Source organism: Pseudomonas sp. AC229 (genome assembly GCF_979254655.1).
This window is the reverse complement of record NZ_CEEDHK010000015.1, coordinates 1-115343: the sequence shown is the minus strand read 5'-3', so window position 1 is coordinate 115343 and position 115343 is coordinate 1. Positions and strand designations below refer to the sequence as shown.

The 115343-nt window shown below is 60.5% G+C and carries 99 protein-coding genes, 4 tRNA genes and 2 pseudogenes (1 of these 105 running past the window's edge); 30 read left to right on the top strand and 75 right to left on the bottom strand.

The window, feature by feature from the left end; translation table 11 throughout:
• The 3 genes from prpC to AC0IW7_RS20260 all read right to left on the bottom strand — a co-directional run.
• Positions 1-317: the 5' end (the start) of a bifunctional 2-methylcitrate synthase/citrate synthase gene (gene prpC / locus AC0IW7_RS20270; RefSeq protein WP_110618555.1), read on the bottom strand. The gene continues 847 nt to the left of window position 1, outside the view; only the first 317 of its 1164 coding nucleotides appear in the window; the start codon lies at positions 315-317; its stop codon lies beyond the left edge, outside the window.
• Positions 318-412: 95 nt separating this feature from the next.
• Positions 413-1297, bottom strand: coding sequence for a methylisocitrate lyase (gene prpB / locus AC0IW7_RS20265; RefSeq protein ID WP_471820391.1), 885 nt, complete (start codon positions 1295-1297; stop codon positions 413-415).
• Complete coding sequence (locus tag AC0IW7_RS20260) at positions 1294-2025, bottom strand: GntR family transcriptional regulator (protein ID WP_471820389.1); 732 nt, start codon at positions 2023-2025, stop codon at positions 1294-1296. Before AC0IW7_RS20260 ends, prpB begins: the two co-directional genes overlap by 4 nt.
• A 382-nt stretch (positions 2026-2407) precedes the next feature.
• Between AC0IW7_RS20260 and rloA the strand changes: the two genes are divergently transcribed.
• The 3 genes from rloA (at position 2408) to AC0IW7_RS20245 (ending at position 5620) form a co-directional block, all read left to right on the top strand.
• Positions 2408-2959, top strand: a complete 552-nt coding sequence (gene rloA, locus AC0IW7_RS20255; RefSeq protein WP_471820388.1) for a retropepsin-like aspartic peptidase RloA — start codon at positions 2408-2410, stop codon at positions 2957-2959.
• Between the two features lie 144 nt (positions 2960-3103).
• On the top strand, positions 3104-4630 hold the full coding sequence (gene rloB, locus AC0IW7_RS20250) for an osmotic stress tolerance membrane protein RloB (protein WP_463551755.1): 1527 nt from the start codon (positions 3104-3106) through the stop codon (positions 4628-4630).
• 3 nt (positions 4631-4633) lie between these two features.
• A complete protein-coding gene (locus AC0IW7_RS20245; RefSeq protein WP_122492493.1) occupies positions 4634-5620 on the top strand; it encodes an alpha-L-glutamate ligase-like protein in 987 nt (328 codons plus the stop codon).
• A 562-nt stretch (positions 5621-6182) separates the two neighbouring features.
• Here AC0IW7_RS20245 and AC0IW7_RS20240 read toward each other — a convergent pair.
• Both AC0IW7_RS20240 and AC0IW7_RS20235 read right to left on the bottom strand, forming a co-directional pair.
• Positions 6183-6782 (bottom strand): FMN-dependent NADH-azoreductase, encoded by a 600-nt coding sequence (locus AC0IW7_RS20240; RefSeq protein ID WP_463382089.1) that lies wholly within the window; start codon positions 6780-6782, stop codon positions 6183-6185.
• A 133-nt stretch (positions 6783-6915) separates the two neighbouring features.
• On the bottom strand, positions 6916-7245 hold the full coding sequence (locus AC0IW7_RS20235) for a 3-phosphoglycerate kinase (protein ID WP_471820385.1): 330 nt from the start codon (positions 7243-7245) through the stop codon (positions 6916-6918).
• Between the two features lie 46 nt (positions 7246-7291).
• Between AC0IW7_RS20235 and AC0IW7_RS20230 the strand changes: the two genes are divergently transcribed.
• The 5 genes from AC0IW7_RS20230 to AC0IW7_RS20210 all read left to right on the top strand — a co-directional run bounded on the left by AC0IW7_RS20230 (position 7292) and on the right by AC0IW7_RS20210 (position 12194).
• Positions 7292-8218 carry a LysR family transcriptional regulator gene (locus tag AC0IW7_RS20230; RefSeq protein WP_122492496.1) on the top strand — a complete coding sequence of 309 codons (927 nt, stop codon included), beginning with the start codon at positions 7292-7294 and terminating at the stop codon, positions 8216-8218.
• A 30-nt stretch (positions 8219-8248) separates the two neighbouring features.
• The gene (locus tag AC0IW7_RS20225; RefSeq protein ID WP_471820383.1) at positions 8249-9037 is read left to right on the top strand and encodes an alpha/beta fold hydrolase; all 789 of its coding nucleotides are present in this window, start codon (positions 8249-8251) and stop codon (positions 9035-9037) included.
• Positions 9038-9116: 79 nt separating this feature from the next.
• Complete coding sequence (locus AC0IW7_RS20220) at positions 9117-9680, top strand: peptidylprolyl isomerase (RefSeq protein WP_471820381.1); 564 nt, start codon at positions 9117-9119, stop codon at positions 9678-9680.
• 142 nt (positions 9681-9822) lie between these two features.
• Entirely contained in the window at positions 9823-11655 is a 1833-nt protein-coding gene (locus AC0IW7_RS20215; RefSeq protein ID WP_471820379.1) for an ABC transporter ATP-binding protein, read from the top strand.
• Between the two features lie 272 nt (positions 11656-11927).
• Entirely contained in the window at positions 11928-12194 is a 267-nt protein-coding gene (locus AC0IW7_RS20210; RefSeq protein ID WP_122492500.1) for a DUF2790 domain-containing protein, read from the top strand.
• A gap of 30 nt (positions 12195-12224) precedes the next feature.
• Here the strand turns inward: AC0IW7_RS20210 and AC0IW7_RS20205 are convergent, their stop codons facing one another.
• A complete protein-coding gene (locus tag AC0IW7_RS20205) occupies positions 12225-13349 on the bottom strand; it encodes a GNAT family N-acetyltransferase (RefSeq protein WP_471820377.1) in 1125 nt (374 codons plus the stop codon).
• Positions 13350-13640: 291 nt separating this feature from the next.
• Positions 13641-14987: an OprO/OprP family phosphate-selective porin gene (locus AC0IW7_RS20200; protein WP_471820375.1), complete on the bottom strand. Its 1347-nt coding sequence runs from the start codon at positions 14985-14987 to the stop codon at positions 13641-13643.
• 512 nt (positions 14988-15499) lie between these two features.
• On the opposite strand from AC0IW7_RS20200, the gene AC0IW7_RS20195 reads away from it, so the two are divergent.
• Both AC0IW7_RS20195 and AC0IW7_RS20190 read left to right on the top strand, forming a co-directional pair.
• A complete protein-coding gene (locus tag AC0IW7_RS20195) occupies positions 15500-16198 on the top strand; it encodes a pirin family protein (protein ID WP_471820373.1) in 699 nt (232 codons plus the stop codon).
• 181 nt (positions 16199-16379) lie between these two features.
• A complete protein-coding gene (locus tag AC0IW7_RS20190) occupies positions 16380-17057 on the top strand; it encodes a YceH family protein (RefSeq protein WP_471820371.1) in 678 nt (225 codons plus the stop codon).
• A gap of 273 nt (positions 17058-17330) precedes the next feature.
• Here the strand turns inward: AC0IW7_RS20190 and AC0IW7_RS20185 are convergent, their stop codons facing one another.
• Together AC0IW7_RS20185 and AC0IW7_RS20180 are read right to left on the bottom strand one after the other, a co-directional pair.
• Entirely contained in the window at positions 17331-17933 is a 603-nt protein-coding gene (locus tag AC0IW7_RS20185; protein ID WP_471820369.1) for a glutathione S-transferase family protein, read from the bottom strand.
• 33 nt (positions 17934-17966) lie between these two features.
• Complete coding sequence (locus tag AC0IW7_RS20180) at positions 17967-19133, bottom strand: aminotransferase-like domain-containing protein (protein WP_471820367.1); 1167 nt, start codon at positions 19131-19133, stop codon at positions 17967-17969.
• Between the two features lie 97 nt (positions 19134-19230).
• On the opposite strand from AC0IW7_RS20180, the gene AC0IW7_RS20175 reads away from it, so the two are divergent.
• The 3 genes from AC0IW7_RS20175 (at position 19231) to AC0IW7_RS20165 (ending at position 21567) form a co-directional block, all read left to right on the top strand.
• Positions 19231-19677 (top strand): MarR family winged helix-turn-helix transcriptional regulator, encoded by a 447-nt coding sequence (locus tag AC0IW7_RS20175; protein WP_471820365.1) that lies wholly within the window; start codon positions 19231-19233, stop codon positions 19675-19677.
• 96 nt (positions 19678-19773) lie between these two features.
• Complete coding sequence (locus tag AC0IW7_RS20170) at positions 19774-20376, top strand: LysE family translocator (protein WP_471820363.1); 603 nt, start codon at positions 19774-19776, stop codon at positions 20374-20376.
• Complete coding sequence (locus AC0IW7_RS20165; protein WP_471820361.1) at positions 20377-21567, top strand: benzoate/H(+) symporter BenE family transporter; 1191 nt, start codon at positions 20377-20379, stop codon at positions 21565-21567. It abuts the gene before it with no gap.
• A gap of 114 nt (positions 21568-21681) precedes the next feature.
• Here AC0IW7_RS20165 and AC0IW7_RS20160 read toward each other — a convergent pair whose 3' ends face one another.
• Together AC0IW7_RS20160 and AC0IW7_RS20155 are read right to left on the bottom strand one after the other, a co-directional pair.
• Positions 21682-22527: a methyl-accepting chemotaxis protein gene (locus AC0IW7_RS20160; protein WP_471820464.1), complete on the bottom strand. Its 846-nt coding sequence runs from the start codon at positions 22525-22527 to the stop codon at positions 21682-21684.
• Between the two features lie 15 nt (positions 22528-22542).
• A pseudogene (locus tag AC0IW7_RS20155) lies at positions 22543-22770 on the bottom strand (HAMP domain-containing protein); the annotation flags it as partial.
• 1587 nt (positions 22771-24357) lie between these two features.
• Here AC0IW7_RS20155 and AC0IW7_RS20150 point away from each other — a divergent pair.
• The gene (locus AC0IW7_RS20150) at positions 24358-25626 is read left to right on the top strand and encodes an OprD family porin (RefSeq protein WP_471820360.1); all 1269 of its coding nucleotides are present in this window, start codon (positions 24358-24360) and stop codon (positions 25624-25626) included.
• A gap of 278 nt (positions 25627-25904) precedes the next feature.
• Here AC0IW7_RS20150 and AC0IW7_RS20145 read toward each other — a convergent pair whose 3' ends face one another.
• Complete coding sequence (locus AC0IW7_RS20145) at positions 25905-27353, bottom strand: glyceraldehyde-3-phosphate dehydrogenase (RefSeq protein ID WP_122492512.1); 1449 nt, start codon at positions 27351-27353, stop codon at positions 25905-25907.
• Positions 27354-27513: 160 nt separating this feature from the next.
• On the opposite strand from AC0IW7_RS20145, the gene mfd reads away from it, so the two are divergent.
• Both mfd and AC0IW7_RS20135 read left to right on the top strand, forming a co-directional pair.
• Positions 27514-30963: a transcription-repair coupling factor gene (gene mfd, locus AC0IW7_RS20140; protein ID WP_471820358.1), complete on the top strand. Its 3450-nt coding sequence runs from the start codon at positions 27514-27516 to the stop codon at positions 30961-30963.
• 18 nt (positions 30964-30981) lie between these two features.
• Positions 30982-31506: a CsiV family protein gene (locus AC0IW7_RS20135; RefSeq protein ID WP_471820357.1), complete on the top strand. Its 525-nt coding sequence runs from the start codon at positions 30982-30984 to the stop codon at positions 31504-31506.
• A 121-nt stretch (positions 31507-31627) separates the two neighbouring features.
• Here the strand turns inward: AC0IW7_RS20135 and AC0IW7_RS20130 are convergent, their stop codons facing one another.
• From AC0IW7_RS20130 to AC0IW7_RS20075, 12 genes are all read right to left on the bottom strand, one after another.
• Positions 31628-33031, bottom strand: a complete 1404-nt coding sequence (locus tag AC0IW7_RS20130) for a sigma-54-dependent transcriptional regulator (RefSeq protein ID WP_471820355.1) — start codon at positions 33029-33031, stop codon at positions 31628-31630.
• A 5-nt stretch (positions 33032-33036) separates the two neighbouring features.
• The gene (locus AC0IW7_RS20125) at positions 33037-34242 is read right to left on the bottom strand and encodes a sensor histidine kinase (RefSeq protein ID WP_471820353.1); all 1206 of its coding nucleotides are present in this window, start codon (positions 34240-34242) and stop codon (positions 33037-33039) included.
• A 121-nt stretch (positions 34243-34363) separates the two neighbouring features.
• The gene (locus AC0IW7_RS20120) at positions 34364-35836 is read right to left on the bottom strand and encodes a sigma-54-dependent transcriptional regulator (protein ID WP_471820351.1); all 1473 of its coding nucleotides are present in this window, start codon (positions 35834-35836) and stop codon (positions 34364-34366) included.
• A gap of 220 nt (positions 35837-36056) precedes the next feature.
• Positions 36057-36356, bottom strand: coding sequence for a flagellar protein FliT (fliT, locus tag AC0IW7_RS20115; protein WP_122451749.1), 300 nt, complete (start codon positions 36354-36356; stop codon positions 36057-36059).
• 19 nt (positions 36357-36375) lie between these two features.
• Positions 36376-36756 (bottom strand): flagellar export chaperone FliS, encoded by a 381-nt coding sequence (fliS, locus tag AC0IW7_RS20110; protein ID WP_122492518.1) that lies wholly within the window; start codon positions 36754-36756, stop codon positions 36376-36378.
• 126 nt (positions 36757-36882) lie between these two features.
• Positions 36883-38331, bottom strand: a complete 1449-nt coding sequence (gene fliD, locus AC0IW7_RS20105) for a flagellar filament capping protein FliD (RefSeq protein WP_122492519.1) — start codon at positions 38329-38331, stop codon at positions 36883-36885.
• 79 nt (positions 38332-38410) lie between these two features.
• Positions 38411-38776 (bottom strand): flagellar protein FlaG, encoded by a 366-nt coding sequence (locus AC0IW7_RS20100; RefSeq protein WP_471820349.1) that lies wholly within the window; start codon positions 38774-38776, stop codon positions 38411-38413.
• A 77-nt stretch (positions 38777-38853) separates the two neighbouring features.
• Positions 38854-40314, bottom strand: coding sequence for a flagellin (locus AC0IW7_RS20095; RefSeq protein ID WP_122492521.1), 1461 nt, complete (start codon positions 40312-40314; stop codon positions 38854-38856).
• A gap of 403 nt (positions 40315-40717) precedes the next feature.
• A complete protein-coding gene (locus tag AC0IW7_RS20090; RefSeq protein ID WP_471820347.1) occupies positions 40718-46318 on the bottom strand; it encodes a glycosyltransferase in 5601 nt (1866 codons plus the stop codon).
• 57 nt (positions 46319-46375) lie between these two features.
• Positions 46376-46795 (bottom strand): sugar 3,4-ketoisomerase, encoded by a 420-nt coding sequence (locus AC0IW7_RS20085; protein WP_122492523.1) that lies wholly within the window; start codon positions 46793-46795, stop codon positions 46376-46378.
• A 130-nt stretch (positions 46796-46925) separates the two neighbouring features.
• Positions 46926-48035 (bottom strand): DegT/DnrJ/EryC1/StrS family aminotransferase, encoded by a 1110-nt coding sequence (locus tag AC0IW7_RS20080; RefSeq protein ID WP_471820345.1) that lies wholly within the window; start codon positions 48033-48035, stop codon positions 46926-46928.
• A gap of 1 nt (position 48036) precedes the next feature.
• Positions 48037-48501, bottom strand: a complete 465-nt coding sequence (locus tag AC0IW7_RS20075; RefSeq protein WP_122492525.1) for an acyltransferase — start codon at positions 48499-48501, stop codon at positions 48037-48039.
• Between the two features lie 127 nt (positions 48502-48628).
• On the opposite strand from AC0IW7_RS20075, the gene AC0IW7_RS20070 reads away from it, so the two are divergent.
• The 4 genes from AC0IW7_RS20070 to AC0IW7_RS20055 are packed head-to-tail and all read left to right on the top strand — an operon-like array spanning position 48629 to position 51540.
• On the top strand, positions 48629-49690 hold the full coding sequence (locus AC0IW7_RS20070) for a CDP-glycerol glycerophosphotransferase family protein (protein WP_471820344.1): 1062 nt from the start codon (positions 48629-48631) through the stop codon (positions 49688-49690).
• A 4-nt stretch (positions 49691-49694) separates the two neighbouring features.
• Positions 49695-50213, top strand: a complete 519-nt coding sequence (locus tag AC0IW7_RS20065) for an adenylyl-sulfate kinase (protein WP_463541518.1) — start codon at positions 49695-49697, stop codon at positions 50211-50213.
• Positions 50210-50803: a hypothetical protein gene (locus AC0IW7_RS20060; protein WP_471820342.1), complete on the top strand. Its 594-nt coding sequence runs from the start codon at positions 50210-50212 to the stop codon at positions 50801-50803. Before AC0IW7_RS20065 ends, AC0IW7_RS20060 begins: the two co-directional genes overlap by 4 nt.
• Complete coding sequence (locus AC0IW7_RS20055) at positions 50800-51540, top strand: formyltransferase family protein (protein ID WP_471820341.1); 741 nt, start codon at positions 50800-50802, stop codon at positions 51538-51540. Before AC0IW7_RS20060 ends, AC0IW7_RS20055 begins: the two co-directional genes overlap by 4 nt.
• On the opposite strand, the gene AC0IW7_RS20050 is transcribed toward AC0IW7_RS20055, so the two are convergent.
• The 17 genes from AC0IW7_RS20050 to AC0IW7_RS19970 all read right to left on the bottom strand — a co-directional run bounded on the left by AC0IW7_RS20050 (position 51537) and on the right by AC0IW7_RS19970 (position 69967).
• On the bottom strand, positions 51537-52739 hold the full coding sequence (locus tag AC0IW7_RS20050; protein WP_471820339.1) for a class I SAM-dependent methyltransferase: 1203 nt from the start codon (positions 52737-52739) through the stop codon (positions 51537-51539). The genes AC0IW7_RS20055 and AC0IW7_RS20050 overlap by 4 nt on opposite strands.
• 33 nt (positions 52740-52772) lie before the next feature.
• Complete coding sequence (locus tag AC0IW7_RS20045; RefSeq protein WP_122492531.1) at positions 52773-53513, bottom strand: phosphocholine cytidylyltransferase family protein; 741 nt, start codon at positions 53511-53513, stop codon at positions 52773-52775.
• A gap of 25 nt (positions 53514-53538) precedes the next feature.
• A complete protein-coding gene (locus AC0IW7_RS20040; RefSeq protein ID WP_471820337.1) occupies positions 53539-54150 on the bottom strand; it encodes a gamma-glutamyl-gamma-aminobutyrate hydrolase family protein in 612 nt (203 codons plus the stop codon).
• Positions 54147-56507: a PEP-utilizing enzyme gene (locus AC0IW7_RS20035; RefSeq protein ID WP_471820336.1), complete on the bottom strand. Its 2361-nt coding sequence runs from the start codon at positions 56505-56507 to the stop codon at positions 54147-54149. The genes AC0IW7_RS20040 and AC0IW7_RS20035 overlap by 4 nt, the downstream gene beginning before the upstream one ends.
• A gap of 100 nt (positions 56508-56607) precedes the next feature.
• Entirely contained in the window at positions 56608-57927 is a 1320-nt protein-coding gene (gene flgL / locus AC0IW7_RS20030) for a flagellar hook-associated protein FlgL (protein ID WP_122492534.1), read from the bottom strand.
• A gap of 12 nt (positions 57928-57939) precedes the next feature.
• Complete coding sequence (flgK, locus tag AC0IW7_RS20025; RefSeq protein WP_122492535.1) at positions 57940-59976, bottom strand: flagellar hook-associated protein FlgK; 2037 nt, start codon at positions 59974-59976, stop codon at positions 57940-57942.
• A gap of 35 nt (positions 59977-60011) precedes the next feature.
• Positions 60012-61262 carry a flagellar assembly peptidoglycan hydrolase FlgJ gene (flgJ, locus tag AC0IW7_RS20020; RefSeq protein WP_471820333.1) on the bottom strand — a complete coding sequence of 417 codons (1251 nt, stop codon included), beginning with the start codon at positions 61260-61262 and terminating at the stop codon, positions 60012-60014.
• Positions 61263-61272: 10 nt separating this feature from the next.
• A complete protein-coding gene (locus AC0IW7_RS20015; RefSeq protein ID WP_463542304.1) occupies positions 61273-62370 on the bottom strand; it encodes a flagellar basal body P-ring protein FlgI in 1098 nt (365 codons plus the stop codon).
• A 12-nt stretch (positions 62371-62382) separates the two neighbouring features.
• On the bottom strand, positions 62383-63093 hold the full coding sequence (flgH, locus tag AC0IW7_RS20010) for a flagellar basal body L-ring protein FlgH (RefSeq protein ID WP_463382058.1): 711 nt from the start codon (positions 63091-63093) through the stop codon (positions 62383-62385).
• 111 nt (positions 63094-63204) lie between these two features.
• Positions 63205-63990: a flagellar basal-body rod protein FlgG gene (flgG, locus tag AC0IW7_RS20005; RefSeq protein ID WP_122492539.1), complete on the bottom strand. Its 786-nt coding sequence runs from the start codon at positions 63988-63990 to the stop codon at positions 63205-63207.
• A gap of 46 nt (positions 63991-64036) precedes the next feature.
• Positions 64037-64777 (bottom strand): flagellar basal body rod protein FlgF, encoded by a 741-nt coding sequence (locus AC0IW7_RS20000; RefSeq protein ID WP_122492540.1) that lies wholly within the window; start codon positions 64775-64777, stop codon positions 64037-64039.
• A 194-nt stretch (positions 64778-64971) separates the two neighbouring features.
• Positions 64972-66297 (bottom strand): flagellar hook protein FlgE, encoded by a 1326-nt coding sequence (gene flgE, locus AC0IW7_RS19995; RefSeq protein WP_471820330.1) that lies wholly within the window; start codon positions 66295-66297, stop codon positions 64972-64974.
• Positions 66298-66328: 31 nt separating this feature from the next.
• Positions 66329-67006 carry a flagellar hook assembly protein FlgD gene (locus tag AC0IW7_RS19990; protein WP_471820328.1) on the bottom strand — a complete coding sequence of 226 codons (678 nt, stop codon included), beginning with the start codon at positions 67004-67006 and terminating at the stop codon, positions 66329-66331.
• 20 nt (positions 67007-67026) lie between these two features.
• A complete protein-coding gene (flgC, locus tag AC0IW7_RS19985; RefSeq protein ID WP_122492543.1) occupies positions 67027-67479 on the bottom strand; it encodes a flagellar basal body rod protein FlgC in 453 nt (150 codons plus the stop codon).
• A gap of 14 nt (positions 67480-67493) precedes the next feature.
• Positions 67494-67901: a flagellar basal body rod protein FlgB gene (flgB, locus tag AC0IW7_RS19980; RefSeq protein ID WP_122492544.1), complete on the bottom strand. Its 408-nt coding sequence runs from the start codon at positions 67899-67901 to the stop codon at positions 67494-67496.
• A 256-nt stretch (positions 67902-68157) separates the two neighbouring features.
• Complete coding sequence (gene cheR / locus AC0IW7_RS19975; protein WP_122492545.1) at positions 68158-68985, bottom strand: protein-glutamate O-methyltransferase CheR; 828 nt, start codon at positions 68983-68985, stop codon at positions 68158-68160.
• A gap of 55 nt (positions 68986-69040) precedes the next feature.
• Complete coding sequence (locus tag AC0IW7_RS19970; RefSeq protein ID WP_122451779.1) at positions 69041-69967, bottom strand: chemotaxis protein CheV; 927 nt, start codon at positions 69965-69967, stop codon at positions 69041-69043.
• A gap of 81 nt (positions 69968-70048) precedes the next feature.
• Between AC0IW7_RS19970 and flgA the strand changes: the two genes are divergently transcribed.
• The 4 genes from flgA (at position 70049) to AC0IW7_RS19950 (ending at position 72666) form a co-directional block, all read left to right on the top strand.
• Positions 70049-70807 (top strand): flagellar basal body P-ring formation chaperone FlgA, encoded by a 759-nt coding sequence (flgA, locus tag AC0IW7_RS19965; protein WP_471820326.1) that lies wholly within the window; start codon positions 70049-70051, stop codon positions 70805-70807.
• A 148-nt stretch (positions 70808-70955) separates the two neighbouring features.
• The gene (gene flgM / locus AC0IW7_RS19960; RefSeq protein ID WP_471820324.1) at positions 70956-71294 is read left to right on the top strand and encodes a flagellar biosynthesis anti-sigma factor FlgM; all 339 of its coding nucleotides are present in this window, start codon (positions 70956-70958) and stop codon (positions 71292-71294) included.
• Between the two features lie 56 nt (positions 71295-71350).
• A complete protein-coding gene (locus AC0IW7_RS19955; RefSeq protein ID WP_471820323.1) occupies positions 71351-71821 on the top strand; it encodes a flagella synthesis protein FlgN in 471 nt (156 codons plus the stop codon).
• 101 nt (positions 71822-71922) lie between these two features.
• Positions 71923-72666, top strand: a complete 744-nt coding sequence (locus AC0IW7_RS19950) for a flagellar brake protein (protein ID WP_471820321.1) — start codon at positions 71923-71925, stop codon at positions 72664-72666.
• A gap of 57 nt (positions 72667-72723) precedes the next feature.
• Here AC0IW7_RS19950 and AC0IW7_RS19945 read toward each other — a convergent pair whose 3' ends face one another.
• From AC0IW7_RS19945 to AC0IW7_RS19930, 4 genes are all read right to left on the bottom strand, one after another.
• Positions 72724-74031 (bottom strand): MFS transporter, encoded by a 1308-nt coding sequence (locus AC0IW7_RS19945; protein ID WP_471820320.1) that lies wholly within the window; start codon positions 74029-74031, stop codon positions 72724-72726.
• Positions 74032-74091: 60 nt separating this feature from the next.
• Complete coding sequence (locus AC0IW7_RS19940) at positions 74092-75333, bottom strand: glutamine synthetase family protein (RefSeq protein ID WP_471820462.1); 1242 nt, start codon at positions 75331-75333, stop codon at positions 74092-74094.
• Between the two features lie 249 nt (positions 75334-75582).
• Positions 75583-75657: transfer RNA gene (locus tag AC0IW7_RS19935), tRNA-Arg, on the bottom strand.
• Positions 75658-75785: 128 nt separating this feature from the next.
• Positions 75786-79271: an indolepyruvate ferredoxin oxidoreductase family protein gene (locus tag AC0IW7_RS19930; protein WP_471820318.1), complete on the bottom strand. Its 3486-nt coding sequence runs from the start codon at positions 79269-79271 to the stop codon at positions 75786-75788.
• 199 nt (positions 79272-79470) lie between these two features.
• Here AC0IW7_RS19930 and AC0IW7_RS19925 point away from each other — a divergent pair, with 199 nt between their 5' ends.
• Positions 79471-79944: an Lrp/AsnC family transcriptional regulator gene (locus AC0IW7_RS19925; protein ID WP_463541501.1), complete on the top strand. Its 474-nt coding sequence runs from the start codon at positions 79471-79473 to the stop codon at positions 79942-79944.
• Here AC0IW7_RS19925 and phnN read toward each other — a convergent pair.
• Together phnN and AC0IW7_RS19915 are read right to left on the bottom strand one after the other, a co-directional pair.
• Complete coding sequence (phnN, locus tag AC0IW7_RS19920; protein WP_471820316.1) at positions 79941-80492, bottom strand: phosphonate metabolism protein/1,5-bisphosphokinase (PRPP-forming) PhnN; 552 nt, start codon at positions 80490-80492, stop codon at positions 79941-79943. The two genes, AC0IW7_RS19925 and phnN, sit on opposite strands and share 4 nt — an antisense overlap.
• 151 nt (positions 80493-80643) lie before the next feature.
• Positions 80644-80715: pseudogene (locus AC0IW7_RS19915) on the bottom strand (DUF5363 family protein); the annotation flags it as partial.
• Between the two features lie 188 nt (positions 80716-80903).
• Between AC0IW7_RS19915 and AC0IW7_RS19910 the strand changes: the two are divergent.
• The gene (locus AC0IW7_RS19910; protein WP_122451789.1) at positions 80904-81236 is read left to right on the top strand and encodes an Arc family DNA-binding protein; all 333 of its coding nucleotides are present in this window, start codon (positions 80904-80906) and stop codon (positions 81234-81236) included.
• A gap of 80 nt (positions 81237-81316) precedes the next feature.
• Here AC0IW7_RS19910 and mgtE read toward each other — a convergent pair whose 3' ends face one another.
• A complete protein-coding gene (mgtE, locus tag AC0IW7_RS19905) occupies positions 81317-82759 on the bottom strand; it encodes a magnesium transporter (protein ID WP_122492555.1) in 1443 nt (480 codons plus the stop codon).
• Positions 82760-83075: 316 nt separating this feature from the next.
• Between mgtE and AC0IW7_RS19900 the strand changes: the two genes are divergently transcribed.
• Positions 83076-83582 (top strand): DUF4124 domain-containing protein, encoded by a 507-nt coding sequence (locus AC0IW7_RS19900; protein WP_471820314.1) that lies wholly within the window; start codon positions 83076-83078, stop codon positions 83580-83582.
• A 41-nt stretch (positions 83583-83623) separates the two neighbouring features.
• Here the strand turns inward: AC0IW7_RS19900 and AC0IW7_RS19895 are convergent.
• The 21 genes from AC0IW7_RS19895 to AC0IW7_RS19795 all read right to left on the bottom strand — a co-directional run bounded on the left by AC0IW7_RS19895 (position 83624) and on the right by AC0IW7_RS19795 (position 106444).
• Positions 83624-83700 (bottom strand) — tRNA-Arg (locus AC0IW7_RS19895).
• Between the two features lie 93 nt (positions 83701-83793).
• A tRNA-Arg gene (locus AC0IW7_RS19890) sits at positions 83794-83870 on the bottom strand.
• Positions 83871-83977: 107 nt separating this feature from the next.
• A tRNA-Ser gene (locus AC0IW7_RS19885) sits at positions 83978-84068 on the bottom strand.
• 61 nt (positions 84069-84129) lie between these two features.
• On the bottom strand, positions 84130-84315 hold the full coding sequence (gene csrA, locus AC0IW7_RS19880; protein ID WP_003283978.1) for a carbon storage regulator CsrA: 186 nt from the start codon (positions 84313-84315) through the stop codon (positions 84130-84132).
• 194 nt (positions 84316-84509) lie between these two features.
• On the bottom strand, positions 84510-85745 hold the full coding sequence (locus AC0IW7_RS19875) for an aspartate kinase (protein ID WP_122492557.1): 1236 nt from the start codon (positions 85743-85745) through the stop codon (positions 84510-84512).
• Between the two features lie 87 nt (positions 85746-85832).
• Positions 85833-88457, bottom strand: coding sequence for an alanine--tRNA ligase (gene alaS / locus AC0IW7_RS19870; RefSeq protein WP_471820312.1), 2625 nt, complete (start codon positions 88455-88457; stop codon positions 85833-85835).
• A gap of 212 nt (positions 88458-88669) precedes the next feature.
• Positions 88670-89683: a low-specificity L-threonine aldolase gene (gene ltaE / locus AC0IW7_RS19865; protein WP_471820310.1), complete on the bottom strand. Its 1014-nt coding sequence runs from the start codon at positions 89681-89683 to the stop codon at positions 88670-88672.
• A gap of 81 nt (positions 89684-89764) precedes the next feature.
• Entirely contained in the window at positions 89765-90784 is a 1020-nt protein-coding gene (gene astE / locus AC0IW7_RS19860) for a succinylglutamate desuccinylase (protein ID WP_471820308.1), read from the bottom strand.
• A 28-nt stretch (positions 90785-90812) separates the two neighbouring features.
• Positions 90813-91100: a topoisomerase II gene (locus AC0IW7_RS19855; protein WP_108097275.1), complete on the bottom strand. Its 288-nt coding sequence runs from the start codon at positions 91098-91100 to the stop codon at positions 90813-90815.
• Positions 91101-91113: 13 nt separating this feature from the next.
• Positions 91114-92481 (bottom strand): N-succinylarginine dihydrolase, encoded by a 1368-nt coding sequence (gene astB / locus AC0IW7_RS19850; protein ID WP_471820306.1) that lies wholly within the window; start codon positions 92479-92481, stop codon positions 91114-91116.
• Entirely contained in the window at positions 92478-93941 is a 1464-nt protein-coding gene (gene astD / locus AC0IW7_RS19845) for a succinylglutamate-semialdehyde dehydrogenase (protein ID WP_471820304.1), read from the bottom strand. Before astD ends, astB begins: the two co-directional genes overlap by 4 nt.
• A complete protein-coding gene (gene astA, locus AC0IW7_RS19840; protein WP_122492563.1) occupies positions 93938-94969 on the bottom strand; it encodes an arginine N-succinyltransferase in 1032 nt (343 codons plus the stop codon). Before astA ends, astD begins: the two co-directional genes overlap by 4 nt.
• 11 nt (positions 94970-94980) lie before the next feature.
• Positions 94981-95994: an arginine/ornithine succinyltransferase subunit alpha gene (aruF, locus tag AC0IW7_RS19835; protein WP_471820302.1), complete on the bottom strand. Its 1014-nt coding sequence runs from the start codon at positions 95992-95994 to the stop codon at positions 94981-94983.
• A gap of 167 nt (positions 95995-96161) precedes the next feature.
• On the bottom strand, positions 96162-97382 hold the full coding sequence (locus tag AC0IW7_RS19830; protein WP_463382043.1) for an aspartate aminotransferase family protein: 1221 nt from the start codon (positions 97380-97382) through the stop codon (positions 96162-96164).
• A 344-nt stretch (positions 97383-97726) separates the two neighbouring features.
• Complete coding sequence (argR, locus tag AC0IW7_RS19825) at positions 97727-98707, bottom strand: transcriptional regulator ArgR (RefSeq protein WP_122492566.1); 981 nt, start codon at positions 98705-98707, stop codon at positions 97727-97729.
• Positions 98708-98795: 88 nt separating this feature from the next.
• A complete protein-coding gene (gene aotP, locus AC0IW7_RS19820) occupies positions 98796-99560 on the bottom strand; it encodes an arginine/ornithine transport ATP-binding protein AotP (RefSeq protein WP_122451803.1) in 765 nt (254 codons plus the stop codon).
• A 60-nt stretch (positions 99561-99620) separates the two neighbouring features.
• Positions 99621-100319 (bottom strand): ABC transporter permease, encoded by a 699-nt coding sequence (locus AC0IW7_RS19815; protein ID WP_122451804.1) that lies wholly within the window; start codon positions 100317-100319, stop codon positions 99621-99623.
• A complete protein-coding gene (locus AC0IW7_RS19810; RefSeq protein WP_471820300.1) occupies positions 100316-101005 on the bottom strand; it encodes an ABC transporter permease in 690 nt (229 codons plus the stop codon). The genes AC0IW7_RS19815 and AC0IW7_RS19810 overlap by 4 nt, the downstream gene beginning before the upstream one ends.
• Positions 101006-101187: 182 nt before the next feature.
• Positions 101188-101967: an ABC transporter substrate-binding protein gene (locus tag AC0IW7_RS19805; RefSeq protein ID WP_471820298.1), complete on the bottom strand. Its 780-nt coding sequence runs from the start codon at positions 101965-101967 to the stop codon at positions 101188-101190.
• Between the two features lie 765 nt (positions 101968-102732).
• Positions 102733-104688, bottom strand: coding sequence for an acetate--CoA ligase (acs, locus tag AC0IW7_RS19800; protein ID WP_463382040.1), 1956 nt, complete (start codon positions 104686-104688; stop codon positions 102733-102735).
• 202 nt (positions 104689-104890) lie between these two features.
• Entirely contained in the window at positions 104891-106444 is a 1554-nt protein-coding gene (locus tag AC0IW7_RS19795) for a sigma-54-dependent transcriptional regulator (protein ID WP_471820296.1), read from the bottom strand.
• A gap of 276 nt (positions 106445-106720) precedes the next feature.
• Between AC0IW7_RS19795 and phhA the strand changes: the two genes are divergently transcribed.
• Genes phhA through AC0IW7_RS19780 form a run of 3 tightly spaced genes read left to right on the top strand, consistent with a single transcriptional unit; the run spans position 106721 to position 109077 of the window.
• Positions 106721-107506, top strand: a complete 786-nt coding sequence (gene phhA, locus AC0IW7_RS19790) for a phenylalanine 4-monooxygenase (protein WP_471820295.1) — start codon at positions 106721-106723, stop codon at positions 107504-107506.
• Between the two features lie 21 nt (positions 107507-107527).
• Entirely contained in the window at positions 107528-107884 is a 357-nt protein-coding gene (locus tag AC0IW7_RS19785; protein ID WP_471820293.1) for a 4a-hydroxytetrahydrobiopterin dehydratase, read from the top strand.
• Positions 107881-109077 (top strand): amino acid aminotransferase, encoded by a 1197-nt coding sequence (locus AC0IW7_RS19780; RefSeq protein ID WP_471820291.1) that lies wholly within the window; start codon positions 107881-107883, stop codon positions 109075-109077. The genes AC0IW7_RS19785 and AC0IW7_RS19780 overlap by 4 nt, the downstream gene beginning before the upstream one ends.
• 102 nt (positions 109078-109179) lie before the next feature.
• Here AC0IW7_RS19780 and arfB read toward each other — a convergent pair whose 3' ends face one another.
• From arfB to hppD, 6 genes are all read right to left on the bottom strand, one after another.
• Positions 109180-109593 carry an alternative ribosome rescue aminoacyl-tRNA hydrolase ArfB gene (gene arfB / locus AC0IW7_RS19775; protein ID WP_122451812.1) on the bottom strand — a complete coding sequence of 138 codons (414 nt, stop codon included), beginning with the start codon at positions 109591-109593 and terminating at the stop codon, positions 109180-109182.
• A 32-nt stretch (positions 109594-109625) separates the two neighbouring features.
• Positions 109626-111035 carry an amino acid permease gene (locus AC0IW7_RS19770; protein WP_471820289.1) on the bottom strand — a complete coding sequence of 470 codons (1410 nt, stop codon included), beginning with the start codon at positions 111033-111035 and terminating at the stop codon, positions 109626-109628.
• 117 nt (positions 111036-111152) lie between these two features.
• Positions 111153-111803, bottom strand: coding sequence for a maleylacetoacetate isomerase (gene maiA, locus AC0IW7_RS19765; protein ID WP_471820287.1), 651 nt, complete (start codon positions 111801-111803; stop codon positions 111153-111155).
• A gap of 3 nt (positions 111804-111806) precedes the next feature.
• Positions 111807-112790 carry a fumarylacetoacetate hydrolase family protein gene (locus tag AC0IW7_RS19760; RefSeq protein ID WP_471820285.1) on the bottom strand — a complete coding sequence of 328 codons (984 nt, stop codon included), beginning with the start codon at positions 112788-112790 and terminating at the stop codon, positions 111807-111809.
• Positions 112791-112959: 169 nt separating this feature from the next.
• Positions 112960-114096, bottom strand: a complete 1137-nt coding sequence (locus AC0IW7_RS19755) for a homogentisate 1,2-dioxygenase (RefSeq protein ID WP_471820283.1) — start codon at positions 114094-114096, stop codon at positions 112960-112962.
• Between the two features lie 16 nt (positions 114097-114112).
• Positions 114113-115210, bottom strand: coding sequence for a 4-hydroxyphenylpyruvate dioxygenase (gene hppD / locus AC0IW7_RS19750; RefSeq protein ID WP_471820281.1), 1098 nt, complete (start codon positions 115208-115210; stop codon positions 114113-114115).
• Positions 115211-115343: the final 133 nt, after the last annotated feature.

Genomic DNA, 115343 nt, shown 5'->3' with positions numbered 1-115343 from the left:
TCCATCGGGTGCGCCGAGGGCGGCAGCTGTTCCAGCGAGGTTTTCAGCGCCGCCGGAATGCCCCGCAGTGCTTTGAGCTTGGCTTTGTAGGCGGCCAGTTCCGACACATTCGGCAGCTTGCCGTGCACCAGCAGGTGGGCGATTTCTTCGAAGTCGCAGCGGTTGGCAAAGTCCAGCACATCGTAGCCACGGTAATGCAGGTCGTTGCCGGTACGGCCGACGGTGCACAGCGCGGTGTTGCCGGCGGCGGTGCCGCTCAGGGCAACTGATTTCTTGGGTTTGAAGCCCGGCGTGGTCGTCTCTGGGGTTGCGCTCATCGCGGGTATCTCCTCATCTGATCCGGTTGTAATTGTTGTTCTGACTCAGCACAGCGCTGGCCGGCCGCCGCTTCAGTCGAGCGGCCGGGTGGCAATCACTTCTTCGCCGCAAACAACGCGTCGAGCTTCTGCTCGAAGGCGTGGTAGTTGATGCGGTCATACAGTTCAGCACGGGTCTGCATCAATTCGATGACGTCTTTCTGGTGGCCGTTCTGGCGAATCGAGGTGTAGACACTTTCCGCCGCCTTGTTCGAGGCGCGGAATGCCGACAGCGGATACAGCTGAATGGCAACGCCGACCGAGGCCAGTTCATCGCGGGTAAACAGCGGCGTGGCGCCGAACTCGGTGATATTGGCCAGCACCGGCACACCCAGCGCGTCGACAAAGCGCTTGTAGGTCGGCAGGTCGTAGGCGGCCTCGGCAAAGATGCCGTCGGCGCCGGCTTCCACATAGCGCAGGCAGCGTTCAATGGCAGCGTCCACGCCTTCGGCCTGAATGGCGTCGGTGCGGGCGATCAGGAAGAAATCGGCGTCGGTCTTGGCGTCGGCAGCGGCTTTTACGCGGTCGGCCATTTCTTCGGTCGAAACAATTTCCTTGCCCGGGCGGTGACCACAGCGTTTGGCGCCGACCTGATCTTCAATGTGAGCCGCCGCGGCGCCGGCCTTGATCAGGCTTTTAACCGTGCGCTCGATATTGAAGGCGCTGGGGCCGAAGCCGGTGTCGATGTCGACCAGCAATGGCAGGTCGCACACGTCGGTGATGCGGCGCACGTCGGTGAGCACGTCGTCCAGGGTGTTGATGCCCAGATCCGGCAAGCCCAACGAGCCGGCCGCCACCCCGCCACCGGACAGGTAAATGGCTTTATAACCGGCGCGCTTGGCCAGCAGCGCGTGGTTGGCGTTGATCGCGCCGATGACCTGCAACGGCGACTCGGCAGCAATGGCAGCGCGGAAACGTTGACCTGCGGTGTTGGAGCTCATGCTTCACCTCTCGTGGGGGATTTGCGAACCGCCTGCCCGGCCTGGCCGGTGTAGTGGCGTTCTATGTTGCGTTTGGAGGCAGCGATATGGCGGCGCATCAGCAGCTCCGCCAGTTCGCCGTCGCGTTCGGAAATGGCGTCGAGAATGCGGTGATGCTCGGCAAACGCATGACGCGGACGATTGGGCGTGGCGGAAAACTGCAGGCGATACATGCGCACCAATTGGTACAGCTCGCCGCAGAGCATTTGCGCCAGGGTTTTGTTGCCGCTGCCTTGAATGATTCGGTAGTGGAAGTCGAAATCGCCTTCCTGCTGGTAATAGCCGACACCGGCCTGAAACGCCGCATCGCGCTCATGCAGCTCCAGCACGCTGCGCAGCTCATCGATTTCAGTCTGGCTCATGCGCTCGGCCGCCAGGCGACAGGCCATGCCTTCTAGGGATTCGCGAATTTCGTAGAGCTCAATCAGCTCGGCATGGCTGAGCGAAACAACGCGCGCGCCGACATGGGGTACGCGCACCAGCAGCTTCTGGCCTTCAAGCCGGTGAATCGCCTCACGCAGCGGGCCACGGCTGATGCCATAGGTGCGGGCCAGTTCGGGTTCGGAGATTTTGCTGCCGGGTGCAATGTCGCCCTGCACGATAGCCGCCTGAATGCGGCGGAATACGTGCTCAGAGAGGGTTTCGGAGTCGACGGGGGAATCGACCGGGGATTCGAGGGCGTCTTGCATATTGTCGACACACCGATGAATATTTCGGTGAAAAGTACGCTCTGGACTCTTTTTAGTCAAACCTAGAGAACGGATTGTCGACAGTTATGGTAGAGCGCGGTTTGCAGGAATCGCGGCTGAAGCCGCTCCTACAGGTTGGCGTTTGGTGCGGGAGCGGCTTTCGCCGCGATGCTTTTTTGCCACGCAACCGCCTGTCGCCGCGAAAAATCTGCATGTTAGAATGCGCCGCGCTTGAAGCCTGCCAGCCTGCACCGTTCGGGCTGCTAGACTCACTCGCCAAGCGCCAGGTGAACCTAAGCCCTCGCTGTTAACACTAAGTGACTTGATCCGGGACTGCCCCACACGGACCCCGCTGAAATTTCCACGATCCGTTTTAGGACTTATGACACTCAAGCCCTTAGCCTTCTTTTTATCGCTCGCTCTGTTGCCGGCCCTCAGCCAGGCGGCGGAAAAGGGTGTGTATGGCCTGAACGAATACGCGCAGCTCACCGACATTGATCTGCAAGTGGCGGCCAAGCTCGACACCGGCGCCAAAACCGCTTCCCTCAGCGCCCGCGACATCAAACGCTTCAAACGCGATGGCGAAACCTGGGTGCGCTTTTACCTGGCCATCGACGACGCCCACGCGCACCCCATCGAGCGGCCCCTGGCGCGCATCAGCAAAATCAAACGCCGCGCCGGGGACTACGATCCCGACGAAGAGAAAACCTACACTGCACGTCCGGTCATCGAACTTCAGGTATGCATGGGCAAAGCCTTGCGCACCATCGAGGTCAACCTCACCGACCGCAGCGCGTTCCAGTACCCCTTGTTAATTGGTTCCGAAGCGCTAAAACGCTTCGATGCCTTGGTCGACCCCAGCCTCAAATACGCCGCCGGCAAACCCGGCTGCGCGGTGGCAGAAGACAGCAGTGAGAAACATCCGGTGAGCTAAACGGCCTACCCGGCCGCGCCCGTTACACCGAAACAGCGTCAAGAACGTGAGCTCCACCGCAATGCCATTACCTGCACCGCGCCCTGCCTGGGGTCATGTGGTACAGCGACACTGACAAGATTGATTAATGGACAGGTTCCCCACATGCGCTCTCTTACCCTGCATCTGAAAGTCCTGATCGCCATTTTGGTGACCCTGGGCGTTCTGATTACGGCCTACCAGATTTTCGTCGTTGGCATTCCGATTACCGAGGATGAAACCGACGATCTGTGGAACATCGATGCCAAGGTCGAATTCCAGGCCACACCGAAAAACCCGGTGAAGGTGCAGATGTTCGTGCCGCCGCTGAGCCAGGATTATGTAAGCCTCAACGAGAGCTTCATTTCCAATAACTACGGGGTGAGCATCAACCGCGTCGACGGCAACCGTAAGGTCACCTGGTCGGCCCGTCGTGTCAGTGGCAACCAAACGCTCTACTACCGCCTGGTGCTGACCAAGCGTTACAGCGGTGAAAAACCGAAAGCCAAAGGCCCGATTTTCCGCGACAGCATTGCTGTGGAAGGCGCCGAAAAAATTGCCGCCGAAGCGCTGATGGCGCCGATTCGCCAGCACTCGGCCGACATCGAAACCTTCATCAGCGAAACCATCAAACGGGTCAACAACGTCAACGATGACAACGTCAAACTGCTGCTGGCAGGCGACCTGTCGACCCCGAACAAAGCCAAAACCATCGAACTGCTGCTTTCCATCGCCCATGTGCCGATGGAGCGCGTGCACACCATTCGCCTGGTAGCGGACCAACCGCAAACCCCGGAACTGTGGCTGCGCAGCTTCAACGGTCAGGACTGGCTGTACTTCAGCCCGGAAACCGGCGAACAAGGCCTGCCGGCCGACCGCCTGGTGTGGTGGACCGGTGATGAAAACCTGGTGAGCATCGAAGGCGGGAAAAAACTTCAGGTGCGCTTCAGCCTCAACAACAGCCAGATGAACGCCATTCGCCTGGCCAAGCTGACCGACGAAAACACCGACGCCGACTTCCTCGAATACTCGCTGTACGGCCTGCCGCTGCAAACCCAGCAAACCTTCATGATCATGGTGATGATCCCCATCGGCGTGCTGGTGATTTTGGTACTGCGCAACCTGATCGGGCTGCAGACCCTGGGTACGTTCACGCCGGTACTGATCGCCCTCGCCTTCCGCGAAATGCAACTGGGCTACGGCATTGCGCTGTTCACCATCATTACCGCGCTGGGCCTGTCATTACGCTCGTACCTGGAACATTTGAAACTGCAAATGCTGCCGAGGCTGTCGGTGGTGCTGACCTTTGTGGTGGTGCTGATCGCGACCATCAGTTTGCTGAGCCACAAGTTGGGCCTGGAACGCGGGCTGTCTGTCGCGCTGTTCCCGATGGTGATTTTGACCATGACCATCGAACGCCTGTCGATCACCTGGGAAGAACGTGGCGGCGGCCATGCCATGAAAGTGGCCATCGGTACGCTGTTCGCCGCCTCCCTCGCGCACCTGCTGATGACCGTGCCGGAGCTCAACTACTTCGTCTTCACCTTCCCGGCTGTGCTGCTGATTCTGGTGGGCTTCATGTTGGCCATGGGTCGTTATCGCGGCTATCGCCTGACCGAGCTGTTCCGCTTCAAAGCCTTTCTGAAGGACTGAGCCATGTTCGGCATGATCAAAACGTGGAAGGCCCTGGAAGCCAAAGGCATCATGGGCATCAACCGGCGCAACGCGGACTACGTGCTCAAGTACAACAAACGGCACCTGTACCCGATTGTGGATGACAAGATCATCACCAAAGAGCGGGCGATTCTGGCCGGCATTCATGTGCCGGAAATGTACGGCATCATCGAAACCGAGAAGCAGATCGACAAGCTGCCGGAAATCATCGGCGACCGTCCCGACTTCGTCATCAAGCCCGCCCAGGGCGCGGGCGGCGACGGCATTCTGGTGATCGCCGACCGCTTCGAAGACCGCTACCGCACGGTGTCCGGCAAAATCGTCAGCCATGAAGAGCTGGAGCATCAGATCTCCAGCATCCTCACCGGCCTCTACTCACTGGGCGGCCACCGCGACCGCGCGCTGATCGAATACCGGGTTACGCCGGACCAGATCTTCAAAAGCATCAGCTACGAAGGCGTGCCGGACATCCGCATCATTGTGCTGATGGGCTACCCGGTGATGGCCATGCTGCGTCTGCCCACCCGCCAGTCCGGCGGCAAAGCCAACCTGCACCAAGGCGCCATTGGCGTTGGTGTCGACCTGGCCACCGGCGTCACGCTGCGCGGCACCTGGCTGAACAACAAAATCAGCAAGCACCCCGACACCACCAATGCCGTGGATGGCGTACAGCTGCCCAACTGGGATGGCTTTATGAAACTGGCCGCCGGTTGCTACGAACTGTGCGGGCTGGGCTACATCGGCGTGGACATGGTGCTCGACCAGGAAAAAGGCCCGCTGATTCTGGAACTCAACGCCCGCCCCGGCTTGAACATCCAGATCGCCAACGACTGCGGCCTGACTCACCGCGCTCATGCCGTGGAAGCACGCATCGAAGAACTGACCGCACAAGGCGTGGTGGAAACCGCCGAGGACCGCGTGAAATTTTCCCAGAGCCTGTTTGGCAACGTGCATCGGCCAGAGATTTGATTGGCGCGTAGCGCAATAAAAAGCCCGGCACATGCCGGGCTTTTTATTGGCAGCTCCCTGCCCCCTGAATTCCGAATCGTCGGACCGCCGCCTTCGCGGGAATAACGGTGTTAAGCCTGAAGGCGCTCCTAACCGCCCCCCCGTCATCCCCGCGCAGGCGGGGATCCAGGCTTTTGAGCCGTGTGCAGAACTGCGTCAAATCCAGAACTCTGGATCCCCGCCTTCGCGGGGATGACGGAGGTTGTTGTCGCGTCCCGATTTAGCCGCCGATTGCCAGAGCATGACGGAGGTTTTTGCCACTCTTGGCCTCATCCCCGCGCAGGCGGGGATCCAGGCTTGCATGGCGAACGTGAAAATCCGTCGCCACTTCACCCTTATCTCAGGATAAAGAACCTAGCGAGTGACCCGAATACCCTGAACCAGCATTTCCACCAGGCAAAAAAATGCCCAACAGAACAAGGGGAGCGTCTGTCGGGCGGATACACGCAGGAGCGGGCGTGTGAAGTAGGAGCATTAACCAACCGGGGCGCCGCTCCAGCCGAGCAGGCGCCTCGTCAATTCATCAAGCCACTTGCGCCAGCTGCGCCTTGGCTTGATTCAAACCTTTTTCCATAAACTCGCCACCCAGGTTCAAACCCTCAGCGTGAATGAAGCTCACGTCGTGAATGCCGACAAAGCCCAACGCCTGGCGCAGGTAGGGTTCCTGGTGATCCAGACTGCTGCCGGCGTAAATGCCGCCACGGGAAGTCAGCACAAAGGCGCGTTTGCCGGTGAGCAGGCCTTGCGGGCCGGTTTCGGTGTATTTGAACGTCACGCCGGCACGCAGCACATGGTCGAGCCACGATTTCAGCGTGCTGGGAATGGTGAAGTTGTACATCGGCGCGGCCAGCACCAGCACGTCGGCGGCGAGCAATTCATTGGTCAGGGTGTTGGAGCGAACCAGGGCGGCTTTTTCGGCGTCGCTCTGCTGGTCGGCGGGCGTCATCCAGCCGCCGAGCAGGTTCATGTCCAGGTGCGGGACTTGGTCAACAGCGAGGTCACGAACGGTGATGGTGTCGCCAGGGTGGGCGGCCTGCCATTGCGCAATGAACTGCGCGGTGAGTTCGCGGGAGATCGAACCCTGGGTGCGGGCGCTGCTTTCAATCACTAAAACCTGAGACATGGGACCTGCTCCATCTGCGTTGTGCTTGCGATGGAGCTAGACTAATGCCGCCTAAATCGATAAAAAAGCGTAAAAAACCGCTACAACCTATCTATTTATTTGATTTATCGCGTCGTTAACCCTAGTCTCAGCGCTAGACAGGTTTACAGGTGACGCGGATGCGCATTTTGATGACTTGCGAGGTAAAGCGGCCGGTCAGCAACGCGTCTTTGCCGGGTTGCAGCGTGACCTTGCGGGTGCGAGGTGCTTCCGGCCCATTGCGGAAAACCGCCGAGCATTCGGCGGCCGCCCGGCCATAGTTGTAAAGCTGCACGGCCCCCATGTTGAAGTCGACTTCCTGGGTCGAGGCCGACACCTCGGCGCCATTGAGCTTTTTCTCAAGCTCGATGGGAAACGCAAAGGCGGTCAACGGCAGTGCGCTCAGGGGCAGCGCGGCAAAGGCTAAACACAACAACTTATTCATAGTGGTCTCCGGCAGGGATCACAGCTTAGGACAAGAGGATGCGAGGATGAAAGCGCCCCGGGTAACCCTGGATCAGTGGCGAACGTTGCAAGCGGTCGTCGACCACGGCGGTTTCGCCCAGGCAGCCGAAGCGTTGCACCGCTCGCAGTCGTCGGTGAGCTACACCGTGGCGCGTATGCAAGAGCAACTGGGCGTGCCGCTGCTGCGTATCGACGGTCGCAAAGCCGTGCTCACCGAGGCCGGCGATGTGCTGCTGCGCCGCTCACGGCAACTGGTGAAGAACGCCAGCCAACTCGAAGACCTCGCCCACCACATGGAACAAGGGTGGGAAGCCGAAGTGCGTTTGGTGGTCGATGCCGCCTACCCCACCGCCCGCCTGGTTCGTGCCCTGACCGCGTTTATGCCGCAGAGCCGTGGCTGCCGCGTGCGGCTGCGTGAGGAAGTGTTGTCGGGGGTCGAGGAAGTGCTGAAAGACGGCATCGCCGACCTGGCCATTTGCGGCTTCAACGTGCCGGGCTTTCTCGGTTCGGAAATGAACCCGGTGGAATTCGTCGCCGTCGCCCACCCCGAACACGCCCTGCACCGCCTGCAACGGGAAATCACCTTTCAAGACCTCGAATCCCATATGCAAGTGGTCATCCGCGACTCGGGCCGCCAGCAACCCAAAGACGTCGGCTGGCTCGGCGCCGAGCAGCGCTGGACCCTCGGCAGCCTGGCGACGGCTGCCACGTTTGTGGCCAGTGGGCTGGGTTTCGCCTGGTTGCCGCGCCACCTGATCGAGCGCGAACTGCGCGAAGGTGTGCTCAAAGAATTGCCGCTAGACCGCGGTGGCAGCCGCCACCCGACGTTCTTCCTCTATACCAACAAAGACAAACCCCTGGGCCCGGCCACGCAGATTCTTATCGAGCTGCTGCGCAACTTCGACGCCGCGCCGCTGGACGCCCCATTCGCCGCACCCGCCATGCACAACTGACCCCGCAGCCGCGCTAGCCAGGAGGCACACATGCCGTATTTCGATCACGACGATTGCCAGCTGCACTACGAGGAATACGGCACTGGCGCGCCCTTGGTGCTGGTCCACGGCCTGGGCTCCAGCACGCTGGATTGGGAATACCAGACGCCTGTGCTGAGCCAACACTACCGCGTTATCAGCCTCGACGTGCGCGGCCATGGCCGCTCTGACAAACCGCACGAGGCCTACAGCATCAGCGGTTTCGCCGAAGACGTGGCAGCCCTGATCGAACACCTGAATTTGCCACCCGTGCATTTGGTGGGCATTTCCATGGGCGGCATGATCGGCTTCCAAGTGGGCGTGGATTACCCGCACCTTTTGAAAAGTCTGACCATCGTCAACAGCAGTCCGGAAGTGAAGGTGAAAACGCCGAAAGACGCGCTGATGGTGGCGCAGCGTTGGACGTTATCGCGCCTGCTCAGCCTGGAAGTGATCGGCAAAAAGCTCGGCGGTTTACTGTTCCCCAAACCGGAGCAAGTGGAGCTGCGCCTGAAGATTGAGCGGCGCTGGCCCATGAATGACAAACGCGCCTACCTCGCCAGCCTGGACGCCATTATCGGCTGGGGCGTGCGGGAACGACTGGCGCGCATAACCTGTCCTACGCTGGTGGTTACGGCCGACCATGACTACACCTCGGTGGCCAGCAAACAGGCTTATGTCGACGAGCTGCCCAACGCTCGCTTGTTGGTGGTAGAAGATTCGCGCCACGCCACGCCCATGGATCAACCCGAGTTCTTCAATGCCCAGCTGTTGGCATTCCTCGCCGAGGTGGAGCGTTAAACTGCCCGGCTACAGCTGTTGATCCATGCCAATAACCGGTTTCTCCACACCAATAAATAGTCCAGACAAGGTCTTCGCCATGTTGAAAAAAGCCACCCTCCTCGCCTGCTCCGTGCTGTTCGCCAGCCACCTGTTCGCCGCCGACGCGCAAGCCGGCACGCATGTGCTGCTGACCACCAGCCTGGGCGATATCGAAATCGAACTGGAAGATCAGAAAGCGCCGCTCAGCACCAAAAACTTCCTCGCCTACGTCGACAAGGGCTTCTACAGCAAAACCATTTTTCACCGCGTGATTCCGGGCTTTATGGTGCAGGGCGGCGGTTTCGACACCGACATGCGCCAGAAGAACACCGAATCGCCGATCAAGAACGAAGCCGACAACGGCCTGCACAACGTGCGCGGCACGCTGGCCATGGCCCGCACCGGGGTTGTCGACTCGGCCACCAGCCAATTCTTCATCAACCAGAAAGACAATGCCTTCCTCGACCACGGCGGCCGCGACTTTGGTTATGCCGTCTTCGGCAAAGTGGTCAAGGGCATGGATATCGTCGACAAAATTGCCCAAGTGCCGACCGGCCGCTACGCCGGCATGAGCGATGTGCCCAACACGCCGGTGCTGATCTTGGCCGCCAAACGCCTGTAACTGGCGCGCGCGACGCGGCGGAACGAAAGCGTAGCGAGCGACACCGGGCAACACGAAAGCAGACGGAAAACGAGCGGTTGGCGTTTTCCGTTTGGTTTTTCAGCGCCGCGTAATCGCGCGCAACCGCTTTGCAACGAGGTCCATGATGTTTCGCCGTTTCGAGCAATTGATCGACATCTTCCGCCCCGCCCCCAGCGAGGCACCGCCCACGGACGTATGGCGTTTCTACCTGTACTTCCTGCGCCAGGCCTGGCCCAGCTTTGTGGCGCTGATGATTGTCGGCCTGATCGTCGCGCTGATCGAAGTGGCGCTGTTCAGCTTTCTCGGCGACATCGTCGACTGGGCGCAAAGCACCCCACCCGCCCAATTCTTCGAGCAACACGGCACGGCACTGATGTGGATGGCGGCCGTCACTTTGCTGCTGCGCCCGATTTTCAATGGCCTGCACGGCCTGCTGGTGCACCAGACCATCAGTCCGAGCCTGACCAACCTGATTCGCTGGCAAAACCACAGTTACGTGCTCAAGCAGAGCCTAGGGTTTTTCCAGAACGACTTCGCCGGGCGCATCGCCCAACGCATCATGCAAACAGGCAACTCCCTGCGCGACTCCGCCGTGCAAGCCGTCGACGCGTTGTGGCATGTGCTGATTTACGCCATCAGCAGCCTGGTGCTATTTGCCGAAGCGGACTGGCGGCTGATGCTGCCGCTGCTGGCGTGGATCGTTTGCTACATCGGCTCGCTGGTGTACTTCGTGCCACGGGTGAAAGCCCGCTCGGTGATCGCGTCCGAATCGCGCTCCAAACTCATGGGCCGCATTGTCGACGGCTACACCAACATCGCCACGCTCAAGCTTTTCGCCCACACCAACTCCGAGCAGAACTACGCCCGCGAAGCGCTGCACGAACAGAACGTGACCACGCAAATGGCTGGCCGCGTGGTGACGGTGATGGACGCGGTGATTACCGCCATGAACGGCGCATTGATCGTCGGCACCACGGGCCTGGCGTTGTGGCTGTGGAGCCAGGGGCTGATCACCGTGGGCGCCATCGCTCTGGCCACTGGCCTGGTGATTCGCCTGATCAATATGTCCGGCTGGATCATGTGGGTGGTCACCGGCATTTTCGAAAACATCGGCACCGTGCAAGACGGCATGCAAACCATCGCCCAGCCGCGCAAGGTGCTCGACCGTGCCGACGCGCCGCGCCTGCAAGTGCCTCAAGGCGCGGTGAGCATGCGCAACGTCAGCTTTCACTACGGCAAAGGCGCGGGTGTGATCGGCGGGCTCGACCTGGAGATTCGCGCCGGCGAGAAAATCGGGCTGATCGGGCCGTCAGGCGCAGGCAAATCGACGTTGGTGAACCTGCTGCTGCGCTTGTACGACCTGGAAGGCGGCGAGATTCTTATCGACGGTCAGAACATCGCCCACGTCGCCCAGGAAACCTTGCGCGAACGCATCGGCATGGTCACCCAGGACACCTCGCTGCTGCATCGCTCCATCCGCGACAATTTGCTGTACGGCAAACCCGACGCCACCGACGCCGAGCTGTGGGAGGCGGTGCGTAAAGCGCGGGCCAGCGAGTTTATTCCCGAACTTTCCGACGCCCAGGGCCGCTTCGGCTTTGACGCCCATGTGGGCGAGCGCGGCGTGAAGCTGTCGGGCGGCCAGCGCCAACGCATCGCCATCGCCCGCGTATTGCTCAAAGACGCGCCGATTTTGATCCTCGACGAAGCCACCTCGGCGCTGGACTCTGAAGTGGAAGCGGCCATCCAGGAAAGCCTCGACAGCCTGATGCAAGGCAAAACCGTCATCGCCATCGCCCACCGCCTTTCCACCATCGCACGCATGGACCGCCTGGTCGTGCTCGACAAAGGCCGCATCGCCGAAAGCGGCACCCATGCCGAGTTGCTGGCGCACAAAGGGTTGTATGCGCGGTTGTGGCATCACCAAACGGGTGGGTTTGTGGGGCTTGATTGATCGCGACGCTCTCACGTCCGAACCGCGGATCCTGTAGGAGAGGCTTTAGCCTGGATGTTCTCAAAGCCAGCAAAACCGTTAGCTAGCTTTCTAATATCAACGTCACCGATGCCGACTAGCAAGATCATTGATTATTCAAACCTGCCCTGCGGCTGTTTATATAAGCCCGTCGCTACCTGCGACAGAAAGCCGCAATGCAAACCTTCTCTGCCGTTTACCGAAGATTTTCGTTGCTGCTTTTAATCGACCCCCACTGTTGAGGAAAGGCCATCATGAAAATAGCTTCACTGGTTACCGCCGTTCTCTCCGGCTTCGCTCCTGGCGTGTTTGCCGATGATCTCAACCCCGCCCCGGGCGCTGGCCTGCCGGCAGTGGATTACCACTACGGCATGAAGGTCGATGTAGCCAAAGTGCTGCACCGCACCGACAACTCCGGCAAAACCGGTGTCGTGCCTGTGATCGTGGTCTACGAAGACAGCCTCGGCGAAGTGCACAAGCTGAAGTATCAAGAATGGGGCGGCCGCGCGCAGAACGGCTAACCCGCCGCCCGCCGGGCTTAGGCCACAGCCCTAAGCCTGGCGAAACGGCAACAGCGTCTTCGCCTCTTCGGCGTAGGCGCGAATGCCGGCTCGTTCATCCTCCAGAAAGTCCGCCACCGCATCGCGCAACCCGGGATGACACAAGTAGTGCCACGACCGGGTAATCACCGGCTCAAAACCCCGAATCAACTTGTGCTCGCCCTGAGCACCGGCATCAAAACGCTGCAAGCCCTGCCCGATCGCATAGTCCATGCCCTGATAAAAACAGGTCTCGAAGTGCAAGCGATCAAACTCCGCCAGGCATCCCCAATAGCGTCCATACAAACTGTCGCCAGCCACCAAGCTGAACGCCATGGCCACCGGCCGCGCGCCTTGAATGGCGAACACCACACGAATCGCCTCGGGCATGCGCTCGGCTAACAGGCTGAAGAACGTGCGCGTCAGGTACGGCATCTGCCCGCGCACGGCGTAGGTGTTGGCGTAGCAGGCGTAAACAAAATCCCACTGTGCTTCGCTCAGCGCCTTGCCTTCGTACCACTCAAACTCAATGCCCTGCCCCGCCACCTGCTCGCGCTCTTTGCGCATTTGCTTGCGCTTGCGCGAGGCGAGCACGTCGAGGAAATCGGCGAAGTCGCGATAGCCACGGTTCTGCCAGTGAAACTGACAGCCCAGGCGTTGCAGCCAGTTTTCGCGGCCGTCGAGCAAGGCGCTGGCCAGCTCATCGGTGAAGTTGATATGCAGGCTGGAAAGCCCTTGTGCCGGTAAATCAGCCGTTAGCGCGTTCAGCAGGAGCGAGGCGCTGTCCGGCAAGCCGAGCAGGCGCGGCCCGGTCACGGGGGAGAACGGCACGGCGCCGAGTAGCTTGGGGTAATAAGGAATGCCCGCGCGCTGGCTGGCGTCGGCCCAGCCATGGTCGAACACGTATTCGCCGTAGGAATGGCTTTTCAAATACGCCGGCAGCGCCGCCTGCAATTCGCCTTGGTCGTTCACCCACACGCGGTGCGACGCCCGCCAACCACTGCGCCCGCCAATGCTGCCGCTGTCTTCAAGCGCCGACAGAAACCCATGGCGCAAAAACGGCTGCGACTCGGGCAGCAACGCATCCCAGGCTTGCGCGGGAATGGCGGACAGGGAGTCGAGAATGTGCACAGGCATGGGCGATTCCACAGCGAGTTAGACGGCCCGGTCATCATAACGGCAGCTCGGCGGATAAGGTCAAAAGCATCGCGGCTGAAGGCTCGAGCTTTTGATTGTGTAGGAGCGACCTTGGTCGCGAAGCGTTGGTACAGGCCGGCGCCGATGTTTGCAGGGGTTCGCCAGCAAGCTGGCTCCTACAGGTTGGTGGGCAGCCGCGAGGCTGCTTCTATTAATAGCCGCCCATAAAAAAGCCCCGCACGAGGCGGGGCTAAAGAAAGGAGCAGAACCTTTGTTGCGTGGAGCTACAGCTTAGAACGCGTATTGAGCGCGAACGATGAAACCGTCGCCGTCGTCATCACCAGTGCGCGAAGCAGCGGTGGTGCCGGTGGCGTTGGTCACGCCATCAACCGACGCCTTCACGTAGGTGGCGCTGATTTTCACGGCTTCGTTGGCGTACCAGTTCACACCCAGGTTGTGCACTTTGGCGTCACGGTCGCCGTCATCCAGCGTCACGCGCTGAGCAGCGGTACGGGTGCTGTCGTCATCAACCGAGATGCTGTCGAAGCGGTAGAACACTTCCCATGCACCGATCTGGTTGTTGGCAGGCTTGAGGGCGTCGAACTTGCCGAGTTTGTAGCCGCGGGCTTCACCGGTCAGGGTGTAGGCCACTTGTACGTAGCCGCCTTTGGCTTCCACGTCTTGGAAGGTCGGGTTATTGGTGTCGGCCTTCAGTTCACGGGTCATGTATTCACCCTGAACGGAGAACGGACCCATTGCCCAGGCAGCTTCCAGACCCAACGCGGTGTCGTTGTCATACAGGCCAGTGGTGGTGTTGCTCTGGCCAGCGAACACAACGCGGTTGCCGTTAGCACCGGCATCGTTACCACCGGTAGTGGCGACGCCACGCATGCCCAGACGGCTACGGAATTGTGCGTCAAGCGCCGAGTCGGAAACGTCGCGGCGAGCGGCGCTGAAGCCGAAGTGCAGCACGTTGCCAGCGTCGTGCAGCGGAGCGAACACACCACGCAGGTTGACTTGCTTGTTGCTGTCGCCGTCGGTGTCGTTGTTGTCTTTGGCAAATGCGCCAGCCGATACGTAGAACGAGTCGCTGAAGGTGCTGGAAACCTGTGCACCCATGCCGTTCTGGTGGCTGTTGGACCAGTCGATGATGTCGTAGAAGGCGTTACGCTCAGGAGCGGTTACCCACTTGGAGCTGGTGGCTTTTTCCAGGCCGAACTCTGGGTCGAAACGACCTACTTTGATCACAGCCGGGTTGAAGCCGATGTAGCTGATGGAGGCTTCGTCGAAGTAGCCGTCATCTGCAGAACCGGAGTTGTGCGAGAAGTCGTAGTTGATGTTGTACAGCCAGTCGCTGAACGCGATACCGGAGAATTCCAGGAATGCACGGCGGAAGTAGGCAGCGTCAGCGCTGTCGCCATTGCGGGTGTAGATGCCATCGAACTGGCTGTAGTCAGCTTGCAGACGGCCGCCGATTTTGAAACCGAACGACTTGTCAGTAGTAGCCACTTCAAGGCCACCTTTAGTTTTTACAACGATGTCAGCGCCGTCAGTAGTAACGGTACCGGCGAAAGCCTGGGCGGAAATGGCCAGGGCCAGGGCGCTGGCGGCAATACCGGCGAAGTGCTTACGGATCATCGAAGAATTCCCCTATTGGTCTTTGAAATACACCCGAGCGGCTGGCTCGTTTGTGCTGGGGGAATACTGGCGGGGGGTTATTTCAGCTCAGTTGCTTTTATATAAATGTTTTATGACAGAGGAACTTTTTTACTTCTAATAGGAATAACGATGGAGGCGCTCTAGGACGAGGCTTTCAGCCGCTTTTCTGGCACCGTGCCAGCACCCAAGTTTTGCGTTTCGGCTAAAACATGGCTGTCACAAAGCGGGAATGTGACAACCGTCCGTCTGCGCAAGGCGGGAGGTTCTCCGCGCAAAAGTGGCCCCCTCAGGCGAGAAAAACCGTTAAAACGACGCCGCCAAACATATCGCTTTATTCGATAGGTATAGGGGGAAAATTGCGCTATTCAGCCACACCAAACCGATAGATCATGGCACCCAACACCAGCGGCATCCCACCGTCTGACTTGCGCTTTTCAGCACAGACCAGACCCAACGAGCGCCACCTGGCTAACCAACGGAGGACACAAGTCATGATCGAACGTCGACCTTTTGAGCAGATGGGTGGTGCCAACCATGGCTGGCTGAACGCTCGCCATCACTTCTCGTTTGCCGAGTATTACGATCCGAGCCGGATGAACTGGGGCCAACTGCGAGTGTGGAACGATGACGAAATCGCTCCGCAAAGCGGCTTCCCCCGTCACCCGCACCGGGACATGGAAATCATCACCTATGTGCGTGAAGGTGCCATTACTCACCAGGACAACCTGGGCAACAAAGGCCGCACCGAAGCCGGTGATGTGCAGGTAATGAGTGCAGGCACGGGCATCGCCCACAGCGAGTACAACCTTGAGGATGAAACCACCAAGATCTTCCAGATCTGGATTCAGCCGACCGAGTTCAACTCGCCACCCGCCTGGGGCGCCAAGCCGTTCCCCAAAGGCGAACGTGCCGGTGCATTCGTGACCCTGGCCAGCGGCGACAAAGACGACAGTGAAGCCCTGCACATCCGTGCCGACGCTCGCTTGAGCGCTGCAACGCTTAAGGCCGGTCAGCAAACCGAATACCGCCTGGGCAGCAATCGCAAGGCGTATCTGGTCGCGGCCAGCGGTGTGATCAGCGTCAACGGCGTGCAAGCCAATGCCCGCGACGGCGTGGCGGTCAGCGGCGAAGAGGTGTTGGTCTTCAATGCCGTGGAAGATGCCGAAATCATCCTGGTGGATGTGGCCTGATTCCCAGCCTCGCGCAGTAAAAGAAGCAGCCTTCGGGCTGCTTTTTTTGTCCCCTTGCCCGCTTTCTGTAGGAGAGGCTTCAGCCTCGATTCGTGCAAAAGACTTTCTCCGCTGCGCTCAAGAGTGCACCCGCGCCCATCTCACGCTAGGCTACGGCTCCATTTGCGCCGGAGCTGCCGCCATGAGCCAAGACATCGAAGCAAGCCAGGAAACGGGCACTTCCGCCCCCGCCGTAGAACCCTTGACCGCCACCGAAGCCCGCGTGCTCGGTTGCCTGGTCGAAAAGCAAGCCACCACGCCCGAAACCTACCCGCTCACGCTCAACGCAGTGGTGCTGGCGTGCAACCAGAAAACCAGCCGCGAACCGGTGATGAACCTGACCCAGGGCCAGGTCGCCCAGGCATTGCGTGCGCTTGAAGGGCGCGGCATGGCGCGACTGGTGATGGGCAGTCGCGCGGATCGCTGGGAACACCGTGCCGACAAAGCATTGGAGCTGGTGCCGGCCCAGGTGATTTTGCTGAGTCTGTTACTGCTTCGCGGGCCGCAAACGCTGAATGAACTGCTGACCCGCAGTTCGCGCATGCACAATTTTGACGATGTTGAAGCGTTGCAGCACCAGCTGGAACGCCTCGCCAGCCGTGGGTTGGCGGTGCTGGTGCCGCGTCAGGCGGGGCAGCGGGAAGACCGGTATATGCATTTGCTCGCCAGCCCTGAGGAATTGGCGGCGGCGATTGCCAGCAGTGGGCGCAGTGAACGCAGCGAAGGGGCAGCGCCCTCGCAGTCGCGCATTGATGAGTTGGAAGAACGTGTGGCGCAGTTGGAGGCGCGGTTGGCGGCGTTGGAGCAGGCGAACGGGTGATTGCGCGTTTCTTGATTCGCCCGAGTAGAGGCCGGCCCTCACCCCTAGCCCCTCTCCCGCGAGCGGGAGAGGGGAACAGAATTGGGTCGCGGCGAATAATTCGGTCTCCCTCCCGCCAGCATGCGGGACAGCGAACGGAATTGGGTCGCGGCGACTCACTCGGTCGGCCCCCTCGCCCGCTTGCGGGAGAGGGTTGGGGTGAGGGGCCGTTGATCTTTTCCAGCGCACAAAAAAACCGGCACAAGGCCGGTTTTTTTATCTAGCAAACTTCAGTCAATCCAACATCCCCACATGCTTGGGATGGCTCGCCACGCGCTGCAACCAGGCGCGCACCGCCGGGTACGGTTCCAGGTCGAAGCCGCCCTCATGGGCAACATGGGTGTAGGCATACAGCGCAATGTCGGCAATCGAGTAATGATCGCCCACCAGATAATGAGTCAGCTTCAGTTGCTGCTCCATCACCTTCAACGCCTTGTATCCGCCCTTGCGGGTGGCTTCATATTCGGCGCGGCGGTCTTCGGGCAATCCTTGGTACAGCTTGATAAAGCGCGCCACGGCAATGTACGGCTCGTGGCTGTACTGCTCGAAGAACTGCCACTGCAGCACTTGCGTGCGCAGGCGCGGTTCGGTGGGCAGGAATTCGCTGCCGTCGGCGAGGAAATTTAGAATCGCGTTGGACTCCCACAAGCACGTGCCGTCTTCAAATTGCAGCACGGGAATTTTGCCATTGGGGTTCATGGCGAGAAATTCCGGGGTCTGGGTTTCGCCCTTGAGAATGTCCACCGGCACCCACTTCGACTCTTTGCCGAGCAGGTGCAGCATCAATTTGACCTTGTAGCAGTTGCCGGAGAGGTAATCGCCGTAAACCTTGTACATAGCAACCTCCTGTAGTGCCTGTTCGGTGAGGTGTTAAGCCGCTTGTTCCAACTGCGCCTGGCGGATGACGTTAGCCAAGCGCGACAGCCCTTCCCCCAACCGATCCGGCGAAATGTGGCTGAAATTCAAGCGCAAGTAGCCGGGGTTGTCTTCCGGCTGGGCAAAGAAAGGTTCGCCCGGCATAAACGCCACGTTTTCTTTCAGCGCCGCGTCGAGCAGCGTGCGGGTGTCCAGCGGTTGTTTGAGGGTCAGCCAGAAGAACAGGCCGCCTTGCGGCACGTTCCATTCGGCGAGGTCGGCAAAATGTTGTTCCAGCGCCACTTGCATGGCGTCGCGGCGCACGCGGTAGAAGTCACGCAGCTCGGCCAGGTGCGACTTGTATTTCTCCGTGCCCAGCCATTGCAGCGCTTGCCATTGGCCGACGCGGTTGGTGTGCAAGTCGGCGGATTGTTTCAGGCGCAACAGGTGTGGGAACAGGTCCGGCGTAGCGATCAAGAAGCCGACGCGCAGGCCCGGCAACAGGGTTTTCGACACGGTGCCGGTGTAGATCCAACTGGCCTTTTTCAGCCGGCTGACAATCGGCGTTGCGCTGCCGGCGTCGAACACCAGCTCGCGGTAGGGTTCGTCTTCAATCAGGGTCACGCCGAACTCATCGAGCAGCGCGGCCACGGCGTCGCGCTTGGCTTCGCTGTAGCGCACCGCCGATGGGTTCTGGAAGGTCGGAATCAAATAGGCAAACGCCGGCTTATGCTGTTCCAGGCGCGCGCGCAAGGCGTCGAGCTGCGGGCCGTCGGCTTCCTGGGGAACGCTCAGGCAGTCGGCGCCGAACAGTTGGAACGATTGCAGCGCGGCGAGGTAAGTCGGCGCCTCCAGCAGAATTTCGGTGCCCGGGTCGATAAACAGTTTCGAGGCCAGGTCGAGGGTTTGTTGCGAGCCGCTGACGATCAGCACTTGGCTGGCGTCGCAGGCAATGCCTAGCGCACGGGCATCGGCGGCGATGGCTTCGCGCAAGGCTGGTTCGCCTTCGCTCATGCCGTACTGGCCCATGCTCAACGGCATGTCGGCCCATTCCACCTTTGGCAGCATGGGTTCGGCGGGCAAACCACCGGCGAAGGACATCACTTCCGGACGTTGCGCAGCCGCCAGAATTTCGCGGATCAAAGAGCTTTTAAGACGGCTGATACGTTCGGAGAAGGCCATACAAGTCACCGGTAGCAAAGGCAGGGAAAAATAAGTCAAACTGATTGACCGAAATCGGCTAAACCGAAACTACGACGATACGGATAACAACGTCAATATGCTTGACCTTAAAAACTCAACCACTCAGCAAAATGCCATGGAAGCGTTTTTTTTCGGCTACCAGGCATTCACCGCCAAGGCCGATGAAATGCTCGCGCGCCGGGGCTTGAGCCGCGTGCATCAGCGCATTCTGTTTTTCATTGCGCGCAGCCCCGGCATGAGCATGAAAGAGCTGCTGGCGGTGTTGGGTGTGAGCAAGCAAGCGCTGAATATTCCCCTGCGCCAGTTGCTGGAAATGGACCTGGTGCACAGCGACGCGGCCACCGACGACAAACGCAAACGCCTGCTCTATCTCACGCCCGAAGGCAGCAAGTTGGAAGGCGCCCTGCGCCGCGAACAGGTGAAGTTGCTGCGCCGCGCGTTTGATGAAACCGGCGAGGATGCGGTAAAGGGTTGGTTTGCGGTGAATCAGGCGCTGGCCCAAGGCGCCGCGATCGAGCAATAAGCCCGTGGATCTGTACGGCCGTTTGCGCCAATTGCTGTATCGGGACGGCAACCCCCGCCGCCCGTAGGCTGGACACTCGTTTTGGAGTGAAATGCCATGAGCCTCGAGCTGTTGATTGCCTTTGTCGCCTTCGCCTTTGTCACGTCCGTGACGCCCGGCCCGAACAACACCATGCTGCTGGCATCGGGGGTCAACTTCGGTATTCGCCGCACGCTGCCGCACATGCTGGGTATCAGCGTGGGCCTGATGTCGTTGGTGCTGGCGGTGGGCTTCGGCCTGGGCCAAGTGTTCGAGCAAGTGCCCATGCTGTATGTGATTCTGCGTTACGTCGGCGCGCTGTACTTGCTCTATCTGGCCTGGAAAATCGCTCGCTCCGGCGCGCCGGAAGCCAACGGCGATGAGCGCGGCAAGCCGTTCAGTTTTGCCCAGGCGGTGGCGTTTCAGTGGATCAATCCCAAGGCCTGGATCATGGCCGTCGGCGCCATTACCACCTTTGTGCCGCAACAGAATTTCGTCGTTAACGTGCTGCTGATTGCAGCGGTATTCGCGCTAGTCAATTGCCCGACCATGAGCGTGTGGACCGCCGCTGGCAGCCTGCTGCGCAACTGGTTGCGCAACCCCGGCGCGCTACGCTTTTTCAATATCACCATGGCGCTGTTGCTGGTCGCCTCGCTCTATCCCATTTTCAAGGACGTGTGAATGGACGCCGCTTCTACCCAACCGCTCCGCCCGCTGGCCGACAGTTCGCCATCGGCCGTGGTCGCCGGTTTCATCGCGATGATGACCGGCTACACCAGCTCGTTGGTGTTGATGTTTCAGGCCGGTCAGGCGGCCGGGCTGACCACGGCACAAATCTCGTCGTGGATCTGGGCGCTGTCCATCGGCATGGCGGTTTGCAGCATCGGTTTGTCGCTGCGTTATCGCACGCCGATCACCGTGGCCTGGTCGACGCCGGGCGCCGCGCTCCTCATCACCAGCCTGGGCCACGTGAGTTACGGCGAGGCCATCGGCGCCTATATCACCTGCGCGGTGCTGGTGATTATTTGCGGGCTTACGGGCAGTTTCGAACGACTGGTGAAGCGCCTGCCTGGCTCGCTGGCGGCGGCGTTATTGGCGGGCATTCTGTTCAAAATTGGTAGCGAAATATTCGTTGCCGCCCAGCACCGCACAGGCTTGGTGCTGGCGATGCTGTTCACCTATTTGCTGGTTAAACGCGCCCAGCCGCGCTACGCCGTATTGGCTGCGCTGGTGGTTGGAACGGCGTTGGCCGGTGTGATGGGCTTGCTGGATTTCAGCGGCTTTCATTTGCAGGTGGCGGTGCCGGTGTGGACCACGCCGAGCTTTTCCCTGGCCGCCACCATCAGCATTGGCATTCCGCTGTTCGTGGTGGCCATGACCTCGCAGAACATGCCAGGCATCGCCGTGCTGCGCGCCGACGGTTACACCGTGCCGGCCTCGCCGCTGATCAGCGTCACCGGTATCGCCTCGCTGCTGCTGGCGCCGTTTGGCTCCCACGGCATCAACCTGGCCGCCATCAGCGCCGCCATTTGCACCGGGCCACATGCCCACGAAGATCCGAGCAAGCGCTACACGGCGGCCATGTGGTGCGGCGTGTTTTACGGATTCGCGGGGGTGTTCGGCGCCACGCTGGCGGCGCTTTTTGCCGCCTTGCCCAAGGAGCTGGTGTTGTCCATCGCCGCGCTGGCCTTGTTCGGCTCGATCATCAACGGCTTGACCAATGCCATGGCCGAGCCGAAAGAACGTGAGGCCGCACTGATCACCTTTATGGTCACCGCGTCGGGCTTGAGTTTGTTTTCGATTGGGTCGGCGTTCTGGGGAATTGTGGCGGGGGTGCTGACCTTGCTGATTTTGAATTGGCGTAAGGATTGAAGGGGGGCAAAAGCATCGCGGCTAATCGGAATGCCGCCCAGCCGCCCCCCCACAGGAACGCATAAACCTGTGGGAGCGGCTTCAGCCGCGATGCTCTTCAATGTCTACGCAAACTCACGCCAAGCGAAAATGCTCCACCATCCCCTGCAATTCATTACTCAAACTCGCCAGCTCAATACTCGACGCCGCCGTGCCTTCCATGGCCATGGAGGACTGATCGGCGCTGCTGCGAATGTTAGTCACGCTGCGGTTGATCTCTTCGGCCACGGAGCTTTGCTCTTCCGCTGCCGCTGCAATCTGCTGGTTCATTTGGTGAATCACCGATACCGCCGCCGCGATGCTGCCCAGGGCACTTTCAGTTTCCAGGGCATCACTCACGGTGAGCTGAACCAGCGCCGTGCTGCTTTGAATCTGACTGACTGAACTTTGCGCGCCTTTCTGCAAGGCGCTGACCAGCCGTTCGATTTCTTCCGTGGATTGTTGCGTGCGTTTGGCCAACGCGCGCACTTCATCGGCGACCACCGCAAAGCCCCTGCCCTGCTCGCCCGCGCGCGCCGCTTCGATGGCGGCGTTGAGCGCGAGCAAGTTGGTTTGTTCGGCCACGCTTTTGATCACGCTGAGCACCGAGACGATGTTTTGAATTTCGCTGCTCAAGCTCTGAATGCTGTCGCTGGCCGAGCTGGACGACGCCGACAACTGCTCGATACGCGCCATGGTCTGGCGTACGACGTTTTGCCCGTTGAGCACTTTCGAGTCGGCCGTCTCTGCGGCGCCAGCGGCTTGCTCGGCGTTGCGGGCAACGTCATGAACAGTGGCGGTCATCTGGTTCATGGCCGTGGCCACTTGTTCGGTTTCTTCTTTTTGGCTGGCGACTTCGGCGTTGGTCTGTTCGGTGACGGCCGACAGCGAGCGCGCCGAGGTGGCGATCTGGTTGATGCCGGCCTGCAAGCTGCCGACCATGCTGCTGAGGCTGGCCGACATCTGCTGCATGGCGCTCATCAACTGGCCGACCTCATCGGTGCCGCGCACTTCAATTCTGGTGCTGAGGTCGCCGTCGGCAATACGCGTGGCCACATGAATGACGCTTTGCAGCGGCTTGACGATGGCGCGGGTAATCAGCAGCGAGGCGCACAAGCCGACCAGAATCGCCAACGCCGACGAGGCCAGAATCAGCACGGAATTGGCCTTGAGTTCAGCGCGCATCGCAGCGTCTTGCGCCGCGTAGGCCTGGTCCACTTCGGCCATTACCTGTTCGGCCCGTTCGCGCATTTGCGTGTACACCGCACGCTCTTTGCCGAGCAGTTCGGTGTACTCGGCGAGCTTGCCGCTGAAGGTGGTGATGTTGGTGCTGACGTCGTTGAGCACCGTGAGGTAGCCGGAGTCTTTCACCGAGCTTTTCAGGGTTTCGGCCAATTGCAGGGCTTCATCGGCCTGGGCGATTTTCGTCGCCTCCAGGGTTTCGCCCTCTGCCGCTTTACGGCTTTGCGCGAGCCGTAGATGCGCTTCGTTCATGGCTTGCAGCATCAGGCGCGACACCTGGCTGACTTGCCCGGCCTGGACGATAAATTCCGCACCGTTCTGGCCTTGGGAATCTTTGAGTTCGTAGGCGCCGTCGTCGGCCAATCCGGCTTGCAGCAAATCCAGATTGTTGGCCACGCTGGTGACCGACCAGCTGGCCATTTCCAGCGCCAGGTCTTTGGCCAGGGCCAGCTCGACGAATTGATCGAACGAGGTGCGGTAGGTGCCCAACGCTTGCGCCACGGCGTCCATGGCGGCTGCGCTGGCGGGCGACTGCTCTTTAAGCGTGGCGGTGGCGGCGAGAATGTCGTCCACGCCTTTGCGCAGCGCATCGGCAGCCTTCGCATCGCCGCTGATGGAGAACGCTTGCTCGTTCAGGCGCACGCGCAGCACCGCGCTGTTAATGGCCGACATCTGCTTTTGCGCTTCGAAGCGCTGGCTGATGGCCTGCAACGCGGTCACGCCAATGGCCGCCACCACGGCGGTGAGCAGCAGCACCAGACCAAATCCGCTGCCCAGCTTCTTTGCCATGCCCAGGTTGGCAAAACTGCGTTGCAAGATCGAAATCATCGCGCCGGTCCTCTATCGAATGCTCAACGACAGGTCTGTGTATTCAAGACTCGTGCGAAGTTGCGACGCACGAAGGCCCAGCACAAGCGGCTTTACCCTCAGATATGGCAAATAGCTATGTCGACGTCGTTTTCAGATCAAGAAACTGGCGTCAACGTCAGAGGCCGCTTAGCGCGTCGCCCCGACGGGTGGAAACCCTGCCCCATTACGTCGCATGCGCCTCGAGAACAGACATCACACAACAGGCCATCTGGCGGGGAGGCCACAAAGTGCGCGGTGAGACCTCAGCGATGGATTGCGCCTCGCCCTCAAGAGCTGCGTGGTTGCTGAGCTAACGAATAAAAAGCTCTAGCACTTTCGTCTAACAGTGCGTTGACAAATCCGACAGCCTCTGTCGATAATCCCGACACAGTTGTACGACAACATATAACAACAAAAACAATAATCGCAGGACCACGCCATGACGACTCGCCCTCTCGCCAGTCTCCTACCGCGCCAGCCTTCGGCCCGGTCGTTCATTCGCCTTCACGGGCCACCCCATCCTTTCGAATTCGCTGACGGCTAGTCCGCAGCAATAGGCCCGGCTGCGTTCAAGCCAGGCCCAACGCCTCGACACAGGGGCATCACCGGTTCCGCCTTTTGATGCAGGCCAGATTTGGCGCGCAGGGGAACGGCTTTTTCAAAAATGGGAGCACAACAACAATGAAGACCCGCACCACTCGATCGCTCGTCCTCTTGGGCGCCGGCAGCATGGCCATGGCTCTGCCGCTGATTTCACAGGCTGAAGGTTTTATCGACGACACCAAGGCCACGCTGACTTTTCGTAATGCCTACTTCAACCGCAACTTCACCAACCCGGCCTACCCGAACGCGGCTAACCCGCAGAACAAGGCCGAAGAGTGGACGCAAAACTTCATTCTTGATGTGAAATCCGGCTACACCCCAGGCCCGGTTGGCTTTGGCGTGGACGTGCTGGGCCTGTACTCGCTGAAACTCGACGGCGGCAAAGGCACCGGCGGCTCGCAACTGCTGCCGATTCACCAGGACGGCCGCCCGGCTGACGACTTCGGTCGCCTGGGCGTGGCAGCGAAAGCCAAGTTCTCGAAAACCGAATTGAAGGTCGGCGAGTGGATGCCGGTGCTGCCGATTCTGCGCTCCGACGACGGCCGCTCCCTGCCGCAAACCTTCCGCGGCGGTCAGGTGACGTCCCAGGAAATCGACGGCCTGACCCTGTACGGCGGCCAGTTCCGTCAGAACAGCCCGCGTAACGATGCGAGCATGGAAGACATGTCCATGAACGGACGCGGTGCCTTCCTGTCCGACCGCTTCAACTTTGGCGGCGGCGAGTACACCTTCAACGAAAAACGCACTACTTTTGGCGTGTGGTACGCCGAGCTCGAAGACATCTACCAGCAGCAATACTTCAACGTGCTGCACAGCCAGCCAGTCGGCGACGTAACCCTGGGCGCTAACCTGGGTTACTTCATGGGCAAGGAAGACGGCAGCCAACTGGCCGGCGACCTCGACAACAAAACGGCATTCGCCATGCTGTCTGCCAAATACGGCGGCAGCACCTTTTACGTCGGCCTGCAAAAAGTCAGCGGCGACGATGGCTGGATGCGCGTTAACGGCACCAGCGGCGGCACCCTGGCGAACGACAGCTACAACTCTAGCTACGACAACGCCAAGGAAAAATCCTGGCAGCTGCGTCACGACTTCAACTTCACCGCCGTTGGCGTACCGGGCCTGACCCTGATGAACCGCTACATCAGCGGTGACAACGTGCACGTCGGCGCTGTGACGGACGGCAAAGAGTGGGGCCGTGAATCCGAGCTGGCGTACACCGTGCAGAGCGGCACGTTCAAAAACCTCAACTTCAAATGGCGCAACGCGAGCATCCGCCGCGACTACAGCACCAACGAATTTGACGAAAACCGCCTGTTCATCAGCTACCCGCTTTCGCTGCTGTAACCCGTCGGGCTTCGCCTGGCATCGACTTACTCCTCGTGTGAAAACACGCTTTGGCCCGTCCTCGTGACGGGCTTTTTTATGCCCCGTTTTCTGTAGGAGCGACTTCAGTCGCGATTCCTGAAAACGGTGCTGGCCGGGAGATCGCTATCGCGGCTAAAGCCGCTCCTACGGGGGAAGGCGGCGAGGGTTCGGGCATAAAAAAACCCCGAGCAAGTCGGGGCTTTTTTGTTTCGCTGTAGCGCAGCGGTAAAACAACTACCACGCGCGCATGCGCATTATCACGCTGGGAAAGATGGGGGATTCACGTCAGCCATGTCTTCCATTACGCGCACTACCTGGCAGCTGTAACCGAATTCGTTGTCGTACCAGACGTACAGCACAACGCGGTTGTCGTTGCAGATGGTGGCTTCAGCATCGACCACACCGGCGAAACGCGAGCCGACGAAGTCGGTGGAAACCACTTCCAGCGAGTTAACGAAGTCGATCTGGCGATGCAGATCCGAGTGCAGCGCGACGTAGCGCAGGTACTCGTTCATTTCTTCGCGGGTGGAGGCCTTTTCCAGGTTCAGGTTGAGGATGGCCATCGACACGTTCGGCGTCGGTACGCGAATGGCGTTGCCGGTCAACTTGCCAGCCAGTTCCGGCAAGGCTTTGGCAGCGGCAGTGGCAGCACCGGTTTCGGTGATCACCATGTTCAGCGGCGCGCTGCGACCACGACGGTCGCCCTTGTGGAAGTTGTCGATCAGGTTCTGGTCGTTGGTGTACGAGTGAACGGTTTCGACGTGGCCGTTAACGATGCCGAACTTGTCATTCACCGCTTTGAGCACCGGCACGATGGCGTTGGTGGTGCAGGAAGCGGCGGAGATGATTTTGTCGTCCGGGGTAATTTCACCGTGGTTGATGCCGTGCACGATGTTTTTCAGTTTGCCTTTGCCCGGCGCGGTCAGTACCACGCGGTCAACGCCTGGGCAGGCCAGGTGCTGGCCGAGGCCCTCGGCGTCACGCCATACACCAGTGTTGTCGACCAGCAGCGCATTGCTGATGCCGTACTGGGTGTAGTCGACTTCTTTCGGCTCTTTGGCGTAGATAATCTGGATCAGGTTGCCGTTCGCGGTGAGGGTGTTGTTTTCCTCGTCAACGGTGATGGTGCCGTTGAACGGACCGTGTACCGAGTCGCGACGCAGCAGGCTGGCGCGTTTGACCAGGTCGTTGCTGGCGCCTTTGCGCACAACGATAGCGCGCAGACGCAGACCGTCGCCGCCACCGGTTTTCTCGATCAGGATGCGTGCCAGCAGACGACCGATACGGCCAAAGCCGTACAGCACAACGTCGGTGCCTTTGCGCGGGGTGCCGTTTTGCTTGCCCACCACTGCGGCCAGTTCGTCACGCACGAACTGCTCGATGGCGCGGCCGTTGCCGTCAGCTTTGAATTTCACGACCAGCTTGCCGAGGTCGACCGAAGCGGCGCCCAGTTTCAAGCTGCTCATTTCTTTAAGGACGGCGAAGGTCTCGTGAACCGAGAGTTCGCTTTCGTCAGCCTGGCGGTGACGGGCGAAGCGGTGGGCTTTGAGAATCTGGATAACCGAACGGTTAATCAGGCTGCGACCGTAAATTGAGGTCACCACGTTGTTGTTGCGGTAGAGCTGACCAATCAGCGGAATCATCGCCTCCGCGAGTGCTTCACGATCAATCCATTCACCAAGACACTGATCAGGCTTCTGAGTCACGGGCAATACCTTTAACAAGTATGTAGGGGCTGAAAAAACGGGCTACATTATGACGGGCTGTGCAACTGCCGGCAATCTGCAGCGGACGAAACACTGACAGCAGCGCGGCGGGATAGTTACAATCCTTCCGGTTAATCCTCAACCGGAGCCACGACCTCTCGTGTCCGTATTGCGCTTACCCAGCCTTCCTGCCGCCTCCGGCAAACAAACGTGGGGCAACCTGCCAGGCGCCGCCCTGAGCCTGGCCATTGCCGAAGCCGCCAACGCCGCCAAGCGTTTCACCCTGCTACTGACCGCCGACAGCCAGAGCGCCGAGCGCCTGGAGCAGGAGTTGCGGTTCTTCGCGCCCGAGCTTCCCGTGCTGCACTTTCCCGACTGGGAAACCCTGCCCTACGACCTATTTTCGCCGCACCAGGACATCATTTCCCAGCGCATCGCCAGCCTGTACCGGCTGCCCGAGCTGAGCCACGGCATTCTCGTGGTGCCGATCACCACCGCCCTGCACCGCTTGGCGCCCAAGCGCTTTCTGCTGGGCAGCAGCCTGGTGCTGGATGTGGGCCAGAAGCTCGATGTGGACCAGATGCGCACGCGCCTGGAAGCCACCGGCTACCGCTACGTGGAAACGGTGTATGAGCACGGCGAGTTCACCGTTCGCGGCGCCATTATCGACTTGTTCCCCATGGGCACCGCGCAGCCGTACCGCATTGACCTGTTCGATGACGAGATTGAAACGCTGCGCACCTTCGACCCGGAAACCCAGCGCTCCATCGACAAGGTGGACTCCATCCGCCTTCTGCCGGCCCGCGAGTTTCCGCTGAATAAAGAAGCCGTCACCGGTTTCCGCGCGCGTTTTCGCGACCGCTTCGACGTCGATTTCCGTCGCTGCACCATTTATCAAGACCTCAACAGCGGCATCACACCCGCGGGCATCGAGTACTACCTGCCGCTGTTTTTCGACGAAACCGACACCCTGTTCGATTACCTGCCAAGCGACACGCAAGTGTTCTCGCTGCCGGGCATTGAGCAGGCCAGCGAGAACTTCTGGAACGACGTACGCAACCGCTATGAAGAACGGCGCGTCGACCCCGAGCGGCCGCTGGTGCCGCCGGCCGAGTTGTTCCTGCCGGTGGAAGACTGCTTCGCACGCCTGAAAAATTGGCCGCGCGTGGTGGTCAGCCAGCAAGACGTCGACACCGGCGTGGGCCGCGAGCGCTTCGCCGTCCAAGCGTTGCCGGACTTGGCGATTCAAGCCAAGGCCAGCCAGCCCATGGCCGCGCTGGAAACCTACCTGGCCGACTTCCCCGGCCGCGTGTTGTTTACCGCCGAATCGGCCGGGCGCCGCGAAGTGCTGCTGGAGCTGCTCGCGCGCTTGCGCCTCAAGCCAGTGGAAGTGGACAGCTGGAGCGACTTTGTAAAAGGCAAAGAGCGCCTGGCGATCACCATCGCGCCGCTGGACGACGGTTTGCAGCTGGACGACCCGGCCTTGGCGCTGATCGCTGAAAGCCCGCTGTTCGGCCAGCGTGTGATGCAGCGCCGCCGCCGCGAGAAAACCCGTGGCGACCACGGCGACGCGGTGATCAAAAACCTTACCGAGCTGCGCGAAGGCGCGCCGGTGGTGCACATCGACCACGGCGTCGGCCGTTACCTGGGCTTGGCCACGCTGGAAGTGGACAACCAGACCGCCGAATTCCTCATGCTCGCTTACGCCGACGAGGCCAAGCTGTATGTGCCGGTAGCCAACCTGCACCTGATCGCCCGCTACACCGGCAGCGATGACGCCCTGGCGCCGCTGCACCGTCTGGGCTCGGAAACCTGGCAGAAAGCCAAGCGCAAAGCCGCTGAGCAGGTGCGCGACGTGGCGGCCGAGTTGCTCGACATCTATGCGCGCCGAGCGGCCCGTGAAGGCTATGCCTTCGCCGATCCGAAACTGGATTACGAAACCTTCAGCGCCGGCTTCCCCTTTGAAGAAACGCCGGACCAGCAAACCACCATCGAAGCCGTTATGGCCGACATGCTGGCGCCCAAACCGATGGACCGCCTGGTGTGTGGCGACGTCGGCTTCGGCAAAACCGAAGTGGCCATGCGCGCGGCGTTTATTGCGGTCCACAGCGGCAAGCAGGTGGCGATTCTGGTGCCGACCACCCTGCTCGCCCAACAGCACTACAACAGCTTCCGCGACCGCTTTGCCGACTGGCCGGTGACCGTGGAAGTGATGAGCCGCTTCAAGTCCGACAAAGAAGTGAAGGCAGCGGTTGCGCAGTTGGCCGAAGGCAAGATCGACATCGTTATCGGCACCCACAAGCTGCTGCAGGACGATGTGAAAATCAAAAACCTCGGCCTGGTGATCATCGACGAAGAACACCGTTTCGGCGTGCGCCAGAAAGAGCAGCTCAAAGCGCTGCGCAGCGAAGTGGACATTCTCACCCTCACCGCCACGCCGATTCCGCGCACGCTGAACATGGCGGTGTCGGGCATGCGTGATCTGTCGATCATCGCCACGCCGCCAGCGCGGCGGTTGTCCGTACGCACCTTTGTGATGGAGCAGCAAAAACCCGTCATTAAAGAAGCCTTGCTGCGCGAACTGCTGCGCGGCGGCCAGGTGTACTACCTGCACAACGATGTGAAAACCATCGAAAAATGCGCCGCCGACCTCGCCGAACTGGTGCCGGAAGCACGCATCGGCATCGGCCACGGGCAGATGCACGAGCGCGAGCTGGAACAGGTGATGAGCGACTTCTATCACAAGCGTTTCAACGTGCTGATCGCCTCGACCATCATTGAAACCGGCATCGACGTGCCGAGCGCCAACACCATCATCATCGAGCGCGCCGACAAATTCGGCCTGGCTCAGTTGCATCAGCTACGCGGCCGCGTGGGCCGCAGTCACCACCAGGCGTACGCCTATTTGCTCACGCCGCCGCGCAAGCAAATGACCCCGGACGCCGAGAAGCGTCTGGAGGCCATCGCCAATACCCAAGACCTCGGCGCCGGCTTTGTGCTGGCCACCAACGACCTGGAAATTCGAGGCGCGGGCGAGTTGCTGGGCGATGGCCAGAGTGGGCAGATTCAGGCAGTGGGTTTCACCTTGTATATGGAAATGCTCGAGCGTGCGGTGAAAGCCATCCGCAAAGGCGAGCAGCCCAACCTTGAGCAGCCGCTGGGCGGCGGGCCAGAAATCAACCTGCGCGTACCGGCGCTGATTCCTGACGCTTACCTGCCGGATGTTCACACGCGGTTGATTCTGTACAAACGCATCGCCTCGGCCGCCGACGAAGACGCGCTGAAAGAGCTGCAAGTGGAAATGATCGACCGCTTCGGCCTATTGCCCGAGCCGACCAAAAACCTGATGCGCCTGACCTTGCTCAAACTGCAAGCCGAGCAACTGGGCATCAAGAAAGTCGACGCCGGCCCGCAAGGGGGCAAAATTGAATTTGCCGCCGATACCCAGGTCGATCCACTGGTGCTGATCAAGCTGATTCAAAGCCAGCCCAACCGCTACAAATTCGAAGGCGCTACGCAGTTCAAAATCCAGGTGCCGATGGAGCGTCCGGAAGAGCGCTTTAACACGCTGGAAGCGCTGTTCGAGCGCCTCACGCCTAAACAAGCTTGATTATTAAAGGACTACCGAATGCGTGCCCTCCGTTATGTCGCCCTGTTGCTCAGCCTCGTTGCGCCGATGGCGTTTGCCGACGGCCTGTATCAGGTTGAGCTGATCATTTTTCGCCAGGCCGGCGAGCCCATTCCCGCCAGCCAAACCGCCCCCGATGACTGGGCAGCCGGCGTGCAAGGCAGCGCCGCTGATAACGCACGGGGCACGGCGCTCAATGGCGAAGCTGCCAAGCTGAATCAGAACAACGGCTACACCGTGCTACTGCACCAGGCCTGGCAACAAAGCATGGGCGAGGCGCCGACCAAGATCGCCTTGAACACCGGCAACCAGCAGTTCGGTCACTACCCGGTGGAAGGCACCCTGAGCCTCAAGCAGGTTCGTTTTGTCGATCTGGACGCCAACTTCTGGATCAACCAGTTCGACGCCAGCGGCATGCTCACCGGCAGCGAGCGCCTGAAGCGCACCGCGCGGTTGAAAGCGGGCGAATTGACGTACTTGGATCATTCGAATCTGGGCATGTTGATTCGCATCAGCCCGCTGTGACACACCACCTGTAGGAGCGAGCTTGCTCGCGAACCCTGCAAACTTCATTCGCGAGCAAGCTCGCTCCTACGCAAAGCAAAAGGCCGCTCAATCGAGCGGCCTTTTTTATGGCGCGTATTTTTTAGCTCGCGAACAAATACGCCTCAACGTCCATTCCCGCATCGCGCATCTGCGCCAGCTTGTAGCGCAAGGTGCGCGGGCTGATGCCCAACCGCTCGGCGGCTTCTTTGCGGCGACCACGTTCGGCGCGCAGGGTGTCGATGATCATTTGGAATTCGTGCCGGCGCAGGTCATCGCCCAATGCGCTGCTATCACTGCTTTCGTCGTTGATCGGCAATACCGCATTGCCGCTGCTGATGGGCGTGACCGTCGGCGTTGGCAACGGCGCCAGGCCGATGGGACCGCTCAGGCACAGGTCTTGCGGCTGAATGACGCCGCCCTGCTGCAAGATCAGCGCGCGCTGAATGGCGTTGTCCAATTCACGCACGTTGCCCGGCCATGGGTAGCCGGTCAGCGCGCGTTCGGCGTCGGCCGATAAGCGTGCCGGGGCGTGGTTCATTTTCTTCGCGTGCTTGGCCAGCAGGCGCTCGGCGAGCGGCAGAATGTCGGCAGTGCGCTCGCGCAGTGGGCGCCAGCCCAGGGGGAATACTGACAAGCGATAGAACAAATCTTCGCGGAAGCGCCCCGCCGCCACCTCGCCGGCCAGGTCGCGGTTGCTGGTGGCCAGCACGCGGATGTCCAGGTCAATTGGCTTGCGTGCACCCACGCGTTCCACTTCCCGTTCTTGCAGCACGCGCAGCAGCTTGGCTTGCAGGCCCAGCGGCATCTCGGAAATCTCGTCGAGCAAAATGGTGCCGCCTTCGGCCATTTCGAACTTGCCCGGCTGCGAGGCGACAGCGCCGGTAAAGGCGCCCTTCTCATGACCGAACAGCGTGGCTTCCAGCATGTTGTCGGGAATGGCCGCGCAGTTGATGGCAATAAACGGTTTGCCCGCGCGCGGTGACTGCTGGTGAATGTAGCGCGCCAGCACTTCTTTGCCGGTGCCGGATTCGCCGGAAATCAGCACCGTGGAATCGCTCTGCGCGACGCGCTTGGCCAGCTCCAACAGTTGTCGGCTGGCAGGTTCCAGCGCCACCGGACCGTCACCTTCATCTTTACCGACGCGGCCAAGCGCATGGCGCTCGACCAGTTCGAGCAAGGCTTTGGGCTCGAACGGTTTAACCAAATAATCCGCCGCACCCCGGCGCATGGCATCGACCGCGCGCTCAACCGCGCCAAAGGCAGTCATCAGCAGCACCGGCAGTTGCGGATAGCGGCTGCGAATCAGGCCCAGCAGTTGATGACCGTCCATGCCCGGCATGTTGACGTCGCTGATGACCATGCAGAACGACTCGCGACCCAACGCCGTCAGTGCCGCTTCGGCGCAGTCTACGGCGCAGAAATCGTGGCCGCCGATCACCAGGGTGTCGGCCAGTGCTTCACGCAGGGCGCGGTCGTCTTCGACCAACAGAACTTTGCTCGCCATGGTGGTTACTCCTGAGAAGTCCGTGGGGCCACTGCAATCAGCGGCAATACCAGAATGGCGCAGGTGCCGCGGCCGGGGCGCGAGCGCAGCAGCAATTCGCCCTGGTGAGCGCGGGCCACCGCCTTGACGACCGCCAGGCCAAGACCGGTGCCGGTGGTTTTGGTGGTGAAAAAGGGTTCGCCCAGGCGCGCCAGGGTGGTGGCATCGATGCCGGGGCCGTTGTCGCTGATACACAGGCGCAGGTTCTGGCCACGTACGTAGAAATGAACCTTGAGACTTGCCTCGCGGCCGGCAGCTTGAATGGCGTTTTCCACCAGGTTCAGCACGGTGCCGACCAAGGTGTCGCGATTGCACAGCAGCTCGCCGGTGTGGGCGTCGCACTGCCAGCGCACGTTCATGCCTTGCACATGGGGCTCGGCGGCGGCGCGAAGGGCTTCGTAGAGCTTTTTCGGCGCCAGGCGATCGGGCAGCGGCAGTTCGCCTCGGGCGAATACCAGCATGTCGCGCACTTGGTGTTCCAGCTCGTGCAGACGCTCTTTCAGGCGGCTGGCGAAACGCTGCTGTTGGTCGACTGGCAGCACTTGCTCGGTCAGATGGCTGGCGTAGAGCAAGGCGGCGGAAAGCGGGGTGCGAATTTGATGGGCCAGCGAGGCAACCATGCGGCCCAGCGCCGACAGGCGCTCGTGGCGGGCGAGCTGATCTTGCAGCTGACGGGTTTCTGTCAGGTCGTTCAACAGCACCAGTTGGCCGGGTTCGGCGGAGAGCGAGCGGGTGGCGATAGAGAGGCGGCGACCGTTTTTCAGCGACACTTCGTGGCCGTCGTCTTTGCGCGGGGCGAAGTTGCGGGCAATCACCTCGCGCCAGAGCATGCCGACCAAGGGCTTACCGAGCAGTGCACAGGCCACCGGGTTGGCCTCGCGCACCACGCCTTGGCCGTCAATAACGATGACGCCGCCGGGCAGCACATCAAGCAGGCTTTGCAGCCGGTGCGCCAGGCGCTCCTTCTCGGCCAGTTCCTGCATGCGCTGCGCGCTGACCAGCGCCAACTCGCCCTTGAGTTCGGTCACCCGCGCTTCCAACAGGTTGTAGGAGTCACTGAGCTGCGTCGACATTTGGCTGAACATGGCGAACGCCTTCTCAAGCCCTTGGCGGCTGGAGGCCTCGATGTCGTTAACAGCAGTGCTGGACGTTGGGAGTGCGGTTTGCTTCATGGTTCTCTCTCACCCGGTGAGCCGTCATAAGACGGTCAGTCGAGAGAGAACTAGCAATAGCCGTGCCTAAAAAAATATCCTTATTTTTCAAGGCACTAGTTTGAGGGGAGGAAATTTCGCGTCAATCATCCGACTGTTCGTCATCATCCCGACGACTCATGCCGTACTTGCGCATCTTTTCGACCAGGGTGGTTCGACGGATGCGCAAGCGCTCAGCAGCACGGGCCACGACGCCACCGGCATCGTCCAGCGCCTGTTGGATCAGCCCCTGTTCCAGATTGCCGAGGTAATCCTTCAGGTCGAGACCTTCAGGCGGCAGCATGGCGGTGGTTTCCGGGCCGGACAGGTTGCTGTTGAAGGAGAAACGCTCTTCCAGATCGTCGCGGACGCTGGTGGCCTGTTGGTCGTGTTCGTCTTCAACCTGACGGAATTTCTTCGGCAGTTCCAGCACACCGATCACGCCGTAGGGGTGCATGATCGCCATGCGCTCAACCAGGTTCGCCAGCTCGCGCACGTTGCCGGCCCAGTCGTGACGGCACAGCGACATGATGGCGGCGGAGTTGAAACGGATGGAACCGCGCTTCTCCACTTCCATACGCGAGATCAGCTCGTTCATGAGCAATGGAATATCTTCCACGCGCTCACGCAGCGGCGCCATTTCGATGGGGAATACGTTGAGGCGGTAGTAGAGGTCTTCGCGGAAGGTGCCCGCTTCGATCATCGACTCAAGATTCTTATGCGTGGCGGCAATGATGCGTACGTCGGCGCTCTGGGTTTTGTTGCTGCCCACGCGCTCGAAGGTGCGTTCTTGCAGCACGCGCAACAGCTTCACCTGCATCGGCAGCGGCATGTCGCCGATTTCGTCGAGGAACAAGGTGCCGCCGTTGGCCAGTTCGAAACGCCCTGCCCGGCTGGTAATCGCGCCGGTAAAGGCGCCTTTCTCGTGGCCGAACAGTTCGCTTTCCAGCAGCTCCGCCGGAATGGCACCGCAGTTAACCGGCACGAACGGCGCATCGCGGCGTTTAGAGTGGTAATGCAGGTTGCGCGCGACCACTTCTTTGCCGGTGCCGGATTCGCCAAGAATCAACACGCTGGCTTCGGTGTCGGCCACTTGCGACATCATCTGCCGCACTTGCTGAATGGCGCGGCTGGTGCCGACCAGGCTGCGGAACAGGTTCGGCTCGCGGGCCCGGGCGCCCCGCGCCTGGTCGTACATTTCGCGGTAAACCTGGGCACGGTGCAGGGAGTCGAGCAATTTGTTGTAGCTGGGCGGCATTTCCAACGTGCTCAACACACGGCGGCGCACGTCTTCGGGCCAATCTGCTGGCGCGGCATCGCCGACCAGCAAGATGGGCAGTTGCTCATCCCAGGCAGCAAGTTGTTTGAGTAATTCGAGGGAGCCACCTTTGCTGGTGACTTCGCCGAGCAGCACGCTCAGCACGTCGCGCGGGCTGTCGAGCTTATCGACCGTCTCCCGCCAGTTCTGGCTTGTGCAAGCCAGATGTTCTTCCCCGAGGAAATTTAGAATTACCGCCAAATCGCGGCGGCGTTCGCTGTTGTCATCGACCAGTAAAATTTTGGTTTCACGCCACATAGTGTCTGGTTCTGATCCGGGGTGTGAAGAAAGCGTCCATCGCAACCACGATAAAATGACGCCAGCAATTGGCCACTAGTAGAGTCAATTTTTTGTACGCAGTCAATTTTATGACGTGTTTTTTTCTACCCAGTTCAACCAGGTAGCACATTGTCTTGAGAATTAACGCAGAGGTTTGTAGCTAACTCCTCTGAACGAAAGGTTAGCTACAAAATTTTGACTAGCCAAACATCTGATAGATTTTGGCGCTTTGATTGGATTTGACCAGCACAGTCAGCTCTTCGCCAACCGCTTCACGCTTGCGTACACAGGCTGCTGTCAGGTGACGATACACCTCGACCAACGCTTCCATTTGCTCACGCAGGGCTTCTTCGATACCGGTGCTGTCGGCCATTGCGGCACTCACCTGCTCGCGGCACGAGGTGTCCAGCGCGCCGATACGTTCCCAATCTTCCTGTTGAAAGGCGTCGATCAGGGCCAGGCGGGTACTTTCGATTTGTTGCAGCATGGAATTCGCCATTTCGTTGTCCTCGCCCACCTTACGGTGCAATTGCATCCCAGCCGGACTTCACTTCACGCAGAAGACCCGACACTTCAACCAGTGGCGCTGGGTCGTTGCTTTTGTTGGCTTCGAGCATGCGGGTGATCATGTATTCGTAAACGCGGTCGAGGTTTTGTGCGACTTCGCCGCCCTTGCCCATGTCCAGACCTTCACGCAGGCCGCCAACGATACCGATGGCTTTGCTGATCAGCTCGCCTTTCATCGAGGCCTGGCCGCGCGCCATGGCGCCTTGGGCTTGAGCCAGACGCTCAAGACCGCCCTCCATCAACATCTGGATCAAACGATGGGGAGTTGCTTCAAACACTTGAGACGACACGCTCACTTGCTTGTACTGATTCATCGCCGCCATCGCTCTCATTTTGCAAACCCTCGTGAACCGTTGTTTCGATATTCAAGCTATCGGCGGGTTTCGTGGGAGCTTTAAGCCCGTCCGTACTTTTTCTTCATCAAAAAAAGCTATCGGCCGGGCGAGAATTAGCGGGACTTAATTCTTCTTGACCAGGCCAGGCAGGTTGTCCAGCTGCGACATAAGGCCGGTGCTGGTATTGGTGAGCTGCGACACCAGGGCGTCCATGGCGTTGTACTGTTTGTACAAACGCGTCTGCAACGCGGTCATGCGCAGATCCAAGTCTTCCTGCTGCTTATCGAGACTGGTGATGGTATTGGAAAGTTGCTCGGTGCGCTGCTGCAGAATTCCGCCACCATCGGTGTACGGTTTGAGCTTAGACGTAAGCCGGCTCGCTAGCCCGTCATCGCCGGTGAAATAAGCGGCGACGCCTTCGTAGTTTTCGCTGATGGCGGTGTCGAGCTTGGCGCTGTTGACCTCCAGCGTACCGTCCGTCTTGGTGGTGATACCCAGGTTGGCCAAGGCCGAAATGGCGCCGCCGTTATCCTGGTTCGATACCAACTCACTGCGGATCGAACTGACCAGCGAGCGCGCCGTGGAGTCGCCAGCCAGCCCGGCTACAACCGGGTTGCTGTTAGCAACCGTGGTCACTTTGGTCAGCGAATTCACCGTGCTCATCATCTTGTTGTACGCGGTGACGAAGTTCTGCACGTTGGCTTTCACGGCCGAGGTGTTATCGGCGACGTTCAGCGTCAGCGGCTCGTCGGCTTTGGTAACGCCGGTCAGCTTGATGGTCACGCCATCGATGGCTTTGTCGACGGTGTTCGAATCGCTCACCACTTCCAGCCCGTCGATCGTCAGCTTGGCGCTCGACGCAGCGGCCAGGGTTTTACCGCCCTTGGCTACGGCGGCGTCGTACTCGGCGGGCGTGGCGAAAGTCGTGGGGTCCAGCGTAGCGCCGGGGAAGGTCAGGTCTTCGAGCGAGGCATTGCCTGTACCGGTGCTGGTGCCGGTCATGGTGATGTCGTTGCCATCACCCATCTTGGTGCTGCTCAGAACCAGGCGCGAACCCTGACTGTCGGTGACGATGGTGGCGCTCACCCCGGCGGTTTTGCCTTGGGCATTGATGGCGTCACGCACACCGGCAAGGGTGTTGTTGGTGCTGTCGACATTGACGGTCAGCGCTGTGTTGCTGCCGACTTTGATTTCCAGCGAACCGGTGTTGAATTTGGCAGTGCTGCCGCCACTGATCGCCGCAGAAGCAATTTTGCTGCTGCTGGCCAGTTTCGACACTTCAATTTTATAGCTACCGGCGATGGCACTGGCGCTGCCAGTAGCGCTAAGCGCGGTGGTGTTCGTGGACGTTGCCGATTTGGACAGGAAGCTGGTCGGGCTGTTGAGCAGCGACAGGGCGGTTTGGAACTCGCTCACTGCGCTCTTCAACGAACCGAGCGAGGTCAACTTGGTCGTTGTTTTGGATTCGAGCTTATCGATCTGGTTTTGCTTGGGCGCTTTCTCCGCCGCTACAGAAGCCTTCACGATGTCGTCAATATTTACGCCCGAACCAATGCCAGTTACACCAGCCATCTCGCACCTCCGTCAAAAAAACGTCCCGAATTCCCTATGGGAACGGGTATGGCGAGTTGTACTCAAGAACCGTACCAACTCACGCTTTAGCCTCGAACATGAGGCTGCGAATGTCCTCTAGGCGTTCAGCCAGCTTGAGCAATTCCTCGGAAGGAATCTGCCGCACCAACTTGCCTGAGTCCGTATCGATAACTTTGACAACAACTTCGCCGCTTGAGTCATCGACATTGAAATTCAAACCACGCTTAACCGTTTGCACGAAGGACTGAATGTCAGCAACTGCTGCATCAATACTTCCACTGTCGGCCTGAGCGTCGGAGCTGGTATCCGCACTTGCAGCGGACGCCGTCTGTTTTGCGGCCTGCTGAGCAGACCCTACCGGCACTTGCCCGTCACGAGCTTGTCTGGGCAGAGCGGCAATCGACGTGATATTGGAAACATCCATTTTAGACACCTCACAATGGCCAAATGGGAGGAAGGGTCATCCCCTTCCTCCCACCGATTTTGGCGTCTCTTTCTGCGTTATTGCAGCAGACTGAGAACCGACTGTGGCAGTTGGTTAGCTTGAGCCAGAATCGCGGTACCCGCTTGTTGCAGTACTTGGTTTTTCGACAGCTTTGCAGTTTCAGCAGCGAAGTCGGTGTCTTTGATCCGGCTACGAGCAGCGTCAGCGTTCTCAGAGATGTTCTGCAGGTTGCTGATGGTGTTGTCGAAGCGGTTCTGTACAGCACCGAGGTCCGCACGCTGAGCATCGATGTTTTGCAGTGCGTTGTCGATTACAGCGATTGCACGTTGAGCGCCGTCAGCGGTGGAGATATCCACATCTGAAACGGTGTTCAGGTCGGCAGCCTGGTCGCCAAACACTTCAGTCGAAGTACCGGTGAGGGCGTAGGAGTTCGGCGAGTTCAACTCGACGTACCCGATCGCTTTACCACCTGCGGCACGCACATCGGTTTCGGCGCTGAAAGTACCGTCAGAACCTTGTGCAGCCAGGTTGATGGTACCGGTCGACGAAGCAGAGTCAGCACCGAAGACAATGTTTTCACCAGTGGCCGAAGTAATGGTCACCTTGTCAGTTTTCGAATCGTAGTTCGCAGTTACGTTCAGCTTACCGGCGTTCGAGTTGATCTGATCAGCCAGACCTTTGGAGTCAGTCACACCGACGATGGCAACCGATTGGCTACCCACGCTCAGCGAGAAGCTGGCAGCGCCGGAAGTGATGTTCACGTCAGCCTGTACAACGTTACGAGCCGAAGCGCTCAGGCCCGAGATGGCGCCGTCGAACTTGCCAGCAATCGATTTAGCGCTGTCGCCGGAGGTTACGGCTACGTCTTTGGTTTGACCGCCACCAACAACGGTGATGGTGTTAGCCGAGAAGCCAGCGCCGCTTGCTGCGATGCTTGCAGACACAGTGCCACCAGCAGCCGAAGCGCCGGCGCTGTCAGTGCTTGCGCCGCCACCGATCTGGTACGAACCCAGCGAGGTAGCAGAAGCATTTTTCAGCGAAACGTCGATGGTTTCGTAAGCGTTGGAACCCACTTGGAAGCTAGTGGTACCGAACGAACCGTCGAGCAGTTTGCGACCACCGAAGGTGGTGGTGTCAGCAATACGGCTCAATTCAGCTTGTTGGGCCGATACTTCTTTTTGCAGAGCGGCACGGTCGGTGTCGCTGTTCGAGCCGTTGGCTGCCTGGATGGACAGGTCACGGATACGCTGCAGAATGTTGGTCGACTGTTGCAGCGCGCCTTCAGCGGTTTGCGACAGAGAGATACCATCGTTGGCGTTACGGGTCGCTACGTTCAGGCCGCTGATCTGGTTGGTCAGACGGTTAGAGATCTGCAGACCGGCAGCGTCGTCTTTGGCGCTGTTGATGCGGTTACCGGTGGACAGACGTTGCAGCGAGGTATTCAGCGAGTTGGACGAAGCGTTCAAGTTGCGCTGAGTGTTGAGCGATGCAATGTTCGTGTTAACTGTAAGTGCCATTTGGGCGTCTCCCGAGTACCTAGTATTTGCCTGAGCTTGCGACGTTCAGGGCCTGCAGCTCAGGCGCCCCTAGAATTCGCATTCGAAGTGTTTATCGGCGCTAGTTCTTGGAGCTTTAGCAAAATTTTCAAAAATTTTGCTGGCTGCTTGCTGAACCGGTGCAAACCGCTTCCACACTTTCTGTATCGGCACAGGCCGCAGAACTAAAGGGCTCGATCAAAATTTTTACACGTGGCCAAGCCATTTCTAGCGCCTCGCTTACCCACCCAGCCGTTTAAGTGACGCCAATTTTCAAACAAAACCGGCACTTACCAAGGCTGGCCGCCGCACTCACTGTTTTCTGACGCGCATAAAAAAGGGGCTATCACCGCTGTGAAGCCCCTTCCAAGCATTGACGATGAGTCTAGTCGGGCATCCAGGCTTTCGCCCAATTGCGCACATTCTCGCCTTCGAGCATCCAGTCGCGACGAATAATGGTCTGCAAGTCATCGCCCATTTTCGCCGTTGCATCCAAGTCAGCCAGGTGCATGCGAATGGCGTCCATCCAGTCTTTGTAGCGGTTTTTCACCCGCGTGACGGGCAGGTCGCCGCGATAGCACACGGCATCCGTGCAGATCACCGGGAAACCGAGGAAGCCATACTCCAGCAATCGCAGGTTGCTCTTGCAGTCGTTGAACTGGTTCTGCTCCAACGGCGCCAGGGCCAGGTCAAGGTTCAACGAGGCAAGAATCGTCGGGTACTTGTCGATGGTTACGCCTGGGTAGTACTCGGTCACGTAGGGCCGCAACTTATCCGGGCACAGGCCAAAGAACACCCATTCCACTTCATCCGCCAGATCCCGCACCACATCGGCAATCAATTCCAGATCGCCCGTGTGCCCTACCCCACCGGCCCAGCCGACTCGCGGCTTGCGCCCAACGCGGCGCTCGCTGTTCAAACCGTTCCACCAGTTGGTCGGCAGCCGGTTCAGCACCACGCGAATATCGTCATGCATGCCGGCAAGTGCCTCGGCCAGCGGTTGGGTCGACACCACGAAGCGGTCGACCAGCGTCAGCGCCTTGCGCAACGAGCGCAGCACGTCTTTGGGCATGTCGGCGCGGTGCACGCTTTTCAGCGGCAGGTTGGGCAGGTAGTCGTCCAGCTCGTAAACACGGAACGCGTTCGACAGCTGCTTGATCTCGGCCATCGACTCCAGCTGCGCATCGGTGACCTGGCGCTGGAAGATGATCACATCGCTCTGGAACCGCTCCAACTCCACCGGATGCAGCAGGGTTTCGCTGATGACCCCGTCCGCCACGCCTTCGCGCTGCATGGCGGTGAACGGCTGACGCACCCGGTAATGCCCGCAACCGCCACGATCGGCCGGGTGCACCAAAATGCGCGGCAGCGGCGCCCGCACAAAGGGTTGCCAGGTGGCGCCACGAATCGGATCCAGCTCGAAGCCTTTATTGGCCAGGGTCAGGTTCGGGTTGTAGGCCGGGTCGCGGGCCAGCAGCGGCAGCCACTTCTGGTACATCGCCGCCTGTTCGCTGCGGAAGCGCTTGAGCTTTTGTTCCTGCGCCAGGGTTTCAACGCCCGACTTCTGGCTGACGCTGCCCTCGTGCAACAGCACCGAGTAAGGCGTCCACACGCTCAGGTAGCCGGCTTCGCGCACCTTCAAGCACAGGTCGACGTCGTTGTAGGAAACCTTGAACACCACCTCATCCAGCCCGCCAACCGCGTCGTACACCTCTTTGCGGATGATCAGGCAAGCCGCCGTTACCGCCGAATAGTTCTGCGCCACCAACAGGCGCTGCATGTAACCGGCGCTGTCACCGGCGTCGCCAAGGAACGGATGGTCCGCCGGCCCGCTAAGCCCCAGCACGACACCGGCGTGCTGAATATGGCCGCTGGGGAACAACAGCTTGGCGCCGACGATGCCCACTTCCGGGCGCCGCGCGTGGTTAAGCAATTCATCCAGCCAGTCTTCACGCAGAATCGCCGTGTCGTTGTTCAGCAGCACCAGGTATTCGCCGCGCGCGACAGCGGCGGCCGCGTTATTGATAGCCGAGAAGTTGAACGGCCCTGGATAACGCACCACCCGAATCTGCTCGCTGTTCAACTGCTCGATGCCGTCCAACCAGGCTTTGGCTTCTTCGGTTTCGCTGGCGTTGTCGATAATCAGCAGCTCGTAATTCGAGTAAGCGGTTTTCTCCAACAAGGTTTCGACGCAGCGTTGCAGCAACGCCAACTGGTCTTTGGTGGGCACCAGAATGGAAACCAGCGGCCGCTCGGGGTAGTCGTAGCGAATGCGGTTGAAGCCCGGCAATACGCCTTCTTGCATGGTGTGCGGCACACCGAGACGGTCGAGGTGTTCGCTGACCACCGCTGCCGAATGCAGGCGCACCTCGTCGCTGGCCAGCCAGCGCGCGAACGGCACCGCGCTGTGGCACAGCACCTCGGCGATATGGCCAACGCTGTCCAGGCCGAACGACTCAGCGCAGCGCAGCTGAAAGTCCTGCAAGGCCAAGCCGTCGAACTGAAACCGCAACCCGCCCAGTTGCTCCAGTGCCTCGCGGGCGATAAACAGCGAGCGCCCGGTGTACGGGTAGCTGCGCAGCAAATCGAGGTTGAAGTCGGGTTTGAAAATCGGTGAATGCGCGCCCTGCTCGCCACGGGTGTCTTCGTCGCTGTAATAGCAGCCAGTCGGCGCGGCCACGGCACGGTCCAACAACAATGCCAGCGCGTGGGGTTCCAGCGTATCGCCGGCCGGCAGCAGATACAGCCAATCGGCCGTGCTGGCCACGGCGGCATCGTTAACCTGCTGCCAATCGCCATTCACCACGCGGTGAGGCGCGCCGTGCTGTTGCGCGTTCAGGCTGTCGACCGTCGCTTGCAGCGCCGCCGGTTCGGTGCTGGGCAATGCCAGCACCAGCACCTCGATGCTTGGCACATACGCGTCTTGCAAGCGACGCTCGAAGGCGGCGAGCACCTGCGGCGTCAGCGTGTGCAAGTAACCGAACGTGGGCTGACCCACGGCCTTGTTGCTCATTTCATCGACCAGACTTTGCAGAAACTCGCCGCGCGCTTGCTCAACCGGCGCCTCGACGCCCTGGCCATGGCGGCCGTACAAGCGCCGGAACAGCTCGGGGAAATTCTTGCGCTCGCGCACGCTCATGCGCTGCTCGGGGCTTTCCTGGCGGATATGCACCTGCACGGTTTGCGCTTGCACGTGCTCCACCGGATAACGCGCCGACAACTTCAGCAGCATGTCCCAGTCTTCCAACGCCGGCAGTTCAACATCGAAACCGCCCACTTCATCCAGCCACTGGCGCGGGTGCGACCAGGCGTTCACCGGAATGAAGTTCTGCACCAGCAAGTTGTCGCGCGAGAACGGGCCGTGCTGCGACGACGATTGCCGCGAGATCTCCTGGCGCTTGCCGCCTTCCAGCGTTTCCAGCACGTACAGCGTGTCGGTGTACACCAGGCGTGGGCCTTGCGCGTGAGCCTCGGCGTGGCGCTGCAAATGCTCTGGCAGCCACATGTCGTCATCGTCGAGGTAGCACAAGTACGTGCCACGGGCCTGGCGAATGCCGCAGTTACGCGCGTTCGACAGCCCGCCGTTACGCCCCAGTGCCAAATAGGTGATGGGGAAGTCGTAGCCCTGCAGCACATGCTCAACCGGCGCGCCGGCATCGTTGATCAGAATGACTTCGAAGTCTTTGAAGGTTTGCGCGCTAAGACTGGCCAGCGCATCGACCAGCAGATCGGCGCGGTTATAGGTGGTCAGAATGATGGAGAAGGTCGGCCCCTGTTCCCCCGCCTTGACCGCGCCAGGGCCGGCCAACGCCGTTTCAATCGCCTGACTGCGCGCCTTGAAGCGCGCTTGCACCTCGGCTGGCGCGCTCTGCATACGCTGGCGATACAGCGCCAGAATCGGCCCGGCCGCCGCGACCATGCGCGGGCGCACGGCGGGGTCGGCCAGGTTCAGTTCGAGAATCTCTGTGTGTTCGGCCAGCGGCTTGTCGCTGCCGTAGAAGCTGTTGGAAATCTGCCCGCCATGCACGCGGTAACCCACGCTGGGCTGACGCAGAAAAACAAAATCCGGTGCCAGCCGCGCCAAGCGAATCCACAGCTCCCAATCGCCGGCGAGCATGTCGCTGCGGTGAATGGTGCCGTCGGCCTGGGTGATTTGCGGCAATACGCTGCGGCGCAGCATGACTGCCGAGGGCGTGATGTAGTTGTCGTAGCTGAGCAGGTCCACCACTTCATCGCGCCCGCCGCTGTAAGACTGCGAACGGTGGCCGGGATGTTGCGCGTAGTGGGTGATCGCGCCGCGCTCGTCGATCCAGTTGCACTGTGTGTAACCGAGGCTAGCGTGCGGCGTGCGGTCCAGAGCGGCCACCAAGGAGGCCAGGTGGCCGGGATACAAGACGTCGTCCGAGCCCAGTACCACCACATAACGGCCGCTGCCAGCGGTGACGCATTTGTTGTAGTTGCCGGTCATGCCGAGGTTCTTGGCGTTGACCTCATAATAAAAGCGCGGGTCTTCGGCGTAGCCCTGCAAGATCTCGACGCTGTTGTCTTTGGAGCAGTCATCGAACACCACCACCTCGAACGTCACGCCCTGCTGGGCGAGGATCGAATCGATGGTCTGGCCGATAAATGCACTGTTGTTGTACGACATGACGGCAACGGTTACATCCACGGCAGTCTGTTCCTCGGCAAACAACGCCTGCGCCCCATGCTGGGCCCGACGCTGGTGATTCAATTCGGCGAAAAATGCAGCGGCTTCGGCGTCCCGGTCGACCGGCACGTGTGCCAAGCGCGCCTGGCGTACCGGCGCATCGGCGGCTAACCAGTGCTGCAATTTTTCAATGGGGATTTCCACGTTCCAGTGGAATACCACTGGGTGGGTGCCGGGTTGACCAACCACCGGCAAATAAACCAAACGCACGCCAACAGCAGCCGCCAAGGCGTGGAAAAACCAGTACCACATCTGCGCGTTATCTTGGATAAGCATCACCAGCGTGCTGCCGCTGGGCATCCACAGCAGGTTGGCAGCCGCCGCGCCAGAGCCGAGCACCGCCAGCTCCATTGATGACAACAGCGCCACCTGCTCGGCGAACGTATGGGTTTCCGGCTGAATCAACGCAAAGCCGTCCGCGCGTAGCGCCTCGGTCAGCGCTTGCTGGTTGACGATGGTGCGGCCGTTTCCACCGGGCGGGCGAATCAGGTACGTCTTGCCGTTTTCGCGGTGGGCGCGTGGCACACGCGCTTTGATGTAATTGGCCATCCAGGCGATGGCGCTGGGGAACACCTGATACTCGTCACCGGCATACACGTAACCGGCGCATGGTTCCCAGATATCGGCGCTGTCGGAGAAGTGATACAGCACGCCCACATCGCACGCCTGGCCGGCGGGCACGCAGACGGTTCGCTCGCGTGGCCAGAACAGTGCCAGCGAATCCATGATCGAGGCAGGCAAACCCGCCTCCACCAACACCACGGTTTGCGCATCGAACGCGGCTTGGTTAATCCAGAAAAAACGCGCCAATTTTTCGCTGAGCCAGTGCGCGTAGTTGCCGTTTTCCCAGCCGAAAAATGAAATGGCATGGGCCACCTGCAACGGCTCGCCAGCGCCTGCATAAAAGGTGCAACGACCGTCGTCAGTCAGCTTTAACCCATGCTTTTCGTACCAGCCGACGTTGAGCCGCTCGCGGTTATCGAACGCCACGTCACAGACGTATTCGCCATTATCAATATCGGCGATGCCTGCCATGCCGGCCACCAGCCGTACCTGATGAAACTCGGCGCTGTACTGGGCGTAGGTGGTTTGCGGTGCGCGGCGAACATTGGCGGGGATGGCGAAGTCGACCATCTCCAACGGCGCGGGCGCCCAGGCGGTCGAAGGCGCCAGTTCCAGCAAATGTTTGCGGCCCTTGGCGGCGCGCGCAGGAACCAGCGCGGCGCTGGCAAATGCACCTTGCAGGTGACTCCACCGGGAAGGTGCAGTAGCAGACATGGATGAAGCTCCGAAATGTAAAACTCGCCGCCCACGCTCGTGCAGGCGGCCCACGCATCAGCCTTTGGGCTTGGCGTTTACCGCCTGGGAGAACTGATCGTAGTCGCGGAAATAGTCGTCTTCGCTGTAACGCTCCGAAGCCAGAACCATGCACACCGAGCCGCTGGAGAAGTTGTCGATCTCGCGCCAGATCATCGGCGGGATGTACAGGCCGTAATAGGAGCGGTTGAGGTGGTATTTGAATTTGGTGCGGCCGTCGTCGAGCAAGATGTCAAAGCTGCCCGACATGGCGATCAGCAATTGATGAAGCTCTTTATGGGCATGGCCGCCACGGTGCGAGCCGCCGGGTACGTCGTACAGGTAGTAAACGCGCTTGATATCGAAGGGGATGTGTTGATTCCCTTCGATAAAGGTCAAGTTGCCGCGCCGGTCTTCAATAATCGGCAGATCGACAATTTTGCAGTGCTGTAGAGACATGAGCGCTCCGAATCCGTATGGAAACCATCAAACCAATTTCGACCACGCGTACCCGTCAAAAAATTAGCAGTGATAGCCGTTGTCAGCTGCAAAGCAAAACTTGCACCACTTTGCCGTCGCCCGCAGGCGCTTAGCCGCTGAAGCTGTTACACGCCTCGATAACCGCGTGCTGATGGGCTGCCGGCAAGCCGGGGTAAAGCGGCAGGCTCAACACCTGCGCCGCCAGCTCGTCGGAGATAGGCAAGCGCAGTTGGGCAAATTCGCTGTAGGCGGCCTGGCGGTGAATCGGCACGGGGTAGTGAATCAGGCTCGGCACGCCGCTGCGCTCCAGGTGCGCTTGCAACTGCTCGCGCGCCTGGGTGCGAATCACGAACTGATGCCAGACATGGCTGCCGGCCACCGCTGGCGCTTGGGGCAGCACCAGCAGCGGGTTGCGAATGTGGCGGAGGTAATGCGCGGCGATGGCCTGACGCGCTTGCGCGTCGCTCTGTACGCTGGGCAATTTCACCCGCAGCAGGGCCGCTTGCAGTTCATCCAGGCGCGAGTTCACGCCTTGCACGTCGTGAACGTATTTGCGCGTAGAGCCATAGCTGCGCAGCTTGCGCACTTGCTCGGCCAAACGGTCGTCGCCGGTCGTCACGGCGCCGGCGTCCCCGAGGGCACCGAGGTTTTTCACGGGAAAGAAACTGAAGCCCGCCGCATGACCAAACGCACCGGCTTGCCGACCCAACGCGTCCACCGCGCCATGGGCTTGGGCGGAATCTTCGATCAGCAGCAGGTCGTGCTCGCTAGCCAGGGTTTGCAATGCCTCCATGTCCGCCAACTGACCGTATAAATGCACGGCAATGACGGCAGCGGTGCGCGGGCCGATGGCGGCTTGTACTGCCTGCGGATCAATGTTGAACGTCGCCGCATCGGGTTCCACCAGCACCGGCGTCAGGCCCGCTTCGCTCACCGCCAGGGCCGTGGCGATAAAGCTGTTGTTGGGCAGAATGACCTCGTCGCGGTCATCGAAACGTCCCAGGTTTTTATAGCCGCGCAATATCAGTGTCAGCGCGTCCAGACCGTTACCCACGCCAATGGCATGGGGCACGCCGCACGCTTGGGCGTATTCGGTTTCGAACGCTGCCACCTCGGCACCCAACACATACCAGCCCGAGCGCAGCACGCGTTGAAACGCGTCGGTCAGCGCCTGTTCATCGCGCAGATTGAGCGCAGCTACATCAAGGAAAGGAAACATATCAATCGCCTAGATAACGCACCACGCGTGCGGGGTTGCCGACTACCAGCGCATGGTCTGGCACGTCGTGGGTGACCACCGCACCGGCGCCCACCATGGCGCCGGCACCGATGGAGATACCGGGAAGAATAATGGCCCCGGCACCAATGGACGCGCCCTGGTGCACATGGGTTTGCGGGAAGCTGTCGGGGTATTGTTTCGAGCGCGGCAGCAGGTCGTTGGTAAAGGTGGCGTTGGGGCCGATGAACACGTCGTCAGCGATGCGTAAACCGTCCCACAAATACACCCCGCATTTCACCGTTACCCGGTCGCCAACCACCACGTCGTTTTCGATCAGGCAGTGGGCGTTGATGTTGCAATCGCGGCCGATCTGGGCGCGCGGCAGAATCACTACGTACTGCCACACCGTGGTGCCATCGCCAATCTGCTGGCTGTGAACGTCTGCCAAAGGATGAATCGAAGCCATGCGCGCGGTGCCTTGCTGGAGGTGGGCTTGAGGTTAGCAAGCCGTCGCAGGCTCGTCACGGACGGCGCCTCGCCACGGCGCTTTTTTTCAGTAAGATGAGCCTCCGCACCCGCCCGGACTGGATGGCATGGCTAACGACCTCGACCGCATCGGTTTTCTGATTCACAACATCGAAATGTTCAACCACTACCGCGCGGTGTGGCAGCACCTTCCGGCCGGCAGTGTGGAAGTGGCGGTGACCGGACAGCTCAAAGACCATCAAACCATCATCGACACCTGCGAGCGCGAGCAATTGCCCTGGCGTGCAGCCAGCGAGCTGCTCGCGCAGAAACAGCGCTACGACATTCTGGTGTCCAGTTTTCCCCAGCATTACGAACGCGGCAGCGACTCGCCCTACCTCACCCAGTCCATCGGCCGCCACAACCTGCGCTTCATGTACGCCACCGGCAAAGCGGGCTGGAATTTCCAGCAGTGGAACGAGGTGTACGACGCCGTGCTGTGCTTCGGACCGTACCAGGCCGAGCAGCTGGCGTTCTGCAGCAACACGCTGAAAGTGCAGATGGGCTATCCGCGTTTCGACCGCTTTTTCAACCAGCCGCTGGACCGCGCCGCGCGGCTCACCGAGCTGGGCTGCGACCCCACCCGCAAAACCGTGGTGTGGCTGCCGACGTGGAAAACCTTGTGCTCGATTGATCTGTTCGTCAGCGCCATCGCCGCGCTGCAAGACCGCTATAACGTGATCGTTAAACCGCACCCCATCACCATTACCGACGAGCCCGCGCGCATGCGTCAGCTCGACGTGATCAACACCTGCATCCGCGAACACATCGACAACGTCGAGCTGTTTCAGCTCGCCGACTTTTTGCTGTGCGACTACGGCGGCTCCGCCTTCGGCGGCATCTACACCGATCGCAACGTGTTGCTGCTAGACATGCCCCACGCCGAAAGCGACCCGCTGGTGGGCAAAGACTCCTCAGATATCTGGCTGCGCAAAGTGATGCCGCACATCAGCGCCGAACAGGTCGCGCAATTACCCGACCTGCTGGCCGACGAGCACCTGTGGCAACAGCAACGCGGCGTACGCCAGCAGCTGAGCCAATACTTCTTCGCGCCCTTCCATGGCTTTGCCGCGAACGTGGCCGCTCTGGCCATCGCCAACAGCCCGAAAATGCTCAACAAAGGGCGCTGACAGCATGGTCATCTGGTTAATCGGTTTGTCGGGCTCGGGCAAAACCACCCTGGGCCGCGAAATCGCCCAACAGTGGAAGCAACAACAGCCCAATACCGTGCTGGTGGACGGCGATGAAGTGCGGCGCATCTTCCGCCAGGATCTTGCCGCCGCCGACTACAGCATGGCCGGGCGGCGGACCAACGCCGAGCGCATCTTCGAACTGTGCGCCTGGCTCGACGCCCAACAGATCAACGTGGTGTGCAGCATCCTGTCGATTTTTCCCGACCTGCGGGCGAAAAACCGCGAACACTTCCAGCGCTACTTCGAGGTGTACCTCAACCCGCCGTTCGACACCTTGGTGCAGCGTGACACCAAAGGCCTTTATGCCAAAGCACTGGCAGGCGAAATGAGCGACATGGTCGGCGTCGACATTCCCTTTCCAGCGCCCACCCACGCGGACCTGGAAATCGACACCAGCGCCACGGCCGACATCAGCGCCCTGGCCCGCGACATTCTCAAGCAGGCGCAGAGCATCCCATGAGCACCCCGCCCTACCCTTACAGCCAGGGCGAGCGCCTGGAAGAGCGCAACACCTATTTCTACAGCGCCTACCACGGCCAACCGTTTTTTGCCGCGTGGCGCGCCAGCCGCCAACAGGCGTTGGCCAACTTGCCGCCGGCCCAGCCCTGGGCGCCGAAGGCCAGCGGCGTGACGCTCAATACCGAGCACGGCTACGACACCCAAGCGCTGCTGAACCTGCTGCTCACCAGCGACCTCAGCGCGCCGGCCCATCGCCGTTTCGCCGAACAGTTGCTGCAACGCTTCGAGGTCAGCAAACGCCTGTACCGTCACTACACGCCCGCATTCAAAGCGGTGCTCGACAGCGGCTATGACGACCTGTCGCTGTATGTGCAATTTGCCGCGCTGTGCCTGGCGATGCAGGCGCAACCGAACGCCTTGCCTTTCCTCAATGGCCTGCTGAAAAGCCTCGACACGTTGATTGCCGTCCACGCGAGCTGCCCAGCCGAACTCGGCGCCCACCTGGCCTGGCTGATTGCCGGCGAAGCGCGCTGGGTCGAGGCACTGGCCGTGCAAGTGAAAGTGCCATTAGACGCAGGAGATCAGCCGTGAGCCGTGCGAACACTGTTTTGAACGATGTCGTCATGATCGCGGCCCACAGCGCCCGTTCGCAGGCGTACCTGCAAACCCTGTTGGCCAACGAGCTGGCGCCGGCCCATGTGCTGCTGCTCGGCGAGGCCAACGCGCCCGCCGCTGAGCCGGCGCCACCGGCTGAGCTTCTGCATGGCGTGCTGCTGCCCGATTTGAACATCTCGCTGGAAACCAGCCTGGCCGCCGCCAGCATTGCCTTCAGCCAGTTAGGCACGCGCGACATCAACGCCGCCGCCGTGCGTGACCAGGTGCAGGCGTTGCAGCCCAGGGTGATTATTTTCTCGGGCTACGGCGGGCAACTGGTCGGTGCCGAGCTGATCGATTTGGGCATCCCGCTGCTGCATGTGCACAGCGGTTGGCTGCCGGACTATCGCGGCAGCACCACGGCGTATTACAGCCTGTTGGAAGAAGGTCGCTGCGCCGCCAGTGCGTTGATTCTCGACAAGCAGATCGACACCGGCCCGGTGCTGGCGCGCAAGCACTACCCGGCGCCGCCGATGGGCACCGACATCGACCGCCGCTACGACACGGCCATTCGCGCGGACCTGTTATTGCAGGTGCTCCGCGCCTACCAAGCCACCGGCGAATTGGCCATAGAGATGCAGCAAGAGGTGGAGCACGGCAACACCTACTACGTGATCCACCCGGTGCTCAAACACTTGGCCCTGCTGAGTTTACCGGCTGCCGAGCAGCCTTAGGCGAACGGCGTGCCGCTGAATTCGTAGCGCAGGCGCGCCTGGGCGAGGTTCATTTGCCGCGTGACGGTGGCAAGCACAGCCGGGCGCCGACGCAGCACCACGAACAGTTTGTCGATGTCTTGCGTGGGCACAAACGCGCGGGTCATTTTGCTGTCGACCAGCTCGAAGTAGCGCTCCATCACCTCGAACTTGGCGTCCAGGTCGCCGTCATCGCCGGGTGCGCCAGCGCCCGGACCAAACACGTTGTGGCTCTCGAACAGCAGCCAACCGTCATCGGCGGTGAGCTGCCACAGCTTGGCGACAAAGCTCTCAAACTCCACCGACAAATTGCCATCGATAGTGCAATGGTTGGCGAACGACAGCACCACGTCGTAACGCTGGCGTGGCTGCCAGGTGGTGAAGTCGGCCACCTCGTAGTGCACGTTGTGCTGCGCCACGGCAGCCGCCGTGGTGCGGCCGATTTCCACCAGGAACGGGTTGTATTCCACGGCATCGACACGGCCGGCATGACGCGCCAGTTCGATGGCCATAAAGCCGTTGTTGCAGCCGATCTCCAGCACGCTCATACCGGCGCGCAACCACGGCATAAAACCGTAGCCGGCCAGGCGTTCCTGCGTGGGTTTCACCCCGGCCAGGCCGATGCGCTCGTAACCTTGATAGGCATAGCCGCTGCAATAGGGTTTGCCCCACTGCTGCACTTGCATATGCAGCAAGCCAAACAAGCGGTCGAGCAGGCCGATACGCTCAGGCGCGACCAACTGCGTGACCACCACGTCGCGCCAGGTGTAATAACGCGCCAGAAAGGCGAAGTTCTGGTCGGCCTCAATCGGGAACGTGCTCAGGTGCTGCAACAGATCGTGCATCAGCGTGCCCGGCACCTGCGCATCGCCCTGCTCCATCACCCACTGCGCGCTGGTGGTTTCCACCTCGGCTGCCAGCCCGGGCACCCATAGCTGAGTCAGAAGGTTGCGCGTCAGGGCTTGCAGTTGTGGGTGCTCGGCGCAGGTTTGCGGCCACAGAAAGCCCAGGTACACCGGGTTGAGCAGCACGCGCAGGCACAGCCCTTCCCACACGGCGTCGGCGTCTTCCTGACTGAGGCTGGCCAGGCGTTGGCGCGCGTGCTGCTCCAGCGGGTCAAGCGGGCGCGGGATGCGGTCCAGAATCTGCGAAACGGTGTGCAGCGGAAAGTGCAGTGCCATGAACAGCCTCGCCAGACGAAACAGTGAAGGGAACTAGCCGGCCAGCGCCGCCGCAGGAATCAGTTGGTGGTACAGGGCCAGGTCGCCCGGCTCATCCACCTCGCCCCACGGCCCCTGAACCGGCGACAGGCCAATCGCCACGCCCGCGCCCAGAACCCGGCGCAGCAGGCTGGTCATGTCGAGCTTATCGATGGCGGCTTCGTCCAGCGGCGCCAGTTGCTGTTTCACCTGTGCCCAACCGGCCGGGGTGAATTTCAGCAGCCCCATGTATTGGCCCTGAATTTCCTCAGTGCTGGTGCAACGCTCGCCGATGCTCGCCAGGTTGCCCTGGGCGTCGAGCACAAAGCTTTCGGCGTCGGCCAGCGGTTCGGCAAAGCGCTTGGACCAAAGCGCCAGCCAGTTGGGATCGTAGGCAATCGCCAGGTCGCCTGCGGTGTCGGCAAGTGCCGTGACCGTGGCGGCGGTATAGACAATGTCGCTGTAACTGACGATGCACGGCGCGCTGCTCAGCCACGCATCGGCGGCCAACAAGGTGCGCACCATATTGCTCTGCTGCCAGCGCGGGTTTTCGAAGTAGGTCAGCGGCTCGTCGAAGCGCTCGCGCAGGTAGCCGCGCACGATGGCCAGCTCGCTGATGCCGGCGCCGCGCAACGCCGCGAGCTGCCAGTCGAGTAGGCGCTGGCCGTGCAGCACGGCAAAGCATTTGGGTTGTTCGGCGGTCAGTGCGCCCATGCGGCTGCCGCGTCCGGCGGCCAGAATCAGTGCCCGTGTCATGGTTTAAGCAGTCGCTCCATCGGGGTTATGAGAGGCGTCGCCCGGCGAGGCAGTGTTGCAGCAACGCGCGGTCGACCGGGTTGAACGCGGCTTCGCGCTCGGGGTGCCAGAGCACGCCGAGTATCGGCAGTTCAAGGTGCTCGAACGCCTCGACCACACCGTCGGCGCTACGGGCCAGCACTTGCAAAGGCGCTTTCACGGTGCGGGCGCCCCACTGGTGATAGCTGTTCACTTCATGGCTGTGGCCGTTGAGGTGCAGCACGTGCCGGGTGCCGACGTGGCCGTCGACTTTTTCCAGGGCATTGCCGAATGCATCCAGCAGCAATTGCGCCCCTCGGCACAGGGCAAACAGCGGCACGCCGTGGGTCATCGCCAGGCCCAGCAGCGCTTGTTCGGTGGCATCGCGTTCGGGGGCATTGCCGCCGTAACGGGCCAGGTCATTGCCGCCCGAAAGCACCACGCCGACCGGGTTTGCCAGTTGCCAGTAACCCTCGACCAGCTCGGGGTTGTTGGGCACGGGAATGGCCAGGTAACCGCAGTCGGCCAACCAGGCCACCAGGCGTTGATCCACCGCATCGCGCCGCTCGCCGCGATCGCTCAGCACGTCCACGCGCTGGCTGAGCAGCACCGGCTTCACCGCACCACCTCAACCCGGCGGTTGGCGCAGTCGATGCGCAGCATTTTTGCCGCCGCCCATTGCCGATAGAGCATTTCGCCCGCGCCGATCACGGCCGGCAAACCCAGCTCGTTGGCGCGGATGGCCATGTGCGAATTGGTGCCGCCGTAAGCGGTGATAAACCCGGCGATACGGTGGGAGAAAATCCAGTCGAAACCGGGATCAGCGCTGGGAATGACGACAATGGCGCCGTGCAGTTGATCGCGTTGCTGGAAGCTCACCACCGGCGCCATCACTTGCCGCTGGGTAATGAAATTCGGCTCGGCCTGCGGCATGTGAAAGTACAGCGCGTCCTGGGCATCGGTGATCAGCGGCGGCAGCACCAGCTGGCAGGTTTCGGCGTAACGGCGGCGGCCTTCTTCGATGCTGGAGGCAATCAGCTCGGCAGGGTCGGCGCTGGCGGCGTGCAGTTCTTTGATCACCTGGATATTGGCGTACGACATGTCGTCAGCGCTAAAGCCCAGGTCTTGACCGAACTGGCGGAACAGCGACAGCGCATCGGACAAGTTGCGGGTGAAGACAAACTTGGCGTACTCGCGCAGTTCGATACCGGCCTGCAGGAAATCGAACAGGCCCACCACGTCGTGAGACAAACCGTGCTCGGCCAGCAAGCGGCTGATTTCACGCATCTGCCCCAGCGACAAGGCAAAGCGCAGTTGGCCCTGGGTGGGCTCGGCGGCGCTGTTGTCCCAGTCGAAATACATATCCGGCGCTTCGTCGTACCGCGGCGACAGAATGTCGTAAGTACCCGGGCGCAGGTGGCCATAGCGGGCCAAAAAGGTGGTGCGGTTCAGCTGCGCCAGGTCTTGGGTCATCTGGCCACTGACGGTGCTCAGGCCATTGAGGAAGGCATCGTATTCCTCGGCATTCAGCACGCCGACCGTCACCAGCGAACGCAGCAGTTGCACCGCTATAAACCCGGCGCGCGCCAGGCCGGCAAAAGGCAAGGTGCCGTAACGGCGGCAGTCCTCGAGCAGCCAGTAAATGCGCGTGACCGGGTCGGTGTCGGCGCCAAGAATTTCGTCGCGCCGGGCCAGCAGCACATCGAGCTTTTGCCGGTCGGTGCGCCACAAGCCCGTTTCGTTGTGCACGATGCGGTTGGTGAGCTGACGCAGGCTGTCGGCCAGGCGGTCGCATTCAGCGTCGGTGAAACCCACTTCGCGCAACGCCTGCAAGCGCTGCGGCAGGTCGAGCGTGTAGCAGGAGAAGACGATTTCGAACTCGACTTTGTCGTGCAGATTGGGCGCGGCAAGCAGGCGTTCGATGTAGTAATTCACCAGCTTGTCGGCCAGCGCGCCGTCGATGTCGCGCGGAATAAACGAGTTGAAGCTGACGCGCACGTCGATATACGGCAAGCCGTGAAAATGCAGCATCAGCGGAAAACTGCGCAGGTTGCGGTAACCGTAATTATTGCGCTGATAAGCCCAGATCATGTCGGTGACCAGCTCGCGGTACAGCGACAACGACAACGGCCGTGGCCGCACACCGATGATTTCCGCCGGGTTCCAGTCGGGCATTACGCCGAACACGGTGCGCTCGCCATGCAGGAACGGCTGCGGGCGAATGCCCTGGGCGATGCGGTCGTGGATCAGCCGCACCATGCGCGTGTGGGCGCTGAGCTCAACCGCCGGGGCGGTGACGATTAGCGGCCGCACTTGCAACAGATAGAGCGTACCGAGGGTGTCGGTGGCGAATTCAATGTCCAGCGCCGTGCGCTCGAACAGGCCCGCCAATTCGCGCAGTAGCTCGATCACACCGTGCAGCGGGGCCGGCACGTTGGCGCTGCTGTGGTGGGCGTAGAAGGTTTTCAGCTCGTTGGAGCGGCCGGACGTCACGCTGTCGGTGCTGCCGCTGTTGTCGTCGTAGTTGATGACGAAATACGGCGCGCTGTTGGTGGGGTCTAGGCCAAAGCCAACGCCGGCCATGGCCACATGGCTGAGCATGGGCTGGACGAACACCTGGTCGTCGGCGTGTGCTGCGGCGCCGCCCATGGAGGCGATGACCTGGTCGATGGCTTGGGTTAAATCGGCTGGGGCCACGTTCAGGCAGGAGTCATATTCGCCGGCTGCCGACGTCTGTTCGCCGTCCTCCTGGCAACTGCTGCTGCGCACCACCATCAGCGACCACGCAGCCTGCTGAATCTGGCTGAGCACGGCGGCGGCATCGGTGCGCCATTGGCTCACGCGAAACTGGCATTGAGGCAACACCACGGCGCTGTTCAGGCGCCCGAGCAGAAGCTGGAGATTGTCTGCCTTGCTGGCAAAGCGCAGCGGCTCTGTGGCCGGTAACTGATCGACGTCCGCTGGCGCTGCCTGCATACCCACTCCGAGGAAAGCTTTTTGTTTTGACGTGCTGAAGACTAACGCATTGAACAGCGCGCCCGCTTTTTCGGCGGGCGATGCTCACCAAGCGGCGCGCTTAACTGATGTAGTTGAACAAACTCAGGTTGGCGATTTTTACGTAGCTCTGCTGCGCCGCCGAGAGGATGGTCGATTGCAGCGAAAGCCTGGAGATGGCGTCGGCGTAGTCGAGGTCTTCGAGGTCCGATTGCACGGACTTGTTGACCAGGGTGACGTCGGCAATGAAGTCGCCCGTGGAGTCCAGCGTGTTCAGGCGCGCGCCCACGGAACCGCGAACGCCGTCGACCTTGGCGTACACCGCATCGAGGTTGGAAAGCGCGATGGCCGCGCTGTCGCGGATAACGCGGTTGTCTTCCTCGGTGTTGCCGGAGCCTTGCAAGGCTTTGCGCAGGTCCGACACGGTGTTGAGCAGGCTGCGTTTTTCTTCGTCTGGCTTACGGTTGATGGCGTAGTCGTCGCCGTTTTGCGGCACGCCATCGATTTGCACGCGCACGCCGCCGTAGCTGACGAAGTCGGACGTCGCCGGGTTGGTGTCGATGGCGCCAGTGGCCAGCTGGCCCGTGGGCGGCGTAGTCGGGTCGTAGGTGGTCCAGTCGTAACCCGCCGGCAACGTCGCCTGGTCGTAGACGACATAGTTGGTCGGGCTGAGGAAGTGAATGCCGATGCCGTCAGTGGCAACCGGTGGGTTGCTCGACGGGAAGGTGTTGTCGTAGGCAGCCTTGTCGGTCACCAGGCCCAGCGAGATACGCCCGGTGCTGACAGTGCCGTCGGTGCCCGTGCCAGTTACGGTTTTGTTGGTGGTGACACGGTTGGCATTGAACACGTTTTCGAACAGGTCTTTGCCGTCGTCGCCCAGCGCCACGAAGGTGCTACTGGCGATTTGCACGTTGCGTTCGGTTTCGTTGCCCTGGTAGCTGTAGGTGCCGTCGGGGTTACGCACGAAGGGCTGTTGATCCGATTGCGAGCCACCAAACAGGTAATTGCCGCTGGCGTCTTTGCTGTTCATCAGGCTGAGCAGCTCGTCTTCTCGCTGCTGCAACTCGGTGCCCAGCGACTCACGGTCGGTGGCATCCAGCGTGCCGTTGCCCGCCTGCACGCCAATTTCGCGGATGCGCTGAAGCACGGTGCCCACGGAGCTGAGAATGGCTTCTTCGGAGTTGAGGCTGTTCTGCGCGGCGGTGTTGTTGGAGGTGTATTGCTCGTTCAGCGCTTGTTCCTGGCTCAACTGCAGCAGGCGAACGGACGCTACCGGGTCATCGGCCGGGGTCAGAATGCGCTTGCCGGTGCTGATCTGTTCCTGGGTGCGGGAAACGTTGGCGTAGTTTTTCTGCATCCCGCTGACGGAACTGTTGAAGGCTTGGATAGTGGAAATTCGCATAACTAACTAGCCTCAGTTGAAGGCGCCTATAAGCGTATCGAACAGCGATTGCGCAACTTTAATCACCTGTGCCGATGCATTGTAGTACTGCTGGAACTGCACCAGGTTGGCGGCCTCTTCGTCCAGGCTGACGCCGGACAGCGAGTCGCGGTTGTTTTGCGCTTGCGTCAGTACGGTTTCGGCCGCATCCGAATTGACCCGCACCTGCGCGGTCAACGAACCCACCCGCTCAACCAGACCGCTGTAGGCGTCGTTGTAGGTCGCCCCTGCTCCCGCGCCGCTGGTGCCGACCGTTTTCTGGGTTTGCAGGTCGATCAGTTTCAACGCGTTGCGGTTGTCGGAAGAGCCGGCAGTATTTTGCGACAGCGTAAAGGTATCGCCCGTTTGCGGCGTACCTGTAACGGTAAATTCGTAGGTGTAGCTGTTGTTGCTCACCGGGTCGGTATAAGCCAGGCGCAAAGTGTTGTTCTGGCCGGGCGTGAGTGCCGTGGTCGAGGGCGACACATAGCTCAGCGTGGCGCCAGGCGGCAAGGTGCCGTTCAGGGTGTTGGTGGCCGAGTCGAACGTCAGCGGCAGGCCTGTACCGAACAGCGTTTGCAGGTCGGTGGGGTTGATCGGCGTAGGGCCAGCGGTCAGGTTCGGCTGGCTGATCACCCCGGTGCCCCGGTTATTGGTAGTCGCCTGGGCACGCGCGGAACCGGCAAAGGCCAGTTGGTCGGGCGATTGCAGTTCGGTGCCAAAGTCGAACGCGCCGCGCCGGGTCGGTTGCAGGGTGAAACGATCACCGGCGTTGGGCGTGCCGTTGATGGTGACGTCGAAGCCCTGACTGGTCGGCGGCGTAGTACCGGGGTCGGCCATGGAAATGGTAAAGGGCCCGGTGCCGGTCACGGTGACGTTCATGGTCGCGCCGTCGCTCAGGCGGCGGGCGGTGAAGTTGGTGCCGTCGTAGTCCAGGCGGTAATCGCTGGTGGTCAGCAGGTTGGCATTGGTGATGTTCAGCGAACCCGTTGCGGTGCCGGTGTTGGTCGCCTGCGCCAGCACCCGCAGCGAGGCGGCGGTGGGTTCGTTGATGTCGGTGAACAACTGGCTGCCGGGGCGACCGTTGAGGTCAAAGCCCTGGCCCAACTGATCGTTAATGGTGTCGGTGAGCACAATCGCCATCTGCCCGAGGCTGTTGTAGCTCTTGTCCAGCGTGGTGTCGCGGTAAGCCAGCAGCCCGCCCATCTCGCCGCCGGAAATCTGCGAAGAAATGGTCTGCGACACGCCGTTGATGCTCAGGTCGATCTGGTACTTCATCGGGTCGTCGATGCCAGGCTTGGCCGTCAACGTCGAGGCGGTGTTGCCCACCACCAGCGGCTGGCCGGTGCCGACAAACAGGCTCACGCTGCCGTCAGTTTGCTCAACGCTTTGTACGCCGATGATTTCCGAAATTTGCCGAATAGTTTCTTCGCGGGCATCGAGCAGGTCGTTCGGCTCGGCACCGGCGCCACGGGCGCGGGCGATGGCGTCGTTGTAGCTGGCGACGCTGGCGGCCATGGAGTTGACCTGCGTGGTCAGCGCGCTCATCTGTTGGTTGATGAGGCTGTTCTGCTTATCCAACTGGTCATACAGCGTGTTGAACGAGTCGGACAAACCACCCGCCTGCGACAACACCGCCTCACGGGCGGCCACAGACGACGGGTTCTGCGAAGCGGTTTGCAGGGAAGCGAAGAACTTCTGCAAGGCCGGACTGATACCGGTGGTGCTGTTGGACAGCAGCGAGTCGAGCTGCTCGATCTGGCTTTTGAACGACTGCAGCTCACTGTTGGAACTGGTGGCGGTACGCACCTGGTTGGTGAGGAAATCGCTGGCCAAGCGGCGCACATCCACCACTTGCGCACCGGAGCCGATGTAACCGGCGCCGGTGAACTGGGCGATGTTGGTCTGCTGCACAGACTCCTGGCGCGAGTAACCGGGCGTGTTGACGTTGGTGATGTTATGCCCGGTCACCGTCAGCGCGGTCTGCGCAGCGCGCAGCCCTGACAGCCCTACCGATAACAAGTCAGCCATGTCGATTCCTCACTAAAAAACTCATCCCTGCATCCTTACAAACGCGTGGCGGTGGATTCGCCCGCGGCGATGGTTTGGTACGTCTGCATCTGTTTGGCGATCTGCGCCACTTTATTGGCGTACTGCGGGTCGGTGGCGTAGCCGGCCTGTTGCAACTCACGCACAAACTGCTTGGGGTTGGCGGTGGCATCCAGCGCATCGTCATAACGGTCGTTGTTCTGCAGGAAGCTCACGTAGTCGTTGAAGCTGTCCTGGAAGCTGTCGTAAGAGCGGAACTTCGCCGCTTCTTTTACCGCCTGGCCGCCTTTGTATTCGGTGGTCAGCGCGCGAGCCGAGTCGCCTTGCCAGCCGCCTGCGGCCTTGATGCCGAACAGGTTGTGGCTGCTGGAGCCGTCGGAGTCGCGAATAATGGACTTGCCCCAACCGGTTTCCAGCGCCGCCTGGGCCACCAGGTAGGAAGGGTCGACGCCAATCTTGGCGGCGGCTTCCTTGGCCATCGGCAGCATGGTGGCGATGAACTCATCGGCCGACTTGAACGCTGCTTTGCCAGGTGCCAACGGTGGCTGGGCCAGACGGCGGCCGCTGCTGGCGTCGATAGCGTTCAGCTCGGCGGGCTTACTGTTCGCGCCAATGGTGGCGCTGTTGCTGGTGGTGTTCGCGGCCAGCCAGTCGTTCTGCGCCAGCGGCTTGCCATCAGCAGTCGCCCCTGCCGTTGTAGTTGGGACAATACCGGCTAATAAACGATCAGTAAGACTGCCCGGCAGTGACAGGCGGCGCTTGTTGAGCATTTTCGAATCGTCGCGGGTGCCGTCCACGGCCGGCAGTTCTTTAACGGCGCGGTTGGTCAGGGTTTTGTTCGCGCCTTCGGTGCCAGTGGTGGCGCTGGCGCCGCTCGCGGCGATGGCGTTGGCGTCAGCGGTTTGCGCGAACGGGTTGGGCCGGTGTGTGCCCTTGTTCATTTTCGACATTTGCCGCGCCAGCACATCGGCCAGGCCGATGCCGCCCTCTTTGGACATCTTTACCGCCAGCTCCTGGTCGTACATTTGCTGGTAGGTTTTGGCTTCGTTGCTGTTCATGAAGTTGCCTTCGGAGAACGCTTCGTTCGCCGAACGCTGGGCTTTGAGCATCTGGTTGAGAAACAGCGACTCGAATTCCTGCGCCACCTTCTTGATGTTCGATTCGCTGTCGCGGTCTTTGCCGACTTTCAGGTTGGCCAAGCGATTGATGTCGCTGTACGCGCCGCTGTCGAGCGTGGAGCCAACCCCGGATGTGAATTTCGCGTCCATGGCTGCCTCCTTAGATAACGATCAGATCAGCTTGCAAAGCGCCGGCTTGCTTGAGCGCTTCGAGAATGGCCATCAGGTCGGACGGCGAAGCGCCCACCTGATTAACCGCCCGTACGATTTCATCCAGCGTGGTGCCCGGGCCGAATTTGAACATCGGCTTGGTTTCCTGCGCGGCGTCCACTTTCGAGCGCGGCACCACGGCAGTCTGGCCGTTGGAAAAGGCGCCGGGCTGGCTGACGATCGGGTCTTCGGTGATGCTCACGGTCAGGCTGCCGTGGGTGACGGCGGCCGGCTGAACCTTGACGTTCTGGCCGATGACGATGGTGCCGGTGCGCGAGTTGATGATGACTTTCGCCACCGCCTGACCGGCGTCCACTTCGAGGTTTTCCAGAATCGACAGGTAGTCGACGCGCTGGTTGGGGTCCAACGGCGCGCTGACGCGGATCGAACCGCCGTCGATGGCCTGCGCCACGCCTGGGCCGAGCAGTTCGTTGATCTGGTCAACCATGTGCTTGGCGGTGGTGAAGTCGGGGCGATTGAGGTTCAGGGTCAGCGTGTTGCCCTGGTCGAAACCGCTCGGCACTGGACGCTCAACCGTGGCGCCGCTAGGAATACGGCCGGCCGAGGGCACGTTAACGGTAATTTTCGAACCGTCGCCGCCTTCGGCATCGAAGCCGCCGACGACCAGGTTGCCCTGGGCAATGGCGTACACGTTGCCGTCGATGCCTTTGAGCGGCGTCATCAGCAAACTACCGCCGCGCAGGCTTTTGGCGTTACCGATGGACGAAATGGTGACGTCGATGGTTTGCCCAGGCTTGGCGAATGCCGGCAGGTCGGCATGAATCGACACCGCCGCCACGTTCTTCAACTGCACGTTGCCGCCCGCCGGCACCTTGATGCCGAACTGCGCCAGCATGTTGTTGAATGTCTGCACGGTGAACGGCGTTTGCGTGGTCTGGTCACCGCTGCCGTTAAGGCCCACGACCAAGCCGTAGCCAATCAGTTGGTTGGCGCGCACGCCCTGGATGGTGACCAGGTCTTTGATCCGCTCAGCCTGCGCCGCCGAGGCGACGAGCAGGAAACAGCAGGCGGTTAGCAGTCGTTTCATCATGACCGGTACTCAGAAAGGAAACAGCGGGCTGATGAAGAAGCGGTCAAACCAACCCGGCTGGTTGGCGTCAGCAAACGCGCCAGTACCCGAGTAAGTGATGCGGGCGTCGGCCACGCGTGCCGAAGACACGGTGTTGTCGGTGGCGATGTCGTCAGCGCGCACCAGGCCGGCAATGCGCACCAGTTCGTCGCCGGTGTTGAGCGTCATCCACTTCTCGCCGCGTACCGACAAAATGCCGTTGGGCAGCACTTCGGCGATGGTGACGGTGACCGAGCCGGTGAGGCTGTTGCTTTGCGCGGCGGTGCTTTTGCCAGAGGCGTCACGCGAGCCGCCGTAGCTGGCGTCCAGGCTCAGGTTGCCGGCTTTGAGCGGGTTGAGGCTGGTGCTCGGGTTGTCGGTGGATACCGCGCCGCCGAACAACGAGGTCAGGCCCAGCGACGTGGCGCTGTCTTTGGCGATGTCCGAGTTGGCGTTCTTGCTGGCCGACATGCGCTCGTTCAGCGTGATGGTGATGATGTCGCCCACGCGATACGCCTTGCGGTCGCCGTACAGGTTGTTTTCAAACCCGGTCTGGTAAATGGAGCCGTTGTTTTGCGCAGCCGGCAGCGGCGTGCGCGGCAGCACGGGCGCGTAGTACGGGTCGTTCGGCTTGGGTGGAGGCGCGACGCAACCGCTCAAAGCAGCCAGGCCAAGCAGGGGAAGAAGAACAAGCCGATTCATAACACGTACCTCACACATTCTTTGCGCAGTGCCAACACCAGACCGAACCACCGTGTGCCTACCAGCTCCTTATGGCGGGCCTAACGGGCTGCGGTTAAATCCGGTTAGCGATTAAAGATTCTGGGTAATAAACGACAGCATCTGGTCAGCGGTGGAAATCACTTTGGAGTTCATTTCGTAGGCGCGCTGGGTGGTGATCATGTTCACCATCTCCTCCACCACGCTGACGTTGGAGTTTTCCAAGGTGTTCTGTTCGATGGTGCCCAGACCGGTGAGGCCAGGCGTACCCACTTGCGGCGCGCCGCTGGAGGCGGTTTCCAGGAACAGGTTGTTGCCGATGGCTTCCAGGCCGCCCGGGTTGATGAAGTCGGCGGTCTGGATGTTGCCGACGATCTGCGGCTGGGCGTTGCCGGCGGTGGTCACCGAGGCGGTGCCATCTTCACCGACGGTAAAGGTGCGCACTTCGTTGGGCAGCACAATGGCCGGCTCCAGCGGGAAGCCGTTGGAGGTCACGACCTGACCGTCGGAGTTCAGGTGAAAGCTACCGTCGCGGGTGTAAGCAATGGTGCCGTCGGGCTGAAGAATCTGGAAGAAACCACGGCCATTGACCGCCATGTCCAGCGGCTGCTCGGTGGTTTGCAGGCTGCCGGCGGTGAACATTTTCTGCGTGCCGACAATGCGCACACCGGTACCCAGTTGCAGGCCGGACGGCAGTTGGCTGTCCTGGGTGCTTTGGGCGCCGGGTTGACGGCGGATCTGGTAGAGCAAGTCCTGGAATTCCGCGCGGTCGCGCTTGAAGCCCGTGGTGGACACGTTCGCCAGGTTGTTGGAAATGGTCGTCAGGTTCATGTCCTGGGCGGACAAACCGGTTTTACTGACCCACAGAGCCGGAAGCATGTTGATTCTCCTCGGACGCCGGTTTCACGGCGCCGCGTACTGATGGTTAGCTAAGTTGCAAAACACGCGCCAGGGATGTGGCGTCGTCTTCGGCCGTTCGCATCATCTTCACTTGCAGTTCGAACTGGCGGGACAGCGAGAGGATCGAGGTCATCTCTTCTACCGCGTTGACGTTGCTGGTCTCGACGAAACCGGACGTCAACTTCACGGTGTTGTCGGCCAACGGTGGCGTGGTGCCCTTGAAATGGATCATGCCGTCCGGGCCTTTTTCCATTTGCTTGAGGTCGGGGTTGACCAGCTTGATGCGGTCAACCTCGGCCAGCACATTCGGCGCTTCGCCTAGGGCGCGGATGGAGATGGTGCCGTCTTCGCCGATTTCGACTTTCTGTTCCGGTGGCACGGCAATCGGTCCGCCGTTGCCCAATACCGGCAAGCCGCTGCCGGTGCGCAGTTGGCCAAGGGCGTCGATTTTCAGGCTGGCGGTGCGCACGTAGGCTTCGCTGCCATCGGGCGCTTGCACGGCCACCCAACCCTGGCCGCTGACCGCGACATCCATCGGGTTACCGGTGTCTTGCAAAGTGCCGGGGGTGAAGTCGGTGCCAGGGCGTTCGCTCATGGCGTACACGCGCGACGGAAAGCTGTCGCCGAACACCTGCATGGAGCGGGCTTGTTCGAAGTCGCGGCGGAAACCGTTGGTAGAGATGTTCGCCAGGTTGTTGGCATGGGCGCGCTGGGCCAGGGTGTTCTGGCTGGCGCCTGTCATGGCGACGTAGAGCATTTTATCCATGGTGATTCTCCGAGATTGGGCGCGCCAAACGTTGACGGCCTGCGGCTCTATGCAAGCTTTAAAGCAGGCATCGTGCCAATCCCTAAAAAAATCCGTATGCCATTGATAAAAAACAGATTTTAAAAACAACAAAGGGCTTCCAGAGAAGCCCTTTGCAGGTGTGCGGCGACGGTTTGCCGCCAGCGGCAAGCGCCTTAACGCAGGTTGATGATGGTTTGCGTCACGGCGTTTTCGGTTTCGATGGTTTTGGCGTTGGCCTGGTAGTTACGCTGCGCCACGATCAGGTCGACCAGCTCGGTGGAAATGTCGACGTTGGACGACTCCAACGCACCGGCAGTCAACGAGCCCAAGGTGCCGGCACGGGGCGTACCGACCACCGGCTCGCCCGAATCCGCCGACTGCACCCACTGGGTTTTGCCGACCGGGGTCAGACCTTGCACGTTGGCGAAGTTGGCCAGAATCACTTGACCCTGAATCTTCGACTGGCCGTTGGTGTAACGGGCGAACACCTGGCCGGTGTCGTCAATTTCCAGACCCGACAGTTGGCCGGTGGTGTAACCGTCTTGGGTGACTTTGTTCACGGCGAAGGTGCTGGATACCTGCGAGGAACCACGGATATCCAGGGTCACCGCTGCCGAGGCGGCGGCGCCATTGGCAGACCACACCGGTGGCGTGCCGCCGTCGGATTGCGCCGGCACCCAGTTGTTGATGCTGAGTTTGTTGTTGGCGTAGGTCAGGCCAGCGGTGTTTGGCGTAACGGTTGCCAATTGGCCGGCGCCGTCGAAGGTCAACGTCGAGTTCAACGGCGTAGTGCTGGTCGGATCCTGCGGGTTACGGCCGTCGATCAGTACGTTCATGGTCCAGTTGTTCGCCACGGGCGGAGTTGCCGCTGGGTTGGCGTTGTTCAGGAAATACTGGGTCATGACGTGGGCGTTGCCCTGGGCGTCGTAAATGTTCACCGAGGTGGACGAGGTGTAGCTCGTCGGGTCCGCCGGGTCGAACGGCGTGGTGGTCGGCGCCTTGCTCGAGGAGTTCAGGTTGAAGCTCTGAGTGATGGCGGTGGTCGCACGCGGCGCCTGGTTGGCGGTTTGAATGCTCAGGTTGCCGACGATGCCGTTCTGCAGCTGGCCGTTGGCGTCTACCGAGTAGCCCTGCAGGTTGTAGCCGTTGTTGTCGACGATAAAGCCTTCTTTATCGGTACCGAAATAACCGGCACGGGTGTAGCTGATCGAACCATTGTTGCTGGTCACGAAAAAGCCGTTGCCGTTGATGCCCATGTCCAGGGCGTTTTCGGTGTAGTCGATGGTGCCTTGGTTGAACAGCTGCGCCACGTTGCCGAGCAACACGCCACTGCCGATGGCGTTGCTGCTGGAGGCCAGCATCGACGAGGAGTACAGATCCTGGAACTCGGCACGGGACTGTTTAAAGCCCACGGTGCCGGCGTTGGCGATGTTGTTACCAGTGATATTCAGGTCACTGGAGGCGGCTTTGATACCGCTAAGTCCGATATTGAACGACATGGGATGCTCCTGAACGCCGGGTTGCCGGCAGTTATTGACCTATCACTTGAACTTTGGAAATGCCGATGCTGCCGAGCCCTGCGAGGTTGAGCAGCATTTCGCCGCCGTTGATCCCCAGGGTCACGCTGTCGACGTTGGCCGGCAGGCTGGTGCCCATGGCGACCTCTTTGCCGCCCACCGACGCTTTGGCTTCGAAACTGTATTTGCCCAGCGGCAAGACGTTGCCGCTGGAATCTTTGCCATCCCACATAAACGTGACCTGACCGGTTTTCTGCTGGCCCAGGTTGACCCGCGCCACTTGCGAACCCTTGCTGTCGAGCACGTTGACGAACAGGTTGTCGGTGCCGCTGGTGAGGGCAATCGAGCCTTTGAACGTTTCCTTGGTGTCGACCATGGCCGTGTCGGTGGACAGGATCACTTTGCGGCCCACCAGCGACGAGGCTTGCAGCGCCTGCGATGACTGGGTGCTGGAGAGGATGCTTTCCACGCTGGTGTTGAGGTTGTCCAGACTCTCCACCTGAGTGAACTGGGCCAACTGCGCCACGAATTCACTGTTGGTTTGCGGGTCCAGCGGGTTCTGGTTGTTCATTTGGGCTACCAGCAATTGCAGGAACTGATCCTTGCCGAGGGTCTTGTCCTGGGTACCAGTGTCCTTAATGGCGTACTGATCAAGGACTGATGACTGGTTGCTTACGCTATCGACGGCCATTTCTTACCCCTAAGTCCGGCTTACTGACCCAGGGTCAGCACCTTGGTCATCATTTGTTTGGCGGTATTCATCATTTCGGTATTGGTCTGGAACGCGCGGCTGGCAGAGATCATGTCGGCCATCTCTTCCACCACGTTGACGTTGGGGTAATAGACGTAGCCGTCCTTATCCGCCGCTGGGTGATTGGGTTCGTAGCGCGGCGTGAGGCTGCTCTGGTCTTCCACCACACCCATGACCTGCACGCCACGCCCCGAGTTGTCCTGGTCGGCGAACAGCGAACCACGGTCGCCGTTCTGCTGCGCTTGCTGGTCGGTAAACACGGTGGCAAACACCGGATGACGAGCGCGGTAGGTTTTGTCGACGCTGGAGGACACGGTCTCGGCGTTGGCAATGTTGCTGGAGATGGTGTTCAGGCGGGTGGTCTGAGCACTCATGCCGGTACCGGCGATATTGAACACACTGGAAAGGGACATGGCAGTGGTCTCCGTTATTCGCCGCGAATCGCAGCAACAAGGCCTTTGAATTTGGCGTTCAGCAGGGTGAAGCTGGCTTGGAATTGCACAGCGTTTTCTGCGTAGTTGGATTGCTCGATTTGCTCATCGACGGTGTTCTGGTCGATCGAGGGCTGCGTCGGCACGCGGAATTTCAGGCCCGGGTCGGCAATGGCCATGCCTTCAGCGGCAATGTGGCCGGTGTTGGTGGTGGCCAGGGAAACCGGCGAGCGCTGGCTCTTTTCAGCCTGGGCGGCGAGCACCGAGGCGAAGTCCAGATCACGGGCTTTAAAGTTGGGGGTGTCTGCGTTGGCCAGGTTGTTGGCCAACACTTCGGCGCGTTGGGCGCGAAAGCCCAATGCCTTTTCGTGAATGCCGAGTGCTGAGTCGAAGCTGATGCTCATGTCTGCGAACCTTTGCCAATGGGCCAACGGGTTTTCTGTGCAAGACATTTAGCAAGGCTTGTGCCAACTAATTTATTGCTTATAAATCAGTATATTGGCGCTAGAGCGAGTCGATTTTCCGGCGAAACCGGCAAAGCTTTTCCGCTGCCCGGCAATGGCAACGGCGGGGACGTGATAGAAATTTGCCGCTCAAGGGCAAACGCACGGCGATAAAAAAGGAGGCACGTGGCCTCCCCTTTTCGGCACCGCTACAAGGTTATTTCACCTTGTAAATGATGCCCGGACTGCACTGCACCATCTGGTAGTGATCCGGCAGGCCATTCAATGCTTCGGAAGCACCGAGGAACAAGTAGCCGCCCGGCTTCAAGGTGGCGTGAATGCGCAGCAGGATGTCTTTCTTCACTTCGGCGGAGAAGTAGATCAACACGTTGCGGCAGAACACGATGTCGAACTTGCCGAGGCTGGCGTAACTGTCGAGCAGGTTCAGGGCGCGGAATTCGACGCGGGTACGAATGGCCGGTTTGATGGCAAAACGGCCGTTGCCTTTAGGGTCGAAGTAACGCTGTAAACGTTCTTGCGAGAGTCCCCGGCCAATCGCCAGGCTGTCGTACTCCCCCGATTTACAGGCTTGCAGCATGGCGCTGGACAGATCGGTGGCAACAATTTGCACGCCGCCTTTGAGCTGGCCGAGGTTGCTGCGTTCGAACTCGTCGGTGGCCATCGACAACGAATACGGTTCCTGCCCCGACGACGAGGCCGCCGACCAGATGCGCAAGCGCGCGCTGGGGTTGGCTTTGAGCAACTCGGGGTAGACACGATTTTTTAATACTTCGAACGGATAGGTGTCGCGAAACCACAAGGTTTCGTTAGTGGTCATGGCATCGACCACCTGCTCGCGCAAACCACCGCGCGGCGTGCTTTGCATGCGTTGCACCAGCTCACCGAGGGATTTGATGCTGTTCTGTTCCATCAGCTTGTTCAGCCGGCTGGAAACCAGGTACTGCTTGTTGGCCCCCAACACGATGCCACAGGCCTTTTCCAGGAAAATCCGGAACTGCTCAAAATCCACGTTACCTGAAGACACTAGCGCTGCCTCACCATACCTGTAGGTTTGCTAAAGGGCCGTGCGGCCCTCAGCTTCAATCTGAAACGTTAATGCGTTCAATCACGCGGTTGGCCAAGTCGTCTGGCCGGAATTTAGCGAGGAAATCATCGGCCCCCACCTTCTTCACCATAGCTTGGTTGAATACGCCCGACAGGGAAGTATGCAGGAGGATGTGCAGCTTCTGCATGCGCGAGTCCGCACGAATCTCCGCTGTCAGGGTGTAGCCATCCATCTCCGGCATTTCGATATCGGAAATCAACATGATGAACTCGTCTTCCGGACGCTTGCCCTCGTCTGCCAACTTGCGCAGAAATTCCAGGGCCTGGCGGCCATCGTTGAGCGCTGTCACTTCAACACCCACCGACTGCAGACAACGGGTGACCTGCTTTCGTGCCACTGACGAGTCGTCAACGATCAGCACGTGCTTGGTCACCGCCTTGCCTTGAGTCTCGACGTCGATCACCCCAGCGGTGATGGCTTCCGAAATAGGCGCCACCTCGGCGAGGATTTTCTCCACGTCGATGATTTCCACCAGTTGCTGGTCCAGGTGGGTCACTGCCGTTAGGTAGTGATCGCGCCCAGTGCCCTTGGGTGGCGGATGGATTTCTTCCCAGTTCATGTTGACGATGCGTTCAACCGAGCGCACCAGAAAGCCCTGAACCTTGGTGTTGTATTCGGTGATGATGACGAAGCTGCTGTCCAGATCCGCCAGGCCCGCACGGCCGGTGGCCATGGACAGGTCAAGAATGGGAATGGTACCGCCGCGAATATTGGCCACCCCGCGAACCACCGGGCTGGATTTGGGCATGATCGTGAGCTTGGGGCACTGCAGCACCTCCTTCACTTTGAACACGTTGATGCCGTACAACTGTTTGCTGTCCAGGCGGAATAACAACAGCTCCAGTCGGTTTTGCCCCACCAACTGCGTACGCTGGTTAACCGAGTCCATCACTCCGGCCATACCCTGCCCCTCATTAATATGTTGACCACCGTGCCCCCGCTTAGCCTAGCAGCCGGCACGGGCTTTGCTTTGTAGCTGAGCATGAAACTGAAAACGCCACTTTCTCGACGCTTCTCTTTCCGGCCACTGCGGGCAGCCGGATCATGGCTGGCTTTGCTGGCGCTTGGCCACATTAACAGTGCGGCCGCTGACCTGACATTACCTGAACAACTTATCGGCGCAAGCCAAGGCTTTCTTGAGGTCACGGTTCAGGACTATTTAGAGCGTAGCGAAATCCAGGCGCGGCAAGAGATTCAAATTAATCGACTCGACCCGCGGTTGCAGCTGCCGTTATGCGATGAAGACTTGAGCGCGTCACTCGAAAGCCCGGCGCAGCCCGTTGGTCGGGTGACGGTGCGGATTCGCTGCGAGGGCTCCACGCCCTGGACAGTTTTCGTGCCCGCGCAGGTCAAGCTGTACCGCAAGGTGGTCATCGCGATTCGGCCGCTAAAGCGCGGTGTACAACTCAGCGAGGCAGATGTGGCGCTGGTGGAGCGGGACGTGGGTTTGCTGACGCAGGGTTATATGACCGACATGGGCCAGGTACTGGGCACCACCCTGACGCGTGGGGTGATGACCGATCAAGTGCTGGCGCCGGTGACCATCGAACAAGCCAAGGCAGTGAGCAAAAGCGATCAAGTGGTGATCAGCGCCAAAAAAGGCGGCATCAATGTACGCATGCAAGGCGAAGCGCTTTCTGACGGCGTGTTGGGCGAGCAAATTCGCGTGCGCAATCTCAGCTCCAAGCGGGTTGTGAAAGCGCGGGTGGTAGGGCCAGGGCAAGTGGAAGTTGGCATGTAGCTGGATTTTTACGGGCAATTCGCTGTCCGTTTTCATACACTGGCGCCCAGCTGGACGCAGCGAAAAGTCGGTGAAAAAAATCCTAAAGTTTCTTCAACCAGCGCCGACAAGCTAGGCAAGCGTCCAAACACCGTAGAGGTTTTGCATCATGGTTATCGATATCAACCGGCTCAACAATGCCGCCGCGTCCACCAGCACTGGGCGTACCAACGCGTCCCAAACTGGCCGGAGCACCGATACCGCGAGCGCCACACAACCCGCCGCGCCAGCTAACGCTGCCGAACAAAGCACCGCCAAAACCGGTGAGTCGGTTCAGCTCAGCCAACAAGCTCAGCAGCTGCAAAAAGTTACTGACAAACTTAGTGAGCAACCGATTGTCGACAAAGAACGTGTGGCTCGCCTGAAACAGGCTGTGGCCGACGGCAGCTACCAAGTCGACAGCAAACGCGTAGCCAGTAAACTGCTCGATTTCGAATCCCAGCGTTAACCCGTCAGCGGGCGACTCTGGGGGTGTTGTTGGACGCCTAACTCCGAGAGTTCGCCATGCACGATACGACCCTGCTGCACCTGTTCAACGAAGACATCGGCACCGCCTCTCAGTTACTTGAACTGATCGACGCCGAATTCCAAGCCCTCACCGACCGCGACCTGCCTCGTCTGGAAAGCATTCTGGCCGACAAGCAACCCCTGCTCGCGGTGCTCGGCCAACACGGCGCCGAACGCAACAAACTCCTCACCTCCCTCTCACTGCAACCCGACCAAAGCGGCCTTAACGCCGTGGCCGAACAGTCGCCCGTGGGCGCTGAATTGCTGGCACGTGGTGCCGAGCTCAGTGCGCTGCTGGAACGCTGCCAGGCCGCCAACACGCGCAACGGCCGCTTGATTCGAGTGAACCAGGCCTCGGTCGGCGGCATGCTCGGCATTCTGCGCGGTAACGCCGACACGCCAGGGCTCTATGACAGTCGCGGTGGTGCCGCTAGAATCGGCCAGCAGCGCCCGCTCAGTCAGGCCTGACGAACTAATAACAAGGGGCAAGGGACGTACCGGCAGAATGCCAGTATGCTAGAACCCAACCTGGGTCGTGCCACCGTATTTTGCTCGGAGAATTCTGGACCGTGTCCAACCCCTTCGCCGCGGGTGATGGCCCGCAACCACCGAAAGTCCTGAAAGCTCCGCTGGAAGTTTTCGCGGCGTTGCGCCCATTGGAAGAACACCGCGACCCGCTGATCATCACCTTTCACGAGCGCTCGCAGCGCTTCCAGACGTTCATCATTCAGATCAACCGTGAACGTGGCGTGGTGGCGCTGGACGAAATGGTGCCCAACGATGGCGAACGTTTTCTGAAAGCCGGTGAGAGCTTTCGCATCGAAGGTTTCCACGACGGCGTGCGCATCGCTTGGGAATACACCCAACAGATTCAAGTCGGGCAGCTCGAAGGCTCCAACTGCTATTGGTGCCCGATGCCGACCGAAGTGCTCTATCACCAACGTCGCAACGCCTACCGCGCCCCGCTCAAGCAAGCGCAAGCGGTGAATATCGAACTGAGCGGCGACCGCCTGAAAAGCCCCATCAAAGGTCATCTGCTCGACATCTCTGCCACCGGTTGCAAGCTGCGCTTTTCCGGCGATGCCAGCAAAGGGCTGCAATCTGGCCAGGTGTACGAACGCCTGGTTGCGCAGCTGCCATTCGGCGCGATGACCACGGCCGTGGAATTGCGCCACTTGGTGTATGACGAAAAGCTCGACATGACGTTCGCCGGCATGCGCTTCCACCGCATGAACGGGCTGGAGCAACGTCAAATCGACCGCTTCGTGTACCAACTGCAACGCGAAGCCCGTCGCGACGACATTGACGACTGATACCCGCACAAACAAAAACGCCACCCGACGAGGTGGCGTTTTTGTTTGTGGCAAACGTCAGGTCGACTTGGTGTCTGCTGGGTCGTCCACGTCTGGCGGCGTCTGGGTTTGCATCTGGTCGTGGACGATCTGCTCGTCAACGCGCGGGTCCAGGGCCGCCACCAGTGGCGAGCTGGTCATGTTATCGGGCATGGACATGTGATGCAGGGGCGCGTCGTCTACCTGATGCAGATTGGTCACCGCATCCGGGCGGATGCGCAGCACCAGCACGGCAGCACAAAAGCACACGAAGGCGAACAGCATGTTCGGCCCGAACTGGCGCATAAGCCCGCCCGCCACCAACGGCCCAACGCAAGCGCCAATGCCAAAGGTCACCAACAAGATCGCCGTCAGCGACACCCGCCGCTCCGCCTCGACGTGGTCGTTGGAAAACGCCACCGCCAGTGGATACAGGCTGAACTGCAACACGCTCAAGGCGAAGCCAATCGGCAGCAACACGTCCAGCGAGACACTGGGCATTACCGCCAACGGCAACGCCGCCAGTACCAGCAGCAAGGCGCAGCCGCGAATCAGCACCGCGCGGTTGTGGCGATCAGACAACCACCCCAACGGCCACTGCACCACCAGCGCGGCGAACACACAGCAACCCATAAACAAACCGACCTGCTCGTTGCTCAGGCCTTGCCGCGCGGCATACAACGGCGCCAAGCCGTAAAACGAGCCGATGATCAGCCCCGACACCAACGTGGTCTGCAACGATTGCGGCACGCGCTCGATAAAAAAGCGCGGCTCCAGCGGTGCCGGGCGCATTGGCGCAGGGTGAATTTTGCGCGTAATGGCCACCGGCACCAGGCACAGCGAGAAACACAGCGCCACCAGAATCAACAGCTCAAGCCCCAGCGCCGGGTGAACAATCAGCACCAACTGGCCGAGCACCAACCCCAGGTACGACGCAATCATGTAGCCCGAAAACACCAACCCGCGCTGACTGGCTTCGGCCTGCTCGTTGAGCCAGCTTTCGATGACCATGTACTGACACATCATGCCCACGCCGACGATGGCCCGCAGTACCGTCCAGGCCGGCAGCCAATCGAGCAGACCATGGCCCAACACCGCAGCCGTGACGATGCCGGCGCACGACACATACGCGCGAATATGGCCGACGCGGGCGATCAGCCGGTGGCCAATTTTGCCGCCGAGCACCAGGCCGAAGTAATACGCCGCCATCAAGGCGCCGACCCACAGCGAGTCGACTTTATCGGCGGCCAGGCGCAGGCCCAGGTAGGTGCTCAACAAACCCGAGCCAATCAGCATCAGCAGGCTGGCGAAGTAAAGCGCTCGAAAAGACTTCCAGATTCGACGCATCGGCTTTCCGAACGGCTCCTTGAATAGAGGCCGGACCCCAGCGGTCCGGCACGGTGACGCTTACGCTTGGGCTGCCAACACGCGGCGTTCCCACGGGGTGATTTCGTCGTAGAAGCTGGTGAGCTCCAACGTCTTGGTAGCAATGTAGCCGTCAATGAACTCATTGCCGAATAGCTCGCGCGCCAAGGTGCTGCGTTGCAGACGGTCTATCGCAGCGTGCATCGTAGACGGCAGCCGCAAGGCATCGGGCACCTCGAACTCGCCCTGAATGGCCTCGCTCGGCTGGAGGTGCTGTTCGATGCCGTACAAGCCCGCCGCCAAGCTCGCCGCCAGGGCCAGATAGGGATTGGCGTCGGCACCCGGCAGGCGATTCTCCACCCGCCGCGCCGCCGGCGAGCTGGCCGGAATGCGCAGGCCGGCGGCGCGGTTGTCGTGCGACCAGCAGGCGTTGTTCGGCGATGCATACGGATGAAACAAGCGCTGGTAGGAATTCACGTTCGGTGCGAACAGCAAAGTGAAATCCGCCAGGGCCGCTTGCTGCCCGGCAATGAACTGATAGAAAGCGGGCGTCGCTTCGCCATGTTCGTCGCTGAAAATATTCTGCCCACTGCCCTGCTCTACCACGCTCTGATGGATATGCATCGAACTGCCCGGCGTATGGGCCAGCGGCTTGGCCATGCACACCACGATCACGCCGTGCTTGAGCGCCACCTCCTTCAGCAGATGTTTAAACAGGAAGGTTTGGTCGGCCAGCAGCAGCGGATCGCCGTGCAGCAGATTGATCTCGAATTGGCTGACGCCCATCTCGTGCATAAAGGTGTCGCGCGGCAAACCCAGGGCCGCCATGCAGCGATACACCTCGTTGAAAAACGGCCGCAAGCCGTTGTTCGACGACACGCCAAAAGCCGAGCAGCCATCCTCCCGACGACCATCCAACCCAAGCGGAGGCTGAAACGCTTGCTGCGGATCGGCATTGGCCGCGAATACGAAAAACTCCAGTTCGGTGGCGACCACCGGCGAGAGACCGCGCGCGGCGTAATTGCTCAGCACACGCTTGAGCAGCCCGCGCGTGGAAAGGCCGGAGCTGCTGCCGTCCAACTCATCGGCATCACAAATGGCCAGCGCGCGGGGCACGTCGCTCCAGGGCAGACGGTGAATTTGCGTAGGGTCGGCGTTTAGTGCCAGGTCGCCGTCGTCGCCACCGTAAAACGGCGCGGGCGGGTAACCGCCCATGATGCATTGCAGCAACACCCCTCGCGCCAGTTGCAGCCGGCGCCCCTCCAGGAAGCCAGCGGCGGTCATCACTTTTCCGCGCGGCACGCCGTTGAGGTCAGGGGTTACGCATTCAATTTCGTCGATGCCGGCCAGGTGCGCGGCAAGTGAACTGGGGCCATCAGTACTCATAACGTCTTGTCCTTATTAGAGCCATCACGCATGGGAGCGCGGGCGCGTACAAAATACGCATCGGCTGTTCAGGATTTCAAGCAGCGAGCACAGATAAACCGCCGCAGTGGCGGGCATGAACGAACAGAAGGGAAAACAGAAAGCAGATGGTGTCCCCTGCTGGAGTCGAACCAGCATCTAGCCCTTAGGAGGGGCTTATTCTATCCATTGAACTAAGGAGACAAACCGAGCCAGCCGGCAGAGTAGCCGACCGGCCGGCATGTTAACGGCGGGCTGCGTTTTTGTCATGTGTTTGCCGGGCGCAAAAACGCCGCTGCGTGCGACCTGCACGGCAGCGGCGTGAGCGGCTATCAGGCTGCTGCCACGTAAAGCGGCGGCGACTGGCTGCCCTCGTCGCGCAGTGAGCGGCGTAGCTCTTCAGCCTGCCGCGCCACAGCCAGCAGCGCTTGATCCTTCACGTGACCATAACCACGGATACGTTCCGGCACCCGCGCCAGCGCCAAGGCGCTATGGCGTTTTGCTTCGTTGATTCGCTCAAGAATCAGCGCAACATCCGCTTCGTAGTGGCCGATCAGCTCGCGCTCCATGCGCCGTTCGTGGCTGTAGGCAAACGGATCGAACCGCGTGCCGCGCAGGAATTTGAAGCGCGCCAACACGGCAAACGCCTGCAACATCCACGGTCCGAAACTACGCTTGCGCAGCTCGCCCGTGCGCGCATCGCGCTTGCTCAGCCACGACGGCGCCAGGTGGAACTGCAAGCGGTAATCGCCTTCGAACTGCGCTGCCAACTGACGAGTGAAGTCGCCATTGCTGTACAGGCGCGCCACTTCGTATTCGTCCTTGTAAGCCAGCAGTTTGAAATAGTTGAAGGCAACCGCCTCAGTCAGCGCCAGCGGCTGGCCGGGGAACAGGCGAGATTCAGTAGCGCGCACGTGACTCAGCAATGCCAGGTAACGGTCGGCATAGGCGTCGTCCTGATACGCGCGCAAATTCGCCGCGTTTCGCTCGATACGTTGCTCCAAGGTCAGTTCTTTTTCGGCCAACTGCGCCGCGGCATCGGGCTTGGCGAGCGCCTTGACGGCGTCCGGCGAGTGCGCCGCGCGACGCCCCCACAAAAATGCCTGTTGATTCAGCGCCACGGCGACCGCATTGAGTTCGATAGCCTGATTGATCGCTTCTGCGCTCACCGGCACCAGCCCCAGTTGATAGGCGTAACCCAACATAAAGAGGTTGGTGGCAATGCTGTCGCCGAGCAGGCCGGTGGCCAATTCAGTGGCTTCGACAAAATGGGTTTTGCTGCCGCCCACCGCCTCGACAATTGCCTGCTGCATCGCCGCGCCCGGGAATTCAGCGTTGGGGTTGCGGGTGAATTCGGCGGTCGCTGCTTCATGGCTATTCACCACGGCGTGGGCAATTTGCTCGTTCAGCTTGGCCAACGCTTCTTCACTGGCGGCTACCACCAAGTCGCATCCCAGCAGCAGGTCGGTTTCGCCAGCGGCGATGCGCACGGCATAGATGTCGTCTTGCTTGGCGGCAATGCGGATGTGGGTAATCACTGGCCCAAACTTCTGCGCCAACCCCGCTTGATCCAGCACGCTGCAGCCCTTGCCTTCCAAGTGCGCGGCCATGCCCAGCAAGGCGCCGACCGTCGTGACCCCGCTGCCGCCCACCCCCGGCAACAGAATGTTGTACGGGCGCTCCAGGGTCGGCTGAACCGGCTCGGGCACGGCGGCGAACTCTGCGCCGTGGCCGAGGGCTTCGGGCTTACGCAAGCGGCCGCCATGCACGGTGACGAAGCTCGGGCAGAAGCCATCCACGCACGTGAAGTCCTTGTTGCAGGAATTCTGGTCGATCTCGCGTTTACGCCCTTGCGCGGTTTCCAGCGGCAGCACCGACAAGCAGTTCGACTTCACGCTGCAATCACCACAGCCCTCACACACGGCCGGGTTGATGAAGGCGCGCTTGGCCGGATCAACCAACTTGCCGCGTTTGCGCCGCCGGCGTTTTTCGGTCGCGCAGGTTTGGTCATAGATGATCACCGACGTGCCCTTGAACTCGCGCAGCTCCCGCTGCACGGCGTCCAACTCGCGACGATGATGAAAGGTGACGATGGGCGCGAAGGTGGCGCGGGTGGGGTATTTGTCTGGCTCATCGGACACCAGCGCAATGCGTTTAACCCCTTCGGAGAACAGTTGCTGGCTGAGCTGATCGACGCGCAATTCACCGTCAATAGGCTGGCCGCCGGTCATGGCGACCGCGTCGTTGTAGAGAATTTTGTAGGTGATATTCACGCCGGCGGCGACCGCTGCCCGCACCGCCAGTTGGCCGGAGTGGAAGTAAGTGCCGTCGCCCAGGTTCTGGAAAATATGCGGCGTGTCGGTGAACGGCGCCTGGCCGATCCATGTCGCGCCCTCGCCGCCCATCTGCGTAAAGGTGTCAGTGTTGCGGTCCATCCATTGCGTCATGTAATGGCAACCGATGCCACCCTGGGCGCGGCTGCCGTCCGGCACTTTCGTCGAGGTGTTGTGCGGGCAGCCAGAACAGAAATGCGGGGTGCGAACGGTTTTGTGCTTTGGCGCGGCCAGGGCCTTTTCCTTGGCGGCCAGAAAAGCCAGGCGTGATTCGATTTGCTCGCTGGAGTAAATCGGCGCCAGGCGTTTGGCAATCGCGCGGGCGATCATGGCGGGCGTCAGCTCGCTGAGGTTCGGCAACAGGGAAACGCCCTGCTCGTCAAACTCCCCCACCACGCGGGGGCGTTTGTCGACCGGCCAGTTGTAGAGCTGCCCGGTGAGCTGGTCCTCGATGATGCTGCGCTTCTCTTCGACCACCAGAATCTCGTCTAAGCCCTGCGCGAACTCATGCACCGACACGGGCTCAAGCGGCCAGCTCATGCCGACTTTAAGCACCCGCAGGCCGACTTGCGCGCAGAGTTCGTCGTCCAAACCGAGGTCGACTAATGCCTGGCGTACATCGAGGTACGACTTGCCGGTGGTGATGATGCCGAGGCGCGGATTGGGGGAGTCGAGCTTCACCTGGTTGAGGTTGTTGGCCAGCGCAAACGCGCGGGCGGCGTAAATTTTGTAGGTGTTGAGGCGCTTTTCCTGAACCAGGGGCGGGTCCGGCCAGCGGATGTGCACACCGTCTTCGGGCAACTGGAAGTCGGTGGGTAGCTGGACCTGAACACGCAGCGGGTCGACATCAACAACGGCCGAGGAATCGACATTTTCGGCGATGGTCTTCAGCGCCACCCAACAGCCGCTGTAGCGCGAGAGTTCCCAGCCGAGGATGCCGTAATCGAGAATTTCCTGAACATTGGCGGGGTTGAGCACCGGAATCGACGCTGCGATAAAGGCGTGCTCGCTCTGATTGGCGATGCTCGATGATTTGCAGCCATGGTCGTCGCCGGCGAGCAACAGCACCCCGCCATGAGCCGAGACGCCAGCCGAGTTGCCGTGTTTGAACACATCGCCGCAACGGTCGACGCCCGGCCCTTTGCCGTACCACATGGCGAACACACCGTCGTAACGCGCGCCGGGAAACAGGGACGTTTGCTGACTGCCCCATACGGCCGTAGCCGCGAGCTCTTCGTTAACGCCGGGCTGAAAGTGGATGTGGTTGTCTTGCAGAAAGGTTTTGGCTTCCCACAGGCTTTTATCAAGATTGCCTAATGGCGAGCCGCGGTAACCGGAAATAAAGCAGGCCGTGTTCAGGCCATGGGCGCTGTCGCGCTGTTTTTGCAGCATCGGCAGGCGGGTGAGTGCCTGAGTGCCGGTGAGGTAGAGATGACCGGTTGCGAGTCGGTACTTGTCATCCAGGCGGATCTCGGCCAGAGACATAGCGGGCGCTCCTGTTATTTTTATGGCGACCTGGGCGGCTACGGTAAAGCCTCCCTACTTTGGCTAACGGCAGGATTTCTGCCGAGGCACATGGCTAAGAATATGACCGGACGGTTCCGATTTTTTCTTTCTATTTTCGGGTCTTCGCGCCACTCTTGCGCATGAGTTATTCAGGAAAAACAATAAAAGAGACTGACTAATGCAAAGCGCCCTGAGCCCCATCGACCGGAAGATTTTGCGCCTGCTGCAGCACAACGCTGATTTGTCTGCAGCCGAGATCGCCGAAAAGGTTGAGCTATCCCAGTCGCCCTGCTGGCGGCGGATTCACCGCATGCAGGAAGAAGGCTTGATCGAGCGAAAGGTCGCACTGCTAAATCCGACGCTGCTAGGCTTCTCCATCACCGTCTTCGTCAACATCAAGCTGTCTGCCCACGGGCGCAACAACCTCACGGAGTTTGAGGAGGCGATCGTGGGTTATCCGCAAGTGCTGGAGTGTTTCACCATGGCTGGCGGCTCCGATTACTTGCTTAAGGTGGTGGCCAAAGACATCGCCAGCTACGAGCGTTTTCTACGCGACCAGTTGTTGCAGCGCCCGCATGTATTGGAAGCCCACTCGAACATCGCCATGAGCGAAGTGAAGCGCACCACCGAGCTGCCCCTGGACCTGGTTTAACTGCGCGGGGCGGCGATTAGACGCAACAACGCGGACACGGTGATCGCCAGGGCGCCGGAGTTGTCGAGCATATGCAGCCCCTCAGCTTCTGCGGCGGGCTGAATGTGGGCGCTGCGGGCCAGGCGGGCGTCAATTTCAGCGAGCGTTTCACGACCGCGAGCCAGGAGACGTTGGCGCAGAATCGCCGGCTCGACTGTCAGTAGCACAGCGAGAAGGTTGGGATAGCGGCGGCGAGCTTCAGGCAAGTAAGCGCGCGAGCCGTTGACGACCACGTTGTCGCCATCGGCCAACCACGTGTCGATCTGGGCTGGAATGCCATAGGCGAGGCCGTTGGCGCGCCAACTCATGGCAAACGCACCTTGCGCCTCCAAGTGTTCGAACCGTTCTGGCGTAACGGCCTCGGCGTCTTCGCCTACCGCTTCGGCTGAACGGGTGATCACCCGCCGCACCAGGCGGCAACCGTGCGCCTCAAGCTCTCCAGCAGCGGCCTGCAACAAGCTGTCTTTGCCAGAACCCGACGGCCCCATCAGGTAAACCAACGCGCCCATCTACATCACCTCATTACAAATGCCTAGCGCTAATGCCGCACTGAGTCGACGGAGCCGCAATCTTGCCCGATCACGTCTCAGACTGGGCAAGCAAATCGTGAAACTCCTCACCAATGCCGACAAGTTGTATGACGACAAGGCAAACATGGGCTTAAATGCACAGTACTTCCGTGCCAGAACGATCCACTTTGACAAATGGCACGCATTTTCGACAGTTGGTGCTGGCACAAAGCCGCTAGCGAGTTCAAACTGCGACACAGATTTGGCGTCAAATAACTGATGCAGCGACTCAAGGGTCAACAGGGGATAATTGCCCTCCCGTTGAACGGCTAGTGCTAATGATGGTCAAACCGGTGACAATCATGCAGCCAAGTGCCAGCATCGCTTCCCTGAACTAACCGGTTTAAATGTATGCGCCCTATGAAACAGGCTATTTATTCCAGCCGTACGGCTGACAAGTTCGTCGTTCGCTTACCCGATGGCATGCGCGAGCGCATCGCGGATGTAGCGCGTAATCATCACCGCAGCATGAATTCCGAGATCATCGCTCGCCTGGAACAGAGCATGCTCCAGGAAGGCTCGCTGGACGAAGACCTGAGCATGCGCTTGGATAGACCGGAACTTTCCCTGCATGAGCGCGAGCTGCTGCAACGGTTTCGCCAACTGTCCCGGCGTCAGCAAAATGCCTTGGTCGCTTTGATCGCTCACGATGCCGAGATGAACGCTGAAGCAGAAGAAGCCTAAGTCGGCCGGACAGTTTCAGGTAACAAGCCTCCATAAAAAAACCGCCAATGGCGGTTTTTTTATGTCTGCGATTTGAGGGCTTACAAGAGAAACAACGTAGCGAGCCCCAGGAAGATAAAGAAGCCACCGCTGTCGGTAACGGCAGTAATCATGACACTGGAGCCTAGCGCCGGATCGCGCCCCATGCGCGTCAGCGTCATGGGAATGAGCACACCCATTAGCGCGGCTAGCAGCAGGTTGAGCGTCATGGCCGCCGTCATCACAATGCCTAGCGACCAACTGCCGTACAACATGTAGGCAACCACCCCGATCACGCCCCCCCACACCACGCCGTTAAACAGCGAAACCGCCAATTCCTTGCGCATCAAGCGCGACGTGTTGCCAGTGCTCACTTGGTCCAGCGCCATCGCGCGAACAATCATGGTGATGGTCTGATTACCCGAGTTACCACCGATGCCCGCCACAATCGGCATCAGCGCCGCCAATGCCACCAGTTTCTCGATAGAACCTTCAAACAACCCGATCACGCGGGATGCGATAAACGCGGTGATTAGATTGATCGCCAGCCAAGCCCAACGGTTGCGCAGCGATTTCCACACCGAGGCGAAGATGTCTTCTTCCTCCCGCAGACCCGCCATGTTCAAGACTTCGGTTTCGCTTTCTTCGCGAATCAAGTCGACCATTTCGTCGATGGTCAGACGACCGATGAGCTTGCCGTTCTTATCCACAACGGGCGCAGAAATAAGGTCGTAACGCTCAAAAGCTTGCGCGGCGTCGTAGGCATCTTCGTCCGGGTGGAAGCTCACCGGATCATCGGCCATGACTTCGGCAACTTGCTTGTCCGGATCATTCACCAGCAATCGCTTGATCGGCAGCACACCCTTGAGCACACCGTCGTAGTCAACCACGAACAGCTTGTCGGTATGGCCAGGCAATTCTTTAAGGCGGCGCAGATAACGCAGCACCACTTCCAGGCTCACATCTTCGCGGATGGTGACCATCTCGAAGTCCATCAGCGCGCCGACCTGGTCTTCCTCGTAAGACAACGCCGACCGCACGCGTTCGCGTTGCTGGGCGTCAAGGGTTTCCATCAGCTCGTGCACAACGTCACGCGGCAGTTCTGGCGCGAGGTCAGCCAGCTCGTCGGCATCCATGTCCTTGGCGGCCGCGAGAATCTCGTGATCGTCCATGTCGGCGATCAGCGTTTCACGAACGGAGTCGGATACTTCGAGAAGAATGTCGCCGTCGCGCTCGGCTTTGACCAACTGCCAGACGGTCAGACGGTCATCGAGCGGCAGCGCTTCGAGAATATGGGCAACGTCGGCGGAGTGCAGGTCGTCGAGCTTGCGTTGCAACTCGGCGAGATTCTGCCGGTGAACCAGGCTCTCTACGCGCTCCTGATTCTGGCCTTCCTGACGGTGGGTCAGGTCTTCAACAAGCCGGTGCCGGTGCAGCAGTTCAACGACCTGAGCAAGTCGGTCCTGCAGGCTTTCTTGCGGCTTTTTTGCTTCTACTTCTGTCATAGCACACTCCACCCCCAGCGGCAGAGCGCGCCAAAGGGATCAATCAGTCAATTCTTGATTGGTAAAGCGAGGTTTTGAGCTACTACTGGGTAAGTCCATGATGGCAATCCATAAGCCTCGGCGAGGCTGACTGGCAAATGATACCACTGTGCCTTGTCTTTGCATGCGACAAAATCTAGGCAAGAACAAGTGCTTGCGCCACAAAGCTAGGTTTCTTCTGAATCGTGTGTACGACGCTTTGGAAGCGCTATGGGGCACTGCAGACCGAGGAAAATTTACGCGTTAGGGTGGCGACTTCTGTCACGGAGGACACCCCATGCATCTCATGCTTGCACTCATTACGCTTGTACTTATTTCCTGCCCTGCTATTTCCTTTAGCGCCACGGTCCACCGCTGCCAAGACGAAAATGGCAACGTCACCTTCACCCAACTTGGCTGCTCACCGGAGCATGGCTCGATTAGTGAAGCGCTCGATATGCCGGGCACTGAATCTGAAAGCTCAGCAGCCGCCCAACCTACGAAAAAAGCGAAGAAAGTTGTGAGCGGAAAACTGCCGCGCACAACCCAACAAGGGTCCGCTGTCGCAGGCATAGGGATACGGGAGGACGGTTGCGGCAATGTGCTTACGCCAGCAGCGCGGCGCAAGGCGATGATTAACAAGGAGGCACGCGCCGGCATGAACCAGGCGGACGTTCAGAGCATGCTGGGCAAGCCAGACAGCATCAGCAGTCAAAACGGCAAGGTGCGCTTCAACTATGTCGATAAACACAGCGGCCGCAAGCGCACCATAAGTTTCGATGCCGATGGCTGCGTAAAATCGTAGGCAATAAAAAAGGGCCTGCATGTCTGCAGGCCCTTCAAATATGGTGCACTCAGGAGGATTCGAACCTCCGACCGCTCGGTTCGTAGCCGAGTACTCTATCCAGCTGAGCTATGAGTGCAAATTACAACTTTCATAACATTCAGAGACTCTCGAGTTACATCTCTGACTTTAAATAACCGACTTGTTTTAACAACAAATCAGGCTGCTTAAATGGTGCACTCAGGAGGATTCGAACCTCCGACCGCTCGGTTCGTAGCCGAGTACTCTATCCAGCTGAGCTATGAGTGCATTTGCGGAGCAAATTATAAAGCTTCGAAATTGATTTTCAATCAATTTTTCCAGTAATTTCAACGACTTAACGTCAAACCCCAGAACATCAATTTCGTCGAAATTAATGGCGGAGAAGGGGGGATTCGAACCCCCGACACCCTTTTGAGGTGTACTCCCTTAGCAGGGGAGCGCCTTCGGCCACTCGGCCACCTCTCCGCAACACGGGGCGCATGATATCCATGTTTTCCCCGTTTGCAAAGCCAAAAATTGATAAAAATTAGTGGCTTGGTTCTTGGTCCTTCTCTTTCTGGATGCGCTGGTAAATTTCTTCCCGGTGCACGGCAACTTCCTTTGGCGCATTGACGCCGATTCGCACCTGGTTACCTTTAACGCCCAACACGGTGACAGTGACATCATCACCTACCATCAGGGTCTCTCCGACCCGGCGAGTCAGAATCAGCATTCCCTTTCTCCTTACGGATTACAGTTCAGGACAACTAGACAGTCTGCAAAATTAAAATGGCGACGGCAGCGGTGCATATCAACCACCCCGCTGCCGTCACCCAAGTATTGACTAGTGTAGGCAGAAAGAAAGTTCCACCTACCCCGCCAAAAAGACAAAAGGCGCGGAATCAACCGCGCCTTTCGAATAAACGCTTATTCGCCTTGTCGCGCCGGCGCGTCGAGCTCGAACGCGGTGTGCAATGCACGTACCGCCAGTTCCAGGTATTTCTCTTCGATGACCACCGACACCTTGATTTCAGACGTCGAGATCATCTGGATGTTGATGCTCTCTTTGGCCAGTGCCTCGAACATACGGCTAGCGACACCCGCATGAGAGCGCATACCAACACCAACGATCGAAACCTTGGCAATCTTCAAGTCACCGCTGACTTCACGCGCATTGATCTCACGCGCCGTCTGCTCCAGCACTTGCTGGGCGTTTTGGTAGTCGTTGCGGTGCACGGTGAAGGTGAAATCGGTGGTGTTATCGTGCGCGACGTTCTGCACGATCATGTCCACCTCAATGTTCGCGGCGCTGATTGGGCCGAGAATTTTGAAAGCAACACCTGGGATATCCGGCACGCCACGGATGGTCAGCTTGGCTTCGTCGCGGTTGAAGGCGATGCCGGAGATGATCGGCTGTTCCATGGATTCCTCTTCATCAATAGTAATAAGGGTGCCCGGACCCTCTTGGAAGCTGTGCAGCACGCGCAGCGGGACGTTGTACTTGCCGGCGAATTCCACCGAACGAATCTGCAACACCTTTGAACCCAGGCTGGCCATTTCCAGCATTTCTTCGAAGGTGATCTTGTCCAGACGACGCGCTTGCGGCACGACACGTGGGTCGGTGGTGTAAACACCGTCGACGTCGGTATAGATCTGGCACTCATCGGCCTTCAATGCAGCAGCCAGTGCGACACCGGTGGTGTCCGAGCCGCCGCGACCGAGCGTGGTGATGTTGCCCTGCTCGTCCACGCCCTGGAAACCGGCCACTACAACCACACGCCCGGCCTTGAGATCGGCGCGAATCTTCTGATCGTCAATCTGCAGAATGCGCGCTTTGTTGTGAGCGCTGTCGGTGAGAATGCGCACTTGGTTACCGGTGTACGACACCGCCGGCACACCGCGTTTAATCAGGGCCATGGCCAACAGGGCGATGGTGACCTGCTCACCGGTAGACACCATAACGTCCAGCTCACGGGGAACCGGTTGGTCGCTAATCTGCTTGGCCAAGTCGATCAGGCGGTTGGTTTCACCGCTCATGGCCGACAGCACGATCACCAGGTCTGTCCCGGCTTCGTGGAATTTCTTGACCTTCTCGGCTACCTGCTCGATACGCTCGACGGTGCCGACGGAGGTGCCCCCAAACTTCTGTACGATCAAAGCCATTTGCAGCTGCCTCAGCCCCTCATTAATCAGTCGCCTCACCCCAATGCCTGTGCCTGCCGGGCAGCAGGCGGCATTGTCGGGCGAGCGTTATAGACCCTGTTCGACGAAAGGCACGGTCAATGCCAGCGCGGCGTCCAGCGCACCGGCATCGACGCCGCCGCCCTGGGCCATGTCCGGGCGACCGCCGCCCTTGCCGCCGACCGCTTGAGCGGCCTGCTTCATCAAATCACCAGCCTTGAGCTGCGCGGTCAGGTCCTGGGTAACGCCTGCGACCAACACAACTTTGTCATCGCTCACCCCGCCGAGCAGGATCACTGCGCGGCCGAGTTTGTTCTTCAGCTGGTCGACCAGCGCCAACAGCGCTTTGCCGTCCATGCCATCCAGACGATGGGCGAGTACCTTCACGCCTTTCACTTCTACTGCCGAACCCGACAAATCGTCGCCGGCCGCGCTGGCGGCTTTGGCTTTAAGCTGCTCGAGTTCTTTTTCCAGCTGACGGTTGCGTTCCACCAGACCGCCGAGCTTGTCCAGCAGGTTGTCGCGGTTGCCTTTAACCAGCACGGCCGCTTCTTTAAGTTGCTCTTCGGCACTGTTCAGATAGGCCAGCGCGGCGGCACCCGTGACCGCTTCAATACGGCGCACCCCAGCGGCGACGCCGCCTTCGCTGGTGATTTTGAACAGCGCGATATCGCCGGTGCGCGAGGCATGAATGCCGCCGCACAGCTCTACCGAGAAGCTGCCGCCCATGCTCAACACGCGCACGTTGTCGCCGTACTTCTCGCCGAACAGGGCCATGGCCCCTTTGTTCTTGGCGGTTTCGATGTCGGTTTCTTCGGTCTCGACGGCAGTGTTTTTACGGATTTCCGCGTTGACGATGTCTTCCAGCGCCTTGATCTGTTCAGGCTTGATGGCTTCGAAGTGGCTGAAGTCGAAGCGTAGACGCTGACTGTCAACCAACGAGCCTTTCTGTTGAACATGGTCGCCCAGCACCTGACGCAATGCGGCGTGCAGCAAGTGCGTGGCCGAGTGGTTAAGTGCGGTGGCCTGGCGCACGTCAGCTTCGACATGCGATTCGATGGCCGCGCCCACTTTCAGGCTGCCTTCGGTGACCACGCCGTGATGCAGGAACGCGCCGCCGGTCTTGGTGGTATCGCGCACATCAAAGCGCACGCCGGCTGCTTGCAGATAACCGCAGTCGCCAATCTGACCGCCGGATTCGGCGTAGAACGGCGTCTGGTCCAGCACCACAACGCCCTCCTCGCCTGCGCCCAGCGTATCGACCGCCTGGCCGGCCTTGAACAGGGCCAGCACTTTGGCGTCGCCCGACGTGGCTTTGTAGCCAAGGAATACGGTTTCGCTGTCGACTTTAACCAGACTGTTGTAGTCCAAGCCGAACGAGCTGCCTTTGCGAGCGCGCTCGCGCTGAGCTTCCATCTCACGCTCGAAACCGGCTTCGTCCAGAGTCAGCTCGCGCTCACGGGCGATGTCGCCTGTCAGGTCCATCGGGAAACCGAAGGTGTCATACAGTTTGAAAATCACTTCGCCTGGAATGACGGTGCCTTTCAGCTCCGCCAGATCCTGCTCAAGAATTTTCAGGCCCTGCTCGAGGGTTTTGGCGAATTGCTCTTCTTCGGTTTTCAGCACGCGCTCAATGTGCGCTTGTTGCTGCTTGAGTTCCGGAAAGGCGTCGCCCATTTCCGCGACCAGCGCGGCAACGATCTGATAGAAGAAGCTGCCTTTGGCGCCCAGCTTGTTGCCGTGACGGCAGGCGCGTCGAATGATGCGGCGCAACACATAACCACGGCCTTCGTTCGACGGCGTCACGCCATCGGCGATCAGGAAACCGCAAGACCGAATGTGGTCAGCCACCACTTTCAGCGACGGCTGATCGTCGTTGGCACAACCAATGGCCTTGGCGCAGGCGGCCAGCAGGCTTTGGAACAAGTCGATTTCATAGTTCGAGTGCACGTGTTGCAGCACGGCGCTGATGCGTTCCAGGCCCATGCCAGTGTCTACCGACGGCGCTGGTAACGGGTGCAGCACGCCGTCGGCAGTGCGGTTGAACTGCATGAAAACGTTGTTCCAGATTTCGATATAGCGGTCGCCGTCTTCTTCTGGCGAGCCGGGTGGGCCGCCCCAGATGTCAGCGCCGTGGTCGAAGAAAATCTCGGTGCAGGGTCCGCACGGGCCGGTGTCGCCCATGGTCCAGAAGTTGTCGGACGCATAGGGCGCGCCCTTGTTGTCGCCAATACGCACCATGCGCTCAGCTGGCACACCGACTTCTTTGGTCCAGATGTCGTAGGCCTCGTCGTCGCTGGCGTACACCGTAACCCAGAGTTTTTCCTTGGGCAGGTTCAGCCACTTTTCCGAGGTCAGGAATTGCCAGGCGTAGTTGATCGCGTCGCGCTTGAAATAGTCGCCAAAGCTGAAGTTGCCGAGCATTTCGAAGAAGGTGTGGTGCCGTGCGGTGTAACCGACGTTTTCCAGGTCGTTGTGCTTGCCACCGGCGCGCACACATTTCTGACTGCTCACCGCGCGGGTGTAAGCGCGCTTTTCCTGGCCGAGGAAGCAGTCTTTGAACTGGTTCATGCCGGCGTTGGTGAACAGCAGCGTCGGGTCGTTGCCTGGAATGAGCGAGCTGGAAGCAACACGGGTGTGACCCTGTTCTTCGAAGAAGCGGAGGAAGGCTTCGCGGATTTCTGCGCTTTTCATCAATTTTTTTCCACGGGAAAGGCGGCGATCTAATTAGGTACAGCGCGCGATAGGGCTAATAACTACCGCTTTTAGGCCGGCAAAGGGCCGCATTATATCGGCCTCGGCCCCGGGGTACAGTGCCTTTGTCGCTATGGGGTCTATGAAAACGATTGGTGCGCCGTTGGGCACACCCACACGCACGGTCGAAATCCCCACAGCAGTTACAGGTTTCAACCGGACTGTTTTTGCGCAAAAGCGGCAAACGCGTCGATCACCTGGCCAATATCATCGCGACTGACGTCGAGGTGGGTGACTAGACGCAAACGGTCGGCAGCGGAAATGGTGATGCCGCGTTCGGCCATAAATGCTTTCAATGCGGTGGCCCGCCCGGTCATCTTCACGTAGACCATATTCGTTTGCACCGGCTCGACGCTATACCCCAGCTCCACCAATCCGGCCGCCAGGGCCGCGGCATTGGCGTGGTCATCAGCCAGACGCGCCACCTGATGCTCCAGGGCATACAGCCCCGCCGCCGCAAGCATACCGGCTTGGCGCATACCGCCGCCGACCATCTTGCGCAGGCGCCGCGCCTTGTCGATGAGTTGATCGTTGCCCAGCAGCACCGAGCCTATTGGCGCGCCGAGACCTTTGGACAAACACACGGAAACGGAATCGAAATATTGGGTAATTTCCTGCGCTTCAACCGCTTGTTTCACCGCTGCGTTGTACAGCCTTGCGCCGTCCAAATGCAGCTGCAGCCCTCGCTCGTGGGTAAGCCTGCGTGCCGCCGCCAGGTAACTGAGTGGCAGCACTTTGCTCTGCATGGTGTTTTCCAGCGCCAATAACCGGGTGCGGGCAAAGTGGAAATCGTCGGGTTTGATCGCGGCCGCTACACGCTCAAGGTCGAGGGAGCCGTCAGCTTCAACCTGCAATGGCTGCGGCTGAATCGAGCCCAATACCGCCGCGCCGCCGCCTTCATATTTATAGGTGTGCGCTTCCTGACCAACGATGTACTCGTCGCCGCGCTCGCAGTGCGCCATCAGGCCGAGCAGATTGCTCATGGTGCCGCTGGGCACGAACAAGCCTTGGGCGAAGCCCAGCTTATCGGCCAGATAGTTTTGCAGTCGTATTACGGTGGGGTCTTCGCCGTAAACATCGTCGCCGACCGGGGCCTGCATCATGGCCTCGCGCATGCCGGCGGTAGGCTGGGTGACGGTGTCGCTACGCAAGTCGATAACGGGCATTAACAGCTCTCCTTTACGGCGGACTGTCGACCCTAATGCAGGCGTCCCATAGCGACAAGGGGCTCTACGACTAAATGGCGACTACAACGCGTCAGCGTTGGTGGGCACCACCAGAATGCCGGCACGCAAACCGTTTTTAACTTTCGGGTTCGGGAAAATAATTCGCGCGCCCTGCTCTTCCACTATCCAGCGCATACCCGCGATATCTTCGGCCAATACATAGCCCACAGGCAGCTCGCTGAAATTCTCGATGTCGGCAGGCAGGTTCAGACGAAAGTCGTCGCTGTGTTTGATGATTTCCCGCGAGACAGCAAACAGCTGCAGGCCATCCAAATCCGTGTCATCGAGCGCCGGTTCGTTGTTTTCGATCAGCCGCTGCAAGCGCTCCTCAAGCGCATCGAGATTCACCGCCTCGTTCTGCCCAAATGCGCGTGCCTTGCCCAGTTCCAGGGTGAAGGCTTCGGCGTTCAGTTGCGCGTAGGTGAACGCGCTGAAGGTGATCGACGCTTTGCTCTGCAGTAGCACGGCCGCCACGCCTGCCGCCTTCAAGCGCGCCAATTCTGTCACTGAATGCTTGCAGCCCTCGCGCCACGGATACAGCGCGAACTGCTCAATTTTTGAACCGCGAATGGCTGTATGCAGGTCGTAATGCAGGCGCTGGCGAGGCGAGTCGCTGGGCGCCTGGTTGAAAAATGTGGTGCTCAGGCGCTCCAGCTCACAGGCGCGCAGGGCTTCGGAACCACTGCTCTGCTCATGACGCCCGTTGAACAGACGGTTGATGTCTTGCTCGATATAACGCTCGCCCTTGCGCATGGCTTCGGGGTTGCCGAGCAGAAACAGAATGCGCGCGCGGGGTTTCAACTCGCCTCGGGCAATGCCGTGCAGCAAGCGATCAAGCAGTTCGATGGGTGCGGTTTCGTTGCCGTGAATGCCAGCGGACAACAGCAGGTCCAGGCCGCTGTCCTGGCCGGCCGGCGGCGTAATCTCCAATGCCCCCTCGGCCAACCAGCGCAACCGAGCGCCCTCAGGCGTCAGCTGAATCTTCGCGGCCGGCTCGCGGCCCACCAGGGTCAGTTCCAGCAGTTTGCCGAGGGCTAGCATGGGTAAGTTCCGTCTTGGTGTAGCGGTTTTAGTGGTTGCAGTCCGGGCCGTGCACGTGACCGTCTTCGTCGTCGATCTGGCCGGCCGGCTCCATTTCCAGCTCCAGGCTCACCAGGTTGGTGGCCAGCGGGCGCAGCAGCAGGTTGGCGTATTCCTCGTCGCCCTCCTCCACGTCGACGCCGATGATCAGTTGGCCGCGGCCGTCTTGCTGAATCCACACTTCCTTGCCCTGCCAGATCACGGCAAAGCGAGTGCAGGACGTTTCCAGCTGGGTGCCGTCGGTATCTTCGAGGATCAGTTGCAGGCTATCGGACATGGTCAGGGCACTCTTAATTAAGCTGGAAGGGGTACACAGAGCCTAGTTTAAGGATCTGCGTGAGCTCATCCAATGCCGAACGGCATTCGATGAGCAGTTGTGGATCGGCCAGGTCGCTTTCGGCCATGCGGTCGCGGTAGTGCTTGTCGACCCACACGTTAAGCGTGTCGTACAGCGAGGGCGTCATGATCACGCCGCTGTTTACCGCGTTCAGTTCGTGGTCTTTAAGCGCCACGCGCAAGCGCAAACAGGCCGGACCTCCGCCGTTTTGCATGCTTTGCTTGAGATCGAACACCTGCACGTCTCGGATCGGTCCGTCTTCGGCGATCAGGCGCGACAAGTAACGCCATACGCGCTCGTTGTTGCGGCATTCCTCGGGCACGATCAACAACATGCCGCCATCGGCGCGCGACAACAGCTGGCTGTTGAACAAGTAGGAATGCACGGCGTCTTCAACGCTGACGGCATCGCGCGGCACGCACACGGCCTGCAAACGGCCGCCACGGCGGCCCAGTTTGTCGTGCAGCTCGGCCAGCGCCTTGTCGGTGTCCAGGAATGCGTCCTGGTGATAGAACAGCACTTCACCGTTACCGACCGCGATCACGTCGTTATGGAACACGCCCTGATCGATGACGGCTGGGTTCTGCTGGGCGTAGACCACGCCGGCGTCGTCCAGACCGTGCAGACGCGCCACCGCCTGGCTGGCCTCTAGCGTTTGTCTCGCCGGGTAGCGTTGCGGGGCGGGATAGCGCGCATCGAACGCGCTGCGGCCGAACACAAAAAATTCCACGCCAGCATCGCCGTAGTCTTTGCAGAAACGGGTGTGGTTAGCCGCGCCTTCGTCACCGAATTGAGCAACGGCGGGCAAGGCGGCGTGATGGGCGAAATGGCCTTCGTCGGCGAACATCGCGCCGAGAATGCGGCTGGTGGTCGGGTGTTCGAGGCTGCGGTGGAATTTGCAGTTGAGGTTGGCAGCGGTGAAATGCACCTTGCCGTCGCGGGTGTCCGCACTTGGGCTAACGGTGGCGGCGTTGGCGGTCCACATGCTGGAGGCCGAGCAACTGGCAACCAGCAGCGGCATCGCTTCCTTGGCGGCGCGCTGAATCACCTCGGCATCGCTGCCGGTGAAACCGATGCGGCGCAACGCGGCAACATCCGGGCGTTCCTGCGGGGCCAACACGCCCTGCTTGAAGCCCATTTCCATCAGCGCTTTCATTTTCGCCAGGCCTTGCTTGGCCGCGACCTTCGGGTTGGACACCTGCTGGCTGTTGCCTTGCGACGCCACATTGCCGTACGACAAGCCGCCGTAGTTGTGGGTCGGGCCAACCAGGCCATCGAAGTTCACTTCATACGCAGTGTTTTTATTATTGGCGACAGTCACAGGCTGACTCCCGGGGTCAGGGTTGCAGGCAGACTCAAGCGTTCGCTTTCCAGCGAGGCGACCGGATACGCGCAGTAATCCGCTGCGTAATAGGCGCTGGCGCGATGGTTGCCCGAGGCACCCACACCGCCAAACGGCGCCGAACTCGCCGCCCCGGTCAGTTGTTTGTTCCAGTTGACGATACCGGCGCGGCTTTGCAGCCAGAACTGCTGATAGCGCTCGGCAGAATCGGACAGCAACCCGGCCGCCAGACCATATTGCGTGTTGTTGGCTTCAGCGATAGCGCCGGCAAAATCGGAGTAACGGATCACTTGCAGCAACGGACCGAAAAACTCTTCGTCCGGGCGTTCGCTCACAGCCGTGACGTCGATGATGCCGGGCGTCAGCAAGGCGGCGTTTTCCAGCGGCTGAGTCATCGCCAGCAAGGCGCTGGCGCCGTTATTGAGCAAAGTCGCCTGGGCTTTGAGCAGCTGGCGAGCCGCTTCCAGAGAAATGACCGACCCCATAAACGGCGCCGGCTGTGCGTCGAACGCGCCGACCTGAATCGTCGCCGCCACGGCAACCAGCCGCGCCAGCAGCGCATCGCCCCACTCGCCTTGCGGCACCAGCAAGCGGCGCGCGCAGGTGCAGCGCTGGCCAGCGGAAATAAACGCCGACTGAATAATGGTGTACACGGCGGCATCGACGTCGCTGACTTCGTCGACCACCAGCGGGTTATTGCCGCCCATTTCCAGCGCCAGGATCTTGTCCGGCCGGCCGGCAAACTGTTGATGCAGCACATTGCCCGTGCGGCTGGAGCCGGTGAAAAACAGTCCGTCGATGCCCGCATGAGCGGCCAGGGCAACACCGGTTTCGCGAGCGCCTTGCACCAGATTCAGCACGCCTGCCGGCAGACCCGCTTCGATCCAGCACTGCGCCGTCAACTCAGCCACCTTGGGCGTCAGCTCACTGGGCTTGAACACCACGGCATTGCCTGCCAACAGCGCCGGCACGATATGGCCGTTGGGCAAGTGGCCGGGAAAGTTATAGGGCCCAAACACGGCGACTACGCCATGCGGCTTGTGGCGCAGCACAGCGGTGGCGTCGGCCAGCGGGCCGCTTTTCTCGCCGGTGCGCTCGCGGTAGCTCTGAACGGAAATGGCGACCTTGTTGACCATGCTGGTCACCTCGGTGGCCGACTCCCACAACGGCTTGCCGGTTTCCTCGCCAATCGTGCGGGCCAGCTCATCGCCACGCGCTTTCAGCGTGGCGGCGAAACGGTCGAGCACGGCAATGCGCTCGTCCAATGTCAGCGTGGCCCACGCCAGGAATGCAGCCCGTGCGGCCTGCACAGCGGCATCGACCTGCGCCGCGGTGGCCGCTTTACCGGTCCATACCACGGCTTGTGTCACCGGGTTCAACGACTCCAGTGCCTCGCCCGCGCCGGCTTGCCAGGCGCCTGCAATGTAATGGCTGCTCATCGGCTCAGCTCCTTGTTTTCCACCGCTAGCGGTACGGCACGCACCTGATCGCCCGCCTTGAGTTGCAAGCGTTTAGCCGTGGCCTGATCGACCACCAGCGTGCCTGCCGCCAAACGCGCCGGCGCTGCGGTGATACGGCACTCTTCGCGCTTGCGGTTGTGCATCAGGAAGGTAGTGGCGTCGTCGCCCGGCGTGCCGATGGCCAGCACCAGGGCCTGGCTGTCGCGCACCGCACGAATCTTGTTGGTTTCCGCCTCGATAGCTGGGCCGGCGTCGAAGATGTCGACGTAGCCCTGATAGCTGAAGCCTTCGGCCTTGAGCATGTTTAGCGCCGGCTCGGTATCGGGGTGCACGCGACCGATAATGTCCCGCGCTTCTTCCGAGAGAAAGCAGGTATACAGCGGAAACTTGGGCATCAGCTCGGCGATAAACGCCTTGTTGCCTACACCGGTGAGGTAGTCGGCGCGAGAGAACTCCATTTTGAAGAAGTGCCGGCCCAGGCTTTCCCAGAACGGCGAGCGCCCGTGTTCGTCGGACATGCCGCGCATTTCGGCGATCAGCTTGTTGCCGAACAGCTGCGGGAATTCGGCGATAAACAGGAAGCGTGCTTTGGATAGCAACCGGCCATTGAGCCCGGTGCGGTGGTCGGCCTGCAAAAACAGCGAGCACAGTTCCGAATTGCCCGTCAGGTCGTTGGCCAGGAACAGCGTCGGAATTTCGCGATAGATATTCAGTTCTTGCGAAGCACTCACCGTCAGGCCGACGCGGTAGTTGTACCAAGGCTCACGCAAGCCCACGGCACCGGCCACGGCAGAAATGCCGACGACTTTGCCGTCGTCGTCTTCCAGCACAAACAGGTAGTCGGCGTCGGCGCGGGTGGCCTCGCCACGGAATGCCTTTTCCGCCCAGCCAACGCGGTGCGCCAGACGCTCTTCGTTGGCAGGCAAGGTGGTCAAGCCAGCGCCGGTGCTGCGGGCCAGGTCTATCAAGGCAGGCAAGTCAGCACTGCGCACGGGACGAACGATCATGGCTATTCCTCTTAAACCGCTACCAGGCGCACGCTCGCGCCCTCACCGACGCCCAAGGCCTCAGCAACATCAGCACTCAGGCTCACCGGCTTGCCCGGCACCCAATCCAGCTCAACCACCACGGCGCGAAAATCCTGCAACTGGCCATTGGCAACCAGGTACAAGCGGCCTTTGCCAGGCTCGCCCACACGCGCCGGCACCACGCGACTTTGCGCAATGGAGCGAATGCCCGAGGTGCGCGCATGCAGCGTCGGGCCGCCGTCGAAGATGTCGATGTAGTGGTCGGTTTCAAAACCTTCGCGCATCAGAATGTCGAAGGTGATCTGCGCGCGCGGGTGCACTTGGCCCATGGCTTCCTGGGCTTCGTCGGGGAGCAATGGCACGTAAATCGGGTAATGCGGCATCAGCTCGGCCAGAAAGGTCCGACTCTTCAGCCCGCACAGTCGCTCGGCTTCGGCATAGTTGAGGTCGAAGAAGTTGCGGCCCACGGCGTCCCAGAACGGCGAGTCGCCCTGCTCGTCGCTATGGCCAACAATTTCCACCACCACCGCATCGGCAAAGCGCTCCGGGTGGCTCGCCACAAACAGCAGTCGGCCGCGCGAATTCAGCTCGGCCCACGGCGAATCCACTAGCGGCTGCTCAACGTAGAAGCTAGTCAGCAGGCTGTTGCCGGTCAGGTCGTGGCACAGCGACAACACGTGAATCTTGTTGTGGATCGACAGCGAGCGTGAGGCGTGTACGAAGGTTTCGTTGCGGAAGCTGTAGAACGGCTCGGAATAACCGGCCGAAGCCACAACGCCGGAACAGCCGACCAGGCGGCCGTTTTCCGTGTCTTCCAGCACGAAGAAATAGCTTTCTTCACCGTTGAAACTCACCTCGGCCGCGAACGACGCTTCCGACGCGGCGATTTTATCGCCCAGCCGGCCGGCATCGTCCGGCAGCGAAGTAACACCAACCGGGCTGTCCGCAGCCAGACGTTGCACGTCCGCCAAGTCAGCCATTTGCGCAGGGCGCATCACCAGCATGGTGTTACTCCTTAAATTCTCTTTGGTATTTGAAACGCGGAAACGCTGAAGGCTCGAATTTTGTAGGAGCGGCCGGTTCGGCGCTGCGGTTGGCCGCGGTGCTCTTTTAAGAGCATCGCGGCTGAAGCCGCTCCTACAAAAAGCAGATCAGCGTCCGCGTACAGCCGTCAGGCTTGGGTCAGCTTGGCCACGGCGCGTTCGAAGCGGTCGAGACCTTCGTCGATGTCGGCGTCCGGAATCACCAGGCTTGGCGCGAAACGCACCACGTCCGGGCCGGCTTGCAGCACCATTACGCATTCTTTTTCAGCGGCGTTGAGCACGTCTTTGGCTTTGCCTTTCCAGGCATCGCTGAGCGCGGCGCCAATCAACAGGCCCAGGCCACGCACTTCGGTGAAGATGCCGTACTTGGCCGCCATGGCTTCCAGGCGCGCTCGGAAACGCTGGTGCTTGGCTTTCACGCCGTTGAGTACTTCCGGCGTGTTGATCACGTCGAGCACTGCGCCAGCGACTGCGCATGCCAGCGGGTTGCCACCGTATGTGGTGCCGTGTACGCCAACCGCCAGGTGCGAGGCGATTTTAGTGGTGGTGAGCATGGCGCCAATGGGGAAGCCGCCGCCCAGGCTTTTCGCACTGGTGAGAATGTCGGGCGTGACGCCGTAATTCATATAAGCGAACAGCTCACCGCTGCGGCCCATGCCGCTCTGCACTTCATCGAACACCAGCAGCGCGTTGTGGGCGTCGCACAGTTCACGCACGGCCTGCAGATAGGCTTTATCGGCCGGCAAAATACCGCCCTCGCCTTGTACCGGCTCAAGCACCACGGCGCAGGTTTTGTCCGAGATGGCCGCTTTGAGGGCGGCCAGGTCGTTGAATGGAACGTGGGTGATGCCTTCGATTTTCGGACCGAAGCCATCGGAATACTTCGGCTGCCCGCCCACGGTTACGGTGAACAGCGTGCGGCCGTGAAAGCTGTTGGTGGCGGCGATAATTTCGAATTTTTCCGGGCCATACACATCGCTGGCATAACGGCGAGCCAGCTTGAAAGCGGCCTCGTTGGCCTCGGCGCCGGAGTTGGCGAGGAACACGCGTTCGGCAAAGGTGGCGTCGACCAACTTGTGCGCCAGGCGCAAAGCCGGCTCGTTGGTGAACACGTTGGACACGTGCCAGATTTTGTTGGCTTGTTCGGTGAGTGCCTTGACCAGCGCCGGGTGCGCATGGCCCAAGGAGTTCACGGCAATGCCGCCAGCAAAGTCGATCAGCTCTCGACCGCTTTGATCCCAGACTCGGGAGCCCTCGCCACGCACCGGAATAAACGCGGCTGGGGCGTAGTTGGGCACCATCACCTGATCAAAATCGGCGCGCTGGACCTGCACTTGCTCAACGGACATCGAAGCTCTCCTGACAAGGACCGCCGACCCCATAGGCCGGCGTTGGAATGAATTGTAGGGACTGATTTGGGGAGGGCATTGTCGGCATGCGACAACTTCTTATAGCGCCAACCCCGGATTTTTCGCGGCTTTCCGAATTGCGACAGAAAGGTTCGCAGAGGCGCAGTTTAAACAGGGTTGGCGGCGGGACGGAAATATGATCGAAGCGGGGGTTGTGGGATCTCGAGCGACGGCGCCTTCAGGTATCCGAGGTCAACAGCATCGCGGCTAAAGCCGCTCGCACATGGAACGAGGGCTGCCTGTGGGAGCGGCTTTAGCCGCGATGCTTTTAATTGCGGGGCAAATTAGCCGCGTTCGGAAGGAATCGAGCTCAGTTCAAACGGGCTGCTGCTGCGCCGTTGATTGCGGTCTTCGCGGGGCGTGGCACCGAAGAAGTTGCGGTAGGCGCTGGAGAAGTGCGGGCCAGAGGAGAAGCCGCACGAGAGGCCGATCTGGATGATCGATTTGCTGGTTTGCATCAGCAATTGGCGCGCTTTGTTCAGGCGTAGTTCCAGGTAGTACTGGCTCGGCACGCGGTTGAGGTATTGCTTGAAGATGCGTTCCAGCTGACGGCGCGACACGCAAACATGCTGGGCAATTTCGTCAGTGGTCAGCGGTTCTTCGATGTTGGCTTCCATCAACAGCACGGCCTGGGTCAGCTTGGGGTGGCTGGAGCCGAGGCGGTTTTGCAGGGGAATGCGCTGACGCTCGCCGCCTTCGCGAATGCGCTCGACCACCAGTTCTTCTGACACGGCGCCCGCCAGCTCGGCGCCGTGGTCACGGGCCAGCACGGCCAACAGCAGATCCAGCACGGCGAGGCCGCCACAGGCGGTGAGGCGGTCGCGGTCCCAGTCGAACAAATGGCTGGTGGCGATGACTTTGGGGAAGCGTTCGGTGAAGTCGTCTTGCCAGCGCCAATGCACGGCGGCGCGGTAGCCGTCGAGCAAACCGAGTTGCGCCAGCGGGTACACGCCGGCCGACAACCCCCCGATGACGCAACCGGCACGCACCAGTTGTTTCAGTGCGCTGGACAGCGCGGGGGCCAGATGCCCTGGCGGCTCATCCGCTAACAGAAAAAGTTTTTGGCAGCCTTCGAGCTTGCCGGCCCACGGCTCGCCGGGCAGACGCCAGGCGCCTTCGGTGGCCGGCTCGGCCTGGAGAAAGACCAGCTCATAGGCCACTTCGGGGTGCACCCGCTGGGCGACACGCAAGGCTTCTTCGGCCAGAGCCAGAGTCATGGCCTTGGTGTTGGGCCAGAGGAGAAAACCGATTCGGTGGGCAGTCATGGCTGGCAGTCTAGGCTCTGTTGCCATGCATTCACATGGCCGGTTGTGCTGCTACGAAGCAGTCTTAGGTTAATAGCCGCGCTGAAGCTTACTTCAAGCTGCCGGAAAGAAATTGCTTGAGACGGTCGGACTGCGGATTGACCAACACTTCCTTCGGGCAACCGCGCTCTTCCACCACGCCTTTGTGCAGAAACACCAACTGGTTGGAAACTTCGCGAGCAAAACCCATTTCGTGGGTGACCACAACCATGGTGCGCCCCTCTTGGGCCAGGTCCTGCATCACTTTCAGCACTTCGCCGACCAACTCGGGGTCAAGCGCCGAGGTGGGCTCGTCAAACAGCATCACTTCCGGCTCCATCGCCAGGGCGCGGGCGATGGCCACGCGCTGCTGCTCGCCGCCAGACATGTGGGCCGGGTAGGCATCTTTGCGATGGGCCACACCGACTTTCGCCAGGTAATGCTCGGCCTTTTCAATGGCTTCTTTTTTCGGCACGCCGAGCACATGCACCGGGGCTTCGATGATGTTTTCCAGCGCCGTCATGTGCGCCCACAAGTTGAAGTGCTGAAACACCATCGACAGGCGCGAGCGCATGCGTTGCAGTTGCTTGGGGTCGGCGGCTTTCAGCGCGCCTTCCTTGTTGGCCACCAGTTTCAACTCTTCGCCATTGAGCAGAATCTTGCCGCCGTGAGGCTGCTCGAGCAGGTTGATGCAGCGCAGAAAGGTACTTTTGCCCGAACCACTGGAGCCGATGATGCTGATCACATCGCCCGCCTTGGCGGCCAGCGACACGCCCTTGAGCACTTCATGGCTGCCGTAGCGTTTATGCAGGTCTTGGACTTCAAGTTTGTACATGGTTCAGGTTCTCGGCAGGCAAGGGTTCAGCCGTGGCTGGCGTTGCTAATTCGGAAATTCTCAGGCCTTACGCGGCGCCAGATAGGCCAGCCAGCGGCGCTCGGCCAGCTTGAACAGGCGCACCAGCACGAAGGTCAGGCACAGGTAAATGGCACCGGCAGTGATATAGGCCTCGAAGGCCAGATAGAACTGCGAGTTGATGGTTTTTGCCGCACCGGTGATATCCACCAACGTGACGATGGATGCCAGGCTCGTGGTGTGCAGCATCATGATCACTTCGTTGCTGTATTGCGGCAGCGCCCGGCGCAGGGCCGAAGGCAGCAGAATGCGGCGATACAGCTTGGCGCGCGACATGCCCATGGCCTTGGCCGCCTCGATTTCGCCGTGGGGAATCGATTTCAAACTACCGGCCAGAATTTCCGCGCTGTAGGCGCTGGTGTTGATGGCAAACGCCAGGCACGCGCAGAACGTGGCATTGGACAGATACGGCCAAAACACGCTTTCGCGCACGCCGGCAAACTGCGCCAAGCCGTAGTAGATGAGGAACAGCTGCACAAGCATCGGCGTGCCGCGAATCACGTAGGTGTACAGCCAGGCCGTGGCGTTTACCAAAGGCTGCCGGGACACCCGCATCAAGCCCAGGGGCACGGCGGCGGCCAGACCAACCGTCAGGGAAATCAGCAGCAGCTTGAGGGTGATCAGGATGCCACCCAGGTACAGGTGGATGTTTTCCCAGATGGGCGCGAAGTCGAAAATCATAATTCAGCCACCTTCATGCCGACCGAATAGCGTTTTTCCAACGCCCGCAACAGCAGCAACGACACGCTGGTGATCGCCAAATACAACGCTGCCACCACCAGGTAGAAGGTGAACGGCTGGTGCGTCGCGTCGGCGGCGTTCTTGGCTTTGAACATCATGTCCTGCAGGCTCACCGTCGAGACCAGCGCGGTGGCTTTGACCAGCACCAGCCAGTTATTGGTAAAACCGGGAATGGCGAACCGGATCATCTGCGGCACCAGCACCCGGAAGAACACCTGCATACCGCTCATGCCGTACGCGGCGCCCGCCTCGCTCTGCCCTTTGGGAATGGCCATGAAGGCGCCCCGAAAGGTTTCCGACAGGTACGCACCAAAGATAAAGCCCATGGTGAACACGCCGGTGGCAAACGGGTCCAGGTCGATGTAGTCCTCAAAGCCCAGCAGCGGCGCCACGCGGTTCACCACGTCTTGGCCGCCGTAGAAAATCAGCAGGATCAGCACCAGATCGGGAATGCCGCGAATGACCGTGGCGTAGGTTTCGCCCATCAGCGACAGCCACTTGATCGGCGATAAACGAAACGCAGCGCCAATCAGGCCGAGCACAATCGCCAGCGCCATCGAAGTCAGCGCCAGGGAAATGGTCAGCCATGCGCCATCGAGAATGGTCGAGCCGTAGCCGTTGAGCATGATGAAGAGCCCGTGAGAATAAAGGTCGCTGTGGGAGAGGCCGGTCCGGCACTGCGGTTGGCCGCACTCGCTTTAAGCGCTAACCGCATCGCGGCTAAAGCCGCTCCCACAGAGATCTGTGGCGCAAACAAAAAGTGGCACATCCCGTCAGTCGAGCCTGTGCCACTGTCAGCGTGCTGGAGTTACTTGCCGTAAACGTCGAAGGCGAAGTACTTGTCTTGCACTTGCTTGTATTTGCCGTTGGCGCGAATGGCCAGGATGGCCGCGCTGATCTTGTCGGCCAGGGCTTTGTCGCCCTTGCGCACAGCAATGCCTTGGCCTTCGCCGAAGTATTTCTCTTCGGTGAAGTCTGGACCGGCGAAGGCGAAGCCTTTACCGGCGTCAGTTTTCAGGAAGCCGTCGTCGATATTCACCGAGTCCGCCAGGGTGGCGTCGAGGCGGCCCGAAGCCAGGTCGAGGAACACTTCGTTCTGCGAGCTGTAACGCACGATCTCGGCGCCGGCCGGGGCGAAGACTTCGGTGGCGTAACGGTCATAAACCGAGGAACGCTGAACGCCGACTTTCTTGCCTTTAAGGTCAGTCAACGGGTCGTTAAGGGCAGTGCCGGCCTTCATCGCCAGCTTGGCTGGGGTGGAGTAGTACTTGCCGGTGAAATCGACCGATTTCTTGCGGTCGTCGGTGATCGACATGGACGACAGAATCGCGTCGAACTTGCGAACCTTCAGCGCAGGGATCAGACCGTCGAACTCTTGCTCGATCCACTTGCACTCAACCTTCATCTCTTCGCACAGGGCCATGCCGATGTCGTAGTCGAAGCCGGTGATTTTGTCGTCAGGAGTCTTGAAGGCGAAGGGCGGGTAAGCCGCTTCAATACCGATACGCAGGGGCTTGGCATCATCAGCCATGGCCAGGGGCGACAGCAGCGACACCGCCAGGGCGCCGAGAAGGGCGAGCTTCTTCATCTTGGACTCCTTATTAGGTCGTGCGCTGGGTAACAGGCCGACCGTGAAATTATAGGAAGAGTCGCCATCTTTGCCGGGTGATAACCCGAAGGGACGAAGCTCATCGGCCGACGCGCGAGTAGCGGCGTCTGGGTGGCGGCATTCTAACGACAGCCCTAAAGCCGATATTTCTTCAATGCGACAAGTAATTACAAAACGGCCTTGACTAGGACTTAGCCTATTGACAGCGGCTGCAAAAAGCGGCAGCGGCGAGGAAGCGGGTAAACCGGAAACTACAGCAGGATTTGGGCCAGGTTTTTATGAACCCTTGCGGGCATTGGGTTTTGTGCGGCGAGTTGTTTTCTCCGAGGGTATAAATCGCCCGCAAAGTGGGCAGACTGTTTCCGATTGCCCCGTTGTGGGTCGGGGGTGATACCGGGTCCTGGAAGACGGATAAAAATCTTCATAAAAACCCCCGCCATCCTCGCGCAGGAGGCCGACGATTCGGGAGCCAGAGTTTTGCATTGGCTCGAAGATCGAGCCAAATCCGAAACTCTGGATTCCGAATCGTCGGACCGCCGCTTTCACGGGAATGACGGGTGTTTAAAACCTCCGTCATCCTCGCGCACGCGGGGATCCAGTATCTGACAGGGAAATCCAATTCTTCGAAGCTCTGGACTCCGAATCGTCGCACCGCCGCCTGCGCGGGAATGACGGTGTTGGGTGCAAGGAATACGCAAAACAAAACGCCCGCAACCAAGCGGGCGTTTTGTCACAGCGAAACCCTCAAGCCACCGCTTGCTGCATCGCCTTGTGCGTATCAATCAAATGCTGCACCACACCCGGATCGGCCAGGGTGGAGATGTCGCCCAGGCTGTCGTACTCCGCCGTGGCGATCTTGCGCAGGATACGGCGCATGATTTTCCCCGAGCGGGTTTTCGGCAGGCCCGGCGCCCATTGGATGACGTCCGGCACGGCGATCGGGCCGATCTCTTTGCGCACCCACTGTTTAAGTTCCTGGCGTAGCGTTTCGCTCGGTTCTTCACCGTTATTGAGCGTGACGTAGACGTAGATGCCCTGCCCTTTGATGTCGTGCGGCATGCCGACCACGGCGGCTTCGGCCACTTTCGGGTGGGCGACCATGGCGCTTTCGATTTCGGCGGTGCCCATGCGGTGGCCGGAGACGTTAAGCACGTCGTCGACTCGCCCGGTGATCCAGTAGTAACCGTCTTCGTCACGGCGCGCGCCGTCGCCGGTGAAGTACATGCCACGGAAGGTTTTGAAGTAGGTGTCGACGAAGCGGTCGTGGTCGCGGTACAGCGTGCGCGCTTGACCTGGCCACGAATCGAGGATCACCAGGTTGCCCTCGGCGGCGCCTTCGATCAGGTTGCCGAGATTGTCCACCAAGGCCGGCACCACGCCGAAGAAGGGCCGAGTCGCCGAGCCCGGCTTCAAGGCCGTAGCGCCAGGCAGTGGGCTGATCAGCACGCCGCCGGTTTCGGTTTGCCACCAGGTATCGACAATCGGGCAGCGCGACTGGCCAACGGTTTCGTAGTACCAGTTCCACGCTTCCGGGTTGATCGGCTCGCCCACCGAGCCCAGCAGACGCAGGCTTGAGCCGTCGGCGCCTTCGATGGCCGCCTTGCCCTGGGCCATCATGGCGCGGATCGCAGTCGGCGCGGTGTAGAGGATATTCACCTTGTGCTTGTCGATGATCTTCGACACGCGGGTGATGTCCGGGTAATTGGGAATGCCTTCGAACAGCAGCGTGGTCGCACCGTTGGCCAGCGGGCCGTAAACGATGTAGCTGTGGCCGGTAACCCAACCGACGTCGGCGGTACACCAGTACACCTCGCCCGGTTTGTAATCGAACACGCGTTCGTGAGTCAGCGCGGCGTAAAGCAGATAACCGGCGGTGGTGTGCTGCACGCCTTTGGGTTTGCCCGTCGAGCCGGAGGTGTAGAGGATGAACAGCGCTTCTTCGGCGCCCATTTCCTTCGGCGCACAGACGCTGCCGGCCACCTTCATCAGGTCTTCGTACCAGATGTCGCGGTGCTGGTTCCACTTGATCGGCGAGCCGGTGCGTTTGCACACGATCACTTTTTGAATCGAGCTGGTTTCCGGGTTGGTCAGGGCGTCGTCGACGTTGGCCTTGAGCGGCGTTTTCTTGCCGCCGCGCAGGCCTTCGTCAGCGGTGATCACCACCTTGGAACGGCAGTCGATGATGCGACCGGCCAGGGCTTCCGGTGAGAAGCCGCCGAACACCACCGAGTGAATGGCACCGATGCGCGCGCACGCCAGCATGGCGACCACGGCTTCGGGAATCATCGGCATGTAGATGGTTACTACGTCGCCACGGTGCACGTCCTGGCCGCGCAAGGCGTTGGCGAATTTGCAGACTTCTTCGTGCAACTCGCGGTAGGTGATGTTGCGGTGTTCGGAAGGGTCGTCGCCCTCCCAGATGATCGCCAGTTGATCGCCACGCTCGGCCAGGTGGCGGTCCAGGCAGTTGGCCGAGACGTTCAGGGTGCCGTCGGCGAACCATTTGATATCGACGTGGTGATCGTCAAACGAGGTTTGTTTCACCACCGAGAACGGCTTGATCCAGTCCAGGCGCTGGGCCTGTTCACGCCAGAAGCCATCAGGGTTGACGACCGACTGTTGGTACATGGACTTGTAGCTGGCCTCGTCGGTCAGCGTGTTAGCCGCGACCTCAGGACGTACGGGATACACAGCACTCATCGGGGATACCTCGGGCAATCGTTGTTTTTGTATGGCGCCTTTTGTAGCCCTCCCCTCCCCGCTGGGCCATTCGACCATGGTCTTACCGGAGGCCGCGAACATCGCCGTTTGGCGCAAAAACATCGCGGCTAAAGCCGCTCCCACAGTCGTGCGCTGACCTGTGGGAGCGGCTTTAGCCGCGATTATTGGGGCGCCGTACGCGTTACTCCTTACCCAACCCATACTGCCGCAACTTATTGGCAATGGTGGTATGCGAAACCCCCAACCGTTTGCCCAATTGCCGACTACTCGGGTGCTCGTGATACAGCCGCTCGAGCACCGCCTGTTCAAAGCGCCCGAGAATCGCTTCCAGCCCGCCTTCCAGAGAAAAGTCGCCCAGCGGCTGCGGCGCGCCGTAGTCCGGCAGGCGGATATGGTCGGCCTTCACCACCGCCCCGTCGCACAACGACACCGCCTGAAACAGCACGTTTTCCAACTGCCGCACGTTGCCCGGCCAGTGGTAGTGGTTCAGCCGCTCGAAGGCCGGCGCCGCGAGCGTGGGCAGCGGGCAACCGATTTGCCGGCTGGCCTGGTCGAGGAAGTGTTCAACCAGCGGCATCAGCCCATCGAGGCATTCGCGCAGGGGTGGAATGTGCAGGCTCAGCACGTTCAGACGGTGGTACAGGTCTTGGCGGAATTCGCCTTTGGCGCACAGCTCCGACAAGTCGACCTGCGTGGCACAAATCACCCGCACGTCGAGGTACACCTCTTCGTCGCTGCCGACGCGGCGAAAGCAGCCGTCTTGCAGAAAGCGCAGCAGCTTGGCTTGCAGGCGCGGGCTCATTTCGCCGACGCCGTCGAGAAACAGCGTGCCGCCTGCCGTCAGTTCCAGCAGGCCAAGCTTGCCCTCCGGGCGCGCCCCTTCGAACGCGCCAGGGCCATAGCCGAACAGCTCGGTTTCGGCCATCGACTCCGGCAACCCCGCGCAGTTGAGCGCCATAAACGGCGACTGGCCGCGCGGGCTGGCAAGGTGGCAGGCGCGGGCCAGCAGTTCCTTGCCGGTGCCGGTTTCGCCTTCGATCAGCAATGGCGCATCCAGCGGCGCCATGCGCCGGGCTTCACGCACCACGGCGGCGAGCACCCGCGAACTCTGGAAAATGCTGTCGAAGCCGCGCAGTTCCTGTTTGCGCACGTGGTAGATGCGCTCGCCTACGCGGTCGGCGCGGTGCAGGGTGAGCACGGCGCCCGCCATGGCGTCGCTTTCTTCATGCTCGGTTTGCAGCGGCGCGATGTCGGCGAGGAACACGTCGCCTTTGATCTTCACCCGCAGGCCGTTAATGCGCGATTTGTTCGCGCGTACCAACTCGGGCAAGTCGAAGTCTTCGGCATAGCGCGACAGCGGCATGCCTGGCACTTCATCAACGCGCACGCCCAGCAACTGCGCCGCCGCCCGGTTTGCCGCGACGATAGAGCCAGCCATGTCGATGGACAGCACCGGAAACTCCAGCGCCCCCAGCAACGCATTCAATTCCAGGTGCCGCCGCTCGCTGGGCATCAGCCCCACGCGCTTGACGCCGAACACACCGCCAATCGCCTCGAACTTGGGCCGCAGCGATTGAAATTGGAGGTTGATCAGGTTCGGGCAATGCAGGTAGATGGCGTTGCCCTGCTCGCCGCCGACCTCGCCGCGCGCGACGTTGATGCCGTACTCGACGAGCAGATTGAGGATGTCGCGAAGGATGCCAATCCGGTTCTGGCAATGGACTTTGATACGCATGGCGGGCTCATTGTTGTTGTTCTGATAGGCGCTGCTATCACCGTCGCCATCAGGAAAATCTGACGACGCGGCGGAATTTTCGTAAAGGATAGTTTACGAATTAGCGCGCCAGCAATACGACGCCTCGCCGCTTTCGCTCGGTTGTCATCATTTCTTTACGGTTTTTGAACGCCGTTATCACCCCGTACTGCCCAGGCCCAGCTGAAATCAGGCGCGCCACAGGTTATCTCTAGCCCCACAAGCGGTCGTCAATAACAACAATGAAGAGAGGCAGCGATGAAGCAGTCGCACTACGTGGCACGCGAGCCGGACAGCAATGGGTTTATCGATTACCCCGATGCCGAACACGAAGTCTGGAACACCTTGATTACGCGGCAGCTGAAACTGGTCGAAGGCCGTGCCTGCCAGGAATACCTCGACGGCATTGAGCAATTGGCCCTGCCCCATGAGCGCATTCCGCAGCTGGGCGAGATCAACCGCGTGCTCGGCGCCACCACGGGCTGGCAAGTGGCGCGGGTGCCGGCGCTGATTCCGTTTCAGACGTTCTTTGAATTGCTCGCCAGCAAGCAATTCCCTGTCGCCACGTTTATCCGCACCCCGGAAGAACTCGACTACTTGCAAGAGCCGGACATTTTCCACGAGGTATTCGGCCACTGCCCGCTGCTGACCAACCCCTGGTTCGCCGAATTCACCCACACCTACGGCAAGCTCGGCCTCAAGGCCACCAAAGAGCAGCGCGTGTTTCTTGCCCGCCTGTACTGGATGACCATCGAGTTCGGCTTGGTCGACACACCCCACGGCCGCAGGATTTATGGCGGCGGCATTCTTTCTTCGCCGAAGGAAACCCTCTTTAGCTTGTCCGATGCACCGGAGCATCAGGCCTTCGACCCGCTGGACGCCATGCGCACGCCTTACCGGATCGACATCCTGCAACCGCTGTATTTCGTGCTGCCCGACCTCAAGCGCTTGTTCGACCTCGCCCAGGAAGACCTCATGGCGATGGTTGCCCAAGCCGCCCAACTGGGCTTGCACCCCGCAAAATTTCCGCCGAAAGCGGCCTGACTTTTCTGACTGGAGCCCCCGATGACTGCCCTGAACCTAGCCCACTGCGAAGCCTGCAAAGCCGATGCACCAAAAGTGTCGAATGACGAACTGGCGGTGTTGATCAAGGAAATACCGGATTGGAACATCGAAGTGCGCGACGGCGTGCTGCAACTGGAAAAACGCTACGACTTCAAGAACTTCAAACACGCCCTGGCCTTTACCAATGCGGTCGGTGAAATTGCCGAAGCCGAGGGCCATCACCCAGGTTTGCTCACCGAATGGGGCAAGGTCACCGTCACCTGGTGGAGCCATTCGATCAAAGGCCTGCACCGCAACGACTTCATCATGGCGGCACGCACCGACCATGTGGCCAAAACAGCGGAAGGCTTGAAGTGAGCCATTTCGACACGGTGAAACGCGTGCCGGGCGACCCGATTCTCGGCTTGATCGATGCGTACCGCAGCGACAGCAATCCGCAGAAAATCGACCTTGGCGTGGGCGTGTACAAAGACCCGCACGGCAACACGCCGATTCTGCCGTCGGTGAAAATTGCCGAGCGTCACCTGGTCGACAGTGAAACCACCAAGAGCTACATCGGCGGCCATGGCGACCCGCTGTTCACCCAGCATATGGCCCGCTTGGTGCTGGGCGCCGACTCGCCGTTGCTGACCGGCAACCGCGCCGGCGCCACGCAAACGCCGGGCGGGACCGGCGCGTTGCGCCTGGCGGGCGACTTTATTCGCCATTGCTTGCCGGGGCGCGGCATCTGGCTGAGCGATCCAACGTGGCCGATTCACGAAACCCTGTTCGCGGCGGCTGGGCTGGCGGTGCAGCACTACCCGTATGTCGACGCCGACAACCGCCTGGCCTTCGCCGCCATGCTCGCCGCGCTGCAGCAAATTCCGCGCGGCGATGTGGTGCTGCTGCACGCCTGCTGCCACAACCCTAGCGGCTTTGATCTCGATCAGGCGCAATGGCGTCGGGTGCTGGACGTGGTGCGCGAGCGCGAACTGCTGCCGCTGATCGACTTCGCTTATCAGGGTTTCGCTGAGGGCCTGGAGGCGGACGCCTGGGCCGTGCGCCTGTTCGCCGCTGAGTTGCCGGAGGTGCTGATCACCAGCTCGTGCTCGAAAAACTTCGGCCTGTACCGCGAACGCACCGGGGCGTTGGTGGTGGTGAGCGCCACCGCCGATTCACTAACCGATGTGCGCAGCCAATTGGCAGCCATGGCGCGCAGCTTGTGGTCCACGCCCCCCGCCCGTGGCGCGGCGGTGGTGGCGCAAATTCTGGCGGATGAGGGTTTGCGGCTGACCTGGCAGGCCGAAGTCGAGGCCATGCGTGTGCGCATTGCCGAGTTGCGTCAGGGTTTGCTGGCGGCATTGCAGCCGTATGGTTTGACTGAGCGTTTCGCCCATATTGGCAGCCAGCGCGGGATGTTTTCGTATACCGGGTTGAGTGCCGAGCAGGTACAGCGACTGCGCGATGAGCACAGCGTGTACATGGTCAGCTCGGGGCGGGCGAATGTGGCGGGAATTGATGAGCAGCGGCTGGATTATCTGGCGGCGGCGATTGCCAAGGTGAGTGGTTGATCGCGACATTCTGTGTTTGCAGGAATCGAGGCTGAAGCCTCTCCTACAGGTACGGCGCAATCTGTGGGAGAGGCTTTTAGCATCGAGTTTTAAAGCGGAACCTCAGAATTCCACCTTCCCCCTCCCCGCCTTAATCGCCCCACGCTGACTCTTGCCCTCCAACCGCCGCTTCTTCGAGCCCAACGTCGGCTTGGTCGGCCGGCGTTTTTTCTCGACCTTGCTGGCCGCCAGAATCAGCTCTTTCAGGCGTTCAAGCGCATCGGCGCGGTTCTGTTCCTGGGTTCGGTATTGCTGCGCCTTGATGACCACCACGCCATCGCTGGTGATGCGGCTGTCGCGCCATTGCAGCAGCCGCTCTTTGTAGAACGGCGGCAGCGACGAGGCGTTGATGTCGAAGCGCAGGTGCATGGCGCTGGAGACCTTATTCACGTTCTGCCCACCGGCGCCCTGGGCGCGAATGGCGCTCAGCTCAATTTCGGCGTCGGGTAGGTGCACGTTGTTGGAAATCTCCAGCATTGGACGTTCGCTCTTTTCGCTTTTCGCAGGGGTTAATCGACGGCGACTTGCAGCGCGGCAGTGCGTGCCCGCGACAGCTTCAATCGGTAGCACGCCCACATGATGACCAGCCACACCGGAATCGCGTACACCGACACCTGAATGCCCGGAATCAGCAGCATCACGCCGAGAATAAACAGCACAAACGCCAGGCACAGGTAGTTGCCGTAGGGGAACAGCAAGGCGCGGAAGGCGGTGCGTACACCGGTTTGTTCCATGCGCTGGCGGAATTTCAGGTGCGAGTAACTGATCATCGCCCAGTTGATCACCAATGCCGCCACCACCAGCGACATCAACAGTTCCAGCGCGTTTTGCGGCACCACGTAGTTCACTACCACAGCCAGCACTGTAACCAGCGCCGAGAGCAGCAAGGCGTTTACCGGCACGCCGCGTTTATCCACTTTGGAAAACACTTTGGGTGCGTCGCCCTGCTCCGCCAGGCCCAGCAACATGCGGCCGTTGCAGTAGGTGCCGCTGTTGTAGACCGACACCGCCGCCGTCAGCACCACAAAGTTGAGCAAGTGCGCGGCGGTGTTGCTGCCCAGCAGCGAGAACACCTGCACAAACGGGCTGCCGCTGTACGGGTCGCCGGCGCTATTGATGTGTTCGAGCAACAGATTCCAAGGCGTCAGCGACAGCAGCACGACCAGCGCGCCGACGTAGAAAATCAGGATGCGGTAGATCACCTGATTGATTGCTTTGGGAATCACGCTTTTCGGCTGATCCGCTTCGGCAGCGGTGAAGCCGAGCATTTCCAGGCCGCCAAAGGAAAACATGATAAAGGCCATGGCCATGACCAGCCCGCTGATGCCGTTGGGGAAAAATCCGCCGTGGGCCCACAGGTTGCTGACGGTCGCCTGCTCACCGCCAGCGCCGCTGACCAGCAAGTAGCAGCCCAGGGCGATCATGCCGACGATGGCCACCACTTTGATCATGGCGAACCAGAATTCCGCCTCGCCAAATAGTTTTACGTTGGCCAGGTTGATGGCATTCACCAGCACGAAGAACGCCGCAGCCGACACCCAGGTCGGAATTTCCGGCCACCAGTAGTGAATGTATTTGCCGACGGCGGTGAGCTCGGACATGCCCACCAGAATGTACAGAACCCAGCAGTTCCAGCCGGACAAAAAGCCGGCGAAACCACCCCAGTATTTGTGTGCGAAGTGACTGAACGACCCGGCCACTGGCTCTTCAACGATCATTTCGCCGAGCTGGCGCATGATCAAGAACGCGATAAAGCCGCAAATGGCGTAGCCGAGAATCATCGACGGCCCGGCGCTTTTCAGCACCCCGGCCGAGCCCAGAAACAGGCCGGTGCCGATGGCGCCGCCGAGGGCGATCAATTGGATATGGCGATTTTTCAGGCCGCGTTTGAGCTGGCCGGAGGTCTGACTGTCGTGCATGTAACGTCACCTACTTGTTTTTATCTGTGACGGGATCGGACCCGCCGCGCTTGTGGCGCAGCGGAATTCAGCAAGGCGGGCGCGCGGCCTTGGTGTGGTCGGCGCGCCCCTTTACACCTACAACAGCGGGGGAGCGTCGGGCTGCACCTCCGGTGTCGCATTAGCAAATGCTTCAAGGGAACTACAGCGCTCGACTACAGCGAGAATGCGTGGGTACGCATGGAGGTCACAGTTAAAACGGCGGGCATTGTACACCTGCGGCACCAGGCAAACCTCCAGCAAACCAGGCCGCTCGCCCATCGACAGCTCGCTCGGCATACGTTGCAGGTTCAGTTCAACCGCCGCCAAGCCGCTCTCAACCCAGTGCCGGTACCACGCGTCTTTGGCCGCCGCCTCTATGCCCAACGTTCCGCTTAGGTACTGCAACACGCGCAGATTGTTCAACGGGTGAATATCACAGGCGATGTGCAGCGCCACGCTGCGAATTTGCGCACGCAGGCTTGGGTCGCGGGGTAGCAGCGCCGGTTGCGGATAGCACTCTTCGAGGTATTCGAGAATGGCCATGGACTGAGCAATGCGGGTCTGCCCGTCCACCAGCAGCGGCAACAACCCTTGTGGGTTCAGCGCCTTGTAGTCGGCGCTGTGCTGCTGGCCGCCGTCTTTGACCAAATGCACCGGCATCGACTGGTACGCCAGGCCTTTGAGGTTCAGCGCAATGCGTACGCGGTACGCCGCACTGGAGCGCCAGTAGTCATAGAGCGTCAGCATGGCTCAGCCTCGGTACGCAGTGACCACCTGGTCGATGGCGCCGAAAATGCTTTGCCCTGCCGCGTCGAACATCTCGACGCGCACCCGGTCGCCAAAGCGCAGGAACGGGGTTTTTGCCTCGCCGTGCTCGACGATTTCCAGCATGCGTTTCTCAGCCAGGCAACTGGAGCCGGCGCTGCGGTCGTAGTTCGACACGGTGCCCGAGCCGACAATGCTGCCCGCGCCCAAGGCACGGGTTTTCGCCGCATGAGCCAGCAGCGTCGGGAAGTTGAAGGTCATGTCGGTGCCGGCGTCGGGCTGGCCGAATAGCGCGCCGTTGATGTGGGAAGTGAGCGGCCGATGCACCTTGCCGTCACGCCAGCTTTCGCCAAGCTCGTCCGGGGTGATGGCCACCGGCGAGAAACTCGACGACGGTTTGCTTTGGTAAAAACCGAAACCCTTGGCCAGTTCGCCGGGAATCAGGTTACGCAGCGACACATCGTTGACCAGCATCAGCAACTGAATATGCCCGCTCGCCTCGGCTGCCGACACGCCCATGGGCACGTCGTCGGTGACCACGGCTATCTCCGCTTCCAGGTCGATGCCCCACGCTTCGTCGGCCATCAGAATCGGGCTGTGGGGCGCGATAAAGGTGTCGGCGCCGCCTTGATACATCAGCGGGTCGTGCCAGAAGCTTTCCGGCATTTCAGCGCCACGGGCTTTGCGCACCAGCTCCACATGATTGACGTAGGCGCTGCCGTCGGCCCAGTGATACGCGCGCGGCAACGGGCTGGCGCAGGCGCTTTGGTCGAAGGCAAAGGCTTCGCCTTCGAGGCCGTCGTTTAGGCGTTGGTACACCGCTTCGAGTTTGGGGCGGGTGATGGCCCAGTTATCGAGAGCCGCTTGCAGGGTGGCGGCAATGCTCGGGACTTTGACGGCGCGGATCAGGTCGCGGGAGACGACGATGAGTTGGCCGTCACGGCCGGTGTTCAGGGATGCGAGTTTCATAGAATTCTGATCTTCGAGTGTGTTGAGGTTGTGTAGGGCGTGTGACCGTTGCCCTCTCCCCTAGCCCCTCTCCCGCGCGCGGGCGAGGGGAACTGAACGCGGTCGGCTGGCCTCCCCTCGCCCGCCTGCGGGAGAGGGGCCGGGGGAGAGGGCCGCGGCAGTCACCGGTCTAACCTTTTCCCGGCGCCCGCCACGAATCCACATACGCCGCCACATCCACCGCCGCTGCGGCTTCGCCGATCTCCAGGCCACGCCGTGTGTCGATCATCACCGCCACTTCCTCGACAAAGGTCGCCGGGCTTTCCTGGCTCTTTTTCAACGCTTTGGGGTGTGGGCCGTGGGGGAAGCCGCAGGGGTGCAGCGTGACCATGCCGGCCTCGATGTTGTCGCGGCTGAAGAAGTTGCCACGGTGGTAAAACAGCACTTCGTCGTAGTCGTCGTTGTTGTGATAGAACGGCACTTTCAACGCGCCTGGGTCGCTTTCCACCGGGCGCGGCGTGAAGGTGCAGACCACAAAACCATTGGCCACGAAGGTGGTGTGCGCCGACGGCGGCAGGTGGTAGCGGTGGCTCATGACCGGGCGAATGTCACGCCAGTTGAGGCGCACCACGGTGTTGTCGCCGTGCCAGCCGACTACGTCCAGCGGGTTGTACGGGTAGGTCACGGTGCTGATCTGGTTGCGCCGCTTGATGCGGATTTGCCAGGTGTTTTCGTCTTGCTGGGCTTTGAACGCGTCGTCCAGATGCGGGTGGTCGAGCACGGCGGGGTCGAAGATGGCGTGTGGGCCCAACAGGCCTTTGTCGGGCAACTGATAGGCGCCGTCGGTGTTTTCGATCAGCAGCATAAACGTCGGCTCACTGGCCTCGATGCGCCAGGCGGTGCCGCGTGGCACCACCAGGTAATCGCCGTCGCGGTACTGCAAGTGGCCGAAGTCACAGTAGAAATGGCCGCTGCCTTCGTGCACGAACAGCAGCTCATCGCCGTCACTGTTGCGCACCAAATGACGCATCGCGCCGTTGCATTTCCACACGCGAATGCGCACGTCGCTGTTGTGCAGCGCCAGCGGCGCGGCGAGCGGGCAATCGCTTTCGCTCGGCACTCGATTCAGGTCGAACGCATGGGGGCGCAGCGGGCCTTGCCAATCCACCCAGCCGGTTGGCGGATGCTTGTGGTGCAGGTGCGCGGCGGGGCCGAAAAAGCCCTCGCGGCCCATCTCACGCTCATAGGTGCCTTCGGGAAAGTCACAGTGCGCTTGCCGTGAACAGTCGCCTTCGCGCAGGGGAAACTGAATCCAGTTGCGGCTCATGGTGCTGCTCCTGTGCTTAGTCCGCTGCGATCACGCCACGGCGAACCTGATCTTCCTCAATCGATTCGAACAGCGCCTTGAAATTGCCCTCGCCGAAGCCTTGGTTGCCTTTGCGCTGGATGATTTCAAAGAAGATCGGGCCGATCACCGTGTTGGTGAAAATCTGCAGCAGAATGCCGTCATCACCGGGCGCACCGTCGATCAGCAGGTTGAGTTCCTGCAGCACGGCAGTCGGTTCGCTGTGCCCGGCGACGCGGGTGTCGACCTTGGCGTAATAGGTGTCCGGCGTGCTCATAAAGTCCACGCCGTTGGCGCGCAACTGGCGCACGGTGGCGTAGATGTCGTCGCTGGCCAGGGCGATGTGCTGAATGCCTTCGCCGTGGTACTCGCGAATAAATTCTTCGATTTGCGATTTATCGTCAGCCGACTCGTTGATCGGGATGCGGATCTTGCCGCACGGCGCGGTCATGGCGCGTGACAGCAGGCCGGTGAGTTTGCCTTCGATGTCGAAGTAGCGAATTTCACGGAAGTTGGCGATGCGCTCGTAGAAGCCGGACCACACATCCATTTGCCCACGGTTGACGTTGTGGGTCAGGTGATCGATCTCGCGCAGGCCCACGGCGTTGTCGTTCGGGGTGCGGCCTTCGATGTATTCGAAGTCGACGTCGTAAATGCTTTTGTCGCCGTAACGGTCAACCAAATACAACAGCGAGCCGCCGATGCCTTCAACGCAGGGAATATTCAGCTCGCCGAAATTGGCGTGGCTGCCCACCAGCTTGGCGCCTTGCGACTGCACATACGCGGCGGCTTGCGCGGCGTTCTGTACGCGGAAGGCCATGGCGCAGGCGCTGGGGCCATGCTTGAGGCCGAACTCGCGCACATGGCCGGTGGGGCTGCCGTTGAGCACGAAATTGATGTCGTTCTGCTGGAACAGGAACACTTCCTTGGAACGGTGCTTGGCGGTTTCGGTAAAGCCCATCGCCGTGAACAACTCACGCAATTGCTGGATGCCTTCCGGCGTCGGCGCGGTGTATTCGACGAACTCGAAGCCGTCGGTGCCGATGGGGTTGTGGGCCTGGATTGGATCGGGCTTGAGAGCGTGCACGGCGTTCATTGCGCCTCCTGGATTGTTGTTATGGCGGTGGCCGGGTGGCCGGTGGGTTCATAACAGCGCGGGCGGGGGGCTGTCTCCTATACACATCTGACGCTGCCGACGAAGTAGAGCCGGTGTAGATCTCGGTGGTCGC

Excerpts from the sequence above, each read along its gene's own strand:
- phnN (WP_471820316.1), bottom strand. The coding sequence starts at position 80,492 with ATGGGCGCGTTGGTTTACCTGATGGGGCCGTCGGGTTCTGGCAAAGAC.
- AC0IW7_RS19815 (WP_122451804.1), bottom strand. The coding sequence starts at position 100,319 with ATGATTTTCGACTTCGCGCCCATCTGGGAAAACATCCACCTGTACCTG.
- AC0IW7_RS20050 (WP_471820339.1), bottom strand. The coding sequence starts at position 52,739 with ATGGCACTGCACTTTCCGCTGCACACCGTTTCGCAGATTCTGGACCGC.
- AC0IW7_RS20170 (WP_471820363.1), top strand. The coding sequence starts at position 19,774 with ATGAGCCTCGAGCTGTTGATTGCCTTTGTCGCCTTCGCCTTTGTCACG.
- mgtE (WP_122492555.1), bottom strand. The coding sequence starts at position 82,759 with ATGACAGAAGTAGAAGCAAAAAAGCCGCAAGAAAGCCTGCAGGACCGA.
- flgJ (WP_471820333.1), bottom strand. The coding sequence starts at position 61,262 with ATGGACGCGAAATTCACATCCGGGGTTGGCTCCACGCTCGACAGCGGC.
- AC0IW7_RS20015 (WP_463542304.1), bottom strand. The coding sequence starts at position 62,370 with ATGAAACGACTGCTAACCGCCTGCTGTTTCCTGCTCGTCGCCTCGGCG.
- AC0IW7_RS20245 (WP_122492493.1), top strand. The coding sequence starts at position 4,634 with ATGTTCGGCATGATCAAAACGTGGAAGGCCCTGGAAGCCAAAGGCATC.
- AC0IW7_RS20150 (WP_471820360.1), top strand. The coding sequence starts at position 24,358 with ATGAAGACCCGCACCACTCGATCGCTCGTCCTCTTGGGCGCCGGCAGC.
- AC0IW7_RS20085 (WP_122492523.1), bottom strand. The coding sequence starts at position 46,795 with ATGTCTCTACAGCACTGCAAAATTGTCGATCTGCCGATTATTGAAGAC.
- AC0IW7_RS20260 (WP_471820389.1), bottom strand. The coding sequence starts at position 2,025 with ATGCAAGACGCCCTCGAATCCCCGGTCGATTCCCCCGTCGACTCCGAA.
- AC0IW7_RS20160 (WP_471820464.1), bottom strand. The coding sequence starts at position 22,527 with ATGGTCGGCAGCTTGCAGGCCGGCATCAACCAGATCGCCACCTCGGCG.
- fliS (WP_122492518.1), bottom strand. The coding sequence starts at position 36,756 with ATGAGAGCGATGGCGGCGATGAATCAGTACAAGCAAGTGAGCGTGTCG.
- fliD (WP_122492519.1), bottom strand. The coding sequence starts at position 38,331 with ATGGCTGGTGTAACTGGCATTGGTTCGGGCGTAAATATTGACGACATC.
- flgK (WP_122492535.1), bottom strand. The coding sequence starts at position 59,976 with ATGGCTGACTTGTTATCGGTAGGGCTGTCAGGGCTGCGCGCTGCGCAG.
- AC0IW7_RS20235 (WP_471820385.1), bottom strand. The coding sequence starts at position 7,245 with ATGAATAAGTTGTTGTGTTTAGCCTTTGCCGCGCTGCCCCTGAGCGCA.
- rloA (WP_471820388.1), top strand. The coding sequence starts at position 2,408 with ATGACACTCAAGCCCTTAGCCTTCTTTTTATCGCTCGCTCTGTTGCCG.
- AC0IW7_RS20200 (WP_471820375.1), bottom strand. The coding sequence starts at position 14,987 with ATGATCCGTAAGCACTTCGCCGGTATTGCCGCCAGCGCCCTGGCCCTG.
- flgM (WP_471820324.1), top strand. The coding sequence starts at position 70,956 with ATGGTTATCGATATCAACCGGCTCAACAATGCCGCCGCGTCCACCAGC.
- AC0IW7_RS20215 (WP_471820379.1), top strand. The coding sequence starts at position 9,823 with ATGATGTTTCGCCGTTTCGAGCAATTGATCGACATCTTCCGCCCCGCC.
- flgA (WP_471820326.1), top strand. The coding sequence starts at position 70,049 with ATGAAACTGAAAACGCCACTTTCTCGACGCTTCTCTTTCCGGCCACTG.
- aotP (WP_122451803.1), bottom strand. The coding sequence starts at position 99,560 with ATGTACAAACTTGAAGTCCAAGACCTGCATAAACGCTACGGCAGCCAT.
- AC0IW7_RS20180 (WP_471820367.1), bottom strand. The coding sequence starts at position 19,133 with ATGGCCTTCTCCGAACGTATCAGCCGTCTTAAAAGCTCTTTGATCCGC.
- flgC (WP_122492543.1), bottom strand. The coding sequence starts at position 67,479 with ATGTCCCTTTCCAGTGTGTTCAATATCGCCGGTACCGGCATGAGTGCT.
- AC0IW7_RS20225 (WP_471820383.1), top strand. The coding sequence starts at position 8,249 with ATGCCGTATTTCGATCACGACGATTGCCAGCTGCACTACGAGGAATAC.
- AC0IW7_RS20045 (WP_122492531.1), bottom strand. The coding sequence starts at position 53,513 with ATGACACGGGCACTGATTCTGGCCGCCGGACGCGGCAGCCGCATGGGC.
- AC0IW7_RS19830 (WP_463382043.1), bottom strand. The coding sequence starts at position 97,382 with ATGTCCGTTGAGCAAGTGCAGGTCCAGCGCGCCGATTTTGATCAGGTG.
- AC0IW7_RS20165 (WP_471820361.1), top strand. The coding sequence starts at position 20,377 with ATGGACGCCGCTTCTACCCAACCGCTCCGCCCGCTGGCCGACAGTTCG.
- AC0IW7_RS20120 (WP_471820351.1), bottom strand. The coding sequence starts at position 35,836 with ATGTGGCGTGAAACCAAAATTTTACTGGTCGATGACAACAGCGAACGC.
- astE (WP_471820308.1), bottom strand. The coding sequence starts at position 90,784 with ATGCTAGCCCTCGGCAAACTGCTGGAACTGACCCTGGTGGGCCGCGAG.
- AC0IW7_RS19770 (WP_471820289.1), bottom strand. The coding sequence starts at position 111,035 with ATGCACGACAGTCAGACCTCCGGCCAGCTCAAACGCGGCCTGAAAAAT.
- AC0IW7_RS20075 (WP_122492525.1), bottom strand. The coding sequence starts at position 48,501 with ATGGCTTCGATTCATCCTTTGGCAGACGTTCACAGCCAGCAGATTGGC.
- AC0IW7_RS20185 (WP_471820369.1), bottom strand. The coding sequence starts at position 17,933 with ATGTACAAGGTTTACGGCGATTACCTCTCCGGCAACTGCTACAAGGTC.
- argR (WP_122492566.1), bottom strand. The coding sequence starts at position 98,707 with ATGACTGCCCACCGAATCGGTTTTCTCCTCTGGCCCAACACCAAGGCC.
- AC0IW7_RS20210 (WP_122492500.1), top strand. The coding sequence starts at position 11,928 with ATGAAAATAGCTTCACTGGTTACCGCCGTTCTCTCCGGCTTCGCTCCT.
- alaS (WP_471820312.1), bottom strand. The coding sequence starts at position 88,457 with ATGAAAAGCGCAGAAATCCGCGAAGCCTTCCTCCGCTTCTTCGAAGAA.
- AC0IW7_RS20100 (WP_471820349.1), bottom strand. The coding sequence starts at position 38,776 with ATGGATGTTTCCAATATCACGTCGATTGCCGCTCTGCCCAGACAAGCT.
- flgL (WP_122492534.1), bottom strand. The coding sequence starts at position 57,927 with ATGCGAATTTCCACTATCCAAGCCTTCAACAGTTCCGTCAGCGGGATG.
- AC0IW7_RS19795 (WP_471820296.1), bottom strand. The coding sequence starts at position 106,444 with ATGCGTATCAAAGTCCATTGCCAGAACCGGATTGGCATCCTTCGCGAC.
- AC0IW7_RS19785 (WP_471820293.1), top strand. The coding sequence starts at position 107,528 with ATGACTGCCCTGAACCTAGCCCACTGCGAAGCCTGCAAAGCCGATGCA.
- flgH (WP_463382058.1), bottom strand. The coding sequence starts at position 63,093 with ATGAATCGGCTTGTTCTTCTTCCCCTGCTTGGCCTGGCTGCTTTGAGC.
- astD (WP_471820304.1), bottom strand. The coding sequence starts at position 93,941 with ATGAGCAGCCATTACATTGCAGGCGCCTGGCAAGCCGGCGCGGGCGAG.
- prpB (WP_471820391.1), bottom strand. The coding sequence starts at position 1,297 with ATGAGCTCCAACACCGCAGGTCAACGTTTCCGCGCTGCCATTGCTGCC.
- AC0IW7_RS19945 (WP_471820320.1), bottom strand. The coding sequence starts at position 74,031 with ATGCGTCGAATCTGGAAGTCTTTTCGAGCGCTTTACTTCGCCAGCCTG.
- rloB (WP_463551755.1), top strand. The coding sequence starts at position 3,104 with ATGCGCTCTCTTACCCTGCATCTGAAAGTCCTGATCGCCATTTTGGTG.
- AC0IW7_RS19990 (WP_471820328.1), bottom strand. The coding sequence starts at position 67,006 with ATGGCCGTCGATAGCGTAAGCAACCAGTCATCAGTCCTTGATCAGTAC.
- aruF (WP_471820302.1), bottom strand. The coding sequence starts at position 95,994 with ATGCTGGTGATGCGCCCTGCGCAAATGGCTGACTTGGCGGACGTGCAA.
- AC0IW7_RS19925 (WP_463541501.1), top strand. The coding sequence starts at position 79,471 with ATGCAAAGCGCCCTGAGCCCCATCGACCGGAAGATTTTGCGCCTGCTG.
- AC0IW7_RS20095 (WP_122492521.1), bottom strand. The coding sequence starts at position 40,314 with ATGGCACTTACAGTTAACACGAACATTGCATCGCTCAACACTCAGCGC.
- AC0IW7_RS20135 (WP_471820357.1), top strand. The coding sequence starts at position 30,982 with ATGCGTGCCCTCCGTTATGTCGCCCTGTTGCTCAGCCTCGTTGCGCCG.
- AC0IW7_RS20175 (WP_471820365.1), top strand. The coding sequence starts at position 19,231 with ATGCTTGACCTTAAAAACTCAACCACTCAGCAAAATGCCATGGAAGCG.
- AC0IW7_RS19930 (WP_471820318.1), bottom strand. The coding sequence starts at position 79,271 with ATGTCTCTGGCCGAGATCCGCCTGGATGACAAGTACCGACTCGCAACC.
- AC0IW7_RS19970 (WP_122451779.1), bottom strand. The coding sequence starts at position 69,967 with ATGGCCGGAGTGATGGACTCGGTTAACCAGCGTACGCAGTTGGTGGGG.
- AC0IW7_RS20035 (WP_471820336.1), bottom strand. The coding sequence starts at position 56,507 with ATGCAGGCAGCGCCAGCGGACGTCGATCAGTTACCGGCCACAGAGCCG.
- AC0IW7_RS20190 (WP_471820371.1), top strand. The coding sequence starts at position 16,380 with ATGAGCCAAGACATCGAAGCAAGCCAGGAAACGGGCACTTCCGCCCCC.
- arfB (WP_122451812.1), bottom strand. The coding sequence starts at position 109,593 with ATGCTGGAGATTTCCAACAACGTGCACCTACCCGACGCCGAAATTGAG.
- ltaE (WP_471820310.1), bottom strand. The coding sequence starts at position 89,683 with ATGCCCGTTATCGACTTGCGTAGCGACACCGTCACCCAGCCTACCGCC.
- AC0IW7_RS20220 (WP_471820381.1), top strand. The coding sequence starts at position 9,117 with ATGTTGAAAAAAGCCACCCTCCTCGCCTGCTCCGTGCTGTTCGCCAGC.
- AC0IW7_RS20205 (WP_471820377.1), bottom strand. The coding sequence starts at position 13,349 with ATGCCTGTGCACATTCTCGACTCCCTGTCCGCCATTCCCGCGCAAGCC.
- acs (WP_463382040.1), bottom strand. The coding sequence starts at position 104,688 with ATGAGTGCTGTGTATCCCGTACGTCCTGAGGTCGCGGCTAACACGCTG.
- AC0IW7_RS19810 (WP_471820300.1), bottom strand. The coding sequence starts at position 101,005 with ATGCTCAACGGCTACGGCTCGACCATTCTCGATGGCGCATGGCTGACC.
- AC0IW7_RS19955 (WP_471820323.1), top strand. The coding sequence starts at position 71,351 with ATGCACGATACGACCCTGCTGCACCTGTTCAACGAAGACATCGGCACC.
- csrA (WP_003283978.1), bottom strand. The coding sequence starts at position 84,315 with ATGCTGATTCTGACTCGCCGGGTCGGAGAGACCCTGATGGTAGGTGAT.
- AC0IW7_RS20090 (WP_471820347.1), bottom strand. The coding sequence starts at position 46,318 with ATGTCTGCTACTGCACCTTCCCGGTGGAGTCACCTGCAAGGTGCATTT.
- maiA (WP_471820287.1), bottom strand. The coding sequence starts at position 111,803 with ATGCTGACGCTCTATGACTACTGGCGCTCCAGTGCGGCGTACCGCGTA.
- AC0IW7_RS19910 (WP_122451789.1), top strand. The coding sequence starts at position 80,904 with ATGCGCCCTATGAAACAGGCTATTTATTCCAGCCGTACGGCTGACAAG.
- AC0IW7_RS19855 (WP_108097275.1), bottom strand. The coding sequence starts at position 91,100 with ATGTCCGATAGCCTGCAACTGATCCTCGAAGATACCGACGGCACCCAG.
- AC0IW7_RS19755 (WP_471820283.1), bottom strand. The coding sequence starts at position 114,096 with ATGAGCCGCAACTGGATTCAGTTTCCCCTGCGCGAAGGCGACTGTTCA.
- hppD (WP_471820281.1), bottom strand. The coding sequence starts at position 115,210 with ATGAACGCCGTGCACGCTCTCAAGCCCGATCCAATCCAGGCCCACAAC.
- fliT (WP_122451749.1), bottom strand. The coding sequence starts at position 36,356 with ATGGCGAATTCCATGCTGCAACAAATCGAAAGTACCCGCCTGGCCCTG.
- astA (WP_122492563.1), bottom strand. The coding sequence starts at position 94,969 with ATGATCGTTCGTCCCGTGCGCAGTGCTGACTTGCCTGCCTTGATAGAC.
- AC0IW7_RS20060 (WP_471820342.1), top strand. The coding sequence starts at position 50,210 with ATGAGCACCCCGCCCTACCCTTACAGCCAGGGCGAGCGCCTGGAAGAG.
- AC0IW7_RS20070 (WP_471820344.1), top strand. The coding sequence starts at position 48,629 with ATGGCTAACGACCTCGACCGCATCGGTTTTCTGATTCACAACATCGAA.
- AC0IW7_RS20240 (WP_463382089.1), bottom strand. The coding sequence starts at position 6,782 with ATGTCTCAGGTTTTAGTGATTGAAAGCAGCGCCCGCACCCAGGGTTCG.
- AC0IW7_RS19875 (WP_122492557.1), bottom strand. The coding sequence starts at position 85,745 with ATGGCTTTGATCGTACAGAAGTTTGGGGGCACCTCCGTCGGCACCGTC.
- AC0IW7_RS19900 (WP_471820314.1), top strand. The coding sequence starts at position 83,076 with ATGCATCTCATGCTTGCACTCATTACGCTTGTACTTATTTCCTGCCCT.
- AC0IW7_RS19760 (WP_471820285.1), bottom strand. The coding sequence starts at position 112,790 with ATGAAACTCGCATCCCTGAACACCGGCCGTGACGGCCAACTCATCGTC.
- phhA (WP_471820295.1), top strand. The coding sequence starts at position 106,721 with ATGAAGCAGTCGCACTACGTGGCACGCGAGCCGGACAGCAATGGGTTT.
- flgG (WP_122492539.1), bottom strand. The coding sequence starts at position 63,990 with ATGCTTCCGGCTCTGTGGGTCAGTAAAACCGGTTTGTCCGCCCAGGAC.
- AC0IW7_RS20080 (WP_471820345.1), bottom strand. The coding sequence starts at position 48,035 with ATGTTTCCTTTCCTTGATGTAGCTGCGCTCAATCTGCGCGATGAACAG.
- AC0IW7_RS20125 (WP_471820353.1), bottom strand. The coding sequence starts at position 34,242 with ATGAAGCAAACCGCACTCCCAACGTCCAGCACTGCTGTTAACGACATC.
- flgE (WP_471820330.1), bottom strand. The coding sequence starts at position 66,297 with ATGTCGTTCAATATCGGACTTAGCGGTATCAAAGCCGCCTCCAGTGAC.
- AC0IW7_RS19940 (WP_471820462.1), bottom strand. The coding sequence starts at position 75,333 with ATGACCGCCGCTGGCTTCCTGGAGGGGCGCCGGCTGCAACTGGCGCGA.
- flgB (WP_122492544.1), bottom strand. The coding sequence starts at position 67,901 with ATGAGCATCAGCTTCGACTCAGCACTCGGCATTCACGAAAAGGCATTG.
- AC0IW7_RS20195 (WP_471820373.1), top strand. The coding sequence starts at position 15,500 with ATGATCGAACGTCGACCTTTTGAGCAGATGGGTGGTGCCAACCATGGC.
- AC0IW7_RS19805 (WP_471820298.1), bottom strand. The coding sequence starts at position 101,967 with ATGAAGAAGCTCGCCCTTCTCGGCGCCCTGGCGGTGTCGCTGCTGTCG.
- AC0IW7_RS20000 (WP_122492540.1), bottom strand. The coding sequence starts at position 64,777 with ATGGATAAAATGCTCTACGTCGCCATGACAGGCGCCAGCCAGAACACC.
- AC0IW7_RS20130 (WP_471820355.1), bottom strand. The coding sequence starts at position 33,031 with ATGGCGAGCAAAGTTCTGTTGGTCGAAGACGACCGCGCCCTGCGTGAA.
- AC0IW7_RS20065 (WP_463541518.1), top strand. The coding sequence starts at position 49,695 with ATGGTCATCTGGTTAATCGGTTTGTCGGGCTCGGGCAAAACCACCCTG.
- AC0IW7_RS20230 (WP_122492496.1), top strand. The coding sequence starts at position 7,292 with ATGAAAGCGCCCCGGGTAACCCTGGATCAGTGGCGAACGTTGCAAGCG.